Annotated in this window: 106 protein-coding genes, 1 tRNA gene and 1 pseudogene (2 of these 108 running past the window's edge); 65 read left to right on the forward strand and 43 right to left on the reverse strand. The window is 70.5% G+C overall.

The window, feature by feature from the left end:
• The 6 genes from ACWH4W_RS12045 to ACWH4W_RS12070 all read right to left on the reverse strand — a co-directional run.
• Positions 1–403, reverse strand: partial view of a TetR/AcrR family transcriptional regulator gene (locus ACWH4W_RS12045; RefSeq protein ID WP_473075743.1) — the 5' portion only. Its footprint begins 251 nt before the window's first position; 403 of the gene's 654 nt are visible here — the first part of the coding sequence; the start codon lies at positions 401–403; its stop codon lies beyond the left edge, outside the window.
• Between the two features lie 110 nt (positions 404–513).
• Positions 514–1452, reverse strand: a complete 939-nt coding sequence (locus tag ACWH4W_RS12050) for an AurF N-oxygenase family protein (RefSeq protein WP_473075744.1) — start codon at positions 1450–1452, stop codon at positions 514–516.
• Between the two features lie 176 nt (positions 1453–1628).
• Positions 1629–3089: a penicillin-binding transpeptidase domain-containing protein gene (locus tag ACWH4W_RS12055; RefSeq protein WP_473075745.1), complete on the reverse strand. Its 1461-nt coding sequence runs from the start codon at positions 3087–3089 to the stop codon at positions 1629–1631.
• Entirely contained in the window at positions 3086–4447 is a 1362-nt protein-coding gene (locus ACWH4W_RS12060; RefSeq protein ID WP_473075746.1) for an FtsW/RodA/SpoVE family cell cycle protein, read from the reverse strand. The genes ACWH4W_RS12055 and ACWH4W_RS12060 overlap by 4 nt, the downstream gene beginning before the upstream one ends.
• A gap of 43 nt (positions 4448–4490) precedes the next feature.
• Positions 4491–4997 (reverse strand): SH3 domain-containing protein, encoded by a 507-nt coding sequence (locus ACWH4W_RS12065; protein ID WP_473075747.1) that lies wholly within the window; start codon positions 4995–4997, stop codon positions 4491–4493.
• Between the two features lie 149 nt (positions 4998–5146).
• A complete protein-coding gene (locus ACWH4W_RS12070; protein WP_473075748.1) occupies positions 5147–5653 on the reverse strand; it encodes a protein-tyrosine phosphatase family protein in 507 nt (168 codons plus the stop codon).
• A gap of 118 nt (positions 5654–5771) precedes the next feature.
• Here ACWH4W_RS12070 and ACWH4W_RS12075 point away from each other — a divergent pair, with 118 nt between their 5' ends.
• The 4 genes from ACWH4W_RS12075 to ACWH4W_RS12090 all read left to right on the forward strand — a co-directional run bounded on the left by ACWH4W_RS12075 (position 5772) and on the right by ACWH4W_RS12090 (position 9330).
• Positions 5772–6575: an NERD domain-containing protein gene (locus ACWH4W_RS12075; protein WP_473075749.1), complete on the forward strand. Its 804-nt coding sequence runs from the start codon at positions 5772–5774 to the stop codon at positions 6573–6575.
• Positions 6576–6734: 159 nt separating this feature from the next.
• On the forward strand, positions 6735–7745 hold the full coding sequence (gene ku, locus ACWH4W_RS12080; protein WP_473075750.1) for a non-homologous end joining protein Ku: 1011 nt from the start codon (positions 6735–6737) through the stop codon (positions 7743–7745).
• Between the two features lie 414 nt (positions 7746–8159).
• Positions 8160–8675, forward strand: a complete 516-nt coding sequence (locus tag ACWH4W_RS12085; RefSeq protein WP_473075751.1) for a SigE family RNA polymerase sigma factor — start codon at positions 8160–8162, stop codon at positions 8673–8675.
• Entirely contained in the window at positions 8665–9330 is a 666-nt protein-coding gene (locus tag ACWH4W_RS12090) for a hypothetical protein (protein ID WP_473075752.1), read from the forward strand. The genes ACWH4W_RS12085 and ACWH4W_RS12090 overlap by 11 nt, the downstream gene beginning before the upstream one ends.
• Before the next feature lie 44 nt (positions 9331–9374).
• On the opposite strand, the gene ACWH4W_RS12095 is transcribed toward ACWH4W_RS12090, so the two are convergent.
• Genes ACWH4W_RS12095 through ACWH4W_RS12105 form a run of 3 tightly spaced genes read right to left on the reverse strand, consistent with a single transcriptional unit; the run spans position 9375 to position 12015 of the window.
• A complete protein-coding gene (locus tag ACWH4W_RS12095; RefSeq protein ID WP_473075753.1) occupies positions 9375–10037 on the reverse strand; it encodes a response regulator in 663 nt (220 codons plus the stop codon).
• Complete coding sequence (locus tag ACWH4W_RS12100; RefSeq protein ID WP_473075754.1) at positions 10034–11191, reverse strand: sensor histidine kinase; 1158 nt, start codon at positions 11189–11191, stop codon at positions 10034–10036. Before ACWH4W_RS12100 ends, ACWH4W_RS12095 begins: the two co-directional genes overlap by 4 nt.
• Complete coding sequence (locus ACWH4W_RS12105; RefSeq protein WP_473075755.1) at positions 11188–12015, reverse strand: CPBP family intramembrane glutamic endopeptidase; 828 nt, start codon at positions 12013–12015, stop codon at positions 11188–11190. Before ACWH4W_RS12105 ends, ACWH4W_RS12100 begins: the two co-directional genes overlap by 4 nt.
• 383 nt (positions 12016–12398) lie before the next feature.
• Between ACWH4W_RS12105 and ACWH4W_RS12110 the strand changes: the two genes are divergently transcribed.
• Positions 12399–13259, forward strand: a complete 861-nt coding sequence (locus ACWH4W_RS12110; protein ID WP_473075756.1) for a class I SAM-dependent methyltransferase — start codon at positions 12399–12401, stop codon at positions 13257–13259.
• Between the two features lie 53 nt (positions 13260–13312).
• Here ACWH4W_RS12110 and ACWH4W_RS12115 read toward each other — a convergent pair.
• The 4 genes and pseudogenes from ACWH4W_RS12115 to ACWH4W_RS12130 form a co-directional block, all read right to left on the reverse strand.
• Positions 13313–13423: pseudogene (locus ACWH4W_RS12115) on the reverse strand (DNA-binding protein); the annotation flags it as partial.
• 27 nt (positions 13424–13450) lie between these two features.
• Entirely contained in the window at positions 13451–13714 is a 264-nt protein-coding gene (locus tag ACWH4W_RS12120; protein WP_473075757.1) for a CopG family transcriptional regulator, read from the reverse strand.
• 275 nt (positions 13715–13989) lie between these two features.
• A complete protein-coding gene (locus ACWH4W_RS12125; protein WP_401627071.1) occupies positions 13990–14181 on the reverse strand; it encodes a hypothetical protein in 192 nt (63 codons plus the stop codon).
• Between the two features lie 9 nt (positions 14182–14190).
• A complete protein-coding gene (locus ACWH4W_RS12130) occupies positions 14191–15039 on the reverse strand; it encodes a helix-turn-helix domain-containing protein (RefSeq protein ID WP_473075758.1) in 849 nt (282 codons plus the stop codon).
• Between the two features lie 252 nt (positions 15040–15291).
• Between ACWH4W_RS12130 and ACWH4W_RS12135 the strand changes: the two genes are divergently transcribed.
• Positions 15292–15705, forward strand: a complete 414-nt coding sequence (locus ACWH4W_RS12135; RefSeq protein ID WP_473075759.1) for an ATP-binding protein — start codon at positions 15292–15294, stop codon at positions 15703–15705.
• 145 nt (positions 15706–15850) lie between these two features.
• Here ACWH4W_RS12135 and ACWH4W_RS12140 read toward each other — a convergent pair whose 3' ends face one another.
• Positions 15851–16516, reverse strand: a complete 666-nt coding sequence (locus ACWH4W_RS12140) for a hypothetical protein (RefSeq protein ID WP_473075760.1) — start codon at positions 16514–16516, stop codon at positions 15851–15853.
• Between the two features lie 774 nt (positions 16517–17290).
• Between ACWH4W_RS12140 and ACWH4W_RS12145 the strand changes: the two genes are divergently transcribed.
• On the forward strand, positions 17291–17803 hold the full coding sequence (locus tag ACWH4W_RS12145) for a hypothetical protein (RefSeq protein ID WP_473075761.1): 513 nt from the start codon (positions 17291–17293) through the stop codon (positions 17801–17803).
• Here the strand turns inward: ACWH4W_RS12145 and ACWH4W_RS12150 are convergent.
• From ACWH4W_RS12150 to queC, 6 genes are all read right to left on the reverse strand, one after another.
• Positions 17742–18551, reverse strand: a complete 810-nt coding sequence (locus ACWH4W_RS12150) for an IS5 family transposase (RefSeq protein ID WP_473075762.1) — start codon at positions 18549–18551, stop codon at positions 17742–17744. The two genes, ACWH4W_RS12145 and ACWH4W_RS12150, sit on opposite strands and share 62 nt — an antisense overlap.
• Positions 18552–18923: 372 nt before the next feature.
• On the reverse strand, positions 18924–19439 hold the full coding sequence (locus tag ACWH4W_RS12155; protein ID WP_473075763.1) for a VUT family protein: 516 nt from the start codon (positions 19437–19439) through the stop codon (positions 18924–18926).
• Positions 19440–19752: 313 nt separating this feature from the next.
• Positions 19753–20526, reverse strand: a complete 774-nt coding sequence (locus ACWH4W_RS12160) for a GTP cyclohydrolase I FolE2 (protein ID WP_473075764.1) — start codon at positions 20524–20526, stop codon at positions 19753–19755.
• 4 nt (positions 20527–20530) lie between these two features.
• On the reverse strand, positions 20531–20887 hold the full coding sequence (gene queD, locus ACWH4W_RS12165; RefSeq protein ID WP_010040266.1) for a 6-carboxytetrahydropterin synthase QueD: 357 nt from the start codon (positions 20885–20887) through the stop codon (positions 20531–20533).
• Positions 20887–21522 carry a 7-carboxy-7-deazaguanine synthase gene (gene queE, locus ACWH4W_RS12170; RefSeq protein WP_352379660.1) on the reverse strand — a complete coding sequence of 212 codons (636 nt, stop codon included), beginning with the start codon at positions 21520–21522 and terminating at the stop codon, positions 20887–20889. Before queE ends, queD begins: the two co-directional genes overlap by 1 nt.
• 2 nt (positions 21523–21524) lie before the next feature.
• On the reverse strand, positions 21525–22220 hold the full coding sequence (gene queC / locus ACWH4W_RS12175; protein WP_457700026.1) for a 7-cyano-7-deazaguanine synthase QueC: 696 nt from the start codon (positions 22218–22220) through the stop codon (positions 21525–21527).
• A gap of 123 nt (positions 22221–22343) precedes the next feature.
• On the opposite strand from queC, the gene ACWH4W_RS12180 reads away from it, so the two are divergent.
• From ACWH4W_RS12180 to ACWH4W_RS12260, 17 genes are all read left to right on the forward strand, one after another.
• A complete protein-coding gene (locus tag ACWH4W_RS12180) occupies positions 22344–23240 on the forward strand; it encodes a hypothetical protein (protein WP_473075765.1) in 897 nt (298 codons plus the stop codon).
• Entirely contained in the window at positions 23237–24370 is a 1134-nt protein-coding gene (gene dbpB, locus ACWH4W_RS12185) for a DGQHR domain-containing protein DpdB (protein WP_473075766.1), read from the forward strand. Before ACWH4W_RS12180 ends, dbpB (ACWH4W_RS12185) begins: the two co-directional genes overlap by 4 nt.
• Positions 24367–25587: a tRNA-guanine transglycosylase DpdA gene (gene dpdA, locus ACWH4W_RS12190; protein WP_457700032.1), complete on the forward strand. Its 1221-nt coding sequence runs from the start codon at positions 24367–24369 to the stop codon at positions 25585–25587. Before dbpB (ACWH4W_RS12185) ends, dpdA begins: the two co-directional genes overlap by 4 nt.
• Before the next feature lie 49 nt (positions 25588–25636).
• Positions 25637–26740, forward strand: a complete 1104-nt coding sequence (dbpB, locus tag ACWH4W_RS12195) for a DGQHR domain-containing protein DpdB (RefSeq protein WP_473075767.1) — start codon at positions 25637–25639, stop codon at positions 26738–26740.
• Between the two features lie 842 nt (positions 26741–27582).
• The gene (gene dpdE, locus ACWH4W_RS12200; protein ID WP_473075768.1) at positions 27583–30891 is read left to right on the forward strand and encodes a protein DpdE; all 3309 of its coding nucleotides are present in this window, start codon (positions 27583–27585) and stop codon (positions 30889–30891) included.
• On the forward strand, positions 30884–32662 hold the full coding sequence (gene dpdF / locus ACWH4W_RS12205; RefSeq protein ID WP_473075769.1) for a protein DpdF: 1779 nt from the start codon (positions 30884–30886) through the stop codon (positions 32660–32662). Before dpdE ends, dpdF begins: the two co-directional genes overlap by 8 nt.
• Positions 32610–33479, forward strand: a complete 870-nt coding sequence (locus tag ACWH4W_RS12210) for a hypothetical protein (RefSeq protein ID WP_473075770.1) — start codon at positions 32610–32612, stop codon at positions 33477–33479. The genes dpdF and ACWH4W_RS12210 overlap by 53 nt, the downstream gene beginning before the upstream one ends.
• On the forward strand, positions 33479–34369 hold the full coding sequence (gene dpdG, locus ACWH4W_RS12215; protein ID WP_473075771.1) for a protein DpdG: 891 nt from the start codon (positions 33479–33481) through the stop codon (positions 34367–34369). The genes ACWH4W_RS12210 and dpdG overlap by 1 nt, the downstream gene beginning before the upstream one ends.
• A complete protein-coding gene (dpdH, locus tag ACWH4W_RS12220; protein WP_473075772.1) occupies positions 34362–37400 on the forward strand; it encodes a protein DpdH in 3039 nt (1012 codons plus the stop codon). The genes dpdG and dpdH overlap by 8 nt, the downstream gene beginning before the upstream one ends.
• Complete coding sequence (locus ACWH4W_RS12225; protein ID WP_473075773.1) at positions 37397–38083, forward strand: hypothetical protein; 687 nt, start codon at positions 37397–37399, stop codon at positions 38081–38083. The genes dpdH and ACWH4W_RS12225 overlap by 4 nt, the downstream gene beginning before the upstream one ends.
• The gene (gene dpdJ, locus ACWH4W_RS12230; RefSeq protein WP_473075774.1) at positions 38080–42594 is read left to right on the forward strand and encodes a protein DpdJ; all 4515 of its coding nucleotides are present in this window, start codon (positions 38080–38082) and stop codon (positions 42592–42594) included. Before ACWH4W_RS12225 ends, dpdJ begins: the two co-directional genes overlap by 4 nt.
• Positions 42591–43112, forward strand: a complete 522-nt coding sequence (dpdK, locus tag ACWH4W_RS12235; protein WP_473075775.1) for a phospholipase D-like domain-containing protein DpdK — start codon at positions 42591–42593, stop codon at positions 43110–43112. Before dpdJ ends, dpdK begins: the two co-directional genes overlap by 4 nt.
• Before the next feature lie 264 nt (positions 43113–43376).
• Positions 43377–45194, forward strand: a complete 1818-nt coding sequence (dpdD, locus tag ACWH4W_RS12240) for a protein DpdD (protein WP_473077480.1) — start codon at positions 43377–43379, stop codon at positions 45192–45194.
• A 676-nt stretch (positions 45195–45870) separates the two neighbouring features.
• Entirely contained in the window at positions 45871–46332 is a 462-nt protein-coding gene (locus tag ACWH4W_RS12245) for a hypothetical protein (protein WP_473075776.1), read from the forward strand.
• On the forward strand, positions 46319–46960 hold the full coding sequence (locus ACWH4W_RS12250; RefSeq protein ID WP_473075777.1) for a helix-turn-helix domain-containing protein: 642 nt from the start codon (positions 46319–46321) through the stop codon (positions 46958–46960). Before ACWH4W_RS12245 ends, ACWH4W_RS12250 begins: the two co-directional genes overlap by 14 nt.
• Complete coding sequence (locus ACWH4W_RS12255; RefSeq protein WP_473075778.1) at positions 46960–47466, forward strand: hypothetical protein; 507 nt, start codon at positions 46960–46962, stop codon at positions 47464–47466. Before ACWH4W_RS12250 ends, ACWH4W_RS12255 begins: the two co-directional genes overlap by 1 nt.
• A gap of 597 nt (positions 47467–48063) precedes the next feature.
• Complete coding sequence (locus ACWH4W_RS12260) at positions 48064–48237, forward strand: hypothetical protein (protein ID WP_473075779.1); 174 nt, start codon at positions 48064–48066, stop codon at positions 48235–48237.
• 49 nt (positions 48238–48286) lie between these two features.
• Here the strand turns inward: ACWH4W_RS12260 and ACWH4W_RS12265 are convergent, their stop codons facing one another.
• The 3 genes from ACWH4W_RS12265 to ACWH4W_RS12275 all read right to left on the reverse strand — a co-directional run bounded on the left by ACWH4W_RS12265 (position 48287) and on the right by ACWH4W_RS12275 (position 50569).
• Positions 48287–49054, reverse strand: coding sequence for a transposase (locus ACWH4W_RS12265; RefSeq protein ID WP_290011702.1), 768 nt, complete (start codon positions 49052–49054; stop codon positions 48287–48289).
• 426 nt (positions 49055–49480) lie between these two features.
• Positions 49481–49861: a hypothetical protein gene (locus ACWH4W_RS12270; protein WP_473075780.1), complete on the reverse strand. Its 381-nt coding sequence runs from the start codon at positions 49859–49861 to the stop codon at positions 49481–49483.
• A gap of 636 nt (positions 49862–50497) precedes the next feature.
• Positions 50498–50569, reverse strand: a tRNA-Arg gene (locus tag ACWH4W_RS12275).
• 141 nt (positions 50570–50710) lie between these two features.
• Here ACWH4W_RS12275 and ACWH4W_RS12280 point away from each other — a divergent pair.
• The 25 genes from ACWH4W_RS12280 to ACWH4W_RS12400 all read left to right on the forward strand — a co-directional run bounded on the left by ACWH4W_RS12280 (position 50711) and on the right by ACWH4W_RS12400 (position 77597).
• Complete coding sequence (locus tag ACWH4W_RS12280; protein WP_391662883.1) at positions 50711–51208, forward strand: response regulator; 498 nt, start codon at positions 50711–50713, stop codon at positions 51206–51208.
• A gap of 96 nt (positions 51209–51304) precedes the next feature.
• Positions 51305–52462, forward strand: coding sequence for an ArgS-related anticodon-binding protein NrtL (gene nrtL / locus ACWH4W_RS12285; protein WP_473075781.1), 1158 nt, complete (start codon positions 51305–51307; stop codon positions 52460–52462).
• Between the two features lie 17 nt (positions 52463–52479).
• A complete protein-coding gene (gene lysA, locus ACWH4W_RS12290; RefSeq protein WP_473075782.1) occupies positions 52480–53871 on the forward strand; it encodes a diaminopimelate decarboxylase in 1392 nt (463 codons plus the stop codon).
• Between the two features lie 159 nt (positions 53872–54030).
• A complete protein-coding gene (locus tag ACWH4W_RS12295) occupies positions 54031–55320 on the forward strand; it encodes a homoserine dehydrogenase (RefSeq protein WP_473077481.1) in 1290 nt (429 codons plus the stop codon).
• A 6-nt stretch (positions 55321–55326) separates the two neighbouring features.
• On the forward strand, positions 55327–56385 hold the full coding sequence (thrC, locus tag ACWH4W_RS12300; protein WP_473075783.1) for a threonine synthase: 1059 nt from the start codon (positions 55327–55329) through the stop codon (positions 56383–56385).
• Positions 56386–56927: 542 nt separating this feature from the next.
• On the forward strand, positions 56928–57845 hold the full coding sequence (gene thrB, locus ACWH4W_RS12305) for a homoserine kinase (protein ID WP_473075784.1): 918 nt from the start codon (positions 56928–56930) through the stop codon (positions 57843–57845).
• Positions 57846–58263: 418 nt separating this feature from the next.
• The gene (rho, locus tag ACWH4W_RS12310; protein WP_473075785.1) at positions 58264–60306 is read left to right on the forward strand and encodes a transcription termination factor Rho; all 2043 of its coding nucleotides are present in this window, start codon (positions 58264–58266) and stop codon (positions 60304–60306) included.
• 179 nt (positions 60307–60485) lie between these two features.
• Positions 60486–62249 (forward strand): trypsin-like serine protease, encoded by a 1764-nt coding sequence (locus tag ACWH4W_RS12315; RefSeq protein ID WP_473075786.1) that lies wholly within the window; start codon positions 60486–60488, stop codon positions 62247–62249.
• A 167-nt stretch (positions 62250–62416) separates the two neighbouring features.
• Positions 62417–62638 carry a 50S ribosomal protein L31 gene (rpmE, locus tag ACWH4W_RS12320; protein WP_006130146.1) on the forward strand — a complete coding sequence of 74 codons (222 nt, stop codon included), beginning with the start codon at positions 62417–62419 and terminating at the stop codon, positions 62636–62638.
• A 107-nt stretch (positions 62639–62745) separates the two neighbouring features.
• Entirely contained in the window at positions 62746–63813 is a 1068-nt protein-coding gene (prfA, locus tag ACWH4W_RS12325; RefSeq protein ID WP_473075787.1) for a peptide chain release factor 1, read from the forward strand.
• A gap of 26 nt (positions 63814–63839) precedes the next feature.
• Complete coding sequence (gene prmC / locus ACWH4W_RS12330; protein ID WP_473075788.1) at positions 63840–64685, forward strand: peptide chain release factor N(5)-glutamine methyltransferase; 846 nt, start codon at positions 63840–63842, stop codon at positions 64683–64685.
• A gap of 56 nt (positions 64686–64741) precedes the next feature.
• A complete protein-coding gene (locus ACWH4W_RS12335) occupies positions 64742–65389 on the forward strand; it encodes an L-threonylcarbamoyladenylate synthase (RefSeq protein WP_473075789.1) in 648 nt (215 codons plus the stop codon).
• Positions 65386–66063, forward strand: coding sequence for an arsenate reductase/protein-tyrosine-phosphatase family protein (locus tag ACWH4W_RS12340; RefSeq protein ID WP_473075790.1), 678 nt, complete (start codon positions 65386–65388; stop codon positions 66061–66063). Before ACWH4W_RS12335 ends, ACWH4W_RS12340 begins: the two co-directional genes overlap by 4 nt.
• Positions 66064–66166: 103 nt before the next feature.
• Entirely contained in the window at positions 66167–67402 is a 1236-nt protein-coding gene (locus ACWH4W_RS12345; RefSeq protein WP_473075791.1) for a serine hydroxymethyltransferase, read from the forward strand.
• Between the two features lie 136 nt (positions 67403–67538).
• Positions 67539–68894: an MraY family glycosyltransferase gene (locus ACWH4W_RS12350; RefSeq protein WP_473075792.1), complete on the forward strand. Its 1356-nt coding sequence runs from the start codon at positions 67539–67541 to the stop codon at positions 68892–68894.
• A gap of 335 nt (positions 68895–69229) precedes the next feature.
• On the forward strand, positions 69230–69667 hold the full coding sequence (locus ACWH4W_RS12355; protein WP_106412422.1) for a Cg1360 family ATP-synthase-associated protein: 438 nt from the start codon (positions 69230–69232) through the stop codon (positions 69665–69667).
• Between the two features lie 225 nt (positions 69668–69892).
• A complete protein-coding gene (gene atpB, locus ACWH4W_RS12360) occupies positions 69893–70714 on the forward strand; it encodes a F0F1 ATP synthase subunit A (RefSeq protein ID WP_106412421.1) in 822 nt (273 codons plus the stop codon).
• 71 nt (positions 70715–70785) lie between these two features.
• Positions 70786–71016 (forward strand): ATP synthase F0 subunit C, encoded by a 231-nt coding sequence (gene atpE, locus ACWH4W_RS12365; RefSeq protein ID WP_106412420.1) that lies wholly within the window; start codon positions 70786–70788, stop codon positions 71014–71016.
• A gap of 44 nt (positions 71017–71060) precedes the next feature.
• Complete coding sequence (locus ACWH4W_RS12370) at positions 71061–71603, forward strand: F0F1 ATP synthase subunit B (RefSeq protein WP_106412419.1); 543 nt, start codon at positions 71061–71063, stop codon at positions 71601–71603.
• The gene (locus tag ACWH4W_RS12375) at positions 71600–72415 is read left to right on the forward strand and encodes a F0F1 ATP synthase subunit delta (RefSeq protein WP_473075793.1); all 816 of its coding nucleotides are present in this window, start codon (positions 71600–71602) and stop codon (positions 72413–72415) included. The genes ACWH4W_RS12370 and ACWH4W_RS12375 overlap by 4 nt, the downstream gene beginning before the upstream one ends.
• 133 nt (positions 72416–72548) lie before the next feature.
• Positions 72549–74138 carry a F0F1 ATP synthase subunit alpha gene (gene atpA / locus ACWH4W_RS12380; protein ID WP_473075794.1) on the forward strand — a complete coding sequence of 530 codons (1590 nt, stop codon included), beginning with the start codon at positions 72549–72551 and terminating at the stop codon, positions 74136–74138.
• A 21-nt stretch (positions 74139–74159) separates the two neighbouring features.
• Complete coding sequence (locus tag ACWH4W_RS12385; protein ID WP_473075795.1) at positions 74160–75077, forward strand: F0F1 ATP synthase subunit gamma; 918 nt, start codon at positions 74160–74162, stop codon at positions 75075–75077.
• Entirely contained in the window at positions 75077–76513 is a 1437-nt protein-coding gene (gene atpD / locus ACWH4W_RS12390; protein WP_473075796.1) for a F0F1 ATP synthase subunit beta, read from the forward strand. The genes ACWH4W_RS12385 and atpD overlap by 1 nt, the downstream gene beginning before the upstream one ends.
• 131 nt (positions 76514–76644) lie before the next feature.
• Positions 76645–77022: a F0F1 ATP synthase subunit epsilon gene (locus tag ACWH4W_RS12395; RefSeq protein WP_473075797.1), complete on the forward strand. Its 378-nt coding sequence runs from the start codon at positions 76645–76647 to the stop codon at positions 77020–77022.
• 128 nt (positions 77023–77150) lie between these two features.
• Positions 77151–77597, forward strand: coding sequence for a DUF2550 domain-containing protein (locus ACWH4W_RS12400; protein ID WP_106412413.1), 447 nt, complete (start codon positions 77151–77153; stop codon positions 77595–77597).
• 206 nt (positions 77598–77803) lie between these two features.
• On the opposite strand, the gene ACWH4W_RS12405 is transcribed toward ACWH4W_RS12400, so the two are convergent.
• The 3 genes from ACWH4W_RS12405 to ACWH4W_RS12415 form a co-directional block, all read right to left on the reverse strand.
• Positions 77804–79639 (reverse strand): glycoside hydrolase family 18 chitinase, encoded by a 1836-nt coding sequence (locus ACWH4W_RS12405; RefSeq protein ID WP_473075798.1) that lies wholly within the window; start codon positions 79637–79639, stop codon positions 77804–77806.
• A gap of 139 nt (positions 79640–79778) precedes the next feature.
• A complete protein-coding gene (locus ACWH4W_RS12410; protein WP_473075799.1) occupies positions 79779–80420 on the reverse strand; it encodes a response regulator in 642 nt (213 codons plus the stop codon).
• Positions 80420–81610: a sensor histidine kinase gene (locus ACWH4W_RS12415; protein ID WP_473075800.1), complete on the reverse strand. Its 1191-nt coding sequence runs from the start codon at positions 81608–81610 to the stop codon at positions 80420–80422. Before ACWH4W_RS12415 ends, ACWH4W_RS12410 begins: the two co-directional genes overlap by 1 nt.
• A gap of 153 nt (positions 81611–81763) precedes the next feature.
• Here ACWH4W_RS12415 and ACWH4W_RS12420 point away from each other — a divergent pair, with 153 nt between their 5' ends.
• Together ACWH4W_RS12420 and ACWH4W_RS12425 are read left to right on the forward strand one after the other, a co-directional pair.
• Complete coding sequence (locus ACWH4W_RS12420) at positions 81764–82357, forward strand: hypothetical protein (RefSeq protein ID WP_473075801.1); 594 nt, start codon at positions 81764–81766, stop codon at positions 82355–82357.
• Complete coding sequence (locus ACWH4W_RS12425; protein ID WP_473075802.1) at positions 82354–82608, forward strand: DUF5708 family protein; 255 nt, start codon at positions 82354–82356, stop codon at positions 82606–82608. Before ACWH4W_RS12420 ends, ACWH4W_RS12425 begins: the two co-directional genes overlap by 4 nt.
• Positions 82609–82713: 105 nt before the next feature.
• On the opposite strand, the gene ACWH4W_RS12430 is transcribed toward ACWH4W_RS12425, so the two are convergent.
• Positions 82714–83286 carry a cob(I)yrinic acid a,c-diamide adenosyltransferase gene (locus ACWH4W_RS12430; RefSeq protein WP_473075803.1) on the reverse strand — a complete coding sequence of 191 codons (573 nt, stop codon included), beginning with the start codon at positions 83284–83286 and terminating at the stop codon, positions 82714–82716.
• 52 nt (positions 83287–83338) lie between these two features.
• Positions 83339–84004 carry a maltokinase N-terminal cap-like domain-containing protein gene (locus ACWH4W_RS12435; protein ID WP_473075804.1) on the reverse strand — a complete coding sequence of 222 codons (666 nt, stop codon included), beginning with the start codon at positions 84002–84004 and terminating at the stop codon, positions 83339–83341.
• Positions 84005–84289: 285 nt separating this feature from the next.
• On the opposite strand from ACWH4W_RS12435, the gene ACWH4W_RS12440 reads away from it, so the two are divergent.
• The 3 genes from ACWH4W_RS12440 to ACWH4W_RS12450 all read left to right on the forward strand — a co-directional run bounded on the left by ACWH4W_RS12440 (position 84290) and on the right by ACWH4W_RS12450 (position 88426).
• The gene (locus ACWH4W_RS12440) at positions 84290–85138 is read left to right on the forward strand and encodes a 3-hydroxyacyl-CoA dehydrogenase family protein (RefSeq protein WP_473075805.1); all 849 of its coding nucleotides are present in this window, start codon (positions 84290–84292) and stop codon (positions 85136–85138) included.
• A 154-nt stretch (positions 85139–85292) separates the two neighbouring features.
• Complete coding sequence (locus ACWH4W_RS12445) at positions 85293–85616, forward strand: STAS domain-containing protein (protein WP_024884536.1); 324 nt, start codon at positions 85293–85295, stop codon at positions 85614–85616.
• 260 nt (positions 85617–85876) lie between these two features.
• Positions 85877–88426, forward strand: a complete 2550-nt coding sequence (locus ACWH4W_RS12450) for an ATP-binding protein (RefSeq protein ID WP_473075806.1) — start codon at positions 85877–85879, stop codon at positions 88424–88426.
• 72 nt (positions 88427–88498) lie between these two features.
• Here the strand turns inward: ACWH4W_RS12450 and nucS are convergent, their stop codons facing one another.
• Positions 88499–89170, reverse strand: coding sequence for an endonuclease NucS (nucS, locus tag ACWH4W_RS12455; protein ID WP_473075807.1), 672 nt, complete (start codon positions 89168–89170; stop codon positions 88499–88501).
• 287 nt (positions 89171–89457) lie between these two features.
• Between nucS and ACWH4W_RS12460 the strand changes: the two genes are divergently transcribed.
• The gene (locus ACWH4W_RS12460; protein ID WP_473075808.1) at positions 89458–89850 is read left to right on the forward strand and encodes an SCO5389 family protein; all 393 of its coding nucleotides are present in this window, start codon (positions 89458–89460) and stop codon (positions 89848–89850) included.
• 84 nt (positions 89851–89934) lie between these two features.
• Here ACWH4W_RS12460 and ACWH4W_RS12465 read toward each other — a convergent pair whose 3' ends face one another.
• Entirely contained in the window at positions 89935–90963 is a 1029-nt protein-coding gene (locus ACWH4W_RS12465) for an LLM class flavin-dependent oxidoreductase (RefSeq protein ID WP_473075809.1), read from the reverse strand.
• 241 nt (positions 90964–91204) lie between these two features.
• On the opposite strand from ACWH4W_RS12465, the gene ACWH4W_RS12470 reads away from it, so the two are divergent.
• Positions 91205–91537: an ATP/GTP-binding protein gene (locus ACWH4W_RS12470; protein ID WP_473075810.1), complete on the forward strand. Its 333-nt coding sequence runs from the start codon at positions 91205–91207 to the stop codon at positions 91535–91537.
• Between the two features lie 16 nt (positions 91538–91553).
• On the opposite strand, the gene ACWH4W_RS12475 is transcribed toward ACWH4W_RS12470, so the two are convergent.
• From ACWH4W_RS12475 to mce, 7 genes are all read right to left on the reverse strand, one after another.
• A complete protein-coding gene (locus ACWH4W_RS12475; protein ID WP_473075811.1) occupies positions 91554–92447 on the reverse strand; it encodes an ABC transporter permease in 894 nt (297 codons plus the stop codon).
• On the reverse strand, positions 92444–93769 hold the full coding sequence (locus ACWH4W_RS12480) for an ABC transporter ATP-binding protein (protein WP_473075812.1): 1326 nt from the start codon (positions 93767–93769) through the stop codon (positions 92444–92446). Before ACWH4W_RS12480 ends, ACWH4W_RS12475 begins: the two co-directional genes overlap by 4 nt.
• Positions 93770–93901: 132 nt before the next feature.
• Entirely contained in the window at positions 93902–94675 is a 774-nt protein-coding gene (locus ACWH4W_RS12485) for an ABC transporter permease (RefSeq protein WP_473075813.1), read from the reverse strand.
• On the reverse strand, positions 94672–95631 hold the full coding sequence (locus ACWH4W_RS12490; protein WP_473075814.1) for an ABC transporter ATP-binding protein: 960 nt from the start codon (positions 95629–95631) through the stop codon (positions 94672–94674). The genes ACWH4W_RS12485 and ACWH4W_RS12490 overlap by 4 nt, the downstream gene beginning before the upstream one ends.
• An 82-nt stretch (positions 95632–95713) precedes the next feature.
• Positions 95714–96652, reverse strand: a complete 939-nt coding sequence (locus ACWH4W_RS12495; RefSeq protein WP_473075815.1) for a coiled-coil domain-containing protein — start codon at positions 96650–96652, stop codon at positions 95714–95716.
• A gap of 183 nt (positions 96653–96835) precedes the next feature.
• The gene (gene scy, locus ACWH4W_RS12500; RefSeq protein ID WP_473075816.1) at positions 96836–100717 is read right to left on the reverse strand and encodes a polarized growth protein Scy; all 3882 of its coding nucleotides are present in this window, start codon (positions 100715–100717) and stop codon (positions 96836–96838) included.
• A gap of 227 nt (positions 100718–100944) precedes the next feature.
• Positions 100945–101385 carry a methylmalonyl-CoA epimerase gene (gene mce, locus ACWH4W_RS12505; protein ID WP_473075817.1) on the reverse strand — a complete coding sequence of 147 codons (441 nt, stop codon included), beginning with the start codon at positions 101383–101385 and terminating at the stop codon, positions 100945–100947.
• A 147-nt stretch (positions 101386–101532) separates the two neighbouring features.
• Here mce and ACWH4W_RS12510 point away from each other — a divergent pair, with 147 nt between their 5' ends.
• Both ACWH4W_RS12510 and meaB read left to right on the forward strand, forming a co-directional pair.
• Complete coding sequence (locus ACWH4W_RS12510) at positions 101533–102756, forward strand: acetyl-CoA C-acetyltransferase (protein ID WP_473075818.1); 1224 nt, start codon at positions 101533–101535, stop codon at positions 102754–102756.
• A gap of 50 nt (positions 102757–102806) precedes the next feature.
• Entirely contained in the window at positions 102807–103763 is a 957-nt protein-coding gene (gene meaB, locus ACWH4W_RS12515) for a methylmalonyl Co-A mutase-associated GTPase MeaB (protein ID WP_473077482.1), read from the forward strand.
• 148 nt (positions 103764–103911) lie between these two features.
• Here meaB and ACWH4W_RS12520 read toward each other — a convergent pair whose 3' ends face one another.
• Positions 103912–105252, reverse strand: coding sequence for a VanZ family protein (locus ACWH4W_RS12520; protein ID WP_473075819.1), 1341 nt, complete (start codon positions 105250–105252; stop codon positions 103912–103914).
• 202 nt (positions 105253–105454) lie between these two features.
• Positions 105455–106156, reverse strand: a complete 702-nt coding sequence (locus ACWH4W_RS12525) for a PepSY domain-containing protein (protein WP_473075820.1) — start codon at positions 106154–106156, stop codon at positions 105455–105457.
• Between the two features lie 121 nt (positions 106157–106277).
• Here ACWH4W_RS12525 and ACWH4W_RS12530 point away from each other — a divergent pair, with 121 nt between their 5' ends.
• Together ACWH4W_RS12530 and ACWH4W_RS12535 are read left to right on the forward strand one after the other, a co-directional pair.
• On the forward strand, positions 106278–106943 hold the full coding sequence (locus ACWH4W_RS12530) for a response regulator transcription factor (RefSeq protein ID WP_473075821.1): 666 nt from the start codon (positions 106278–106280) through the stop codon (positions 106941–106943).
• The gene (locus ACWH4W_RS12535) at positions 106940–108430 is read left to right on the forward strand and encodes a sensor histidine kinase (protein WP_473075822.1); all 1491 of its coding nucleotides are present in this window, start codon (positions 106940–106942) and stop codon (positions 108428–108430) included. The genes ACWH4W_RS12530 and ACWH4W_RS12535 overlap by 4 nt, the downstream gene beginning before the upstream one ends.
• 15 nt (positions 108431–108445) lie before the next feature.
• On the opposite strand, the gene ACWH4W_RS12540 is transcribed toward ACWH4W_RS12535, so the two are convergent.
• The 4 genes from ACWH4W_RS12540 to ACWH4W_RS12555 form a co-directional block, all read right to left on the reverse strand.
• On the reverse strand, positions 108446–108922 hold the full coding sequence (locus ACWH4W_RS12540; protein ID WP_473075823.1) for a MarR family winged helix-turn-helix transcriptional regulator: 477 nt from the start codon (positions 108920–108922) through the stop codon (positions 108446–108448).
• A 97-nt stretch (positions 108923–109019) separates the two neighbouring features.
• Complete coding sequence (locus tag ACWH4W_RS12545) at positions 109020–109820, reverse strand: AIM24 family protein (protein WP_473075824.1); 801 nt, start codon at positions 109818–109820, stop codon at positions 109020–109022.
• A complete protein-coding gene (locus ACWH4W_RS12550) occupies positions 109817–110467 on the reverse strand; it encodes an AIM24 family protein (RefSeq protein WP_473075825.1) in 651 nt (216 codons plus the stop codon). The genes ACWH4W_RS12545 and ACWH4W_RS12550 overlap by 4 nt, the downstream gene beginning before the upstream one ends.
• A gap of 1 nt (position 110468) precedes the next feature.
• Positions 110469–111101, reverse strand: coding sequence for an AIM24 family protein (locus ACWH4W_RS12555; RefSeq protein WP_473077483.1), 633 nt, complete (start codon positions 111099–111101; stop codon positions 110469–110471).
• Positions 111102–111336: 235 nt separating this feature from the next.
• Here ACWH4W_RS12555 and ACWH4W_RS12560 point away from each other — a divergent pair, with 235 nt between their 5' ends.
• From ACWH4W_RS12560 to ACWH4W_RS12580, 5 genes are all read left to right on the forward strand, one after another.
• Positions 111337–111681, forward strand: a complete 345-nt coding sequence (locus ACWH4W_RS12560; RefSeq protein ID WP_366252926.1) for a DUF3817 domain-containing protein — start codon at positions 111337–111339, stop codon at positions 111679–111681.
• Positions 111678–111971 carry an MTH1187 family thiamine-binding protein gene (locus tag ACWH4W_RS12565; protein ID WP_366252925.1) on the forward strand — a complete coding sequence of 98 codons (294 nt, stop codon included), beginning with the start codon at positions 111678–111680 and terminating at the stop codon, positions 111969–111971. The genes ACWH4W_RS12560 and ACWH4W_RS12565 overlap by 4 nt, the downstream gene beginning before the upstream one ends.
• 94 nt (positions 111972–112065) lie before the next feature.
• Positions 112066–112575, forward strand: a complete 510-nt coding sequence (locus tag ACWH4W_RS12570) for a MarR family winged helix-turn-helix transcriptional regulator (protein ID WP_391662895.1) — start codon at positions 112066–112068, stop codon at positions 112573–112575.
• 89 nt (positions 112576–112664) lie between these two features.
• Positions 112665–113003 (forward strand): DUF3817 domain-containing protein, encoded by a 339-nt coding sequence (locus ACWH4W_RS12575; RefSeq protein WP_473075826.1) that lies wholly within the window; start codon positions 112665–112667, stop codon positions 113001–113003.
• 84 nt (positions 113004–113087) lie between these two features.
• Positions 113088–114620: the 5' portion of a coenzyme B12-dependent isobutyryl-CoA mutase large subunit gene (locus ACWH4W_RS12580; RefSeq protein ID WP_473075827.1), read on the forward strand. Its footprint extends 168 nt past the window's final position; only the first 1533 of its 1701 coding nucleotides appear in the window; its start codon is at positions 113088–113090; its stop codon lies beyond the right edge, outside the window.

Raw genomic sequence — 114620 nt, forward strand, 5'->3', positions numbered from 1 at the left:
GCCGCACCCCGTCCACGATCGCGGTCGTCCGGGAGGTCTCCACCACGCTGCCGCCCTGGAGCAGGGCGCTGAAGCCGGCGTCGTGGCGGCCGACGAAGGCGAGGTAGCGGTCCACGGCCCGGGTCAGCCGGGTGAGCAGCGGGCCCGTCCGCGGCTCGTCGAAGCAGTCCCGCAGCTCGTCGGCGGCGGACTTCAGGGCCGCCTCGTAGAGCTGCTGCTTGCCGCCGGGGAAGTACCGGTAGACCAGGGGCCGCGACACGCCGGCCGCCTCCGCCACGTCGTCCAGCGACACCTCCTCCGGCGCCCGGTGGGCGAACAGGGACAGCGCGGCCTCCAGGAGCTGGCTGCGGCGCTCCTCGACACTGAGGCGCCGGTAGGCGGGGGTGGAGGCCTGCGAGGTCATGTCCGCAGCGTAACCGGCTGTGGTGGGCGTGCGCCGCGCCCGCCCGCCGGTCCCCGTACCGGATCCCGGCCCCCGGAGCCCGCGGGGCGCGGCTCCGGCCGGGCGCCCGGTCAGGCGAGCAGCCCCGAGGAGCGCCAGAGCCGGCGGCCCGGGCCGCGCAGCACGCCGATGTCGTCGAGGAAGTCCGTGAGCTTCTTCGCGCCCTGCTGCATCACCTCGCGCCGGTGCGCGCTCGCCCGCACCTGGGCGACGGCCTCGCGCCGGTCCAGGCCGACGTTCGTGTAGACCTCCGGGTTCACGAAGGCCACCGAGAACACCCGGGCGAACTCGCCCGAGGAGACCCGGGTGAACTCCTGGGACCAGCGCGGCGCGGTCATCATCTGGCGCCGCAGCTCCTCGCGGGCGTACCGGACGTGCCGCGCCTCCTCGATCACGTGGATCCGGGTGACGCCCCGGATCAGCGGCTGCACCCGCTCGTCGGGGAAGGTCAGCCGCTGCATCCAGTCGAGGACCTCCTCGCCGAGGAGGGTCGCGGTGAACGAGCCGGGTGTGGTGGAGACCGTCTTGAACACGCGGCCCAGGGCCTGGTGGACGCGGCCCACCGGGTACCAGGGGGTGCCGCTGCGCGCGATCACGCGGGCGAACATCTTCGAGTGGCGGCACTCGTCCTCGATCTCGGTGAGGGCGTACCGCACGTGCGCGCTGGTCGCGGACTTGTCGTAGATGTGGCGGACCAGCAGCTGCATCAGGATCAGCTCGAACCAGATGCCGAGGGAGGCGAGCGCGGCGGCCTCGTGGCGGGAGAGCAGCAGACGCTGCTCCTCGCTCATCCGCCGCCACAGCGGGGTGCCGTACAGCGACACCAGCTCCGGCGGCCAGAACCACTTGCCGTCCTCGAAGGGCGCCTCCCAGTCCAGCTCCTCGTCCGGGTCGAAGGAGTGCTTCGCGGAGGACTCCAGCAGCCGGCGGGCCACCGACTCGCGGTCCTTGAGCTGCCCGAGCGCGTCCCGCAGGCCGTCGAGCGCGTCGGTCTCCGACAGGGTCGTCATGACGGTTCCACCTCGGGGCGTCTCGGGTTACCGACAGGTCACCTTTATGAGACTGCCTGTCAGCAAGCCCGTCAATCCCCCGCGCACGACATGTCGCCGGCCGGACCGCCCGGTCCGTCCGGCGCATACGGGCCGGGCGGACCGGTGACGCACCGCAGGGAGCCGCACCGCAGGGATCACCCGGGCCTCAGCACCGCCTCCATCACCGCCCGCGCGACCGGAGCCGCCGTGCCGCCGCCACTGATCTCCCGCCGACTGCCCCCGGCGTCCTCCACCACCACGGCCACCGCCACCTTCGGCTCCATCTCGTCCTCCCGCTGCGCCCAGGAGATGAACCAGGCGTACGGCGTGCCCGAGTTGCCCAGCCCGTGCTGCGCGGTGCCGGTCTTCCCGCCGACCACCGCGCCGGGGACCGCCGCCTTCCCGCCGGTGCCGTCCTCCACCACCCCGCGCATCAGCTCCCGCATCCGCAGCGCCGTCGCCGGGTGCATCGCCCGCCGCACCGGGCGCGACCCCGCCGCGGACACCGTGCCGCCGCCCGCCCGCGTGGTCCGCTCCACCAGGTACGGCTCGCGCACCTGCCCGCCGCTCGCCACGGCCGCCGCGACCATCGCCATCTGCAGCGGCGTGGCCCGCGTGTTGTACTGCCCGATCGACGACAGCGCGAGCTGCGCCGCGTCCACCGTGGTGTCGAAGGTGCTGGGCGCCACCCGGAACGGCACGCGCCGGTCCGGGTCGTTGAAGCCGAAGAGCTCCGCCGTCTCCCGCATCCGCGCCACCCCCGTGGCGACCCCGAGCTGGGCGAACACCGTGTTGCAGGACCGCACGAACGCGTCCCGCAGCGTGGCGTCCGCGCAGTCCCCGGCCCCGTTGACCAGCCGGGTCGTCGTCCCCGGCAGCAGATACGGGTCGGGGGAGCGGGTCGGCTCGTCCAGGCCCTTCACCGTGCCCGCGTCCAGCGCCGCCGCCGCGGTGACCACCTTGAACGTCGAGCCCGGGGGATAGGTGCGCTGCACCGCCCGGTTCAGCATCGGCCGGTCCGGATCGGCGTTCAGCCGCGCCCACGCCTCCCTGGCCGTCCCGCCGTTCCCCGACAGCGGCTCCGGGTCGTACGACGGCATCGACACCAGCGCCAGGATCCGCCCGGTCGACGGCTCCACCGCCGCCACCGCGCCCTTCCGCCCGCGCAGGCCCTCGTACGCCGCCCGCTGCGCCCGCGGGTCGATCGTGGTCAGCACGTCGCCGCCCGCGCTGCGGGACCGGGTGAACTCGTTCCACAGCGGCAGCGGCGCCAGCACCGGGGCGGCCCCCGACAGCACCGCGTCCTCCGTGTTCTCGAGCAGCGTCGTGCCGTACTCCTGCGAGGCGAACCCGGTCACCGGGGCGTACAACGGCCCGTTCTCGTACGTCCGTTCGTAACGCAGGTGCTCCCCGGTGTCCCGGGACCCGGTGACCGGGTGACCGCCGACCAGGATGTCGCCGCGCGGCTGCTGGTACCGCACGATCGCGGCCCGGCGGTTGGCCGGGTTGGCCTCGTACTCCTCGGCGTGCAGCACCTGCACCCGGGCCGCGTTGACCAGCAGTGCGACCAGCAGCAGCGCGCAGAACAGCGCCGCGTGCCGGATGTGCCGGGTCACCGGAGGGCACCCGGGGCGGCCTGCCGCCGCGCGCTGTCGCCGAGCCGGACCAGCAGCGCCACGATCGCCCAGTTGGTCACCACCGAGGAGCCGCCCTGCGCCAGGAAGGGCATGGCCATCCCGGTCAGCGGGATCAGCCCGGTCACCCCGCCCGCGATCACGAACACCTGCAGCGCCACCAGCGAGGCGAGCCCCACGGCGAGCAGCCGCCCGAACGGGTCGCGCAGGGCGAGCCCGGCCCGGTAGCCGCGCTCCACCAGCAGCCCGTACAGCAGGAAGACCGCGGAGAGTCCGGCCAGCCCCAGCTCCTCGCCGGCCGTCGCCAGGATGAAGTCGGACTTCACGGCGAAGCCGATCAGCACCGAGTGCCCGAGCCCGAGCCCGGAGCCCAGGATCCCGCCCTCCGCGAAGGCGAACAGCGACTGGGCGATCTGGTTGGGGCCCTCGCCCGCCTCGATGGAGGCGAACGGGTGCAGCCAGGTCTCGATCCGGTGGTGCACGTGCGGCTCCAGCCGGCCCACCGCGACCGCGCCCAGCGAGGCCAGCAGCAGGCCCACCGCGATCCAGCCGGTGCGGCCGGTGGCGACGTACAGCAGCACCACGAACAGGCCGAAGAACAGCAGCGAGGTGCCGAGGTCCCGCTCCAGGACCAGCACGCCCACGCTGACCAGCCACACGGCGAGGATCGGGCCGAGCACCCGCCCGGTGGGGAGCTGCACGCCCCAGACACGGCGGCCCGCGTAGGTCAGGGCGCTCCGGTTCGCGGCGAGGTACGCGGCGAAGAACACCGCCAGCAGCACCTTCGCGAACTCGCCGGGCTGGATGGAGAACCCGGCCACCCGGATCCAGATGCGGGCGCCGTTCACCGCGGGGAAGAGGATCGGCACGGTCAGCAGGACCAGCGCGACGGTGACGCAGAGGTAGGCGTAGCGCTGGAGCGTCCGGTGGTCGCGCAGCACCAGGACCACCGCGATGAACAGCGCCACCCCGAGCGTCGACCAGACGAGCTGGGCGGGGGCGGCCCGGTCGCCGGGCGTCTCCAGGTCGAGCCGGTAGATCAGCACCAGGCCCAGCCCGTTGAGCAGCACCCCGATCGGCAGCGGCAGCGGGTCGGCGAGCGGCGCCCGCCAGCGCACCGCCAGATGGGCCAGCAGGGCGAGCACACCGAGCCCGGCGCCGTAACCGGCGGCGCCGGGCGGGACGGTGCCGTTCCTGGCGAGGCCGACGGCGCAGTAGCCGTACACCGACAGTCCGACGGCCAGGACGATGAGGGCGAGCTCCACGCCGCGGCGTCCGGTGGGGCGGGCGGCGGGCGCGGGCGGATCCGCCGTCGCCAGGGTCGTACCGGCCTTGCTCATGTCCGGAACTTACCCACATGTGGCGCTTCGCGTGGTGCGCTCATCAGCACCAGCGTGGCGCGGGACCGATGTTGTCGATGTACCGGGCCGGGGCCCAGGCCCAGGTGCCGTCCGTGAGGAGGTACCAGAGCGGGTTGCCGTCGACCTTGTCGCCCGGCACCTTGCAGTGGATCGAGACGACGTCGCCCTTGTGGGCGTACCGGATGACCTTGGAGCCGCGGTTCGGGGCGCTGCGCAGGGCCAGCTTCTGCGTGGTCACGACGCCGCGGTACTCGCCCTGGTCGCCGTGGTCGCCGCCGGCCTGGCCGCCCCCGCCCTGCTGGCCGTTGCCGCCCTGCTGGTGGGAGCCGCCGCTGTTGCCGGCGCCGCTGTTGTTCCCGGTGCCGTTGCCGCCCTGCTGGCTCCAGTCGCCCTGACTGCTCTGGCCGCTCTGGCCGGGGTCGTCGGCGGCGAGGGCGGGGGTGACGGCGGTCGCGACCGCGAGGGCCCCGGCGGCGAGCGCCATGGGCAGACGACGGGTGAGCGGGAGACGCGGGGGACGCAGGGGCATGGCGGTACCTCCAGGGGGGAGACGACGGGTCGAAGGTGACTCGTCGCCACATTAGGAGCGCCCCCCGGACGCCCGCCCGCCCTGCTGCGCCATCGGGGACGGCGCTCCGCCCTCCGGGTCACCCGCCGCGGCCCGGCGGCCGCCCCCGGTCACTCCGCCAGTTCCTCCAGCATCCGCGCGGTGGCGAGCCCCGTCCGCAGGTAGTCGACGAACAGGTCGTTGTGCAGCGCCCAGGAGGAGCGGCGGGACCGGATCAGCCGGATCGCCGCCTCGGCCGGACGGCCCCGGCGCATCAGCGCGTGCGCGACCACCAGACCGGAGCGGTTGTAGCCGTGGAAGCAGCGCACCAGCACCGTGCGGCCCGCGTCCAGGGCCTCGCACGCCGCCTCGGCCAGCCGGATCACCCCCGCGAGCTGGGTGCCGTCCAGCGGGCCGTCCGGGATGGGCCACACGTGGTGCTCGACCCCGGGGTCGGGGCCGTGCTCCGGCAGCCGCAGCAGGGTCTGCACCAGGTCGAACTGCCGGCGCACCACCACCTGCTCCACCCGGCCCGCGGGCCCGCGGACCTGGTGCCCGCCCATCCACAGGCCGGGCACGATCTCGTCCCACGGGCTGTCCGGAGCCGGTACGTCGGGTCGACTCTCGCGGGTACGCAACGGCGCCTCCCACCCTCACCGGCCAACTCCTGTCCACGGTAACCGGCTTCTTGCCCCGCAGCACCCCGCCTGTTCCCATGGAGACGTGTGAAGGCGGGGGGAGACGGGGTGAGGGCGCATGGACGGACCACGCGTCGTGCCGGCCCGCCGGCACGGCAGGGACTTCCTCCACGTCCGTCTCCCGGACGGCAGGACCCTCGCCTGGTACGACCACGAGGCGGCCCGTGTGCACCTCCTCGACGCCGAGCACGAGGAGGAGGCGCTCGCCGCCCTGGGCCCCTACCTCACCGGCCCGGTCTCCGTCGGACCGCCCCCGGTCCCCACCCCCGCCGACCTCACCCGGCTCTCCCTCCCTCCCGACGACGACCTCGCCCCGAACCGTCCCGGCGAGGCCCTGCTCGTCGACCTCGACCGGAACCCCGGCCCGGCCCGCCGGCTGCGCCCGGACCCGCGCCGCGGGGAACTGGCCGCCCAGCAGGCGGTGGGCGCGGCCCTCGACGCGATGGACGGCGCGGGCTGGCGCGCCCTGCACTCGCTGCCGCTCCCCGGCGGCCACGACGTCCACCACCTGCTGATCGGCCCGGGCGGCCTGTACGCCCTCCACGCCCGCTCCGCCCACCGGCAGCGGGTGACCGTCGCGGAGCCCCGGGTGCGCATCGGTCGGCGCCCGCCCGAGCCCGTGCTGCACCGGGTGCGCGCCGACGCCGACCGGGCCGCCCACGCCCTGACCGCCGAGGTGCGGCCGGTGCTGGTCCTGGCCGGCGCCCGCCGGGTGACGGTCACCGCCGCGCCGCGCGGGGTGCGGATCCTGACGGACGCGGACGTGCCGGGGCTGGCGCGCGGGGGAGGCGTGCTGAAGCCGGCGGACGTGGAGGCGCTGTACGCGACGGCACGGGACCGGAGGACGTGGGCGGGGCTGTGAGCGTCCGGGACGGAGACCGTTCTCGTTCCGTCCCGGACGGGGTGCCGACGGGCGCCGCCCCTCCGCCTCTCGGTGACGGGAGTCATACGATGAGAATCTAGTGCAAACTATGACAAACGCTCCGACGCTGATCGGCGGACGACCGGAGAGGTGCTGCACGTGAGGTCCATCTGGAACGGCGCGGTCTCGTTCGGGCTGGTCAGGATCCCGATCAAGCTGGTGAACGCCACCGAGAACCATTCGATCCCCTTCCGCCAGATCCACATCGAGGACGGCGGCAGGATCCAGTACCGGAAGTTCTGCGAGATCGAGGACCGCGAGGTCAGCGGCAAGGAGATCGGCAGGGGCTACGAGGACGCGGACGGCATGATCACCCCGATCACCGACGAGGACCTGGCCGGGCTGCCGATCCCCACCGCCAGGACGATCGAGATCGTCGCCTTCGTGCCGGAGGACCGCATCGACCCGCTCCAGATGGACGCCGCGTACTACCTCCAGGCGGGCGGGACGTCCGCGGCGAAACCGTACGCGCTGCTGCGGGAGGCGCTGAAGCGGAGCAGGAAGGTGGCCATCGCCAAGTACGCCCTGCGGGGCCGGGAGCGCCTCGGCATGCTGCGGGTGGTGGGCGACGCGATCGCCATGCACGGCCTGCTGTGGCCGGACGAGGTCCGGGCCCCCGAGGGGGCCGCGCCGACCGCCGCCGTCACCGTCCGGGACAAGGAGCTGGATCTCGCGGACGCGCTGATGGACGCGCTCGGCGAGGTGGACCTGGAGGACCTGGAGGACGAGTACCGCGCGGCGGTGGAGGAGGTCGTCGTCGCCAAGGCGGCCGGCGAGACCCCGCGGGAGGCGCCGGCCCCGGAGCCCGGCGGCGGCACGGTCCTGGACCTGATGACGGCCCTGGAGAACAGCGTCCGCGCGGTCCGCGAGTCCCGCGGCGAGGACACCGGCGCCGAGCACCTGCCGCAGCGTAAGACGCCCCGCTCGTCCCCGAAGGAGACGGGCGGCAAGAAGTCGACCTCGACGGCGGAGGGGACGACGTCCTCACCGCGCACGTCGGCGTCGAAGACGTCCGGGACGAGCCGGAGCGAGAAGAAGGCGACGGCGAAGAAGACCCCGGCGAAGAGGACGCCCGCCAAGAAGACGGCCTCCCGCAAACGCCCGGCCTGACCCCGCCCCTCTCCGTGATCCGCGGCCGTCCCTTGCTCTGTACGGCTCGCGGGCGGGCCGTGAGCCACCACCAGCGGTGCCCGTTTCCTCCCGGTCCATCAGTCAGGTGACGCGGAACACATTCACCAAGACGCCGATGCTGGGGAAGAGTTACCGAGACGTAGTGGCACTGTGGAAACGCCACGAAGCCCGAGCAAGCGGCCTTGCCCGCCCCGCGGAACGCACCCGCACCTCACGTCCCGCGCGGCCGCCCCACCGGGCTCCGCCCCCGACCGGCACGGCGGTCCGACTGATCCCGGCGGCCGGTTCCGGCGTCTTCCCCTGGGGGCGCGTTCCGGCATACGCGACCCGCCGGACCGGCCGGCACGACTGGCCGGACGGACCGGAGGGTGATCCGAGACTGCGGTGGAGGGCATGGACGAGAACGAGTTCGACGCTTTCTACGCGGCCGCCTTCCCCCGTCTGACCGGCCGGCTGTTCGCCTTCACCGGGGACCTCGGCGAAGCCCAGGACGTGGTGCAGGAGGCGTTCGTGCGCGCATGGGACCGGCGCCACCGGCTCGCGGCCGACGAGGCGCCGGAGGCATGGGTGCGCACCGTCGCCATGCGCCTCGCGGTGAGCCGCTGGCGTCGCGCGAAGCGCTGGCTGGAACTGGTACGGCACTCCCCGCCGCCCGAGGTGACGCCCGGACCGGACCCCGACCGCACCGCCCTGGTCGCCGCCCTGCGCCAACTCCCGGAGTCCCAGCGGATGGCGGTCGTGCTCCACCATCTGTGCGACCTCAGTGTCGAGCAGGTAGCCTCCGAGACCGGCGCACCGGTCGGCACGGTCAAGGCACGCCTGTCCCGCGGACGGGCGGCGCTGGCCAGACACCTGGCGGTGGACGAGGCCGAGGAGCCGGCCTGGGAGGGGGGCGGCCGTGTCGGATGACCTGTCCGCGGCCCTGCGTGAGCTGGCCGCCCGGCACGAGGCCGCGCCGCCCCTGGCCGCCGCGGAGGTCCGGGACCGCGCCCGGCGCCGCTCGCGCCGCCGCAGGACGGCCCTCGCGCTCGGCACCGCGGCCACGGCCGCCTGCGCGGTCACGGTCGCGACCCTCGCCCCGCACACCGGCCACCCCACCGGAGAGCGGCACCGCCCCGGCGCGCCCCCGGCCGCCTCGCCCACCCCCGCCCGGCCCTCCACCACCTTCACCCCGACCCGCGCACCCCGCCCGTCCGGCCGGCTCGACCCGAGCCTGCGCACCCTCACCCTCGGCGACCGCGTGCTGCGGGTCGACCTGCGCGCCGCCGGCCGCCTCCCGCCCGGCGCCCGGCTCACGGTCGTCGCCCGGAGCTCCGGCGCGGTGCTGCCGCTGCGGACCAGGACGGAGGTCCGCGAGGTGAGGGTGCCCCACCTGGTGGAGCTGCGCGCCCCCGGCGGCGCACACCTCTACGCGGGCGCCCTCTCCTTCGACGCCAGGGTGCTGCGCGCCCTCGCGGGCACCACGGGCTGGGTGGGCCTGAGCGCGCGGGACGCCGAGTGGCTGCACGACCGGCTGCGCGACGGCGACCAGATCGAACTCGCGACGACACCCGCCCCGCGCTGAACGCCTTTCCCGGGCAGGCCAGCTGAACGCCTTTCCCGAACAGGTCAGTCGACCAGTCCGCGCCGGTACGCGTAGACGACCGCCTGCACCCGGTCCCGCAGCTGGAGCTTGGACAGGATGCGGGACACGAACGTCTTGACCGTCTCCTGGCTGATCACCAGCGCCGCCGCGATCTCGCTGTTGGACAACCCGTCCGCGATCAGCCGCAGCACCTCCAGCTCGCGCGGGGTCAGCGGGACCCCCCGGTCGCCGCCCTCGACGGGCCGGATCCGGGAGGCGTACCGGCCCACGAGCTGCCGGGTCACGTCCGGGTCGAGCAGCGCCGCGCCCGAGGCCACCGTCCGGATGCCGAGCAGCAGCCGGTCCGGCGGCGCGTCCTTCAGCAGGAACCCGCTCGCCCCGGCGCGCAGCGCCTCGTAGACGTACTCGTCGAGGTTGAACGTCGTCACCACGAGCACCTTCACGGGATCACGGACCCCGGAGCCGGCCAGCAGCCGGGTGGCCTCGATGCCGTCCAGCACCGGCATCCGCACGTCCATCACCACGACGTCCGGCCGCACCCGCGCGGCCAGGTCGACGGCGGCGCGCCCGTCCGCGCACTCGCCCGCCACCTCCATGTCGGGCTGCGCGCCGATGATCGTCACCAGCCCGGTGCGCACCAGCGTCTGGTCGTCGCAGACCAGCACCCTGATCGGGGCGCCGCTCACGACGGGCTGCCGGTGGGTATCCGCGCCCGCACGGCGAACCCCCCGTCGGGACGCGGCCCCGCCTCGAACGCGCCGCCCAGGACGTCCACCCGCTCACGCAGACCGGCCAGCCCCCGCCCGCTGCCGCCCGGCGAGGCCACGGCCCCCGCTCCGGGACCGTCCGTGCCGACCTCCACCGTGATGTCCCTCCCGCTGTGCCGCACCAGAACCGAAGTAGGTCGCCCGTGAGCGTACTTGAGCGCGTTGGTGAGGGACTCCTGCACCACCCGGTACGCCACCAGGTCCGCGCTCCCGGTCGACGCCGCCGGGGTCCCCTCCTCGGTGAACTCCACCGGCTGCCCGGCCCGCCGCGTCTGCTCCACCAGCGTCAGCAGCCGGCCCACCGGCGGGGTCCGGGAGCCCTCGCCGTGGTCCGGGTTCAGCAGGTCGAGCAGGTGCCGCAGGTCGGCGACGGCCCGCCGCCCGGTGTCGCTGACCGCGGTCAGCGTCTCGTCGAGCCGCTCGGGCGCGGCGGTCAGATACCGCGCCGCCTCCGCCTGCACCACCATCGCGGTCACGTGGTGGGTCACCACGTCGTGCAGCTCCCGCGCGATCCGGGCCCGTTCGGCCGCCCGGGTCCGCTCCGCCACCTGGTGGCGCCGCTCCGCCTCGGCGATCCGGGTGGAGCGCAGCCACGCCCCGCCGCCCCACAGCAGGCACAGCGCCACGTAGAACGACACGAACTCGGCCGGCGGCTCGCCCGCCCCGCGCCGCAGCAGCTCGGCGACGAACAGCACGTACGCCAGGGAGAGCACGGCGACCGTGGTGCGCCGGTACCGCTCCAGATGGGCGCCGGCGCTCAGCAGCGCGAGGGGAAGCGCCGTCCCCGCGACCGAGTGGTACCCGCGCAACTGGTCGAGGACGAAACCGGCCGCCACCAGGGCCAGGCAGAGGACCGGCCACTGCCGCCGCAGGGCGAGCGCGAGGGACTGCGCCCCGATCGCCACGGCGGCCACCGCGTCGTACGGACGCTCCGCGACCGCGCCGATGTCGGTGCCGCTGCCGCGCAGGCTCGGCACGAACGCCAGGGCGCACAGCAGCACGGCGAACGGCAGGTCCCGGACCGTGACGTGCGTCCGGTCCCAGACCTGCCGCAGCCCGCGCGGACGGATCACCGGGAGAGCACGGCCGCGTCGGCCCGCTTCGAGCGGCGGGGCGTCAGGTGACCGCGCCGGCGGGCCAGCAACAGGAAGCCGACGGTCAGCAGCAGCCCGGCCGCCAGCGTGTACAGGCTGGCCTCGGGGCCGAACTCGCCCCCGCTGATCAGGGTCGGCCCGGACGTGGAGGCGTCCAGCAGACCCTGCTGGGTGTCGTTGCCGGAGACCTCGGTGCTGAAGAGACCGGACGCGGCGAAGTTCCACCCGAAGTGCACGCCGATCGGCATCCAGAGGTTACGGCTGGCGACGTACGCGGCCCCCAGCATCGGCCCCGCCGACAGCGCGATGACGGCGGCGCCCCACAGGCTCGCGTCGGGGTTCGCCAGATGCCACGCGCCGAACAGCACACTGGTCGGAACCAGCGCCCCCCACGTACCGAACCGCCCCTCCATGGTCCTGAACAATACCCCGCGGAACAGCAGCTCCTCCGTGACGGAGGCGCCCGCCATGAACCCGGCCAGCCCCACGGCGCCGGTGTACGACCCCCAGCCCTCCACCTCGTAGTGCCCCATGAACGCGATGTTCGCCACCACGGACACGAACATCAGCGTCCCGATCAGCACCCCCCGGCCGACCGCCCCGACCGCGCCCTTCCGGGCCACCTCCGTGACCGTCCGCCGCTCGGTGCGCCCCACCACCCAGGCGTAGACGTACACGGCCAGCACCGACGCCACCAGGCCTACGCCGAGGGTGGCCCACGGATTGTCCTGGACCGCGGCCACACTCTGTCCCGCGACCATGGACACCACCACCACGGCCAGCAACTGCCAGACGACACGCACGACTTGCTCCTCGGCGAAAGGGGGGAACGCGGCGGTGAGAGGACCGCCGCTCCGACACCCCTGACGCTACGGATCCGCGCCGCGGGAAGCGTCACCAGCGAGTGGACACCCTCGCGTAGCTCCTACGGGGGACACGGGGCGCGGTGTCCCCCGTGGCGGCGGGACGTCGCGCGCGGGGTCCCCTCATGGCGGCGGGGCGCCTCAGGACGACGCGTCCCCTCAACGCCACCCCGTCACGGCGCTCAGCGCCACCCCTTCACGACCCCGGAGGCGAGCCCGCGGACATGAACGCGGTGCTGATCGCCCCACGGCCCCACCGAACGCGGACACGGACGCGGCGACGCACCCTCCAAACGGGGCTCCTGACAGGGCAGGATGACCCCATGGCGGACACCCCCATCGCGAACACGCACCAATACGAGGCCTGGAACGGCTACGAGGGCCGGCACTGGGCCGACCACCAGGCCCGCTATGACGCCCTGAACGACCCCGTGAACGCCCCGCTGCTGGACGCGGCGGCCCTCCACGGCACGGACACCGTCCTGGACATCGGCTGCGGCAACGGCCGCCTCACGCGACTGGCCGCCCGCCGCGCCCGGCACGCCGTCGGCATCGACCTGGCCGCCCCCATGCTGGAACGCGCCCGAGCGACCGCCGAAGCCGAAGGCCTCCCCCACGTCACCCACGTCCAGGCCGACGCCCAGGTTCACCCTTTCGAACCGGCGTCCTTCGACGTGGCGTTGAGCCGCTTCGGTGTGATGTTCTTCGCGGACCCGGTGGCGGCGTTCACGAACATCGCCGGGGCTCTGCGGCCGGGCGGCCGCCTGGCCTTCGTCTGCCTCCAGTCCTTCGACCGCCAGGACCAGGCGAGGGTGTTCGAGGCGGTGGCGCACCACGCGCCGCTGCCGGACCTGACGGCGGCGTCGGAAGCGGGCCCGGCCTCCTTCGCGGACCCGACCCGCACGCGGGCGGTCCTGTCGGCGGCGGGCTTCGACGGGATCGAGGTGACCTCTCTGGACACCGAGCAGGTATGGGGCACGGACCCGTCCGACGCGTCGGCCTTCCTCTTCGCGTGGGGCCCGATGCGCCACTGGCTGCGTGACACCCCGGCTGAGGCGGTGGAGCGCGCCCGCGAGGCGGCGACGGAGGCGTTCGCGGCGTACGCGACGGAGGAGGGGGTGCGGCTAAGGTCGCGGTGCTGGCTGGTGACGGGCGGACGGCCGGGGGCCGCGCGGACGGTGTGACGGGACCCGACCGGGCCAGGCGCACGCTCGCTCCCGGATCTCCACATCCGAGGGGCGACCGATGTGATCACGCACAGGTGATCGGCGCGTGCTAGAGCGAGCCAGCCGGTCACCGCGCGGTCACGCGGAACGGCTTTGGCCGGCCTTTCACTGCCGAGGGTCAGGGCGCCGCCGAGGGTGGCGGGGGAGTGTCACGCCACGTCCACCCCGCCCTGGCTCTGCTGCTTGCGCGCCTGCTGGAACTGGTCCCGCAGGGCCTGCACCTCATCCTCGGTGATGGCGCCGTGGTCCGCCTCGGCGGCCTGGATGAGGTCGTCGAGGTTGTCCCGCTCGATCTGGCGGGCGACGGCCGCGGCGACGTAGGACGACAGTCCGGAGGTGCCGCTGCGCGCACGAGCGGCCTCGGCGATGTCCCGGGGCATCGTGATCGAGTACTTCTGGGCGGGCTCACTCATGCTCTTCATGTTCCTCCGTACGCCACCATGAGGGGTGCGCGAGTGTACGGGTGCGCGGAGCGGGCGCGACAAGGATTGATGGCGGTGAGGTAGAGAAGCAAGGCGTCGGGCGCCACCGGTGGGCGGAGGAACACCCCGCATGATCCCCGTCCACCGGGTGCATGATTCGTCATCGCGGCGACCGAAAAGTTCCGCCGCCTGGGCCGGGAAACCGGCCGAGGCGGCCGAACACGCGGACGCTCGCTTAACTCGGCCACGTAACGCGGCATGCGTCCCTACAGCAGGTGGTCGGCCTTCCCGGCCTTGATGTCGGTGATGAGGGTGCGCAGGGCTTCGAGGGAGTCGGTGAGAGGGTTCTCCTCCTGACCGGCGACAGCTATGTACCCGTTGCCGTCGGCATCGGTACCGAGGCGGAAGCAGGAGCTGCCCTCGGCGCAGAACGGGTCCTCCCAGGTGATGTCGGGCATGGGTCCTCCTCATAGTTGGCGTGCGATGTCACGGACGAAGTCCCTGGACCGCTCTGGCGGCAGAGCCAGACTTTCCAACAGATCGAGTTGCGCCCGGTATTTCGCCAACTGGCCCTCGGCGTGCAGGAAGGTGGGCCCGTGAGAGCTGTCCACCTGCACCGTATCGAGCTGCGGTACGGGCCCTTCGATGTGGACGACCGTCTGCCCAGCCCCAGGGAACGCACCGTGGGTGAAGGGGAGGACGAGCACGGTGACGTTGTCCCGTTCGGAGACCTCCAGCAAGTACTCCAACTGGGCACGGGCCACGGTGGGACCGCCGAACTGCATCCGAAGGGCGGCTTCGTGGATGACCGCGACGTAGGGAACTGCCTTGTCACCGGTGATCACCTGCTGGCGTTCGGCGCGCAGCGCGAGGCGCAGAGCAACCTCGTGTTCGGGCAGGGGAGGAACCGCGGCCCGGAAGATGGCCATCGCCTGCTCCGAGGTCTGGAGCACCCCAGGCACATGCACAGTGTTGGCGCCGCGCATGCGCACGGCGTGGCTCTCGATCTCCGCGATGTCCAGCAAGCCTTGGGGCAGGATGCCTCGGTAGCGCTCCCACCACCCCGTACTCGCCTGAGTCATCTCGACGAGCGCCTCGATGTACTTCTCATCGGTCACATCGCAGTTGCAGGCCAACGTGCGCAGACGGTCAGCGCTGATGCCCCGGACTCCGGACTCGATGTTGGAGATTTTGCCTCGGTCCACGCCCAGTAGGCCGGCCGCGAACTCCGCCGACATCCCTGACGCGGTACGAATGCGCCGCAGCTCACTCCCCAGTCGCTTCTGTCGCTCCGTGGGGGTCGTCCTCGGCGGCATCGGCGTTCCTTCCATCCCGTAGAGGTCGCTCGGCGGCTCCTGGAGCCCGCCGCACCCTCCGTGGTGAATTCTCCTGAGTGCGTGGAAAATTTACCACTGGCTGCTCTACTGTCAGTGCAGCGAACGCTACACACCGCAATGCCGGAAGTGCACCGCGCGAGCATGCCCACCTGCCCTGGGGCGGGTATGCCCGCGACCAGGGCGGTAGGCCACCGGCGGACTCAAACCCCTCACACAGCACTGGAGTTCGTCATGCCCGAAATCCCCCTGGTGCCCATCCACTGGCATCTCCCCGCCCACCCCGCCTCCGTACGGCGGGCTCGCCACGCGGTGACCGAATCCCTGCCGCGCGCCCTCCGCCCGCGCCTCGGTGACGACCTCGGACTGCTGACCTCCGAACTGGTCACCAACGCCATCCGCCACGGAGCGCGCGGGGAGGACGAGGAGCTGATCGAACTCGTCCTGTGGCCCGCCGAAGGACACTACTGGCTCGCCGTCTCCGACCCGGGCATCGGCAAGCCGGAACTGGCCCACCCGAGCGCGGACTCGGAGAACGGCCGGGGCCTCCTCCTGGTCGACCACCTCGCCACCGCCTGGACCGTCCGCCCCCGCCCCACACGGGGCACCTCCGTGGTCGCCGGCCTCGCTTACCGCCAAGACGGCTGACCTGGCGAACCGGTCGGCAGGGCCGGCCTGACAGCACATCCCTCACCCCACTGTCAGGCCGACCGCCCCAACTCAGCGGAACCGGAGTTGTCGAGCGTGTAGAGACCCCTGGCATCCCGTCCGCGGCGTCTTTGTGCTCTGCGTCTCAGCTCGTTGGATAGCCGATCTCCGCGATGTCCTCAGAGAGATCCGCCATGACGATTTCCGAGTTCAGCGCGCGGACCACCTCTTCGGTCAGCGGGCGGGAGGAGAAGACGTGACGGACGGCCTCCAGGTCGACCGGGACCTCGTAGTAGTCCTCGGCCCATCGCTGGAACGCCTCCGGGGTGCGATCCACCAGCAGTTGGAAGAGGTATCCGGCACCGTCCGGATCTTCTGTTGCCGTATCGGGGAAATCGATCGTTCCCGTCTTCCAGCGGTCGTCGACCGTCTCTCGCCACGTGCAGGCGGTGACAACAGGCATCCCGTCCTCGTCGGAGAACGCCGGCTCCTCGACATAGGGCCGGAAGACCTCAGGAACCTCGTCGAGCACGCCGGGCCATGGCCCGTCTTCTGCATAAGGGCTCATGGGCGACTCGTGGTCGAACCCTCGCACGTAGGCGCCGGCGGCCGAGAAAACGATCGAGTACTCGTCGCCCGACCCGCTCCGCATCGAGGCCATCGACTCCGTCTCGGACCAGTGGTCGTCGAAGGAGTGGCGACGGCTCTCCCACTCAGGGCTCAGGACTGCCTCCAGGACGGCCATGGAGCGGCAGTGCTCACGTAGGACGGCTATCTCGGGCAGGTGTCGAGCAACGTCATGAACGGTCACCCGCCCATCCAAGCGCACGCATCTGACACGCCAGGGTCCTGACCGGTGGACCACTCCGAGGACTGCGGCCTGTCCGTCCCACCTGGGCAGCTCCGACGTACGGCCGCTCCTAGCGGCATACGCCTGCACACACGCGAAGACCTCGTTCTCAGCGTTTTCGATGGTGACGGGGGCTTTGGGTGCCCCATGCTGGGTGCCCCCGGCAGGAGTTGACCTGTGCACACGGCTCCGGAGGGCGCTTCATGCTCCTACGTTTACGCAGGTCACGGGTTGATGATCGGCCGCTGGAGCGCGATCCGTCCACAGGTAGTCCACGGACGGTGAAAGACGCTGTGAGGTAGAGCCCACGTCCGTATCGGGTGCGTCCCGGACCCGCATGGCGCGAATGGTGACCGTAGCTGGACACCGTCCACCGCCCTCCGCATCCCGGCCGCCGCCTTACCGAAGGTGGTCGGCGGCCAAGGACCATGGCCGGGCTTCAAGGGGCCGTCTGGGCCTCCACCCAGTCTGCCGGGGTGGAGGCGTGCAAGCAGATTCCGTGTCGCTCCAGGGCATGAAGATGGCGCCATAAGGCACGCATGCGAGGCGGTGAGACCGGGGTCCAGCGCGAGGAGTTCACGGGCGGCCAGGTGACGTAGTCCGCTGCCGAATGGGGGCGCTGAGAGGTCGTTCTCTTTCCGAACTTCGTGTGCGGTTTCCGCTGGTCCGGCATGAGATAGCGGCTGGCACGGAAGTCTGGGTCCGTTGCTGACCGAGACGTCGTGGGGGTGACGGATGCCGTCGATGCGGGCGGTGTTGGAAGCGCGGCAGAAGGCCGCGGCGGTGCGGGTGGAGGATCTCGAAGCGGAGCTGGAGCGAGTGCGTGCGGCTCTGACCGAGGCGGAAGAGGTGCTCCGGCGCCGGGTGATCGGCCTGGAGCAGTATCTGGAGGCGCTGGCCGAGGAGAAGGCACCCGCCGTGGCCGTCGTGTCGCAGAGGAAGCCGGTGGGTCCGCGCCGGGCGGTGCCTCACCGCCAGGGCGCAGCCGGCCCCGAGGTGTTGTCGGTGGACTACCAGGCGTTGATGGCCGCCGCCGGGGAGGCGGGAGCCGATGGGCTCGGTGCCCGGCGGGCCGCGGTGGTGCTGGGCTGGGACAGCGCCTCCGCCTCCCGTGTCGAGGGAGCGCGGGCCCGGCTGAAACGGCTGGTGGAACGGGGCTGGCTGGTCGAGGAGAAACCGGGCAGGTTCATGCTGCCCGCACCGGAGCAGGACACTGCCGGCGCTGGGCGGCCAGGCGGCGGCTCATGAGCATGGTCATCGACCACAGGACGACGCTCTCGCTGGTGTCAGGGCGTCGCTCGTAGTCACGGACCAGGCGCCGGCTGCGCAAGAGCCAGGCGAAGGATCTCTCGACGACCCAGCGGCGGGGCAGGACCTGGAAACCTTGGACGTTGTCGCTGCGGCGGACGATGTCGAGGACAACTCCGAGATGCGCCGCGGTCCAGTCGGTGAGGTGGCCGGTGTAACCGCCGTCGGCCCAGACCCGCGCCAGCCGCCGGAAGTGCTTCTTTGCTGTCGGAAGCACGATGCGGGCCGCGTCCCGGTCGGTCGTGGAGGCCGGCGTGACCAGCACGGCCAGCAGCAGGCCGAGGGTGTCGGTGAGCCGGTGGCGCTTGCGCCCGTTGATCTTTTTCCCCGCGTCGTATCCCCGTGAAGTGAGAGCGACCGTGGCGTCCGCCTTCACCGACTGCGAGTCCACGACGGCCGCGCTCGGCTCCGGGCTGCGGCCCTCGGCCCGGCGGATGGCCTCGCGCAGCCGGTCGTGCAGTTCGGCCGTCAGGCCCGCATCGCGCCAGCGGGCGAAGAAGGCATACACCCGTGGCCAGGGCGGGAAGTCGGCGGGCATCGCTCGCCACTTGATGCCGTTGTCGACGAGGTAGCGCACCGCATCGATCATCTGCCGGTGGCAGTAGCCCTCCGGCCGTCCGCCCCGGCCGGCCAGCCAACCCGGAACCGGCAGCAGGTCCCGCACCAGGGCCCACTCGGCATCGCTCATGTCCGAGCCATACCGAGGCCGGCGCTCCGGCCGGTCGGCCGCGTTCCCGAACCGATGGGCGAGACAGTCACACTCAGGAGTGGACGGACTGGACCCGGCAACCACGACCACGCGACACTTCGACAACAGGGCCTCTTGTTTCTCGCTGGACTCGACAACCGCGAGCTACCAAGAGGCCCTTCTCTTCATGCCCTGACGTCAGCCAACTCACTCGATCCAGTATCCCGTTCGAACCAGACCGAGCACACGAACGGATAGAGAACGGCCAGTGAGGCGTACACCGGCGAGCGGCCGCTTGGGACCTGCTCAAGTCTTGAGCGAAGGCAATTGCGGTGAGGTTTCCTGCCACACGTGGATGGCAGGCGGGGACGTTCAGGCGATAACGCGGTAACGGCGGCGCAGTAGCGCCAGGACTATGACGGCCGCGACGGTCATCCACGTTTTGCCGAGGATTTGTCCAGGCAGGTAATTGAGGGAGCCGAAGGCGAGGTGGAGGAACAGGAGGCTGTCGACGAGAAGCCCGACGGCGTTCGAGGCGAGTATCGCAACCAGAAGTCCTCGGCGGCGCAGGGGTTCGTAGACGACGAAGTCCATGGTTTCGGCGATGGCGAAGGCAACCGCTGAGGCAGTGGCGAGGCTGGGGTCCGCGAGAAGGTAGGAGAGGACGGTGCCGATGGCTATGGCGGCGAGGATGGCGCCACGGCCGGTCGCTTCGCGTGCAAGGTCGCGCAGGACGAGTGCCAGGCCGACGAAGTAGACGCCGGCGGGCGCCACGTAACCGAGGCCGACGGGTACCGCGCCGAAGTGGGTGACGGCCAAGTTGGCGGCCGGGATGGTGGCGATGTACGCGATGACTGTGGCAATACCGGCAGGAGCGGGGGCCTTCACGATCTACTTTCTGTCTCGGTGGGGGGTTGCTGCGCTCGGCTCCAGCGGCGGACGGGCGGTGGGACGAACGTGCAGACAGTACAGCGCAGGACACTGACATCCTTAAGGCGTCGGTCCGCGCTGCAGTGCTGAGAGAAGTGCCTGCTGCCGGGAGGTGAGTAAGGTCCCAGTGGGGTCAGGCGATGCCGCCCTGAGGGACTCGGGTGGGCTCCTGAATGGCGAACGCGCTAGTCAGCGGCGCCAGCGCCCGCCGCAGGCACGGCGTAGGGAAGGGGTTGGCACCCCCTTTCTGCCCCAGGGCGTGTGAGGGGCTTCAACCGGTGTAGGTCAGGCTGGCGATGGCGTCGTGGCTGTGAATACTTTCCAGGTTCTTCGCCCGGATCGCGTGTTTCAGCCCCTTTTCACGGCATGCAAGGCTTATATCCCGGATGATGTCTTCGACGAAGACTGGGTGGTCGTAGGCCTGCATGGTGACGACGCGTTCGTCGGGCCGCTTGATGAGGGGGAGGACAGGGGCGGAGCCGACGCTGCGCAGCAGGTCGACGATTTCGTGGACCGCCAGGGGGTAGGGCGCGTCGGCGGTCCCGGTGACAGTGAGGGTGACCTCGCTGCGCTGGTTGTGGGCGCCGTAGTCGGAGATGGCCTTGGAGCACGGGCACAGACTGGTGACGTCGGTGGTCACCGTGGTGGCGACGGTGCAGGTGTCGGGGGTGATGTAACCGGTGATGGTGACGTCGTGGGTTTGCCACGACTTCTGCTTACTGGCGGGTGCGGTCACGGTCGTGGCGATGGGCAGGGACAACGTCACGGCCAGGCTGGGGGCTTCGAGCAGGGCGAGCCCTCGTTTGAGGGCGATGGGCAAGTCCTGCGGGGCGAGGGTGGCCACTTCCTGATGCACTAGGGCGATCATGCGGCTCATGTGGGTGCCGCGTCGGTCGGCCTGCAGGCCGACGGTGACACTGATGTCGGCGATGCCATGCTGGCACGTGTGACCGTCATCGAACGTGACGGGATAGCGCAAGCCGCTGATCCCTACTTCGTCGATGGCGATGCCGCGGGAGTCTGCCTCGTTTTGGATGTCGTGCATGCCGCTACTCACCTCGGTAGGTGCAACCGGAGGTGCAGGTCTCGCGCACGGTGATCGCCGACAGGCCGGGAAGCTCGGTGACCATCCGGTCCCAGATCCAGCGGGCCAGGTTCTCACTCGTGGGGTTGTCGAGGCCTTCGATATCGTTCAGGTAGTAATGGTCGAGTTGTGCATCAATGGGCTTAAAAGCCTGTTTGATGTCGCCGAAGTCCATCACCCAGCCCGCCTCCGGCTCAACAGGTGCCTCCACGTGCACGGTGACCTTGTAGGAGTGGCCGTGCAGGCGGGCGCACTTGTGACCCTCGGGCACGCGCGGCAGGCGGTGAGCCGCTTCGAAGGTGAACTCGCGAAAGATTTCCATTACTGAATTCCCAGATACTTATGCGTCTGGAGGGAGAGTGTCCAGCGCGGGTTCTTCATGCAGTACTCGACGGCGGCACGGGTGTGGGCCTCGCGGTCGGCGTCATCCAGCGGCTGCAGGCGGAAGTGGCGAAAGTCGAGGTGTTCGAACTGGGCGGGGTCGCCACCGGCCTGGGGGTAGACCAGTTTGAGTTCGTCGCCGCTGGTGAGGACCAGGGTGGAGCCGATCTTCGGGCTCACACACAGCCAGTCGATACCGCGGGGAGCGGGCCGGGTGCCGTTGGTTTCCACCGCGATTTCGAAGCCGCGGCCGTGCAGGGCCTTGATGGCGGCCTCGTCCAACTGCAGCAGGGGTTCTCCGCCGGTGCACACCACGAACCGGTGTGCTTGGTCGGTGGTGGGCCAGGCGGCCTCGACGGCGTCGGCCAGTTCCTGGGCGGTGCGAAAGCGGCCGCCGCCTTCGCCGTCGGTGCCCACGAAATCGGTGTCGCAGAACTGGCAGATCGCGCGGGCGCGATCCTGTTCGCGGCCGGTCCACAGGTTGCAGCGGGAAAACCGGCAAAACACCGCCGGGCGGCCGGCGTGGCCGCCTTCACCCTGCAGTGTGTAGAAGATTTCCTTGATCAGGTAGGTCATGCTCAGGCGCTCTGGTACCGGACGGGGTCGCTGACGCCGGCTTCGGCGAAGCCCTTCAGGCGCAGCAGGCAGGTGTCGCACTTGCCGCAGGCCCGGCCCTGCTCGTCGGGGTCGTAGCAGGAGGAGGTCAGGGAGTAGTCCACGCCCAGGCGCAGGCCCTCGCGGACGATGTCGGCCTTGGAGAGTGCGATCAGGGGGGAGTGCAGCGTGATCTTGGAGGTGCCCTCGACGCCGGCCTTGGTCGCCAGGTTGGCCATGGTGGCGAACGCCTCCATGTACTCGGGGCGGCAGTCGGGGTAGCCGCTGTAGTCCACGGCCGTGACCCCGGTGAAGATGTCGCTGGCGCCGACGGTCTCGGCAAACGCGAGCGCGAAGGACAAAAAGATCGTGTTGCGGGCCGGCACGTAGGTGATCGGTACCCCCGTCTCTTCCACGTCCGCGAGCGACTCGTGCTTGGGCACCTCGATGTCGGCCGTCAGAGCAGAGCCGCCGAAGACCCGCAGATCGATGTCGGCGATGACGTGTCGGGCCACGCCCTGGGCCTGGGCGACCCGCTGTGCCGCCTCCAACTCGATGGAGTGCCGCTGCCCGTAGCGGAAGCTGAGCGCGTAGGGAGTGAATCCCTGGTCCTTGGCGATGGCCAGCACCGTGGTCGAGTCCAGGCCGCCGCTCAGCAACACGATCGCGGGACGGTCCATGCTGTCACTCCCTTATCTGAAGTCCAGTTGCCTCCGTTGAGACAGTGGCAGCCTACCGTCTTAACTACCGGCTACAGTAATCACAACCAGAATCGAGTTACGGAAGTCAGAGGTCGAACCGCAGTGAACGAGTTGCCCATCGTGGTCACGTGCACGGACCGGAAGACCTCACCCCCCGAGGCCACCCTGCAGGCCCGTGCCCTGCCCAAGACGGGCCTGGCGGAGCGGGCCGCGGAATGGGCCCGCCGCCTGCACGCCGCGCCAGGGCCGCGCATCGCGCTGGAGGACCTCTATCAGGGCGACCAGTGGCGGCGCGCCCAAGCCATCACAAAAGCCGCATCTCAGGCCGGTTTTGTTCCCCGGCTCTACGTGGCCTCGGCCGGTCTGGGCCTGCGGCCAGTCTCCAGCCTTGCACCCTCCTACGCAGCGACTTTCCTGCCCCGACACGCAGATTCCGTGGCTTCCTCCAGCGCGCAGGCCACCGACTGGTGGGATCACCTGCAACGCATGGACGCCAGTTGTCAGCTGCCCCAGATCGCAGCCGCCGCCGGCCGGGCGCTGGTGGTGCTGTCCGAGACCTACGCAGGGGCCATGCACCGCGACCTTGCCGCGCTGGCGGCCACGGGAGCCGAGGTGGTGCTGGTCGGGGGAGCCTGCGAGCTGGACGGCATCGTGCGCGTGCCGGCCAACGCCGCCCTGCGCCACGCCCTGGGCGGCACCCGCACCAGCTTGAACGTCCGCATGGCGGCTGCCTGGCTCGAGCGCTGCACGCCCGGCCACCTCATCACCCCCAGCGCACGGCAACGTTGGAGAGACTGGGTCGCCCAAGTCGCCCGCCCCGAACGCTACGAGCGTCGGCCGATGACGGACGAAGCCGTGATCGACTTCATCGAACAGTCGAAGGACAGCCACCCCGGCTACTCCCGCACCCGCCTGCTGCGCCTGCTGCGAGACCAGGGGATGGCCTGCGAACAAAAGCGCTTCGCCGACCTGTACACAGCGACGATTGGCCCTCGATGACCTCCCTTGTGCTTAAGCGCCGGGCCCTGCGGATCGAGCAGCACCCCACAATCCCCCTGTACGTGTTCACCCTGGCGGCAGAAGAGGTGCGCCAAGTCGCCGACGTGGCACGCATTTCGAGGGACGAGGCTGGCAAACTGATCGGCTACCAACGCCCCGAGAAGAAGCAGCACGTGAAGCAGATCCTCGAGTACCTCGACGGCGAGGAGGTCCTGTTTCCCAACGGGCTGATCATGGCGCTGCCCTCCAGCGTGCGGTTCAAGTCCAGCCCGGGCCCGGGCAGCAGCGACGGCCTGTGCACCTCGGGCACGCTGGAGATCCCCCTGCCCGACGCCCCTGATGCCCCACGGCCGGCCTGGATCGTCGACGGCCAGCAGCGCAGCCTCGCCCTGGCCCGCACCCGCAACACCCGCCTGGCCGTGACCATCGCCGGGTTCGTCGCCGAAGACCTGGAAACCCAACGCGACCAGTTCCTGCGCGTGAACACGGTCTCCCCGCTGCCCACCAACCTGGTCACCGAACTCCTCCCGGAAGTCGGCACCCTCCTGCCGACCAAGCTCTCCGCCCGTAAGCTCCCCTCCGTCCTGGTCGAGGCCCTAAACCACGACAAGGACTCACCGTTTAGGGGCCTGGTGCGCCGCCCCTCCACCACGGCGGAGCAGAAAGCGGACGCCGTCGTCACGGACAACAGCCTCACCACCGCGATTCAGGAATCCCTCAACTCCCCTTCAGGCGCCTTCTTTCCTTACAAGAACCTGTCCAACGGCACGGTCGACACCGCCACCATCCGCCAGATCCTCGTTGTCTACTGGACCGCGGTGCGCGACACCTTCCCCGACGCATGGGGCCTGCCGGCGACCCGGTCCCGGCTGATGCACGGCGTGGGCATCCGCTCCATGGGGCGCCTGATGGACCGCGTCATGATGGCCATTGACCCCGCGTCACCCCATGCCGTGGAGTTGGCGCGGGCCGAACTCGCGCTGATCGCCCCGCATTGCCGCTGGACCCAGGGACGCTGGCCCGACCTGAACACCCCCTGGAACGAACTCCAGAACAATCCCCGCCACATCAGCACCCTATCGAACTACCTCCTCCGTATCTATGTGCAGGAAAAGGCAAAAGCCGCGTGAAATTCTATTTCCCTGACAGCCAGGACCTGGTGAGCCCCACCTACGACTTCATCAACGACGAGTACTCGCCCTACCGAGTCCGTCAGCGCGATGACGTCTACGCCCACCAGGCCGTGACGCCGATCCCGTATGACGGGATCCTCGTCAGCAAGGCGGTTGTCGACGGATCCATGAAGGGCGCAGGAAAATACTCCGCCCCGCAACGCGAGCGCCTCTACCGTCTGGGCGTGAGGAACTTCTTCCGCCTTCCCGACACTTGCTCCACCATCGGCGACTGCGGCGCCTTCAACTACATCGACGAAGAACGCCCCCCGTACGAAGTCGACGAAGTCATCGACTTCTACGGCCGCTGCGGATTCGACGCCGGCATCAGCATCGACCACATCATCTTCGGCTACATCCCCCAAGAATCCGATACGGAACCCGAAGCGGCTTGGGTGGAACGCCAGCAGATCTCCCTCGAACTTGCCGAAAACTTCCTCGCCGCCACAAAAAAACACGGCGCCCGCTTCCAACCCGTCGGCGCCGCCCAGGGATGGGGACCCGACAGCTACGCCCATTCCGTCGCCCAACTACAGAAAATGGGATACCGGCGCATCGCCCTCGGCGGCATGGTCCCCCTCAAGTCCCACGAGATCCTCGCCTGCCTGCGCGCCATCGACGCCGTACGCAACCACGACACCGAACTCCACCTGCTCGGCATCAACCGCGTCGATAGCATGGAACAGTTCGCCCGCCACGGCGTGGCCAGCTTCGACAGCACCAGTGCCTTCCGCCAGGCCTTCATGGACGACCGCAACAACTACCACACCGCTACCGACTCCTACACCGCCATCCGCGTCCCCCAAGTCGACGGCAACCCCGCCCTCAAACGCCTCATCCTCTCCGGCCACGTCTCCCAAGCCGAAGCCATCATCGCCGAACGAGACTGCCTGCGCGCCCTCCGCGCATTCGACCAAGAAGAAACAGCACTCGAAGAAGTCATGAGTGCCCTCGCCACCTACGAAAACCTCGTCCTCGGCCCGAAAAAGAAAAGCTACCTCGAGTACTACGAACGCACCCTGGCTGACGCGCCCTGGCGCACGTGCCCCTGCGCCCTGTGCAAGAAGCACGGAATCGAAATCGCCATATTCCGCGGCAGTGAACGCAACAAGCGCCGCGGATTCCACAATCTCACCGTGCTCGAGGCGAAGATGAGACAACTCACCTTCGAATAGACTCCAGCACTAACCTAGCTTTTCTTAAAAACCCTGTCAGGAGATATGAATGGCCGACCGATATGAGCTGAGGCTTCCCGCCCTCGAAGTGCGCCAAGGCGAGCGAAAAATCTACTGCTTTGCCATCGACGGGAAGAAACTCCACAGCTTTGCTGCCGTCTCCCGCGTCCGCCGCGATGATGCAAGCAACCTGAAGGGCTACCAGCGCCCCGAGGTCCTCAGCCATATCCGGGGCATCCGCCGCTACCTCGAATCCGAGGACGCCATGCTCCCCAACGCCCTCGTCCTAGCCTTCGACGACACCGTCCGCTTCGAAACCGGAGTCCGCCCCAACGCCGGCGTGGACTACTCCGTCCCCGGCGTCCTCGTCATCCCCGTCGACGAATCCCTCACCGACCAGAACAAGCCCGCCCTCATCGTGGACGGCCAGCAGCGAAGCGCCGCCATCCGCGACGCCGACCTCGTCGAATTCCCCGTCGCCGCCGTCGGATTCATCGCCGACAACCAAGAAGACCAGCGCTCCCAGTTCATCCTGGTCAACTCCACCAAGCCGCTACCCAAGGGCCTCATCCACGAACTGCTGCCCGAAACCAGCGGACACCTGCCCCCCGCATACGCCCGCAAGCGCCTGCCGGCCCAGTTGATGACCCGCCTCAACACCGACGGCCAAGGCCCCTTCTACGGCCGGGTAGCCAGCCCCACCTCACCCGACGGCAACATCAAGGACACCAGCCTGCTGCGCATGCTGGAACACAGCCTCTTCGAAGGCGCCCTCTACCAGTACCGCAACCCCGAAGACGGCTCAGGCGACGTCGAACGCATGCTGCTGCACCTGCGCTCCTTCTGGACCATCGTGAAGGAGACCTTCAGCGACGCCTGGAAACTCCCGCCCCGCCAATCCCGCCTCACCCACGGCGTCGGCATCCAGGCCATGGGCTTCGTCATGGACGCCCTCACCGACGGCATGCCCGCCGAAGACGTCGACTGCGATCAGGTCCGCAACGCCGTCCTCGGCCTGATGCCGGTGACCGCCTGGACCTCCGGCATGTGGCGCTTCGCCGACGGCGAGCAGCGCCGCTGGAACGGCCTGCAAAACACCCCCAACGACATCCGCCTGCTCACCGACCTCCTGGTCCGCACCGTACGGGGCTGACTACCTGATCGCGTTCGTCGTGCCCTCTCGGGCACGGCGAACCGACTACACCGCACCTCCCGCCCATCGCCCCCACCCAGCGGTGGGCTTTGCTGCATGCCCGCGAATGGCCGAACGGGGCGATGCGAGGAACTCGTCGAGGAGTTGGAGGTTGCGGCGCACGTCCATTCAGGGGCAGCGTTCCCGGCGGTAAGCTCCGGCACGAGGGCGCGCCAGCGTAGGTCGAAGAGAACGCGGGTGCTTTTGCACCGGTAGGACAGCGGCCCACTTCACAGGCCAGCCGCTCTGCGGTGCACCGCTGTCCGCCATCCCCTGGTATGGCTGCCCGATCGACTCTCGTGGCCTCATCCCAGGCATGCCCCGGCGGATGGGGACCCGGCGACGGGCAGGATCCCGCCCGAACGTGTGTTGGTCCTGGGCGCCGCCCGCACCCACTGCCCCTTGCCCACCTGAAACGCGGCGGCACCAGCAGGGGACTTCTCGCCCCGCTTGAGCGACACCCCAGCGTGCACCGCATCGACTCCTGCGCTAGTTGCCTCGAAGTTTGCGCACTCGCTCACGTGTACTGCATTGACCGGACCAACTGCATGCATTATGAAAGTTGAAGATCATTGTTATCGCGGGCTCGCCCTCTGCGCCCGGGAGGGGGTTCGGGGGGTAGTGGGCTGGTGCAAGTCGTCTGGGGAGGGCGACGGTGGGAGGGGAGGCGCGAGCTTCCAGCAGGCGATCGGGGACTTCGTTACCTGGTGATCGCCGTGGAGCGGGCACCTACCCGGCGATTGTCGGTGGTGCGGTTTACGCTTCAACCGGCTGGATGTGAACGCCTTGTGAAGGAAGTTGCAATGTCAAGGCTGAGGGTGGGGGATTTTGTCCGCTTTGCCGGTTCTCCGGGGGTGGGTCGAGTCGCAGCAGTTGAGGGGGAGAGTGTCCAGGTTGACTACTTCGAGTCGATAGCGGAGCCCGTTGCCCACACGCAACGCATCGCTGCGCGCTTGTGCACGCCGGTGTCTTTGCCGGAGGAGACCCGTGTCTACCGGCGTGATCCCAGCACCGGCGTGTGGATCGTGGGCCGGGTGCGGGGGAGTGACCCCGGTGTGTATTATGTGCAGTTCCCCAACCATCCGGACGTGCACCTGCCGGTTCGAGCGGCGGAGTTGCACGTGCGCTGGGACCGGCCCGTAAAGAATCCGGTCGCGACCCTGGGAGCCGGCGGGAACGAGTCCGGTTACTTCCACGATGCCCGCTTGCCCATGCTGCACAGCCTCATTGCTCAGCGTGGGGCCAGTGGAAGCATCCCCGCGTTGCTGTCTTCTGCGGCGGAGATCTACCCCCACCAGGTGCAGGCCGCTTTGACCGTCCTGTCCGACCCGGTGCAACGCTACTTGCTGGCCGACGAGGTCGGGCTCGGAAAGACCATCCAGGCCGGCTACGTCATTCGTCAGACTCTGATCGACAACCCTCACGCGCGTGTTGTCGTCATGGCACCAGCGTCCTTGGTGAGGCAGTGGCGTGGCGAAATGCTCGAGAGGTTCTTCATCGATGACTTTCCCGAGGCGCGCATCACCTTCACCGCGCACGACACGCCGCACAAGTGGGCGGGCTATCGCGACGCCGACCTGCTTGTTGTCGATGAGGCCCACCTCCTCGTCCACGACATCACGGAGCCGACGCAATCGCCCTACCGTGAGCTGTGCGGCATTGCGCACACGGCCACGCGCCTCCTGCTGCTGTCGGCCACCCCGGTGACCTCTCACTACGTCACTCACCTGGGTCTGCTGCATCTGCTGGACGAGAAGCTGTACCGCTGGGACGACCGCGCCTCCTTCGAGGAGCGCTACCAGCGGCGTAAGGACCTTGCCGACGGCGTGTTTCAGTTGGACGCCTATTTCCCCACGCTGCTGCCGATGACCATCGATAGCCTGCGGGAACTCCTGCCGTCCGACGAGCGCTTTGAGGCATTGGCCACCGATGTGCTGGCTCTCCTCAACGACGATGACGAGTTGGCAAACGAGGATCAGGCCCCAGAATTGGTCCTGCGGGTCGAGGCTTTGAGGGCTCATCTCAGCGAGACCTATCGCCTACACCGACGGGTCATCCGCCACCGCCGCGCCTCCGTGCTGCGCGACGACGAAGAGACGGAGCTTGTGCCTTATGAAGTGAGAGGACGCACCCGTCCGCGTCTGCTCGCGGTGGATTTTGGCGAGCACTACCTCGGTCAGGCGCTGCTGCTGGAGTGGCGCACGCTGATCGCCGACCACTTGGTAGACACCGCGGCCGACGACACTCAGCACTCGGCCTACGCCATGGCGCTGGCGGTGCTTGCCTCTCGGGCCGGCGGCCTGATGGAAGACCTGCTGTGCGCGCTGCGTTGGCGCACACACGGCGATCGACAAGCCGCCGACCGAGCCGGACTGACCGAGCAGGAGCGACTCCTGCTTGCGGCACCGGCAACCCTTTCCCGGGAAAGAAAACTGGGGGAGACCTACAGCAAGCAGCGCGCTGACTTGCCTCGCACCGCCGCACCCACGGCCCTGGCCAAAGCATTGCTGCCCGTCGTGCGTCCCGGAACCAGGACGGTGATCTTCTGCGGCCCGGGAACCTTGGCGGCCCAGGTCGCGGCGGCGCTCAGTGCCCAGGCCCCCGACGCCGTCGTGGGTCTGCACGCCACAGCCACCAGCGCGGACGCCTGCGAGCAGGTCGTGCAGACCTGGCGTACTTTGCAGAACGCCGCCCTGTGCCAGGTGCTCGTCGCTGACGCCTCGGCTGAGGACGGGTTGAACCTGCAGGTTGCAGACGTGGTGGTACACGTGCGGCTGCCGTGGTCCCCTAACCGCCTGGAACAGCGGATCGGACGGGTCGATCGGTACCGGGGAGTGGAATCGCTGCGGCAGAACCGACCGGCGCAGCAGTTCCGCATCGGCGATGGCGAAGGGAACGAGGCGTTCTGTGGGGCCTGGGCCAGCCTGCTCCACGAGGGATACGACCTGTTTACCGCGTCCGTCTCGACCCTGCAGGACACCATCGCCGAAGGGCTGACCCGCGTGTGGCGCCAGGCCCTCGACGAAGGCCCCGCGGGGCTGACGACCCTGGCGCCCAGCGTGCGCGAGGAACTGCGCCAGGCCAAGCGGGACATCGACACCATGGACATGCTGGAGTCCATACACGAGACGTCGGAACAGGCCCGTCAGACCACGAGCGCGCTCGATCGCCTGGAGCAGGACTGGCGCCGCCTGCGTGAGAGCCTGGTGCACTACGCCGATGACAGCAGTGGCGGCCTGCGCTTTCGGCATGACACACGCACCGTCGCCGGCCACCAGCGCGACCGGTTCGACGTTGCCTCCTCGCATCCGCTGATCGACCCACGACGCTATAAAGCAGTCGCCGAACGTATTCATCCCCACATGGCCCAGGGTGTCTTCAACCGCTCCACCGCTCTGCGCGCCCCGGGAACCCGACTCTTCCGCTCGGGCAACCCGTTCGTGGACATGCTCGCCGACATCGTCTTCGCCGACGAACGCGGTCAGGCGACGGCCTTCCGACGCTTTGACCCCACCTGTCGTACAGGAGATGAAGCCTACTTCGGGCTCGAGTACCTCGTGGAAGCCGACATCAGTGCCGCTCTGCGGCGTGTCGCCGACGTGCCCGAGGCCGGGCGAGCCCTGCGACGCCAGGCTGACCGCCTGCTTCCCCCGTTCACCCGCAAGGTGTGGGTGCCTGCCGGGCACCGTATCGCTCTGACTGACCCGAAGGCCTGCGCCTGGCTGGATGCTCCCTATGGCAGGCGAGGAGATCAGAACTACAACGTCAAGAACCACGGCGAACTGGTCGCCGTGTTCGGAGGCTGGCAGGAATACCGACAGGCAGCAGAAGCAGCCGAGCAGGTGGCCCGTGCCCACCTCGTCCAGGCAACCGACCTGATGAGCAAGTGCGCTAAGGCGCAGGAGCAGGCACGGCAGCAACTCGCGATCGCGACCGCGCAGGCGCAGGCACGCAGTGCGGCCGGCCACCTGCTGGGCGACACCGAAAGCTACCTGCTGGACGTGGCCGTGGGACGGGATCTGACGGAGGCACTGAGCCGCCCTTCGATACGCGTGGTCGCCGCCACCTGCATCGTGCGCGGGGGATACCGGACGGTGAAGCGCGATGGGTGATCTGTGGGCGCACGCCCAGGAACTGTTTACGGCCTGGCCCCAGGTGCCGACGACGACGGCCACCGGCACCCTGCGGCGACTGGAAGACGCCTTGGCCGACCGGGCCGCTCATCGCGCAGACGCGGTCGGCTGGCGCGACATCGCAGCCCTCACCCGGCAGGTACTGCTGGAGGTTGCCGTCCGGGGAAACAACGCTGGACTGGAGGTTCCCCTGGATCCCGCGTTGCCCAGCCGCGAACAGTGGGAACAGATGGCGTGCCGGACACTGCCGACCACACGGGGATTGCGGGTCTTCGCCTTGCCGTGGCACCCGCGGGAGTTGACGCCCGAAGCACAAGAAAGCGCCCGGGAGGACCTGAAGCAGATCTATCTCGGGGTGGACTCACCGCATCGGCGACACCTCGAACCCCGGCCGGCCGACCCCTATTGGGCAGAGGCCCTCGGCTACACCGAGTACGTCTCCGTCGGGCAGCAACAAGCCGCGCGAGCTGTTGCCCTGGCTCCTGCCGGCAGCACGACGATCGTGTGTCTGCCCACCGGACACGGCAAGACCGCGGTGGCCCAGGCCTCGGCCCTGTTGGCCGGTGCCCGCGGGGGAGTGTCCATCGTGGTCGTCCCCACGGTCGTTCTTGCCCTGGACATGGAGGCTAGAACGCAGGTCACCCTTGAACGGCAGGGCAGAGGGAGCCCGACCGGCCGTTATGCCTACACCGGCGGCATGCCGGAGGAGGTCAAGCGGCAGATATGCGACGACGTCCGCACCGGTCGCCAACGCCTGCTATTCGCCTCCCCCGAAGCGGTGGTGACGGCGCTGAAGAAGCCCCTGGAGGACGCCGCCGAAGCCGGACTGCTGCAGTACTTCGTCATCGACGAGGCACACCTGGTCGAGCAGTGGGGCACCGGCTTTCGGCCCGAATTTCAGACGATGGCCAGCCACCGGCGTACCTGGCTGCGCAAGGCCCCCCAGGACCAGGCGCCGGTGACGGTGGCGATGAGCGCCACCCTCACCCACCAGCAGGTCAGCCTTCTGGAGCAGTTGTTCGCCGAGGAAGGGCAGGCCCAGGTGGTGTGGGCCTCTCAACTGCGGCACGAGCCCAGCTACTACGTCGACACCTGCCCCGACGAGCAGAGCCGGAACGAAGCCGTCATCGACGCAGTCGCCATGCTGCCTCGGCCCTTGGCGCTCTACACCACTCGGGTCAAGGACGCTGCCGACTGGGCTGAACGGCTCCGCAAGGCCGGCTTCCGCCGCGTCACCCAGGTCACCGGAAAGTCCACTGACGACCAGCGGCGGCAGGCTCTCGAAGGCTGGGCGGGCTCGACCCCCGACGGGCCTGAGCCCACGCGCTTCGACGTGGTCGTGGGCACCTCGGCCTTCGGCCTGGGAGTTGACCTTGCCGACGTGCGTACCGTGGTCCACGCCTGCCTCCCGGAGACCGCGGACCGCTACTACCAGGAGGTCGGCCGCGCCGGGCGAGACGGACATCCCTGCATCGCCTACATGGCCACCGCTCCCGGGGACGAGGCGCTGGCCGAAAGCCTCAACCGCAGCCCGCAATTGACGGCCGAGCGTGCCTGGGCCCGGTGGCGGGCCATGTGGGTGGGGCGCACTCCCACCGACAGCGGCGCCCACCGGCTCAGCCTCGAGGCCCTGCCTGCCGACATGCCCGAAGGTTTCGGCCGGCACCGCAAGCTGGAACGAACGCATCCTCAACTTCATGGTCAGAGCCGGCCTCATCAAGGTGACCATCCCCGAACCGCCACAGCGTAGCGAGAAGGAAACCGACGCGGCCTGGCAAGGGCGCCTCGACGCGTTCTACACGTCCCTGGGGAAACAGTTCGACATCTTCCTTGCGGATGGGCAGACTAACGACCGCGCCTACTTCCTGCAGCGTTTCAACGACGTCCGCCGGCTCATCATCAACGACCAACGTGACGCCGCCGGCCGGCTGCGAAGGATTTTGCGCAGCGACCGCTGCTGGGGCGAGGCACTGGCTGACCACTACCGCGTGCCCTACCGCGGAGGTGTTCTGACCACGGGAGTCACCTGCCGCGGGTGCCCGCCCTGCCGTAAGCAGGGCCCGCCGCGGACCGCCCCGGAGGGCTACTACCGACTCGCGGTCGAGCCCTGGCCTGCCGTGCCGTCGTGGCCGAGCCGACGCGAGGACCCCCTGATGCGGTTCCGCGGTGACCTGCCGTGCCTTTCCATCTACTGGGAAACCGAGCAGGAGTTCACCGACCTGGTGCCCGAACTGCTCGAGCGGCTGGCCGTGCGGGGAATGTCGGTGGTCGGCGGTCCGGGACTTGCCCGCCTCGCCACTCGACGACTGCAACGCGACGTGCGCCCCCGCCCCCTCATCCTGGACAGGGACGAGGACCTCCTGGGCCGCTACACCAACCCGATGGTCTGGCTGCTCGACTCTTCCGCCTCCCACATGGGAGACGATCTGGCAATGCGGTTCGATTCCCAGGATGTAACGTACCTGCTGCATCCACGGTCTTTGGCGCACCCGGATCGCCCTGACACCCCACTTGTTGCAATCCACCGCGCCCATTTGTGGGTGCGTACTGCCTTGGAGTCGTTCTAGTGGCCCTGTTGCTTGCGGAATCTTCGATCCCACCTTTCATGTGGGCCGTCGTTCGTCTTCTTGCCGCAGAGCGAAAGCCGCTGCCGACGGATCGCGCGCGGGCTCTTCTGGCTCCCCCCTCCCTGACCGAGGGCAAGGAGAACAAGACCTTCGACCAAGCCCTGCGCAGCCTGCGCGAGTTGCAGATGGTCGCCGTTGACGAAGGCCGACTCTCGCTCGCCGGACACGCCAGCGACCTCGACGGCACGGACTTCCCCTCCTTCAGTTGTGCCCTGCGCCAGGCTGTCTTGGCCGGTGAACTCAATGCCGGTCTGGCCGACGACGCAGGACAGACCGGTTCGCGCGACCTCACCCGAATTCTCGTGTGGTTTCTTTCCCGGGATCCTCTCGACGAGCCGGCCACCTGGGAGATCGCCCAACGCGAGCAGTCCATCGACCTCAACCCTGAAGCGGGGACTGCGTCGCGAAACGACACGCGCTGGAACCGTTTCGTGCACTGGGCGCCGGCCCTGGGCCTGGCTGCTGCCCCGTTGCTGTCAAGCAGCGGAAAGGGCCCCCTGCTTCCGGACTGCACAGCAGCCGTCAAGCAGTCGGTGCAAAGGCTGTGGGCTGTCGGGGAACGAGTCAACGCCGTCGACGCTGCCCGAACCCTGCGCAGTGCCCTGCCGGTCCTGCCGGGTGGGGACTACGCCAACGCCCTGGGCATCCCCGACCCGGGCGCGCAGTCAGCAGGGCCGGCCTTGTCCTACGCCCTGCTGCGAGGCGAAGACGAGGGGTGGCTCGTCCTGCAGCAGGACGCCGACGCGCAGCGCGTCTTGACCCTTCATGACCCCGACCGTCCGTCGCACTACGTGTCCGACATCGTCATCTCGGAGGACCAGCATGGCTGACTTCCGCGGCTTCCTGTGCTGGACGCCCGAAACTGCGGCCGCGACGATCAATACCGAGGCGGTCAGTCCCTCTCGTGCGGTCTTCCTGGCCACGCATGCGCCGTTGCGCATTCGCCGGGCCGGCCTGGACGGGCGTGCCATCGTCTCCGACGGCCCCCTCATTGACGAGAAGACCGTGCTGAAGGACTTCCTGTCGCTGCAGTCCGACACCGGCGCGCTCCTCTTGCCGGTCGTCGGTGACTCCGGGACCGGAAAGTCGCACCTGGTGCGCTGGGTGCGCGAGAACCTGCCCGCCTCGGACAAGTACAAGATCATCTATCTGGAGAAGGCCAAGACCAGCCTGCGCGCTGTGATCGACGCCCTCCTCGTCGACGCAGACAGTGGTGCGCTGGCTCAGTTGCGCGCCGACATCCACCGGTTCACCGAAGGTGTGGACGCGGTCACTTTGAGTAGGCGCCTGGTGAATGCCCTCAGCGAGGCCCTGGCCGCCACGACGGCCCGTGACGTACCGCAGCACGCCCGTCCGCTTGCCGGTCCCCGCGGCTTGACGGTCGTCCTGCAAGACCCCCACGTGAGCGCCTTCATGCTCGGACAGGGGAAATTCATTCCCCGACTGGCGGAACAACTGCTGCGGGACCGCGCAGACGGTGAGCCCGACCGCCCGATGGCGTTCACCATGGAAGATCTCCCCACCGACCTGCTGGATCTCCACCGCGCCGCCCAGGTCACGATCAAGCTGATCAATGCGATCTCCGGCAACACACAACTGCAGCAGGCCGCTGTCGACCTGCTGAACCAGCACCTGGAAGCAGCTGTCAAACGGGTGGCGAGCCTGGGGGCCGGTCGCCTGCAGGACGCCATGCTGCAGGTGCGGCGCGAGTATGCCCGCAAGGGCAAAGAGATCATCCTGCTCGTCGAGGACTTCGCGCTGATCCAAGGCGTGCAGAGAGATCTCCTTGATGCGGTCATCGAGGCCGCCAACCGCTTCGGCAGCACCACCCTGGCCCCTATCCGCACCCTCATGGCGGTCACCACGGGCTACTTCAGCGACCTTCCGGAGACCGCACTCACCCGTGTGCGGGCGACCGCCGGCTACGTCTACAATCTCAACGTCCCCTTCACCAGGGACGACCGGGGCGAGTCCGAGATCACCTCTTTCGTCGGACGTTATCTCAACGCCGCCCGGGTCGGGCGGGAGGCCCTGGAGAACGCGGGCGAGCGGCAGGTGCCCAATCCCTGTGAGACCTGCGCACTGGTCTCCCGATGTCATGAGCAGTTCGGGGCCACCTCCGAGGGCTTCGGCCTGTATCCGTTCAATCCGTCCGCCCTGGTCCGCGCCATCCACGCGACGGCTCCGCGCAACGACCCCTATGCGTTCGTCCCGCGCACCGTGCTCGGCAGCGTGATCCGTCCTGTCCTGGTCGAGCATGCCAGCGCACTCAAAGAAGGCACCTTCCCCGACGCCCGTTTCCGCACGCAGTTCCCCACTGCGGACATCGACGAGCCGCTCTCTACCGGCGTGCAGGAAGTCGTAGAGGCAGAGGACCCTCTCGACGCCGACCGCCGGAAGATCGTCCTGGAGTTCTGGGGCGGAGCCCCCGACCACGCCGGCGCGCTGCCGTCGGCAGTCCTAGAGGCCTTTGCCCTGGAAGCCCATACCTTCTCCGGGGCCAGCGCAATTCCCCGGCAGCCGGTCAAGGTGCAGGCGACGGAGCCGGTCAAGCAGACGACCAAAACAAATCCCTTCACCACGGGCAAACTCCTTCCCTCTCTGCAGGCCAAGATCAATGCGGTGGAGGACTGGCTCAGGCGAGAACACGTACTGCAGCAGGCCGTGGCCAGCGAGTTGCGCACCGTCATCGCCACCGCCGTCGCGCAGCGCTATCGCTGGGTCAATCCTTTGATGCGGGAACAGTCACAGGCGACGATCCGCTCAGCCTGGCCTTCCAATGCCCGTGTGGTCTCGATCGAAGGCGCAACGGAGAACGTGCAGGGCGCCGACGCAGCGCCGATCCGGTTCAAGCGAACGGCGCGCAACAGCCGTTACCTGCAGAGCGTGCTGCTGCTGAAGAACGGCCAGCCCGCCGAGCGAGCCGAACATGTACGCAGGCTGAGCACAGAATCCGACCGCTACACAGCGTCGCTGACCACCGCGCTGCAGAAGAACCTGCAGATCACCGATGACGACTTGGTCCTCGGACTGCGCGCAGCCCTGATCGGCGCCGCTCTGGCCGGGCTGGCGTGGCCCGGCATGGACGAGGCCGAACTGCTTGCCGCCGCATTCGCCGACGGGCGCTCCTGGGCGCGTGAGGACGCCGCATCGCGCGATGAGGCGTGGAGTCGGACCCTGGAGAGCCACCTTCAGCACAGGCCCCCCCTCGTCGAGCGGCTCCGCGACGCCTTGGGCGTGGCCCAAGGTGACGGGAAGCCCCGACTGATCGACGCCGCGAGGGCGCTGCCGCTGCTGCGCCGAGCGACAGCACAGTGGGACTGGCAGGTGACAGGATCGGACGTACCGGAGTGGGTGAAGAAGGCCGTCAAGTCCTTCGCCAACTGGACGGACCTGGTGAAGGCGCAGAATGCGTCACTGCGCCGGCAGTTGGACGACATACGCCGACACCATCCGCGGGGCACAACCGGGCAGCAAGTTCTGGCCGCCGTGCGCGATGCACTCCTTGCGGCCGAGGACGCCAGCATCCCGGTGCCCCGGGCCACGCGGACGGGTATCACCGACCTTCTGTCGCGGGCGCAGGACGTCGACTGGAAGATCCTGAACCAACTCGAGGACGATCTCCTGCGGGCGGAGGAACCGGAGGCTTCCGACGCGGCGCGCATCACGGCGGCAGTGCGTGACCGAGGGGTCGCCCCCCAGGTGGTCCGTGCCCTGCTGCAGGCCAGCGATGCGTGGCTGACCACCGCTTTGGAGCACGCTGCATCCCGCACCAACTCCCATGGCGATGAGGCGGCCAGGGGTGTCCAGGAACTTTTGACCGAGTGGCGGTCGCTGAGCGCACCGGAGGAGGACCGATGAGCGCACCCCTGTCCGTCTTGCAAAAGGCCGAGCGCCTGCAGGCGGAGGCACGCCGACTCAACGAGGGAGAGAAGGGAGAGGAGGAGGCCCGGCGCATCAGCGAACGCATCAGCGTCCTGCACAACCAGTTGATGGCCCTGCAGCGACGCCTTCGCATCGCCCGCTCCTTGATGGCCCAGCCGGCAGCTGGCGACATCGACCTCTCCGGGCTCGACACGGGTCTAGCAGCGTTCACCCGCCAGTGTGAGGGCGGACTGCCTCCCAACGCGGCCTTCACCAGGGCCTCGACAGCTGTGCAAAAGGTCGCCGATCGCATAGCCCATGACAGCCAGGAAGCATGGCGGCAGTGGACGCAAGCCCAACTGGCGGCCTTGCAGATGGCGCGGCAGGCCATGCTCTCCCTGCAGGACCAGGCACGGGCCAAAGCACTGCACCAGGACCTCACCAAGACTGCTCGCGCCGACGTCGACGCAGCCGTGATCACTCTGTTCGCCAACGCACACGCCGAACTGGCTGAGTTGCTCGACAGCGCGCCACCGCCGCCGGAAGGACTGCAGATGCTCCTGGACCGCCTGGCCTCCGGCACCGCCCTGCTGCTCAGCGACATCACGGACGAGGAGATCGCGCTGCTGCGTCGTGTCGATCTCGACGCCGACCTGGAAGTCCGCAGGAGGCGCACGTGATCACACCGTCCCGTGCCCGTTTCTACAACCACGTCCTCAACGCGCTCGAGGACCGCGAGTTGCCCCTTGTCTCCTGGGGCATCACCGATGGCGCCCTGACCGAGAGTGAAGTCCTCGAGGTCATCGATCTCTGCCTGCCCGACGCCCCGCGGGAGGTGGCAGGCATATCGAGCGAAGAGCTGATGTATGAAATCCGCGATCGTGCCTGGCTGTTCAAGGTGCCGGACACCTCGCCCCCGCAATATCGCACGCGACTGGCCGAAACCGTCCGTCTGGCAACGCAGTTGCGGCAACTCTTCCCCTGGCAGGCCCGCGATGAGGCGGCGCAGTGGTGGCAGAGCGGTAAGCGACTCGTGGCCGACTACCGCCTGCACACCGCGCCGCGCCGTTATCCCCAGCGCAATATCCCCGCGGCGACCGCGTTGAAGGAACTCGCCACTCTGGCTGGCTGGGGCCGCCTTCAGCACCTCGTGGCCCAGGCCCACATCGGGCCCCGTAACCTAGCCCGCTTTCAGGTCGACGCCACCGCGGCGGTGACCAGTGCGCTGCAACGTCCGCACCCCAGCGGTGTGATCGTGGGGGCTGGCACCGGTAGCGGCAAGACGCTGTCTTTCTACCTGCCGGCTTTCGCTGCCATGGCCGAGCGTGCTCGATCGAATAGCTTCCGCCTGCACACGCTGGCGCTGTATCCGCGCAAGGAATTGCTGCGCGATCAGTTGCGGGAGGCGCTGAGCACTGCCCGCTCGCTGGAGCCCACCCTGCAGGGCTCCGGGCGCCGGCCATTTCGACTAGGGGCCCTTTACGGAGACACGCCCTACGACCATGAGGACGACCGGCTCAAGCCTGGCGCAAGCGGCCGCACTGCCTGGAAACGGACTCGAGAGGGTGCCGTCTGCCCTTACTTGGCCTGTCCTGCGTGTGAGCGGGGCGAACTCCTCTGGCGTGATCTTGACCGTCGCGGCAATAGGGAGCGACTGGTCTGCCTTGCCTGCCGGGCCAGCATTCCGGAGGGCAGCCTTGCTCTGACCCGTCAATCCCAGCAAGACGCGCCCCCTGACCTGCTTTTCACCACGACCGAAATGCTCAACCTGAACAGTGCCGGAGGCGGGCTTAGCCGACTGCTGGGCTGGCAGGGAGGCGCGGTCCCGTCCCTGGTCCTGCTTGATGAGGTGCACACCTACTCCGGGATTCACGGAGCCCAGACCGCTTTGTTGCTGCGCCGCTGGCAGCAGGCCGTCCGCAAGCCGGTCGCTTTCGTCGGTCTAAGCGCCACCCTGCGTGACGCCGGTACGTTCTTCGCTCGCCTGGTGGGACTGCGCGACAGCCACGTCGAGTACATCCAACCCGCCGACGACAGCATGGATGAGGAGGGGCGCGAGTACGCGCTTGCGTTGCGCGGCGATCCGATCGCCGGCAGCAGTCTGCTGTCGACCTCCATCCAAGCCGCCATGCTCTTTGGACGCATGCTTGACCCGGAAGAAGACGCCGCACTGTACGGGTCTACCGGGTTTTTGTTTACCGACGACCTGGATGTCACCAACCGCTTCTACGACGACCTGCGGGACGCTGAGGGAGGACAGAACCGCTACGGTCAACCGGGTCGGAAACCAGCCCTGGCCGCGTTGCGCGCTTCAGCACGCGCCCATCACCAAACCCGTTACCGCGACGGCCAATCGTGGGACCTGATGGAAAAGATCGGCCACGTCCTCGCGCCGGGGGCTGGTCACCATGCGCTGCGGATAGCGCGCACGTCCTCCCAGGACGTCGGAGTGGATCTGCAGGCAAATCTGACGGTGGCGACCGCCTCGCTCGAAGTCGGTTTCAACGACCCGCGCGTTGGGTTGGTACTGCAGCACAAGGCTCCCCACGACGCGGCGGCCTTCATCCAGCGACGCGGCCGGGCCGGGCGTCTGCGCGCCATGCGCCCCGTCACGGTGATCACTCTGTCCGACTACGGCCGGGACCGGCTGGCCTACCAGGCCTACGAGACGCTGTTCCAGCCGGAAGTGCCAGCACGTCACCTTCCGGTCAACAACCGCTTCGTCATCAAGATTCAAGGAACGCAGTCGCTGCTGGACTGGGCAGGACGCAAACTGCGCTTTCACCATCCGTGGGCTGACCCCAGGACGCTGTTGACCGCACCAAAGGCAGCAAAGGGCGACGATAAGAACAAAGCGGCCCGCCAGGACTTGGCGCAGGTGTTGGAGAGCCTCTTGACCACTCCTGCTCTCCAGGACGATCTGGCGCGCCATCTCAGAGCGGCGCTGCAGTTGACCGCTGACGAAGTGCAAGCCTTGCTCTGGGAGGAGCCGCGCTCTTTGTTGCTCAGCGTGGTTCCCACCGCTGTACGCCGGCTGAGGAACAACTGGCAGACCCTCCAGGAGAAGGATCCCGGCGCCGAGCCCCGTGCCATGCTTCCGGAGTTCGTGACACGGACGCTGTTCGATCCGCTCAACGTGCCTGAGGTCGGGCTGATCCTTCCCTTCGCTTCGCGCACTACCGCCAGCAGCGCCGAGCAGGACAGCAGCGACGAACTGCTGCCGATCGCCAGGGCTCTGAGGGAAGCCGTACCCGGCAGGGTTAGCCGCCGCTACGGCTACCAGCGTGACGACCACCGCACCTGGCTCCCCATCCCTCCAATCGGCCAGGACACCCTGGAACTGGACGACAGCCTTGTACCAGGCCCGACGCTCGAAGGCCGCTGGTTCCCCCCGGGGCAGGACCCGGCAGGTCTGGTCGTACTGCGCCCGCATCGTCTGCAGCTCAGCGAGCCTCCCAAGGAGGTCGCCGATCGGTCACAGGGATTTCCTCTGTGGGGCTCACAGATCGTTGTCGATGCAGGCACTCAGCCCCTGCCAGGTGACGTTCCCCGCCCCTCGTCGTGGGAACACCGCATCACCTCCGTCGGCTTCGCCCTGCACGCGGCAGGCAATCCGATTGAGGTGCGCCGCATGACTGCCGGCTCGCGCTTTGAGGTGAGCTACGACGCAGGCACCACGGATGCCCGCACCGTGCGCTACACCCGCAACGGAGAACCGGCCGCGCTCGGCTTCCGGCTGAACGTGGACGCAGCCTCCTTCACCGTCGCCCCACTGGACACCACGCATCCCGAGGTCGCGCGCTACCTCACGTCGCCCCAGTGGCGCACCATGGCCTACTTCCAGGCGGTGGCAGACGATCCAGCGCTGGGGAAGGTGACCAACCAGTTCCAGCGCGGCTGGCTAGCGCTGGTGTACCTGACGTCGTTCTCTCTGCGCGGCCTGAGCGACGACGCTCCCGACCCGTCGTCGATCCGCTCCAGTCTTGCTGACGGCAGTTGGCGCAACGACCTGGCGGAAATCCTCAGCGTGCTCTACCGCGACGAGCCCACAGGCAAACCCGCCCACAGCAACGAACGTCTCATCGCCACGCTCACCGAACTCAGCGACGTGCCCGCTGTCATCGACGCCCTGGACCGGGCCGGACAATTGCTGGTGGCTTCAGACGTTGCCATCCGCAGCGCCGACCTCGCACGGCGCGCCTACACAGATACCGTGGCCGCGGCCATTCTCGCCGCAGCGCTGCGCGCTTGCCCGGACGCCCAGGACGGCGACTTGATCGTGGACGTGGTCTCCGCAGCCACGGATGGGGATCCGTCCGTGGTGTGGCTGAGCGAAACCTCCATCGGCGGTCTAGGTGTGATCGAACAACTGTCCCGCTACTATGCCGAGGACCCGCGGCGTTTTTGGCGTCTGGTTGAGACGGCTCTGACCCCCAACGACTATGAGTACGTCGACACCACCGTGACCCGACTCCTGCGTCACGTGACGGCCGAACCGACCGGAGTCGCAGCACGGGCCATGGCAGTTCTGCGGGCCCACACTTCCGCTGCCGACTCCAGCCAAGCGCTCACCGATCTTCGCAACGCTTGGAGCAGACTCGACGGTCCGCCGCGGCACAGTGCCGTGGCAGCGTTGTCCACCCGACTGCTCCGTCCCGGCAGCAGCCCTACCACCGACGTCAGCGCGCTGGCTTTGATCGAGGGGTGGCAGGCCCTGGAGCGTCGCTTGGGCGTGGAAGTCGACGCCCGCGTTATTGCCTACGCCGTCGGTTCCGGGCGTCTGCCCACCGGCCCTGGCCCGCGCCTGTCGGCCGACCAGGCCTTCAGCCTGCTGTGGCCGCGTGGCCGCGATGCCCGCACCCACCACCTTCAGCACTACCAGCCCTACCTCGACCGTCCTCCCGTCCTGGACCGCCTCCTGGCCGCCGCCGCGCACGATGAGCAACTGCCGCGCATCGACGTCACCGAAGAGGGCTGGGAGCAGCGCTATCAAACCGCGATAGCCCAGCATGCCGCAGTGGAGTTGACAGCCGACACGAACGCTGCGACGGCCCTGTCTGACGCCATCGCCCGGGTGCCGGCTTTGACGGTGGACCGGGACGTCCTGCGCCTGTACGGAGAGATGCAAGGAATGAGCCGTGACGGCCAGCACTGGCGCGTGCGGGTGGACATCCGGGAGGCGACACAGTGAGTCGACTCGAGCGCCCCATACGCACCGGGGGACACACCGGCGTGCGCGCCGACGCAATCCTGGCGACGGCACTGATTGGGGAACTTGTATGCCCTGGGCCCGTGATGTGGCTGGTCTCGCCGTGGATCAGTGACGTGAAGGTCTTGGACAACAGCCAGGGAACGTACGACGACCTGTTCGACGACAATCCCCCCAGCTCCTGCTCTCTGTCCGACCTGCTCGCCCGGATCGTGGCGGCCGGCGCCTCCCTAACGGTGGTCACCCGCCCGGACCCGCACAATGCACAATTCCTCGGGCGTCTGCGCCGCTTGACCTCGCAGCACGCCGTGCGCGTGGTGCAGAACCCCGCCGTGCACGAAAAGACCATTTGCGGGCGGGACTGGCTGCTCACCGGGTCCATGAACTTCACGGTGCGCGGCCTGATGGAGAACGACGAGGCGGTGAGCTACAAGGTGGGAGGCAGCGACGCGGCCCAGGCACGCCTGGAACTCGCCCAGCGATGGAAGGAGTACCAGTGATCGCCGCGCGCCAGGCTTCCTCCGTTTGGACCACTCAGGATCTGGAAGCCTTTTTGCAGCGCTTCTTCGGCCCGGGCAACGACGCGTGGCCAGATATGGATCCCGACCCTCAGAAAGGCGAACGGGTCAGGCCCTTCGTCGACCTGCTCCGCAGCGGCAGCGACCTCCCTGTCGTACTGCCGCGCTACCAGCAGGCCCAGGACCGCTTCGCGATCTACGTCATCACCCGCGACGAGGCACACGCAGACTCTCATCGGCAACGTCATCACCGCCTTCGCCGGGCCGACCTATCTCATCGGCGCCGGCGTACACCCCAGCACACTGGACCCCAACGACCCAGTCGAAGCAGCGGTGCAAGACTTCGCTGGAGCATGGACGACCTTCCGACTGGAAACACACCCGCACCGCCGCTACCGCCAGAGACTGACCGACGTGGCCCTGCTCATGCAGCACACCTTGGCTCGTCGTCCCCCGCGACTGTGGCGGGCAGCAAAACCCACCGGGCGATTGCTGGCCGAGTTCGACGCAGCCCTCGCAGCCGGTGGCCAAGCCGCCTCCCAAGCCGCCCTGGACCAGTTGGCCGGACAAGGAGGCATCACCGCTGCCAACCTCGCCCACCTTCACATCAAGCGACTCTCCCGACTCGGCCTCGATCAAGAACTACTCGATTACCCAGGCCTCAGCGATGTCTTGCGCCAGGATCCCCCCACGCCAGTGAAAGCAGCGGTGCTCAATGCTGCCTTCACCTGGGACCTGCAGGAACCGCTAGACCGCGGCGACCTGCCGGCTGCGCAACACGCACTACGCGACCGCGGTCTTCTCGCCCTCGCTCCCTTCGAAGACAGCGCGGAGTCCTACTCCATCGAGGCACTCATGGTCCTCCTGCTGGCCGCCGTGACCCGGGAAGATCCTCAGAGCACCCAGAACATACTCACCACCATCGAGCACACCGCATCCCACGACGTCCTACCACCCGTTCTTAGAAAAGCCGCGGCGCTCCTCGCCGATCCGCAAAGCACTCCGCAGCAGGAGGCACCCACCCACCAGACTGACACTGCAGCCAAAAACGCGGAATCACCAACGTCTTCGCCTTCCTCGCAAGCCGTCGAGTCGGACACGCCGGAGCACGTCCCCGCCTCTTGGACGGAGCTGATTCACGCGATAGCCGACAGCTACACCGGCCTAACCGACATCCTGGAACAGGAAGTCTGGACAGCCTGGCCCTCACCAGCCCTGGACGACCGAAACATCGCCGCCCTGCTGGAAGAACTGCACGATGAGGGCCAGGCAAAAGTCTGGCGCTGCGTGGGTGCCTTCATCGAAAGCGTCGGCTACGACCAGCCCGCACCACTCAGCGCCCGCGCTCTGATCACCTGCGCGCTCGCCTACGACTGGCTCGGACCGGGCGACCTGCTGGCCGTGCAGGCACTGACCGAGATCGTGCTGCGATCCGGGCCATCCATCGCCGTCTACGGCCAACTGCTGGGGGAACTCGCCGACACGTGCGAACGCTGGGTCGCCCCCGAGCGGGCCGCAATCGCGCTGGACTTCGCCGACCGACTGGTCATGGAGGCACACCCCGATCCCGATGCACGTGAATCCTTCGCCTTGGCGTTGCTCCTGCCGCTCAGCGTGCACCAGGGGCGCCTGGATCCCGCCGATCTCGCCATGGCGCGGCGCCTATCCGCGGAACTCGGCATCGAACTGGACTGGCAGGACCAGCCTGGCGAGGGACAGGCGCAGGAGACCGCAACCGGTCTGCGGGACGCGACTGGTCGCAACCTGCTGCTGTACTCCCTTGACCAGCGGGTCCTGGACCGGGTTGGCGATGCGCTGCACCAAATCGCCCCAGGAGTCAAGATTGCCCTCGCCCATGACAGCGTGGGCAGTCCGCAACTACGCCAAAAAGCCCGCCAAGCGGATGTAGTCGTATTGGCCACCCGCTGCGCCAAGCACGCCGCGACGGGTTTCATCACCCAGCACGCCAAAACAGCCGTCATCGACTACGCCGACGGCAGCGGCTCGGCCTCACTACTACGCGCCGCAGTACACGGCTTGCTCCGAAGTGTGCACGGCAACTGAGAGGCCCTTGGCGTCGTGTGGCTCTTTCAACAAAGCTGAGCCAGCCGCCCCGGACGGTCCTTCATGGGTGGCGTCGACGGGGGAAGGGCTCGACTCCGGAGGCCGATGCCGTCGCACGCGTTTGGCCTGGTCACCGGACCTGTGACTGAGCAGCTGCGGCCGACTCGTCCACGAATGGTCCACGTCTGATGCGGCAGTGGACTTGGACGGGCACGCCGGGGGGCCGGCTGCCAGGACGGAGCTGTCTGTTGCGGAACGCCGATCGCTCGGCGGCCTAGCTGGCCTCTAACAGCCGCGTCAAGCAAGAGCCACAAGGTTGTCACGAACACCTGTCGAGCAGTCCTGCTGACCGCTACGATCGAGCTTCGTTTTGCGGGGTGGTTGCCGCCGACTGGGGGGGGGGCGGTGTGCTGGCGAGGGATGACGCTGCTCAGCAAGAGTGTGTCATCGGACGCACCTCAGAGGCCCTTGACGCGGAGGGTCACGCTGTGCATCCAGCCGATCGAGTGATTGTTGGCCCGTCTGCACGCCTCTCACCTGGGGAAAGCCCTAACTCATATTGAGGATCTTTCTGGGTGGCTTCACGGGGAAGGGGGCTTTAGTGTTTACTAAAGGAGGCAGGCGGGTAGTTTGGCAAGGTAACGCAGAGTCATTCCATGATCGCATTGAGTGCGCCTTGAGGGAGGATGGGTCCTCACCTGCGGCAACGTTCTGGGCGGACCTGTGTGCCGGTGAGTGGGTTGATGATCCGTACTTCCAGAACCCGCCCGACGAAGAGCAAATTCATAATGCTGCCAAGTTTTTGGCGCATCTGAGGCATATAGGGGAGTTTGGCTACCCGCCTTACCAAAGGTCCGTAAACTTCCTTGAGGACGGAATATGGGAGGTAAAGCACGGTCACCACAGAGTCGCGTATTTTGACACTTTGGGAGAAGGTACCTACGAACCCAAGGATCGAGTGGAAGACCGTAGAGTCGTCGACCCTGAACTGAATGACGACTATTGGTGGTATCCAGAGATGGACCCCATCTTGCGGCTTACTAATGGCTGGGCAAAAGAAGGTCAGAAGGCCCCGCCGGAGGAGATCGATCTAGCTTTGCGGGTGCGAGAGGAGGACGTAGAGCATGACAAGCCGTAGCGAAAAGAGCTTGATCGACAGCTACGCCAGTTTCCCCCGTGGGGCTCAGGAGCTCTCGGCGGCAACTCTGGCGCAGAATGTAGCTGCGTGCCTGGAGCAAGCCAAGGCCGTTTCAGGAAAATCAAGCAAAGAACTTGCCGCACTGTTGGGTGTCTCGGAAGGTGCGGTATCTCAGGTTTTGAACAGCGACGGGAACGTTCGTATTTCTACGCTGGCGCGGTACCTCCGTGCGATGGGCTTCGAACCCCGCTTGACTGCCGAGCCTGTGGACGGCGGTGAGTCCTTGCCCGCCACGCGGCGGCGTGTTCGCACAAGGCGAGCGAATCACTCTGAGGCGACTAGCGCTCCCCGGGTGGAGCGTATGTCGGTCTCCGTGTCCCGTTGCAGCGTCACCGACGGTGATGTCGTCGCACCGGCGCTTTCGGTCCTTCTAGTGATGCCAGATGAGGCGTCGTCCGTGACCAGGGCTGCGCCTAAGGGGCACCAGGAAAGCCCGAAGGACTGGCATGTGCTGGAACCTCCGTCCTGGCTTGCCTCCTTGGCTGCAAGGAAGTCTAGGGAAGTAGCAAGCGACGCAGCCGAAGCTTCCGCGGAGTCACCTGAGGGCCGAGGTGTGGGGGCCAACTGATGGCAGCGAACGACACGCAAACTGGTGATGCTCGCGAGCTAATCGCTGATGCCTCCTCATTGGTTGAAGTTGTCCTAGGGGAGGCATCCATAAAACGAGGGCCGGCCAACCACTACAATCCAGGCACAGCACGGGTTTCAGTCGAGTCAGAGGGAACCTTTACGCGCAACAAGGAATCCGGATCCGAAGGATTGATCGCCTGCCGGGATCAATATTCTGCGGAGCTGCTTAATACGGATGGCGACCGGATTGCGCTCATCGATGCGTCCTTCTTGGCGGCCTTCTCCGTGAACCGTGATGCGGATCCCGATGAGAAGGAACTTGAAGACTTCGCAAATTCTACCGGCCGCCTCGTCATCCGGCCGTATGCGCGCGAATTTATTCAACAGATGTCAACGCGTATGGGAATCCCGGCCTTCATGCTTGAAGTCCTGCGATTTCGCGGGACTGTGCTCGATGAAGAAACGACTGGGTCTGATGACGCGCAAAGTGGTGTTGTTACGTAGAGTGGGCGGCTCGGTTTGGGGCGAAGGGAATTACCACCCTAGGAATTGCCGCTGCCCGATGTAAGGTCACGGGGCTGGGTCTAGGCTTCTTGACAACTGCCTCGAGGCTCACGCGATCGAAGAAGAAACGCGGAGCGTCGCAGCCCCTGTTGTGGAACTGAGCAAGAAGCACCGGTCGAGTCTCATTGGGTGAGCCAAGGCTGGGCACTAGCTGGCAGCGCCCATTATGGGCCAAGGCTTTGACAGCTGTTCTCAACCTTATGAGGTCGATCATCCAGCGTCTGTGGCGGCGGCCTGCCCCCTGTGCTCCACAACCCACTTTCAGCTGCCATGCTTGGCCGACTGCGCCGTGCGTCCCTATTGGTGTCAGCCAAATCGGCGACCTTGGCAATGCATGATCTCCCGGCTTGGGCATGGTGCTTCTAGTGTCGCAGATCATCTCCGAGGCCCCAGGCCAGAGCGAGGTGGGGGTGGTCACCCGTGGGTGCCGACTGTCAACGTTGGCCGGCCTCGCACGGCCCAGGGACGGCCCAGGGCCCGCGCCCTGGCGATGGGATGATCCCTCCGGGAGGGGTGCGAGTGGACATACTTGACCTGATGGAGTGGCTGGCCGAGCGCGGCGTCACGACCGTCTTCAAGGTTGACGGGGACCGCATGGCTGCGCGACGGGCGGCATGGATGGTCATCGTCAGCGGTGGGCCGCTCGGCGAGGACTCGTTCTTCCGCGCCGACCTGGCCACGCCAGACGCTTGCCTAAGGGCTGTCCCGTAAATGATCTTCCGGCTGTTCGGGATGTGCCCCCTCGGGCGGGTGGTCTCGCCTATCCGGCGAGGGTGAGGTTGTGCAGGCGGGCGATGCCGAGCATGGCGTGGTGAACGCCGTCGCCGCGCAGGCGGCAGTCGCGCAGGATCTTGTAGGTCTTCATGCGGGCGAAGCAGTGCTCGACGCGGGCCCGAACTTGCTTGTGGGATTTGTTGTGGGCCTGTTTCCATGCGGGTAGCTCTTCGCCCTTGCGGCGGCGGTGCGGCATCACCAGTCCGGTGCCGGGGTAGCCGCCGTCTGCGATGGTCGTGGTGTTGCCGACGGCGGCCTGCGCGCCGGATTCGGCCCAAGCGCGGCAGTCGTTGCGGTTGCCGGGCAGCGGCTGGCCGACCACCACGACCAGGCGGGTGTCGGCGTCGATGACTACCTGATGGTTGGTGGAGTAGCGATAGTTCTTCGACTGCTCGGCCACCTTGTGATCGCGGGTGGGGACCAGAGTGCCGTCCACGATCAGCACGGCATCCTTGGCGAACCGCTGGCGGGGCCGCAGGGCGAGCTTCGGCCCGAGGTCACGGATCACCCGGTCGGCAGCCGACTTCGACACCCCAAATAGCGGTGCCAGTTGTCGCATCGTCAGGTTGGTCCGCCAGTAAGCCGCGACCAGCAGCACCCGGTCCTCCAGCGACAGTTTCCACGGCCGGCCACGGACCTGGGCATCGGCACCCTCGCGGCGCAGCTGGACCACCAACTTGACGAATGTCCGTGGGCTCAGCCCCGTGAACGGGGCTATCCAGGATGATTCCGACGCCGTAATCACACCAGTCACGGCCTGATCTTTCCAGGTCGTGACTGCTGTGATCGGGCGCTGCTTCGTGCAGATCTACTCTTCATTCATCGATCTGGCCGTTGGAGGGGCCAGAGCGGTGGCGACTCGGGCCAGACGTGCGGCGGGCCAGGCGAAGCGGTTGGCGGGGTTGCGGAAGGAGTATTCGCCGTCGTTGATCGGGTAGCCACCCTCGGCCTTGGTCCAGTGCACGGGACCGCATGGCCCCTGATCTTCCAGGAGTGCCGCGGCGAGTCGCTCGGGCGACCCGAGCCGGGTGTAGGCGCGCAATGCTGCCGTCAGGCGCTCAACGGCGCCATCCGGCACTGCGTCATCGCTGAACGCGGGTAGCAGGAGCAACAGTCGGGCGTGAGCATCGGTGGTGCTGCCGCCGGGCAGACGATTGTCCGCCGCGGCGGTCAGCTCGGCTCAGGACAGGCCGGGTCCCATGAAGTGCCCATCGTCTTGTGCGAGCTGCTCGGTCTCGTCCCAGTCCGGGTGGTGCAGCAGGTAGTCGATGCCCTCGTTCTCCTCGAAGGCGCGATACACCACGTACAGGCGATGGTCACCGGCGAGCGGCACCGTGAAGACGGGCCAGGTGTCGCCTCCCAGCAGCCGGGACTGCAAGGCTCCGGCCTCCTCCTCGTCCGTACCGCCTACGAGCTCCTCGGCCTCTTCGCTCTCGGAGTAGTAGTTGTGCAGGTGGCCCAGCCAAAATAGGTGCTCGTCCAGGAGTTCGGGCTGGTACTGAAAAGGGCCGCCGTCATAACCCGGGATCCGGGCCGGAGCTGCCTGCGGGCTGTTCGTCACGAGGCCATCATGTCCCCGGCCGCCTCACGAGCGACAGCCGGGCCCGATGCTTTGCGGGACAGCCCTTAGGGTTATCGGCTCGACGTTTTCACCGCGCTCAGCTGCTCGAACTGCGTCTCGGGCCGCGACCCGGTAAGCACGAGCCGTGGTGTTCAGACGCGCGTAGAGATCACGTCTTGCCTGCTGTGCTTGGTCATGGCGCTCCTCAGCCCGCTGACGATCAGTACGCTCGTTTTGCTCCCTGCTGGCGCGCTGGCTGAGTACTGCCCCACCCAGAGTTCCGCCCAGGGTTCCTCCGACGCTGATGAGCGCGACGGCAAGCGTGGTCATATCCACGAGATCCCCCACCTCGTCTACTCGTCTGCCGGGCCGGCGACTGATCGCGACGGCTGCTTGCCTTCGCCAGTACCTCCCACCCGCGGTGTGGTCGTAGGTCCAGGATGACGATAGCGAGGGGCAGGCCTACTCGACTCCAATAAAGGTCACTACCTGCAGGGATGCTCCAAGATCCCGTCCACGCCTCGTCCACAGCCCCCGACATACGCCCGCTCCGGGCCGCACATGCCTGCACATACGCGAAAACCCCGCCCTCAGCGTTTCCGCTGCTGACGGGGTCTTTAGGCACCTCATACAGGGTGCCCCCGGCAGGATTCGAACCTGCGCACACGGCTCCGGAGGCCGTTGCTCTATCCCCTGAGCTACGGGGGCGTGTCGGGCGCGGTGATCGCGGCGACGGGTAGAACACTACCAGTTCTCCGGGGGTGGTCATGAACCACTTTCCGCGTCGAGCGGGGTCGGCCCCGCCCGGTTCCCCGCCCGACGCTCCATGCGGCCCGTCGCCCGGTCGGGGTGGAAGTGGTCAAACGCCGGACGCGGTGGCCGGTCCCGACCTACTCTCGAGTGGTGCCGAGCACTTCGGGCCGGGTTCTTGTGGTGGACGACAACAAGGTCATCCGGCAGTTGATCAGGGTCAACCTCGAGCTGGAGGGCGTCGAGGTGGTGACCGCGGCCGATGGTGCCGAGTGTCTGGAAGTCGTGCATCAGGTGCGGCCCGATCTCATTACCCTGGACGTCGTCATGCCCCGGCTGGACGGGCTCGGCGCCGCCCGGCGGCTGCGGTCCGACCCCCGGACCGCCGGCATCCCCCTCGTCGTCGTCAGCGCCTGCACGCAGCACGAGGTCGAGAGCGGGCTCGATGTCGGGGTCGACGCCTTCCTCGCCAAGCCGTTCGATCCGCAGGAGCTGGTGCGGGTCGTGCGGTCGCTGATCGACGCACCGGTCGGACATGTGCGGGGGATGCGGGGGAGCGGGGACGCCGAGGCGGCCGCCGGGCACGCCGGGGGATGACACCAAGCCCTTGACGCTGTCCACGCCCGTCCACATCCCGGGACAGCCCCCAAACGTGTTCGCCTACCCACCCCCCTCCTCGCCTACGCTTGTCCCGTGACCCCCGCCGAGCTCTCCCGCACCGTGCTGCACGCGGTGCGCCGTGCCGTGGACGAGGGGGAACTCTCCGTGGCCGTGCCCGAGCGGGTCGTCGTCGCGCCCCCGGGGCCCGGAGGCTGCGGCGACTACGCCACCAGCGTCGCCCTCCAGCTCGCCCGTCCGGCCGGGCGGCCCGCGCCCGCCGTCGCCGAGCTGCTGCGCGCGCGCCTCCTGCGCGCCGACGGGATCAGCGACGTCGTCGTCACCGGGCCAGGGTTCCTCAACATCTCCCTCGCCGGGGCCGCCCCCGTCCAGCTCGTGCGCGCCATCCTGCGCGCCGGTCTCCGGTACGGGCACACCGACGACCTCGCCGGTCAGGTCGTACGGCTGCACGCCGCGCACGAGGTGCGGGCCGTCGTCCTCATGGACTCCGTCGCGCGGGTGCTGCGGTCGCAGGGCGCTCGCCCGGAGATGTCCAGCTCACGTCCGCCCGAGGCCGCCTGGGTGCGTGTCCTCGACGTGCCCAGCGGCATCCGCACGGATACCGGTGCCAGCACTGGCGCCACCCCCCTCCACCCCGTCCCCGCCCCCGCCGACCCCCTGCCCCTCGGCCGCGACGCCGCCCGCTGGGCCCTGCTCCACCCCGCCCCGCACGACCGCCCTCATCTCGGCTCCGGTCACGACGCCGCGCACCTCGCCCAGCGCGAGAGCAACCCCCTCTTCCGCGTCCGGTACGCCCACGCCCGCACCCGCGCCCTCCTGCGCAACGCCGCCGACCTCGGCTTCACCCCCGAGCCCGGCCCTCTCACCCCCGGCGCGCAGGAGCCCGCGGGCGGCAATACCCGCGCCCTCCTGCGCAACGCCGCCGACCTCGGCTTCACCCCCGAGCCCGGCCCTCTCACCTCCGAGGGGGAGGTCCAAGCTCTCCTCCTCACCCTCGCCGACCACCCCCGCGTCCTCGCCGCCACCGCCGCGCACCGCGCCCCCGACCGGCTGGCCCGGCACCTGGTCGCCGTCGCCGACGCGCTGGCGCCCCTGCTGCCCGCCGTGCTGCCGCTCGGCGAGGAGAAACCCTCGGCCGCCCACCGTGCCCGGCTCGCCCTCGCCGAAGCCGCCGGGACGGTGCTGGCCGGCGGCCTGACCCTGCTCGGCATCGACGCACCCGAACATCTCTAGGAAGCCCAAGACCTGCCATGAGCCGTTCCGCACACCCCGCCGGGCCCCGTCACGCCGACGTCCTCCCCGAGGGGCACTACCTCGCGCCGCCCGCCGACCCGAACGCCCTCGACCCCAAGGTGTGGGCGCAGACCGTCACTCGTGACGCCGACGGCGTGCTCACCGTCGGCGGGATCGACGTCAAGCGGCTCGCCGAGGAGTACGGCACCCCCGCCTACGTCCTCGACGAGGACGACTTCCGCGCCCGCGCCCGCGCCTGGCGGACCGCCTTCGGTGAGGACGCCGACGTGTTCTACGCGGGCAAGGCGTTCCTGTCCCGGGCCGTCGTGCGGTGGCTGCACGAGGAGGGGCTGAACCTCGACGTCTGCTCCGGCGGCGAGCTGGCCACCGCGCTGTCCGCCGGGATGCCCGCCGAGCGCATCGCCTTCCACGGCAACAACAAGTCCGTCGCCGAGATCCGCCGGGCGGTCGAGGCCGGCGTCGGGCGGATCGTGCTCGACTCCTTCCAGGAGATCGTCCGCGTCGCCCACATCGCCCGCGAGCTCGGCACCCGGCAGCGGGTGCAGATCCGCGTCACCGTCGGCGTCGAGGCGCACACCCACGAGTTCATCGCCACCGCCCACGAGGACCAGAAGTTCGGCATCCCGCTGGCCGGCGGGCAGGCCGCCGAGGCCGTGCGGCGCGCGCTGCGGCTCGACGGCCTCGAAGTGATCGGCATCCACTCGCACATCGGGTCGCAGATCTTCGACATGTCCGGCTTCGAGGTCGCCGCGCACCGCGTGGTCGGGCTGCTCAAGGACATCCGCGACGAGCACGGCGTCGAACTGCCCGAGATCGACCTCGGCGGCGGCCTCGGCATCGCGTACACCAGCGACGACGACCCACGTGAGCCGCACGAGATCGCCAAGGCGCTCACCGAGATCGTCACCCGCGAGTGCGAGGCCGCGAAGCTGCGCACCCCGCGGATCTCCGTGGAGCCGGGGCGCGCCATCGTCGGGCCGACCGCCTTCACGCTGTACGAGGTCGGCACCGTCAAGCCGCTCGACGGGCTGCGGACGTACGTCTCCGTCGACGGCGGCATGTCCGACAACATCCGTACCGCCCTGTACGACGCCGAGTACAGCGTCTCCCTCGTCTCCCGCTCCTCCGACGCCGAGCCGATGCTCGCCCGTGTCGTCGGCAAGCACTGCGAGAGCGGTGACATCGTGGTGAAGGACGCGTTCCTGCCGGGCGACCTGGCGCCGGGCGACCTGATCGCGGTGCCGGCGACCGGGGCGTACTGCCGGTCCATGGCCAGCAACTACAACCACGTGCTGCGGCCGCCGGTGGTCGCGGTCAAGGACGGTCAGGCGCGGGTCATCGTCCGGCGAGAGACGGAGGAGGACCTGCTCCGGCTCGACGTCGGATGAGGAAGCCCGGGGGGAGACGACGGGCCGGCGGAAGATCTTTCGCCGGCCCGGTCATGGAAATGAAATAGATGTCTCACGATCCGGACTTGGTACAGAAAGTCCCGTTCGGTGGGTGAGACTGGTGCAACCGAGACGGTATTCAGGAAACGAGGTCGGATGATGCGTACGCGTCCGCTGAAGGTGGCGCTGCTGGGCTGTGGAGTGGTCGGCTCAGAGGTGGCGCGCATCATGACGACGCACGCCGACGACCTCGCCGCCCGCATCGGCGCCCCGGTCGAGCTCGCCGGCGTGGCCGTGCGGCGGCCGGACAAGGTGCGCGAGGGCATCGACCCCGCGCTGATCACCACCGACGCGACCGCCCTGGTCAAACGCGGCGACCTCGACATCGTCGTGGAGGTCATCGGCGGCATCGAGCCCGCCCGGACCCTGATCACCACCGCCTTCGAGCACGGCGCCTCCGTCGTCTCCGCCAACAAGGCCCTCCTCGCCCAGGACGGCGCCGCCCTGCACGCCGCCGCCGAGGAGCACGGCAGGGACCTCTACTACGAGGCCGCCGTGGCCGGCGCCATCCCGCTGATCCGCCCGCTGCGCGAGTCCCTCGCCGGCGACAAGGTCAACCGGGTGCTCGGCATCGTCAACGGCACCACCAACTTCATCCTCGACAAGATGGACACCACCGGCGCCGGCTACCAGGAGGCCCTCGACGAGGCCACCGCGCTGGGCTACGCCGAGGCCGACCCGACCGCCGACGTGGAGGGCTTCGACGCCGCCGCCAAGGCCGCCATCCTCGCCGGGATCGCCTTCCACACCCGGGTGCGCCTCGACGACGTCCACCGCGAGGGCATGACCGAGGTGACGGCGGCGGACTTCGCCTCCGCCAAGGAGATGGGCTGCACCATCAAGCTGCTCGCCATCTGCGAGCGGGCCGGGGACGGCGCGTCGGTCACCGCGCGCGTGCACCCGGCGATGATCCCGCTGACCCACCCGCTGGCCTCCGTGCGGGGCGCCTACAACGCCGTGTTCGTCGAGTCCGACGCCTCCGGGCAGTTGATGTTCTACGGCCCCGGCGCGGGCGGCTCCCCGACCGCCTCCGCGGTCCTCGGCGACCTGGTCGCTGTCGGCCGCAACCGGCTCGGCGGCACCACCGGCCCCGGCGAGTCCGCGTACGCCGCGCTGCCCGTCTCGCCAATGGGCGAGGTCGTCACGCGCTACCACATCAGCCTGGACGTGGCCGACAAACCGGGCGTGCTCGCCCAGGTCGCCACCGTGTTCGCGGAGCACGGTGTCTCGATCGACACGGTGCGCCAGCAAGGCAAGGACGGGGAGGCGTCGCTCGTCGTCGTCACCCACCGCGCGTCCGACGCGGCCCTCGGCGGGACCGTGGAGGCGTTGCGCAAGCTCGACACCGTGCGCGGTGTCGCCAGCATCATGCGGGTTGAAGGAGAGTAACCAGCAATGACCCACCAGTGGCGCGGAATCATCGAGGAGTACCGGGACCGGCTGCCGGTATCCGACACCACGCCGGTCGTGACGCTCCGTGAGGGCGGTACGCCGCTCGTCCCCGCGCAGGTGCTCTCCGAGCGCACCGGCTGCGAGGTCCACCTCAAGGTCGAGGGCGCGAACCCGACCGGGTCCTTCAAGGACCGCGGCATGACCATGGCCATCTCGCGGGCCAAGGAGGAGGGCGCCAAGGCGGTCATCTGCGCCTCCACCGGCAACACGTCCGCCTCCGCCGCCGCGTACGGCGTGCGGGCCGGCATGGTCTGCGCCGTGCTGGTGCCGCAGGGCAAGATCGCGCTGGGCAAGATGGGCCAGGCCCTGGTGCACGGCGCGCAGATCCTCCAGGTCGACGGCAACTTCGACGACTGCCTCACGCTGGCCCGCTCGCTGAGCGACAACTACCCGGTGGCGCTGGTCAATTCGGTCAATCCGGTGCGCATCGAGGGGCAGAAGACCGCCGCCTTCGAGATCGTGGACATGCTGGGCGACGCCCCCGACATCCACGTCCTGCCGGTGGGCAACGCGGGCAACATCACCGCGTACTGGAAGGGCTACACGGAGTACGCCGCTGACGGCGTCAGCACCCGGACCCCGCGCATGTGGGGTTACCAGGCCTCCGGCAGCGCCCCGATCGTGCGCGGCGAGGTCGTCAAGGACCCCTCGACCATCGCCACCGCCATCCGGATCGGCAACCCCGCCTCGTGGCAGCGCGCGCTCGCCGCGCGGGACGAGTCGGGCGGCCGCATCGACGAGGTGACGGACCGTGAGATCCTGCGCGCCTACCGGCTGTTGGCCTCCCAGGAGGGCGTCTTCGTCGAGCCCGCGTCCGCCGCGTCGGTCGCCGGTCTGCTGAAGGCCGCCGAGCAGGGGAAGGTCGATCCCGGCCAGAAGATCGTCTGCACGGTCACCGGCAACGGCCTGAAGGACCCCGACTGGGCCGTCGCCGGCGCCCCGCAGCCGGTCACCGTCCCGGTCGACGCCGACGCCGCGGCCCAGCGGCTCGGTCTCGTCTGAGCTACGGCGACGGGTTCCGTCCGGTCGGCGGCGACGGGTTCCGTCCGGTCGGCGGCGGCAGGCTTCGTCCGACCCGCCCGGCCCGCGGCGACAGGCTTCGCCCGACCCGCCCGACCCACGGCGACAGGCTCCGTCCGGCCGACGGCGGCAGGCTTCGCCCGACCCGCCACGACAGGCTCCGCCCGACCCGCCCGGCCGCGCGCTTCCGCCACCGCGGAACCGCGTAACCGGCGTAAGGACGCGCCTGTCCGGGGACACTCCCCTCAGGGGGTGCACAGGGGGCTTGCGACACGCATCGTGCGCCTCCTGTGCGCCCTATGTCGCAGGTGAACCTTCCTTCGATAGGCTGTAGGGAACCCGCCCGCCGCATATGCCGCGGCAGTGCGTCGTCCCCAGGGTCCCGCCAGTGACCCGGGGCGGCCCGGAAGCGGCCGGCCAGCCCGGCCGGCGGCGGTCCCAGGGTTCTCGTCCGCCGTCGAATGTCCCTCGGTCCCTCGAACGTCATTCGACAGTCCACGCAGCTCAAGGAGAGTCTTCGAGCGATGGCCGGTCCCGCGTTCCGCGCCGCCGCCGTCCGGGTGCGCGTCCCCGCCACCAGCGCCAACCTCGGCCCGGGCTTCGACGCCCTCGGCCTCGCGCTGGGCCTCTACGACGACATCGTCGTCCGGGTGGCCGACTCCGGGCTGCACATCGACATCGCCGGCGAGGGCAGCGAGACCCTCCCGCGGGACGAGAGCCACCTTCTCGTACGCTCCCTGCGCACCGCCTTCGACCTGCTCGGCGGACAGCCGCGCGGTCTGGAGATCGTCTGCGCCAACCGCATCCCGCACGGCCGGGGCCTCGGCTCCTCCTCGGCCGCGATCTGCGCCGGGATCGTCGCCGCCCGCGCCGTGACCATAGGCGCCGAGGCCAAGCTCGACGACACCGCGCTGCTCGAGCTGGCCACCGAGATCGAGGGCCACCCCGACAACGTCGCGGCCTGTCTGCTCGGCGGTTTCACCCTGTCCTGGCTGGAGGGCGGCGCCGCCCGGGCGATCAGGATGGAGCCCGCCGATTCCATCGTTCCGGTGGTTTTCGTGCCCGCGAAGCCGGTCCTCACCGAGACCGCGCGCGGACTGCTCCCGCGCACCGTGCCGCACGTCGACGCCGCCGCCAACGCGGGCCGTGCCGCCCTGCTCGTCGAGGCCCTGACCAGGCGCCCCGAGCTGCTGCTGCCCGCCACCGAGGACCGACTGCACCAGGAGTACCGCGCCCCGGCCATGCCGGAGAGCGCCGCCCTGGTGGAGCGGCTGCGCGGGGACGGCATCCCCGCGGTCATCTCCGGCGCCGGACCCACGGTCATGGCGCTGGCCGACGCGGGCACGGCCGACAAGGTCGAAGCGCTCGCCGGCGCCGACTGGGCCGCCAACCGGCTGGGCCTGGACGTCCGGGGAGCGAGCGTCCTTCCGCTCGCCACCTGACACGGTCGCCGGATTTGGAGAGGGGGAATGTTTGTTGGATCCGGTAGTGTTAACCTCAAGTCTGCACCCGACCCCACCATGGCGAGGTGCCTCGTGTCCCCGTCCGGGACAGACATTCTTCCGGGAGCTCCCCAAGCCGCACTGTGTTCACTGCTACGTATGCGGGCAGTACGTCGTACGCGAACACTGAACGGCCCGCAGGTGGGGGCACCCCCTCTGGGGGAGCTTCGGAACCGGTGCGACCACGCCACGTGACACTGGGTGCCACGGCTCGGGGGAGCGCCATCACCAGATATCTCTTCCGCCGCGCAGGCGGACAACCGCCCCGGCACGGTCCACACCTCACGGAACGATGCCGGACAGCACAACCGGTCGCCGAGCCAGACAGGCCGACGTCCGCTCCAGGGAAGGACCCTTCGTGAGCGACACCACCGATCTGATGGGCGCACGTGTCGAGGAGACCGCTGCCGCGCCCGCCACGGACGCTTCCGCGCCTGCCTCCGGTGCCGGCTCCCGGCGGCGCCGCGGTACCGGCCTCGAGGGCATGGTGCTGGCCGAGCTGCAGCAGGTCGCCTCCGGCCTCGGCATCAGGGGCACCGCGCGCATGCGCAAGAGCCAGCTGATCGAGGTCATCAAGGAGGCGCAGGCCGCCGGTGGAGGCTCCGCCTCCGGGGCCGCCCCGGCCAAGGCCGAGTCCGCCGAGACCAAGCCCAAGCGCCGCGCCACCTCCCGCGCCCGTACGGGCGACACGGCCGAGAAGGCGGAGAAGGCCGAGAAGAAGACCGGGGCCAAGGACGAGCAGGCGCCCGCCGACAAGGCCGCGGCCCAGCAGCAGATCGAGATCCCGGGCCAGCCCTCGCCGAAGGCCTCCGCCGCCGAGCAGGCCGTGGAGAGCGCTCCCGCCGAGCGCCGCCGCCGTCGCGCCACCGCCGACGCGGGCGCCCCGGCCGCCGCGACGGAGACGGTCACGGCCGAGGCGAAGACCGAGACCAAGGCCGAGGCCCCGGCGCAGCAGCAGACGCAGCAGCAGTCGCAGCAGGGCGAGGGCAAGTCCGACCACGACGGCGGCGAGGGCCGCCGGCGTGACCGGGACCGGGACCGCGGCCGCGGCCGGGACCGCGACCGCCGCACCAAGGGCGACGACCAGCAGCAGAGCCAGGGCGGCGGCCGTCAGCAGAGCCAGCAGGGCGGCGGCGGAGGCCGGCAGGACGACGGGTACGACGACGACGGCAGCGGCCGCCGCGGCCGTCGCGGCCGCTACCGCGACCGCCGTGGCCGCCGCGGCCGTGACGACGTGGCCGAGCCGCAGGTCGCCGAGGACGACGTCCTGATCCCCGTCGCGGGCATCCTGGACATCCTCGACAACTACGCGTTCATCCGGACCTCCGGCTACCTGCCCGGTCCGAACGACGTGTACGTCTCCCTCGCCCAGGTCCGCAAGAACGGCCTGCGCAAGGGCGACCACGTCACCGGCGCGGTCCGCCAGCCCAAGGAAGGCGAGCGGCGCGAGAAGTTCAACGCGCTGGTCCGCCTGGACTCCGTCAACGGCATGGCGCCCGAACACGGCCGCGGCCGCCCGGAGTTCAACAAGCTGACCCCGCTGTACCCGCAGGACCGGCTCCGTCTGGAGACCGACCCGGGCGTGCTGACCACGCGGATCATCGACCTCGTGTCGCCGATCGGCAAGGGCCAGCGCGGTCTGATCGTGGCCCCGCCGAAGACCGGCAAGACCATGATCATGCAGGCGGTCGCCAACGCGATCACCCACAACAACCCCGAGTGCCACCTGATGGTCGTCCTCGTCGACGAGCGTCCGGAAGAGGTCACCGACATGCAGCGGTCGGTGAAGGGCGAGGTCATCTCCTCGACCTTCGACCGCCCGGCCGAGGACCACACCACGGTCGCCGAGCTCGCCATCGAGCGCGCCAAGCGCCTGGTGGAGCTGGGGCACGACGTGGTCGTGCTGCTCGACTCGATCACCCGCCTGGGCCGTGCGTACAACCTCGCCGCCCCGGCCTCCGGCCGCATCCTGTCCGGTGGTGTCGACTCGACCGCCCTGTACCCGCCGAAGCGCTTCTTCGGTGCGGCCCGCAACATCGAGGACGGCGGCTCGCTGACCATCCTCGCCACCGCCCTGGTGGACACCGGGTCCCGCATGGACGAGGTGATCTTCGAGGAGTTCAAGGGCACCGGCAACATGGAGCTCAAGCTCGACCGGAAGCTCGCCGACAAGCGCATCTTCCCCGCGGTGGACGTCGACGCGTCCGGCACCCGCAAGGAGGAGATCCTGCTCGGCAACGAGGAGCTCGCCGTGGTCTGGAAGCTGCGCCGGGTGCTGCACGCGCTCGACCAGCAGCAGGCGATCGAGCTGCTCCTCGACAAGATGAAGCAGACGAAGTCGAACGTCGAGTTCCTCATGCAGATCCAGAAGACGACGCCGACGCCGGGCAACGGCGACTGACGTCATCCCCTTCTCGGGCCCCGCGCGGGCACGACGAACGGCCGTCCCTCAACGGGGCGGCCGTTTTTCGTGCACGGATGTCGTCGGACAGGTGTACGATCACGCTGCCTCGGGCTGTCCCTGAAGGGATCTCAAGCCCGAACTCATCATCCCGAGGGGGGAATTGCATGGATGCACCCATGTCCGGATCCGGCCGCCACAGACGCCGGATCGCCGTCGTCGCGGCCGGTGCCGCCGCGGCAGTCGGCGCGGCGCTGCTGACGGCGCCGGCCGCCCAGGCCGCGCCCGTGCTGCCGCAGCCGGCGGTCACTCCGGCGATGGAGTCGCCGTCCCAGGCCGAGCTGATCCGCCGCGCGGTCCGGGCCATGGCGGCGGACGAAGCCGCGCGGGCGAAGGACAAGGCGCCGCTCAGCTCCGCCACGAAGAGCGACTCCGGTATCGACGCGAAGATCATCGGTGGCACCACCACCACGATCGCCTCCGCGCCCTGGATGGCGCAGCTGCACTACTACGACGAGGTCAACGACTTCGGCTTCTTCTGCGGCGGCGTCGTCGTCGCGCCGACGAAGATCCTCACCGCCGCGCACTGCGTCAAGGGCTACAACTGGCACGCCAACGGCGTCGTCATCACGGGCACCGCCCAGATGCTCTCCGAGGACGGCGACCTGAACGGCGGCACCGCCACCGGTGTCTGGCGGCAGTGGCACAACCCGGCGTACCGGGACGCCACCATCGACAACGACATCGCGGTGCTCACGCTGCCGGTGCCGGTGAAGGCCACCCCGATCCGCATGACGACGGCGGGCGACACCGCCTCGTACGCGGCCGGGACCAAGGCCCGGGTCTACGGCTGGGGGCGCACCACCTCCACCAACGACGAGGTCTCCGACGTCCTGAAGACGGCCACGCTGCCCATCCAGTCCGACGCCACCTGCGCCGGCGCCTGGGGCAGCGACTACGTCCGCGGGCACATGGTCTGCGCGGGCACGCCCGCCACCGGCAGCGACGCCGGCACCACCACCGCCTGCAACGGCGACTCCGGCGGCCCGCTCGTGGTCAACAACCGGATCGTGGGCGTCGTCTCCTGGGGCGTCGAGGACTGCGTGGCGAAGGGCGCCTACGGCGTCTTCACCAAGGTGACCAACTACGTGGGCGTCACCTACCCGCGCATCGACGACACCGACATCAACGGCGACCACCGCGCCGACCTGTGGGCCCGCAAGAAGTCCACGGGCGTCGGCTACTCCCGGAACTCGCTGAGCTCCCGGTTCGCCGCCCAGGAGGAGTGGGGGGACTGGCGGGGCGTCAACACCGTCCTGCAGGCCGACCTGGACCGCGACGGCTACCAGGACCTGGTCTACCGGGCCACCGACGGCACCCTGTACTGGGCGCACTACGTGATCTCCAGCGGCACCTGGGCCACCAAGCGGCTCAGCACCGGCTGGAAGTCCGTCCGGCAGATCGTCACCCCCGGTGACGTGACCGGTGACTACGTGCCCGACCTGCTGATGGTGGACTCCGCGGGCGTGCTGTGGACCTACCCGGGCAAGGGCAACGGCACCTTCTCGGCGCGGCTGAAGACCGGCACGGGCTGGGCCGGGTTCGACGTCCTGCGCGGCCATGGCGACTTCACCGGTGACGGCCGGGCCGACCTGGTGGCCCGCGTCCGCAGCACCGGCGACCTGTACCTGTACAAGGGCACGGGCAAGGCCGGCGCCGGCTCCTTCACGGGCCGGACCAAGCTGGCCACGTGGAAGAGCACCACGTACAACGCCGTCGTCACGGTCGGCGACGTCAGCGGCGACGGCAAGGCGGACCTGCTGGCCCGCACCCCGGGCGGCACGATGTACCTGTACCGGGGCACCGGCCGCAACGCCGCGCCGTTCTTCTCCGCGCGGCTCTCCATGGGCACCGGCTACCAGCAGTACGACGTGCTGGGCTGAGCCCACAGCGCGTCCGCGGGACCGCGGGGTGGCCCCGGGAATGATCCCGGGGCCACCCCCGTTTTGGGAGACGGCCCCAGTCCTGGCAGACTGGTACGTCGGCTCCGGTTCACGCTCCCGCATCCCGCGGCGGCGACCCGGCGCCCTCCCGGAACCTAGGAGACACCTTGAAGCGCGACATCCACCCCGAGTACGTCGAGACGCAGGTCAGCTGCACCTGCGGCGCGTCGTTCACCACCCGCAGCACGATCTCCAGCGGCAACATCCGCGCCGAGGTCTGCTCCGAGTGCCACCCGTTCTACACGGGCAAGCAGAAGATCCTCGACACCGGTGGCCGTGTGGCCCGCTTCGAGGCCCGCTTCGGCAAGGCCGCCGGCTCCAAGAAGTAGCGAGCCCCGAATCGCCGGTCCACGGCCGCGCCCCCGCCCGGGGGGCAGGCCGGGACCGGCGTTTTTGGTCGCCCGCCCCTTCACCCACGTACCAGCAGGAGCCCAAGATGTTCGAGGCCGTCGAGGAACTCGTCGCCGAGCACGCCGACCTGGAGAAGAAGCTCGCCGACCCGTCGGTCCACGCCGATCAGGCGAACGCGCGCAAGCTGAACAAGCGCTACGCCGAGCTCACCCCGATCGTCGCCACGTACCGCTCCTGGAAGCAGCACGGCGACGACATCGAGACCGCGCGTGAACTGGCCGCCGACGACGCGGACTTCGCCGCCGAGGTCAAGGAGCTCGAGCAGCGGCGCGAGGAGCTCACCGAGAAGCTGCGGCTGCTGCTCGTCCCGCGCGACCCCAGCGACGACAAGGACGTCATCCTCGAGATCAAGGCGGGCGCGGGCGGCGACGAGTCCGCCCTGTTCGCCGGCGACCTGCTGCGCATGTACCTGCGCTACGCCGAGCGCGTCGGCTGGAAGACCGAGATCATCGACGCCACCGAGTCCGAGCTGGGCGGCTACAAGGACGTCCAGGTCGCGGTGAAGTCCCGCGGGCAGACCGAACCCGGCCAGGGCGTGTGGGCCCGGCTGAAGTACGAGGGCGGGGTGCACCGCGTGCAGCGGGTGCCCGCCACCGAGTCGCAGGGCCGCATCCACACCTCGGCCGCGGGCGTCCTGGTGACCCCCGAGGCGGAGGAGGTCGACGTGGAGATCAACCCGAACGACCTGCGCATCGACGTCTACCGCTCGTCCGGCCCCGGCGGACAGTCGGTGAACACCACGGACTCCGCCGTGCGCATCACGCACCTCCCGACCGGCGTCGTCGCCTCCTGCCAGAACGAGAAGAGCCAGCTGCAGAACAAGGAGCAGGCCCTGCGTATCCTGCGCTCCAGGCTCCTCGCCATGGCGCAGGAGGAGGCGGAGCGCGAGGCCGCCGACGCCCGCCGCAGCCAGGTCCGCACCGTCGACCGCTCCGAGAAGATCCGCACGTACAACTTCCCGGAGAACCGCATCTCGGACCACCGCGTCGGCTTCAAGGCGTACAACCTGGACCAGGTCCTGGACGGCGACCTCGACGCGGTGATCCAGGCCTGCGTCGACGCGGACTCGGCCGCCAAGCTCGCCGCCGCGTAAGCCCCCGTAGACAGCCCGGAGGACCAGTGAACCTGCTGCTCGCCGAGGTGGCCCAGGCCACCCAGCGGCTCGCCGACGCGGGCGTGCCCTCGCCGCGCACCGACGCGGAGGAGCTCGCCGCGTTCGTGCACGGCGTCAAGCGCGGCGAGCTGCACACGGTCAAGGACGCCGACTTCGACGCCCGGTACTGGGAGGTCATCGCCCGCCGCGAGGCCCGCGAGCCGCTCCAGCACATCACCGGCCGGGCGTACTTCCGCTACCTGGAGCTCCAGGTGGGTCCCGGGGTGTTCGTCCCGCGCCCCGAGACCGAGTCGGTCGTCGGCTGGGCGATAGACGCCGTCCGCGCGATGGACGTCGTCGAGCCCTGCATCGTCGACCTGTGCACCGGCTCCGGCGCCATCGCGCTGGCCCTCGCGCAGGAGGTGCCCCGTTCGCGCGTGTACGCCGTGGAGCTGTCCGAGGACGCCCTGCGGTGGACCCGCAGGAACGTGGAGGGGTCCCGGGTCGAACTGCGCCAGGGGGACGCCCTGACGGCCTTCCCCGACCTCGACGGCCAGGTCGACCTGGTGGTCTCCAACCCGCCGTACATCCCGCTCACCGAGTGGGAGTACGTCGCCCCGGAGGCCCGCGACTACGACCCCGAACTGGCCCTGTTCTCCGGCGAGGACGGCCTCGACCTGATCCGCGGCCTGGAGCGCACCGCGCACCGGCTGCTGCGTCCCGGCGGGGTGGTCGTCGTCGAGCACGCCGACACCCAGGGCGGCCAGGTGCCGTGGATCTTCGCCGAGGACCGCGGCTGGACCGACGCGGCCGACCACCCCGACCTGAACAACCGACCCCGGTTCGCCACCGCACGCAAGGCGCTGCCGTGACCGGCCGGGCGCACCCTTCATCCCCCCAGCAGCACCTGTACGAGGAGGCCCGCTAGATGGCTCGGCGATACGACACCAACGACGCGACCGACCGCGCGACCGGTCTGCGCGAGGCCGCGTCCGCCGTGCGCCGGGGCGAGCTCGTGGTGCTGCCGACGGACACCGTGTACGGCATCGGCGCCGACGCCTTCACCTCGGAGGCCGTCGCCGACCTGCTCCAGGCCAAGGGCCGCGGCCGCAACATGCCCACGCCCGTCCTCATCGGCTCCCCGAACACCCTGCACGGCCTGGTCACCGACTTCTCCGAGATGGCCTGGGAGCTGGTCGACGCCTTCTGGCCGGGCGCGCTGACGCTGGTCGCCCGCCACCAGCCGTCCCTCCAGTGGGACCTCGGCGACACCCGCGGCACGGTCGCGGTGCGCATGCCGCTGCACCCGGTCGCCATCGAGCTGCTCACCGAGGTCGGCCCGATGGCCGTCTCCTCCGCCAACCTCACCGGACACCCGGCGCCGGAGAACTGCGACGCCGCCCAGGAGATGCTCGGCGACTCCGTCTCCGTCTACCTGGACGGCGGCCCCACCCCGGGCAACGTGCCGTCCTCCATCGTCGACGTCACCCGCCCGGTGCCCGTGCTGCTGCGCGAAGGCGCGCTCTCGCCCGACGAACTGCGCAAGGTGGTACCCGATCTCGAGGTGGCGAATTGACGGCCCCTGAGGCGGGGCGTGGCATAGGCAACGAGGAATCCGACGCGGAGGTGACGACCACCTTCGGCTTTCCGCGCGACACCTTCCGCATCCTCCACGTCAGCACCGGCAACGTGTGCCGCTCGCCCATCACCGAGCGGCTGACCCGGCATTTCGTGCACCAGCGCCTGGGCGTCCTGGGCGGCGGGCTGATCGTCGAGAGCGCCGGCACCTGGGGTCACGAGGGCGCCCCGATGGAGGCCCACGCGGAGACCGTGCTGGCGGAGTACGGGGCGGACGCCTCCGGCTTCACCGGCCGGGAGCTGCTCGACGAGCACGTGATCCGCGCCGACCTCGTGCTGACCGCCACCCGGGACCACCGCGCCCAGGTCATCTCCATGGGCCACTCGGCGGGGCTGCGCACCTTCACCCTGAAGGAGTTCACCCGCCTGGTGGACGCGATCGACCCGGCGACCCTGCCGCCCCTGGAGGACGGGCTGGTCATGCGCGCCCGCGCCCTGGTCCGCGCGGCCGCCGCGCTGCGCGGCTGGCTGCTGGCGCCCACGGCCGAGGCGGACGAGGTGCACGACCCGTACGGCGCCCCGCTGACCTTCTTCCGGTCCATCGGCGACGAGATACACCAGGCGCTGGACCCGGTGGTGACGGCGCTGACCGGAGTGCCGGCGCGGACCTGAGCGGCCGGCGGCGTCCCACCGGGACGGGTGCGGGAACGCGGGCGCACCGGGACGGGCGGGCCTACATTGGTCGTACGTCAGTGCCGACGTCCGGGAGTCCACGATGACGGTCACCCATGCGCGCGAGGCCGATGTCCTGCGCCGGCAGGACCCCGAGCTCGCCGAGGTGCTGCTCGGGGAGCGCGAGCGGCAGGCGACCACGCTCCAGCTGATCGCCGCGGAGAACTTCATGTCGCCCGCCGTGCTGGCCGCCCTGGGCTCGCCGCTGGCCAACAAGTACGCCGAGGGCTACCCGGGCAGCCGGCACCACGGCGGCTGCGAGATCGCCGACGTGGCCGAACGGCTCGCCGTGGACCGCGCCAAGGCGCTGTTCGGCGCCGAGCACGCCAACGTCCAGGCGCACTCCGGCTCCTCCGCGGTGCTCGCCGCCTACGCGGCCCTGCTGCGCCCCGGCGACACCGTCCTCGCCCTCGGCCTGCCCCACGGCGGCCACCTCACCCACGGCTCGCCGGCGAACTTCTCCGGCCGCTGGTTCGACTTCGTCGGCTACGGGGTGGACCCGGAGAGCGGGCTGATCGACCACGAGCAGGTCCGCGCCCTGGCCCGCGCCCACCGCCCCAAGGCGATCGTGTGCGGCTCCACCGCCTACCCCCGCCACATCGACCACGCCTTCTTCCGGGAGGTCGCCGACGAGGTGGGCGCGTACCTGATCGCGGACGCGGCGCACCCCATGGGCCTGATCGCCGGGGGAGCGGCGCCCAGCCCGGTGCCGTACGCGGACATCGTGTGCGCGACCACGCACAAGGTGCTGCGGGGGCCGCGCGGCGGGATGCTGCTGTGCGGCGAGGAGCTGGCCGAGCGGGTGGACCGGGCGGTGTTCCCCTTCACGCAGGGCGGCGCGCAGATGCACACCGTCGCCGCCAAGGCGGTCGCCTTCGGCGAGGCGGCGACCCCGGCCTTCGCCGCCTACGCCCACCAGGTGGTGACCAACGCGCGGGCGCTGGCCGCCGCGCTCGCCGCCGAGGGGCTCGTGGTCACCACCGGCGGCACCGACACCCACCTGATCACCGCCGACCCGGCCCCGCTCGGCGTCGACGGCCGCACCGCGCGCGGCCGGCTGGCGGCGGCGGGCCTGGTCCTGGACTGCTGCGCGCTGCCGCACGACGCCCGCGGGCTGAGGCTGGGCACGGCGGCGGTCACCACGCAGGGAATGGGAACCCGGGAGATGACGCTGGTCGCCGGTCTGCTGGCGAGCGTGGCGCGCGGCGGCACGGACCCGGCCCGGGCCCGGAAGGACGTGCGGGACCTGGTCGCGGCCTTCCCGCCGTACCCGAGCTGAGCCCGGTGCCCGGGGGCGGGACGCCGTCGGCGGGGCCGTCCGTGCAACCATCGTCGCCATCCGGAAGTCCCCACTCGTATGCGCCCCTCGCTAGGGTGTGGGGCTGTGAAGGCCAGCGAGATCTGTGGGGAAGCCCGTGCGTGAATACCTGCTGACGCTCTGCATCACGGCCGCGGTGACGTACCTCCTGACCGGACCGGTGCGGAAGTTCGCGATCGTGGCGGGGGCGATGCCGGAGATCCGGGCACGCGACGTGCACCGGGAGCCCACTCCGCGGCTCGGCGGGATCGCGATGTTCTTCGGCCTGTGCGCGGGCCTGCTGGTCGCCGACCACCTGACCAACCTCGGCACGCTGTTCGAGAGGTCCAACGAGCCCCGGGCGCTGCTCTCGGGGGCCGCGCTGATCTGGCTGATCGGCGTGCTGGACGACAAGTTCGAGATCGACGCGCTGATCAAGCTGGGCGGGCAGATGATCGCCGCCGGCGTGATGGTCATGCAGGGTCTGACGATCCTGTGGCTGCCGATCCCCGGCGTCGGCTCGGTCGCGCTCACCCAGTGGCAGGGCACGCTCCTCACCGTCGCCCTGGTCGTCATCACCATCAACGCGGTCAACTTCGTGGACGGCCTGGACGGTCTCGCGGCCGGCATGGTGTGCATCGCGGCGACCGCGTTCTTCCTGTACGCCTACCGCATCTGGTACTCGTACGGCATCGAGGCGGCCGCCCCGGCGACGCTGTTCGCGGCGATCCTGATGGGCATGTGCCTGGGCTTCCTGCCGCACAACATGCACCCGGCGCGGATCTTCATGGGCGACTCCGGCTCGATGCTCATCGGGCTGGTGCTGGCGGCCGGCGCGATCTCCGTCACGGGCCAGGTGGACCCGGACGCGCTGAAGCTGTTCGCCGGTTCGGAGAAGGAGGCCGTGCACCAGACGGTGCCGGTGTACATCCCGCTGCTGCTGCCGCTGACCATCATCGCGGTGCCGGCCGCCGACCTGATCCTGGCGATCGTGCGGCGCACCTGGCGCGGCCAGTCGCCGTTCGCGGCGGACCGGGGGCACCTGCACCACCGGCTCCTCGAGATCGGCCACTCGCACAGCCGGGCGGTGCTGATCATGTACTTCTGGTCGGCGCTGATCGCCTTCGGCGCGCTGGCGTACTCGGTGAACTCGGCGTCGATGTGGATCGTGCTGAGCGTGGTGATCCTCTCCACCCTCGGTCTGGTGCTGCTCCTGCTGCCGCGCTTCACCCCGCGTGCGCCGCGCTGGGCGGAGGCCTTCGTGCCGCCGCGTTACCGCCGTCGTCGCGCCTCCGTGACGGTCCTGGGGGCCACGGCCCCGGAGACGGCCCCGGAGGCGGTCCAGGAGGCCGCCGGAGGCCCGCAGACGGCTCCCTCGGGCGGCGACCGCGACCCGGTGGCCGCCGGGGTCTCGGGGGTCAACGGCGCCACGGCTGTCGGCGCTCGCGCGGAATGGGCCGACCCGTCGCGGTGAAGGTAAGAATCCGGCTAGAGATTGCCAAGTCCTGGGGCTTCGATGGGCTTCCGTTGGGGCGGCAAAGCGCCCTATACCAGGCATCGCGCCCTTGTTCACGCTCATCCGTGCGCTTTCACCCTCGTGCGTGATGCGCTCCACACCTCGCAGGTAAAGTCTCGCTCAAATAGTTTGTGATACCGTTCACGAGTCTCGCCGGGCGGAGCCGGCGGACCGTGGTACGACGGTTCGCAGGCGACTGGTGCTGTGCACCCTGCCCGGGGTTTACGCTCGTCCACGACGACACTCCTCGTACCCCTTCTCGCTTTGCCCCCTGCACCAGCGGAGCTGCCGCCATGCCGTCCAACGACGCCCGGATCCTGATCCAGGCCGCCGTGCCCACCGCTGTCGTCGGTGCGGTCGCCGTCGCGATCGGCGCCGCCGTCGAAGGCGGCAAGGGAGCGATCGGGGCGCTGATCGGTGCCGTGCTCGTGATCGTCCTCATGGGCACCGGGCTCTACGTGCTTCAGCGGGTCGCCCGGCAACTGCCCCATCTGTTCCAGGCGATGGGGCTGATGATGTACATGACGCAGCTCCTGCTGATCTTCGTCTTCATCGCCCTCTTCAAGGACACCACGCTGTTCCACCCGAAGGTGTTCGCGCTCGGACTGCTCGCCTGCACCCTGACCTGGGTCGCGGCGCAGGCGCGCGCCACCATGACGGCCAAGACTCCCTATGTGGAGCCCGAGGCTCCGGCGGACGCGGGCAAGAAGAACCAGGGGCACGAGCAGTGAGCTGTAGGGCCGGGATAAAGGCGCGCGGGCGGCCCTGCTATCGTCCGGTGCCAACCGCGGCATCGCGGGCGCGGGCATCCGAGATGACGCCTGCCGTATCGCGAGGCGAGACGCCTCACAGCCGCCCCCACATCCGTTCCACCAGTCCCGTGACGATCCGCGGCCTCGTGCCGCGCCGACTCCACGAGGTTGCCCCATCCATGCGCCACGCCGAAGGAGCCCGCGGTGAGTGCTGACCCGACGCAGGTGCTCGCCTTCGAGACCGACTGCCACATCTTCGACGGCTGTGGCTTTCCGTCTCCCGGGCTGCACTCGTTCCTGTTCAAGCCCCTCTGGGGCGACGGCGACAGCAACCTGTACTTCAACAAGCCGATGTTGCTGGCGCTGCTCGGCTCGCTCGTCGTGATCGCCTTCTTCTGGGCGGCCTTCCGTCGGCCCAAGGTGGTCCCCGGCAAGCTCCAGATGGTCGCCGAGGCCGGCTACGACTTCGTCCGCCGGGGCGTCGTCTACGAGACGATGGGCAAGCGCGAGGGGGAGAAGTTCGTTCCCTTCATCGTCGCGCTGTTCTTCTTCGTGTGGATCATGAACCTCTGGTCCATCGTTCCGCTCGCCCAGTTCCCGGTGACGTCGATCATCGCCTACCCGGCGGTGCTCGCCCTGCTCGTCTACGTGGTGTGGGTGTCGCTGACCTTCAAGCGGCACGGCTTCGTGGGCGCCTTCAAGAACTTCACCGGCTACGACAAGTCGCTCGGTGCCGCCCTGCCGGTCGTCATGCTGATCGAGGCCTTCTCGAACCTGCTCGTGCGGCCCTTCACCCACGCCGTGCGACTCTTCGCGAACATGTTCGCGGGCCACATCCTGCTGGTGCTGTTCACCATCGCGAGCTGGTACCTGCTGAACGGCATCGGGATCGCCTACGCCGGCGTCTCGTTCGTCATGGTCCTCGTGATGACGGCCTTCGAGCTCTTCATCCAGGCTCTGCAGGCGTACGTCTTCGTCCTGCTGGCCGTCACCTACATCCAGGGCGCGCTCGCCGAGCACCACTGAGCGTCCCGCCCCGCCCCAGTCGTCCGATGGCCCACCCCCATCGGAAACCGTGAAGAAAAGGAAGAACTGGCATGTCCCAGACCCTCGCCGCCGTGACCGGCTCGATCGCTTCCATCGGCTACGGCATCGCCGCCTTCGGCCCCGGCATCGGCGTCGGCATCATCTTCGGTAAGGGCACCGAAGCCATCGCCCGCCAGCCCGAGGCCGCCGGCCTGATCCGCGCCAACCAGATCCTCGGCTTCGCCTTCTGTGAGGCGCTCGCCCTCATCGGCCTGGTCATGCCGTTCGTCTACGGCCTGTAATCACCTGATCCACGACCGGGTCACTAGACGAAAGGCACTCTGATATGAGCCCACTGCTTCATATCGCGGCTGAGGAGCAGAACCCGCTCGTCCCGCCGATTCCCGAGCTCGTCATCGGCCTGCTCGCCTTCGTCATCGTCTTCGGCTTCCTCGCCAAGAAGCTCCTCCCGAACATCAACAAGGTTCTGGAAGAGCGTCGTGAGGCGATCGAGGGCGGGATCGAGAAGGCCGAGGCGGCTCAGACCGAGGCCCAGAGCGTGCTGGAGCAGTACAAGGCTCAGCTCGCCGAAGCCCGGCACGAGGCCGCGCGCCTGCGCCAGGAGGCGCAGGAGCAGGGCGCCGCGCTCATCGCCGAGATGCGCGCGGAAGGCCAGCGCCAGCGTGAGGAGATCATCGCGGCCGGTCACGCCCAGATCGAGGCCGACCGCAAGGCCGCGGCGTCCGCGCTGCGCCAGGACGTCGGCAAGCTCGCCACCGACCTGGCCGGCAAGCTCGTCGGCGAGTCCCTCGAGGACCACGCCCGGCAGAGCCGTGTGATCGACCGCTTCCTCGACGAGCTCGACCAGAAGGCAGAGGCCGCACGATGAACGGAGCGAGCCGCGAGGCCCTGGCAGCCGCACGTGAGCGTCTCGACGCGCTGACGGACTCCACGTCCGTGGACGCGGCGGTGCTCGCCGACGAGCTGGCCGCCGTCACCGCGCTGCTCGACCGCGAGGTGTCGCTGCGTCGGGTCCTCACCGACCCGGCGCAGCCCGGAGAGGCCAAGGCCGATCTGGCCCGGCGCCTGCTCGGCACGCAGGTCAGCGGCACCGCCGTGGACCTGGTGGCGGGCATGGTGCGCTCCCGCTGGTCGCAGTCGCGCGACCTGGTGGACGCGCTGGAGGAGCTGGCGGACGCCAGCGACCTCACGGCCGCCCAGAAGGCGGGCGCGCTCGACGGCGTCGAGGACGAGCTGTTCCGGTTCGGCCGGATCGTCTCCTCCGACACCCAGCTGCGCGCGGCCCTCACCAACCGGTCCGCCACCGCCTCCGCCAAGGGCGAGCTGCTGCGCAGCCTGCTCGGCGGCCGGGCGCACGCGGCCACGGTGCGTCTGGTGACGCGCCTCGTGACCGCGCCGCGGGGACGTAGCCTGGAGTCGGGACTGGAGTCCCTGTCCAAGCTCGCCGCCGAGCGCCGGGACCGCACGGTGGCCGTCGTCACCTCCGCGGTGCCGCTGAGCGACCGGCAGAAGCAGCGCCTGGGCGACGCCCTGGCGAAGCTCTACGGGCGCCGCATGCACCTCAACCTCGACGTCGACCCCACGGTCATCGGCGGGATGCGGGTGCAGGTCGGTGACGAGGTCATCAACGGCTCCCTGGCCGACCGGCTCGAGGACGCGGGCCGCCGGCTGGCGGGCTGAGCACCACATTCTTCATAGCAGTACGTACTTACGGCCCTGGTTGGGCCGTGCAGAGGATTCACCTCCTGTAGGGGGGAGTCCCCATCCCCCCCAAGTGAAACTTCGGGCCCAACAAGGAGAGCAGGGAACTCAGATGGCGGAGCTCACGATCCGGCCGGAGGAGATCCGGGACGCGCTGGAGAACTTCGTCCAGTCGTACAAGCCGGACGCGGCCTCGCGCGAGGAGGTCGGTACGGTCACCCTGGCCGGTGACGGCATCGCGAAGGTCGAGGGCCTGCCCTCGGCCATGGCCAACGAGCTGCTGAAGTTCGAGGACGGCACCCTCGGCCTCGCCCTCAACCTCGAGGAGCGCGAGATCGGTGCCATCGTCCTCGGTGAGTTCAGCGGCATCGAGGAGGGCCAGCCGGTCACCCGCACCGGCGAGGTGCTGTCCGTCGCCGTCGGCGAGGGCTACCTCGGCCGTGTGGTCGACCCGCTCGGCAACCCGATCGACGGCCTCGGCGAGATCGAGACCGAGGGCCGCCGCGCCCTCGAGCTGCAGGCCCCCACGGTCATGCAGCGCAAGTCGGTGCACGAGCCGATGGAGACGGGCTACAAGGCCGTCGACGCGATGACCCCGATCGGCCGTGGTCAGCGTCAGCTGATCATCGGCGACCGCCAGACCGGCAAGACCGCGCTGGCCGTCGACACGATCATCAACCAGCGCGACAACTGGCGCACCGGCGACCCGAAGAAGCAGGTCCGCTGCATCTACGTCGCCATCGGCCAGAAGGGCTCCACCATCGCGTCGGTCCGCCGCGCGCTGGAGGAGAACGGCGCGCTGGAGTACACGACCATCGTCGCCGCCCCGGCGTCCGACCCGGCCGGCTTCAAGTACCTGGCGCCGTACACCGGCTCGGCCATCGGCCAGCACTGGATGTACGAGGGCAAGCACGTCCTGATCATCTTCGACGACCTGTCGAAGCAGGCCGACGCCTACCGCGCCGTGTCGCTGCTGCTGCGCCGCCCGCCGGGCCGTGAGGCCTACCCGGGTGACGTCTTCTACCTGCACTCCCGTCTGCTGGAGCGCTGCGCGAAGCTCTCCGACGACATGGGCGCCGGTTCGATGACCGGTCTGCCGATCGTCGAGACCAAGGCCAACGACGTCTCGGCGTTCATCCCGACCAACGTCATCTCCATCACCGACGGCCAGTGCTTCCTGGAGTCGGACCTGTTCAACGCCGGTCAGCGCCCCGCGCTGAACGTCGGCATCTCCGTCTCCCGAGTCGGTGGTTCCGCGCAGCACAAGGCGATGAAGCAGGTCTCCGGCCGTCTGCGCGTGGATCTCGCCCAGTTCCGTGAGCTGGAGGCGTTCGCCGCCTTCGGTTCCGACCTGGACGCCGCGTCCAAGGCGCAGCTGGAGCGCGGTCAGCGCATGGTCGAGCTGCTGAAGCAGGACCAGTACCAGCCGATGTCGACCGAGGACCAGGTCGTCTCCGTCTGGGCCGGCACCACCGGCAAGATGGACGACGTGCCGGTCGCCGACATCCGCCGCTTCGAGAAGGAGCTCCTGGAGTACCTGCACCGCAAGGAGCAGGGCCTCATGACCTCCATCCGCGAGGGCGGCAAGATGTCGGACGACACCCTGCAGGCCGTGGCCGACGCGATCGCCGAGTTCAAGAAGCAGTTCGAGACGAGCGACGGCAAGCTGCTCGGCGAGGACGCCCCGTCCGCCGCCAAGTGACGTAAGGAAGGGACCTGACTCATGGGAGCTCAGCTCCGGGTCTACAAGCGTCGCATCCGATCCGTCACCGCGACCAAGAAGATCACCAAGGCGATGGAGATGATCGCCGCCTCGCGCGTCGTCAAGGCGCAGCGCAAGGTGGCGGCCTCCACGCCGTACGCGCAGGAACTCACCCGCGCGGTCAGGGCGGTCGGAACCGGGTCGGACACCAAGCACCCGCTCACCACGGAGGCGGAGAACCCGACCCGTGCCGCGGTCCTGCTCCTCACGAGCGACCGCGGCCTGGCCGGCGCCTTCAACGCCAACGCCATCAAGGCGGCGGAGCAGCTGACCGAGCGCCTGGAGCGCGAGGGCAGGCAGGTCGACACGTACATCGTCGGCCGCCGCGGTGTGGCCCACTACAACTTCCGCGAGCGCACCATCGCGGAGACGTTCACCGGCTTCACCGACGAGCCCTCCTACGCGGACGCCAAGAAGGTCGCGGCGCCGCTGATCGAGGCGCTGCAGACGGAGACGGCGGACGGCGGCGTGGACGAGCTCCACATCGTCTACACCGAGTTCGTCTCGATGATGACGCAGACGGCGGTCGGCTCCCGGCTGCTGCCGCTGCGGCTCGAGGAGGTGGCCGAGGAGACCGCCGACAAGGGCGAGATCCTCCCGCTGTACGACTTCGAGCCCTCGGCGGAGGACGTCCTCGACGCGCTGCTGCCGCGGTACGTGGAGAGCCGGATCTACAACGCGCTGCTCCAGTCGGCCGCTTCGAAGCACGCCGCCACGCGGCGCGCGATGAAGTCGGCCACCGACAACGCGGGCGAGCTGATCAACACGCTCTCCCGTCTTGCCAACGCGGCCCGCCAGGCCGAAATCACCCAGGAAATCAGCGAGATCGTCGGTGGCGCCAGTGCCCTGGCCGACGCGAACGCGGGGAGTGACAACTAATGACCACCACTGTTGAGACCGCGACGGCTACGGGCCGCGTCGCCCGGGTCATCGGCCCGGTCGTCGACGTGGAGTTCCCCGTCGACGCCATGCCGGAGATCTACAACGCCCTGCACGTCCAGGTCGCCGACCCGGCCAAGGAGGGCGAGCTCAAGACGCTGACCCTCGAGGTCGCGCAGCACCTCGGTGACGGCCTGGTCCGCACCATCTCCATGCAGCCCACCGACGGTCTGGTCCGTCAGGCCCCGGTGACCGACACGGGCTCCTCCATCTCCGTGCCGGTCGGCGACTTCACCACCGGCAAGGTGTTCAACACCCTCGGTGAGGTGCTGAACGTCGACGCGGAGTACACGGGCGAGCGCTGGCCGATCCACCGCAAGGCGCCGAACTTCGACGAGCTCGAGTCGAAGACCGAGATGTTCGAGACCGGCGTCAAGGTCATCGACCTGCTCACCCCGTACGTCAAGGGCGGCAAGATCGGCCTGTTCGGCGGCGCCGGCGTGGGCAAGACGGTGCTCATCCAGGAGATGATCTACCGCGTCGCCAACAACCACGACGGTGTGTCGGTGTTCGCCGGCGTCGGTGAGCGCACCCGTGAGGGCAACGACCTCATCGACGAGATGAGCGAGTCGGGCGTCATCGACAAGACCGCGCTGGTCTTCGGCCAGATGGACGAGCCCCCGGGCACCCGTCTGCGCGTGGCCCTGGCCGGTCTGACCATGGCGGAGTACTTCCGCGATGTGCAGAAGCAGGACGTGCTGTTCTTCATCGACAACATCTTCCGCTTCACCCAGGCCGGCTCCGAGGTGTCGACCCTGCTCGGCCGCATGCCCTCCGCGGTGGGCTACCAGCCGAACCTGGCCGACGAGATGGGTCTCCTCCAGGAGCGCATCACCTCGACCCGTGGTCACTCGATCACCTCGATGCAGGCGATCTACGTCCCCGCGGACGACCTGACCGACCCGGCCCCGGCCACCACCTTCGCCCACCTCGACGCGACGACGGTGCTCTCCCGTCCGATCTCGGAGAAGGGCATCTACCCGGCCGTGGACCCGCTGGACTCGACGTCCCGGATCCTGGACCCGCGCTACATCGCGCAGGACCACTACGACGCGGCCATGCGCGTGAAGAACATCCTGCAGAAGTACAAGGACCTGCAGGACATCATCGCGATCCTCGGTATCGACGAGCTCGGCGAGGAGGACAAGCTCGTCGTCCACCGTGCCCGTCGCGTGGAGCGCTTCCTGTCCCAGAACACCCACGTCGCCAAGCAGTTCACCGGCGTGGACGGTTCGGACGTGCCGCTGGACGAGTCGATCGCCGCGTTCAACGCGATCTGCGACGGCGAGTACGACCACTTCCCGGAGCAGGCGTTCTTCATGTGCGGTGGCATCGAGGACCTGAAGAAGAACGCGAAGGAGCTGGGCGTCTCCTGACCCCCGCGCTCTGACGTGAGCCGAACGGCTCACCCTTGAGGGGGCGGGCGCGTCCCGCCCCCTCTGCCACGCCCACTAGACTTGTAACCAACACCCGGCACTACCGCCGGGTGGTGACCCGAGGAGCCACCTTGGCTGCTGAGCTGCACGTCGCGCTGGTCGCGGCCGACCGAGAGGTCTGGTCCGGCGAGGCCACCCTGGTCGTCGCGCGCACCACGTCCGGCGACATCGGCGTCATGCCCGGTCACCAGCCGCTGCTCGGTGTGCTGGAGTCGGGCCCGGTGATCATCCGTACGCCCGAGGACGGAACGGTCGTCGCCGCGGTGCACGGCGGATTCATCTCGTTCGCGGACGACAAGCTGTCGCTGCTCGCGGAGACCGCCGAGCTGGCGGAGGAGATCGACGTCAAGACGGTGGAGCAGGAGCTCTCCCGCGCCAAGGCGGAGAACGACGCCGAGGCCCAGCGCCGTGCGGATGTCCGCCTCCGGGCGGCGACGGCGGGGCGCTGACCCCGACGAGGTGCGATGACGTCACTCAGCCGCGGCCGGCACCGGAGCGATCCGGAGCCGGTCGCGGCTGAGGCAGATCTGGATGATTTTTCCGTTCCGTTACCTAGGAGACGAGGAGGTCGGTGTCGATGGTCCTCGCTCTGACTGTGTGCGGAATCGTCGTGGCCCTCGTGGTGGTGGGGCTCTTCGTCTTCGGCCTGCGCCGCCGCCTCATCCAGCGGTCCGGCGGCACCTTCGACTGCAGCCTGCGCTGGGACGCGCCCGAGAAGGGCGACGCCGGCGGCAAGGGCTGGGCGTACGGGGTGGCACGCTACAACGGTGACCGGGTCGAGTGGTTCCGGGTCTTCTCCTACGCCCCGCGTCCCCGCCGCGTCCTGGAGCGTTCCGCGATCGAGGTGGCCGGCCGCCGCGTCCCGGAGGGCGAGGAGGAGCTGGCGCTGCTGTCCGACGCGGTGATCCTCGCCTGTCTGCACCAGGGCACGCGTCTGGAGCTCGCGATGAGCGAGGACGCGCTGACCGGCTTCCTCGCCTGGCTGGAGGCGGCGCCTCCGGGACAGCGGGTGAACGTCGCGTAGCGGCGTTCAGGGCCCCGCTGGTGGGGGTCCCCCCGGCAGCGGAGCTGTTGGGGGAGGGTGAACGTCGCGTAGCGGCGTTCAGGGCCCCTCCCCCTGGCAGCGGAGCTGTTGGGGGAGGGTGAACGTCGCCTGATCCTCCGTTCCAGCACATCGCCCCTCCTCCCGGCCGGGAGGAGGGGCGATCGCTTTCTCAGGGGCGGGAGGGGTTACCTCAGGCCGGCGTCCACGGCGGCCGCCAGCTCACCGTTGCTGGTGTCGCCGCTGAACTCCCAGTAGAAGGCGCCGCCCAGGCCCTGGGCCTTGGCCCACGCCATCTTGGAGCTGATGGTGGCGGGGGTGTCGTAGGACCACCAGTTGGTGCCGCAGTGGGCGTAGGCGGTGCCGGCGAAGGTGCCGGTCACGGGGCAGGCGGTCTTGAGGACCTTGTAGTCCTCGATGCCCGCTTCGTACGTGCCGGGCGCCGGGCCGGTGGCGGTGCCGCCGGGGGCGGACTGGGTGACGCCGGTCCAGCCGCGGCCGTAGAAGCCGATGCCGAGCAGCAGCTTGCTCGCCGGAACGCCCTTCGCCTTCAGCTTGGCGATCGCGGCGGCCGAGTTGAAGCCCTCCTTCGGGATGCCGTTGAACGAGGTCAGCGGCGAGTGGGGGTTGGTGGGTCCGGCCTTGTCCCAGGCGCCGAAGTAGTCGTAGGTCATCACGTTGTACCAGTCGAGGTACTGGGCGGCGCCGCCGTAGTCGGCCGCGTCGATCTTGCCGCCGTCGGAACCGTCGGCGGTGATGGCCGCGGTGACCAGGTAGTCGGGGCCGAACTCGGCGCGGAGCGCCTGGGACAGCGTGCGGAAGGCCGCCGGGCCGCTGGTGTCACAGGTCAGACCGCAGGCGTTCGGGTACTCCCAGTCGATGTCGATGCCGTCGAAGACGTCGGCCCAGCGCGGGTCCTCCACGACCTGCTTGCAGGAGCGGGCGAACGCGGCGGCGTTCTGCGCGGCCTGGCCGAAGCCGCCGGAGTAGGTCCAGCCGCCGAAGGAGTACAGCACCTTGATGTGCGGGTACTTGGCCTTGAGCTGACGGAGCTGGTTGAAGTTGCCGCGCAGCGGCTGGTCCCAGGTGTCGGCCTGCCCGCTGACGGACTGGTCGGCGGTGTAGGCCTTCTCGTACGCGGCGAAGGTGTCGTCGACGGTGCACTGACCGTTCTTGACGTTGCCGAAGGCGTAGTTGATGTGGGTGATCTTCGAGGCGGTGCCCGAGGTCACCAGGTTCTTGACGTGGTAGTTGCGGCCGTAGACGCCCCACTCGGTGAAGTAGCCGAGCTTGATCTTGTCACCGGGGGGCGGGGGCTCCTCGGTGTTGCCGGTGGTGCGCACCCGGACCGAGCCGCTGACCGGGCCGGTCTGGTCGGCGGTGTCCCGGGCCTGCACGCTGTAGGAGTAGTCGGTGCCCTTGGACAGGCCGGTGTCGGTGTAGGAGGTGCCGGTGACGGTGGCGACGCGGGAGCCGTCGCGCAGCACGTCGTAGTTCTTGACGCCCTTGTCGTCGGTGGCCGCCGTCCAGTTCAGCTTCACCGAGGTGTCGGTGATGTTGGACGCGGTCGGGGTGCCGGGCGCGGACGGGGCCTCGTCACCGGGGATCTCCGAGCCGCCGTCACAGCTGCCACCGTTGATCTTGCAGCCGGACGGGGCGCCGGAGCCGCTGCCGTTGAAGCCGAAGCTGACCGACGCCCCGGGGGCGAGGGTGCCGTTCCAGCCGAGGTTCTTGGCGGTCCAGTGGTCACCCGAGTTGGTGACGGTGGCGTCCCAGGCGGACGTGACCTTCGTGCCGGAGGGGAAGTCCCACTCGAGGGTCCAGGAGTTGATGGTCGTGGTGCCGGTGTTCTTCAGCGTCCACTTGCCCTCGAAGCCGGAGCCCCAGTCCTGGGTCTTGACGTACGTGGCGGTCGCCGCCGTCGCCGCCGTCGCCGCCTGGGTGGGATTCGCGAGGCCGACGAGGCCGGCGAAGGGGAGCACGAGGGTCGCGATCCCGGCCGCGACTCTGTGTCTGAAGCGCATGCCGCGCCTCCTTCTGGGGAGAGGGGCACGACTGAGCCTTCGTGCCCACGGTGCGGCGAGAATAGAAAGGTCTGGACCACGGGTCAATAGGTCTGGACCAGTGGGAGTGGTGTTCGCGTTCTAAACCTTCGAAAGGTCTTCAGATGCCCAACTCCTGCGCCAGCACCGCCGCCTGCACCCGGCTGCGCAGCTCCAGCTTCCCCAGCAGGCGGCTGACGTGAGTCTTCACCGTGGCCTCGGCCATGTCCAGCCGCTCCGCGATGGCGGCGTTCGACAGCCCCTCCCCGAGACACGACAGCACCTCGCGCTCCCGCCGGGTGAGCGCGTCCAGCACCGACGGGTCGGCCCTCACCGGCCGGGCGGGCCGCGCGGCGAACTCCGCGATCAGCCGCCGGGTCACCGCCGGGGCGACGATCCCCTCGCCGCCCGCCACCGTGCGCACCGCGGTGATGAGGTCCTTCGCCTCCGTGTTCTTCAGCAGGAACCCGGCCGCACCGGCCCGCAGCGCCCCGAACACGTACTCGTCCAGGTCGAACGTGGTCAGCACCAGCACGTCCGCCAGGTTCTCCCCGACCACCCTCCGGGTCGCCGACACCCCGTCCAGGCGCGGCATCTGCACGTCCATCAGCACCACGTCCGGGCGCAGTTCACGGGCGAGTGCCACCGCCTGCTCGCCGTCCGCCGCCTCACCCACCACCGCGATGTCCGGCGCGCTGCGCAGGATCAGCACCAGTCCCGCGCGGACGGCGGACTGGTCCTCGGCGACCAGGACCCGGATCATCAGGCTTCTCCTTGTTCGACGTCGGTGACCGGAAGGGCGGCCCGCACCACCCACAGCGTGCCCTCGGGGCCGTCCTCCGGGCCCGCCGCGAAGGAACCGTCCAGCAGGGCCGCCCGCTCCCGCATCCCCACCAGACCGGCCCCCGAACCCGGTGCGCGCGGGCCGTCGCGGTCGCCGTAAGGGCTGCTCACCAGGATCTCCAGGGTGTCGGAGGAACGGCACAGGGACACGGTCACCCGGCCCGGAGCGGCGTGCTTCAGCGCGTTGGTCAGCGACTCCTGCACGATCCTGTACGCGGCCAGCTCGACGGGCGCGGACACGGGGCCGGGCTCGGCGTCCAGGGCTACGTCGAGGCCGTTGGCGCGGGCGTTGTCGACCAGGTCGGCGAGGCCGTCGAGCGTCGGGGTGGCGGCCGGCTCCCGGTCGTCGGCGCCGTCGCGCAGGATGCCGATGAGCCGTCGCATCTCGGACAGGCCCTGGACGCTGTTCTCCCGGATCACCGTGAGCGCCTCCTTGGAGGTGGCCGGGTCGTCCAGGGAGAGGGCGGCGGTGGAGTGGATGGCGATCGCGGAGAGGTGGTTGGCCACCAGGTCGTGCAACTCCCGCGCCATGCGCGAACGTTCCGAGGTGACCGCCTGGACCCGGTCCATCTCCGCGAGCAGCGCGGTCTGTTCCGCCTGGAGCCGGGCGGCGTCGGCGGCGTCCCGGTGGTTGCGCACGATCAGACCGGTCGACGCGGGCGCGAAGGCGATCGCGGCGACCACCAGACCGATCAGCAGCGCCTCGGGCACCCGCCACGCGGCGTACGGCACCAGCATCGCCGCCAGCGTGAGGACCCCGGTGATCCACGGCAGGCGGCGGGCGAGCGCGGGGGAGCCGTAGACGACGGCGGCGTACATCAGGTCGGTGTACATCACGATCGTGGCGATGCTGCCCTGCGTCAGGGTGTCCGCGGCCAGCGCCAGCGTGCCGGCCGCCAGCGCGGTGCGCGGGGCGGTGCGGCGCAGCAGCTCGCAGCAGGCCGTCACGCCGAGCGGCACCAGCAGCGCCCAGCGGCCCCCGAACAGCACGATCGGGTCGTGGTCCGGCCGCACGCCCAGCCCGAACCCCCACAGCAGCAGCCCGCCCAGGAGCCCGGCGAGCGCGACCGAGACGTCGAAGCGGGGCGGGCGGAGGGGTGGTGCGGCCATGGACCCCATCCAACACGGTGCGCGCGGCGTGCGCCTGATCCCCGGGGCCGGTCCTGGACTGCATCTTTCGATGTACCGCGGACTCGTCGGCCGCGACGACGCGCGGAGCCGGTGCGCACGGAAGCCTGGAGGGGTGACCGAGAGGAGCGAACCGTGATCGTCGCCTTGATCATCGCCTGCGAGATCGGGTTCTGGGTGCTGCTGGCGGCCGGCCTGGCCTTCCGCTACCTGCTGCGGATGCCCCGCACCGGCCTGGCACTGCTGCTGTGCGAGCCGGTGCTGGAGGTCGTGCTGCTCGTCGCCACCGCGTGGGACCTGAGGAACGGCGCCGAGCCGAACTGGACCCACGGGCTCGCCGCGCTCTACATCGGCTACACGGCGGGCCACGGCCACCGCACCGTGAAGTGGCTCGACGGGCACGCGGCGCACCGCCTCGACGGCCGCCCGCTGGTGCGGCCACCGCGCTACGGCCCGGCCCGCGCCCGGCACGAGACCAAGGTGTGGCTGGGCACGCTGACCGCCGCCGTCGTGGCGACCGTGCTGCTCCAGCTCGCCATCTGGTACGTCGGCGACCCGGGCCGCGTCACCTCCCTGGAGTCCTGGCGCGCCACCGCCTGGCGGGCGGCCGGCATCCACGGCGTGATCGCCCTCAGCTACTGGCTCCGGCCGAAGAAGACGCCCCCCGGACAGGGGGAGTCCGCCCCGGACGCGGACGGCCGCGCGGACCGGGAGAAGGCGGTCCGATGAGCAGGGCGTCGCGGAACATGCTCGCGGGCGCCCTCACCGCGGGCGCCGGGCTGCTGCTGTGGCGGTACGCCGGGGAGGTGGACGTGCCGGTGGTGACGCCCGCCAAGGCGGGGGTGGTGCTGATGTGCGCCGGGGCCGCCGAGACGCTGCTCGGCGTCTTCCGCGCGCTGACCGGAGCGGCCGGGCGGCCCCGTCAGGCCCGTCGGGCGGATGACGCCGGGGAGACCGGCGGCGCTGCGCGGCCCGGGTGAGCGGGGTCCGGTGGGGCGGCCGCGCAGCCGATCGCCCCGCGCGGCGGCCGGCGCACCCTGCGCACCGCCGGGCCCCGCGTCCCGGCATGGTCCGCCGGACCGGCCCTACCGCTCGCCGCCCGGCACCCACAGCACGTCGCCCGTCTCCTTGTTGGCGATCCGCGCCAGGATGAACAGCAGGTCCGACAGGCGGTTGAGGTAGGTCGCGGTGAGCGGGTTCATCGTCTCGCCGTGCGCCTCCAGGGCCGCCCACGTGGAGCGCTCGGCCCGGCGCACCACCGTGCACGCCTGGTGCAGCAGGGCCGCGCCCGGCGTGCCGCCCGGCAGGATGAAGGACCGGAGCTTCTCCAACTGCTCGTTGAAGCGGTCGCAGTCCTCCTCCAGCCGGTCGATGTAGAACTGCTCGACCCGCAGCGGCGGGTACTGCGGGTTCTCCACCACCGGCGTCGACAGGTCGGCGCCCACGTCGAACAGGTCGTTCTGCACGCGGGTGAGGACCGCGGCCACCTCGTCCGGGAGCCCGCCCAGGGCGAGCGCCGTGCCGATCACCGCGTTCGCCTCGTTGGCGTCCGCGTAGGCGGAGATCCGCAGATCGGTCTTGGCGACCCGGCTCATGTCCCCGAGGTGGGTGGTGCCCTTGTCGCCGGTCCGCGTGTAGATGCGTGTCAGGTTGACCATGAGGCCAGCCTAGTGAGGCGCCGGCGGCTTCAGGACACCCGTGTGCGCACTGTCACGGCGCGGGCGACGGGGTGAGCAGCAGCACCAGCAGGCCCTGGACGCGGGTGCCGTCCGCCGCGTCCCACGCCCCGGCGACGTGGCCCGCCGCCCCCGGCTCCGCCCGCGGGACGCCGTCCGGGGCGGGGTGCGGGGTGCGCAGCACGCGCAGCACCGTGCCGTCCGGCGCGGTGAGCTCGGTGTGCTCCTCGGTGTCCACGACCGTGGGGAACTCCGCCGGCACCGGTCCCTCGCCCGCCAGGGCGCGGGTCACCTCATGGTCCGGGGCGTCGCTCACGCTCTGCGCCTGCGGCTGGGCGCGGCCCTCCACCAGCGCCGCCAACTCGGCGACGGCCACCGGGTCGTGGCAGGCGTCGTAGATCCAGCGGCGGCCCAGCACACCGTGCTCGGCGGTGCCGAGCAGGGCCGCGTCCGCCCCGTCGAGCGGCGCGCCGCGGTAGGCGAGCGGCACCAGGTAGACGGCCGGGGCGTCGCCGGAGTCGTCCCGGACCACCATGAGCTCGATGCCGACCTCGCCCTCGGGGTCGTCGAGCCGGAAGCCGCCCGCCTTGCTCAGCCGCGGTCCGCCCGGACCGCCGTGGTACCAGGGCCGGGTGGGCAGCCAGCCGGCCAGCAGCTCCAGCTTGGCCGGCCGGAGGGTGGTGCGGTGGATCACGGACATCCCGGGCTCTCCTCTTCGACGGGCGGACACCGGGCCCCACCCTCGCACCGGCGGCGCCCCGGCGCGACGGCTTTCCGCCAGGTCCCGGCCCCCTCCGGCGTGCGGGGCCCGGGAGACGGCGGGCGTGCGCGACCTGACGGTCCGTCGGGTCCGCCGCGCCTGCCGCCGGTGTGATGTCCGTCATGTGAGACGTGACGCGCGTTACTTACCGGTCACAGGGCCCCTCACGCCCGCTAATGTCCGCTCCTGGAGAACATGGACAGCGCGTATCAGGGGAGTCGCACAGTGGCACGCAAGCTCGCCGTCATCGGGGCCGGACTCATGGGGTCCGGCATCGCCCAGGTCTCCGCACAGGCGGGCTGGGACGTCGTCCTGCGCGACGTCACCGACGAGGCGCTGACGCGGGGCACGGACGGGATCAAGGCGTCGTACGACAAGTTCGTCGCCAAGGGGAAGCTCGAGGAGAAGGACGCCGAGGCCGCCCTCGCCCGGATCACCACGACCACCGACCTCGACGCCTGCGCGGACGCGGACGTCGTGGTCGAGGCCGTGTTCGAGAAGCTCGAGGTCAAGCACGAGATCTTCCGCACGCTCGACAAGCTGGTGCGCGAGGACGCCGTCCTCGCCTCCAACACCTCCGCCATCCCGATCACCAAGATCGCGGCCGTGACGGAGCGCCCCGAGCGGGTCGTCGGCACGCACTTCTTCTCGCCGGTGCCGATGATGCAGCTCTGCGAGCTGGTGCGCGGCCACAAGACCAGCGACGAAACCCTCGCCAAGGCGCGGGAGTTCGCCGAGTCGGTCGGCAAGACCTGCATCGTGGTCAACCGCGACGTGGCCGGCTTCGTCACCACCCGCCTCATCTGCGCCCTCGTCGTCGAGGCCGCCAAGCTCTACGAGTCGGGCGTGGCGAGCGCCGAGGACATCGACCTCGCCTGCAAGCTGGGCTTCGGCCACGCCATGGGCCCGCTGGCCACCGCCGACCTCACCGGCGTGGACATCCTGCTGCACGCCACCGACAACATCTACACCGAGTCCCAGGACGAGAAGTTCGCGGCTCCCGAGCTGATGCGCCGGATGGTTGACGCCGGTGACATCGGGCGCAAGAGCGGGCAGGGCTTCTACGGGCACTGAGACCGCGCACACCCCGGCGTGCATCACACGCCGGGGTGAATTCGGTATCGGTTCGCTCACAGCCGGCAACCTCCGCGGTCGTCACACCGTCAGAAGTGTGCGACACCGGCCGACAGGACACCGCGGAGCACACCACGCATCACGGGGAGCGCATATGCACATCAGGGGCGACCACGCCGAGCTGGTCGTCGGGGGCCGCCTCGACGTCCGCAGCGCGGCGGACGCCCGTACGGTCCTTCACTCGGCCGTCGACGACGGAGCCGGCGACCTGGTGCTGGACCTGTCCGAACTGGACTCCTGGGACGCCACCGGACTCGGGGTGATCATGGGGGCCCACCGGCGGGCCGGCCGCTGCGGCCGGCGCCTGGTGCTGCGCGACGTACCGCCGCAGATGCAGCGCCTCCTGGTGGCCACCCGGCTGCACCGCATCCTGGCGATCGAGGGGGGCATCGGGGTGGACACGCTGCCCCGCGTGTAAGGGCGTACGGGTGCACGACGGACGAGCGGGAGAAGCCGGGCCCACGCCCGCGAACCCCGCGCCGCACGCACAATCCTCACGAGACCGTGACCACTCGGACGCCCCGGCACCCCGGGCTGTCGTGGATACTGACCGAAGGTTTAGGGTTCGGCTGCCCGCTGCCTTGTAACCCTCGAGCGGGCCCGGACCAGAAGCGACAGCGCGGTGTGCAGCGAGGCCGGCGAGGGCTTCAGCCACGACGCTTTTGGGGGCTAGGACCTATGGACCCGAACCGCACGGGACCCGAGGAGTACGGCCGCGGCGGCGACGCGCCGCGCCCGCGCCCTCCCAGGGAGTCCCTCACCTCCGACTTCGGACAGCACACGCCCGCGCCCGCCCGCACGGTGCGACTCGTCTCCGGCGACTTCCTGCTGACCGTCAACCCCGTCGACGGCAGCGAGATCGAGCCCTGCCCGCCCGCCGAGCTGCCCGGCCGGCCCGCGAAGCGCACCGAGGCCGAGCGCGCCGAGGCGGGGCGCGCCGCCGTCCCGCCCGCCCCTCCGGGTCCGGAGCGGCCCGCACTGCCGCTGGTGGCCCGCCAGGAGGAGCGGGAGCGCCTGGTGCGGCTGCTCGCCCGCGGCCGCTCCGTGCGTCTGGTCGGGCCCGGAGGCTCCGGCCGCACCCGGCTGCTCGACGTCGTCGCCGAGGACTGCGCCGACCTCGCCCCCGACGGCGTCCTCCGCCTCAGCGGCCACCGCCGCTCCGCCGACGACCTCCTGCACGACCTCTTCCACGCCGCTCACGACGCGCCCCTGCACCGCCCCGACCGGGACGAACTGCTCGACCGCGTCCGCGAGATCGGCGCCGTCGTCGTCCTGGACGACCTGGAGTTCGGCGGGGCCGCCCTCGACGAGCTGCTGGACGCCACCCCCGAGTGCGCCTTCCTGTTCGCCGTCACCCCGGACGTGGCCGCCCCCTCCGCCGACGCCGGCGTCGAGGACGTCGAGCTGTCCGGCCTCGACCGCGCGGCCGGCCTCGACCTGCTCGGGCACGCCGTCGGCCGGAGCCTCACCGACGAGGAGACCACCTGGGCGGGCGACCTGTGGTTCGAGTCCGAGGGCCTGCCGCTGCGCTTCGTCCAGGCCGGCGCCCTGCTCCGGCAGCGCGACCGGCTCCGGGCCGGCGCCGTCGCCGTCGACGAGTTCGGCGTCTTCGAGGACGTACGGCCCGACGAGGCGCCCTACGACCCCGCCGCCGACGGCGACGAGGTGCCGCTGCCCTCCCTCGGCGAGGCCGCCGCGCCCGCCCCGCTGCTCGCCTCCCGGCTCAGCGCCTCCGCCCGCGCCACCCTGGAGTTCGCCGTCGCGCTCGGCGGCGAGGTGCCCCACCAGGCGCACCTGCCCGCCCTGGTGGGTGACACCCATGCCGACGCCGCCCTCGGCGAACTGGTCGCCTGCGGCCTCGTCTCCCCGGTCGGCGCCCGCTACCGGCTCGCCGCCGGCGTCCCCGCCCAGCTGGAGGCCGCCGGTTACGCCGACGACGCCGGCATCCGGATCCGCGAGGCCGCGCGGCACTACGCCTGGTGGACCGGGCACCCCTCGGTGACCCCGGAACGCGTCTGCGCCGAGTCCGACGCGGTCCTCGCCGCGCTCACCGCCCTGACGCCCCTCGGCCCCGGCACCGCCGACGAGCCCAGCACCGCCGTGCAGCTCGCCCGCACCGCCGCGCCCGCCTTCGCCTCGGGACTCCACTGGAGCGCCTGGGAGCGGGCGCTGCGGGCCGGCGCGGAGGCCGCCCGCATCGCCGGGGACGTGGGCGAACAGGCCTACTTCCACCACGAGCTGGGCATCCACGCGCTGTGCGCCGGACAGCTCGACCGGGCGCGCGCCGAACTGGAGGCGTCCATCGGCCTGCGCGGCGTCCTCGCCGACAAGCGCGGCACGGTCGCGGGCCGCAGGGCGCTGGCCCTCGTCGCCGACCGCTCCGGCGTGCCGCTCGCGCTCGCGCCGACCGTGGCCGAGGAGGTGCCCGCGGCGCACGTCGAGGAGCCGGCGTCCCCGCCCCGCGGGGCGCCGATGGCCTTCCCCGACCTCCAGCCCCCGGCCGACACCGGTCTGGTCGTCTCCCCTCCGGTGCCGGCCGCGGCGGCCCCGCGGCCGGCCAAGGGGCGCGTCGCCGGCGGCCTCAAGGGCCTGGCCCGGCGCAACCTGGTCGCGGCGGGCGCGGGCGCCCTGCTCGTCGCCGTCCTGGGCACCGTGGTCACCCTCGGCGCGACGTCGGGCAACGACGCCGAGACGCCCTCGGAGAACGTCGGGGTGAACCCCTCCGCGAGCCAGGGCGTCGACGACGGGAGCCTCGACGCGGACCCGGCGTCGGGCGATCAGGACGACACCGGGAAAGCCCCCGCCCGCCCCTCCGACCCCGGCCCGGACGGCACGCCCGGCACCGCGGACGACCCGACGCCGACGGCCACCGGGTCCGACGAGCCGTCGGACGAGGACACCGGCGGCACGGAGTCGGGCGAACCGACGAAGTCGGTGTCGCCGAGCACCGAGCCGTCCACCTCGCCGGACCCCGAGGAGCCGCCCACGGATCCCGAGGAGCCCCCGACGGATCCCGAGGAGCCGCCCACGGATCCCGAGGAGCCGCCGACGGACCCCGAGGAGCCCCCCACGGACACCCCCACCACGACGCCCGGGGAGCCGTCCACCAGCGTCTCCGCCAGCGACACGGCCTCCTCCGCCCCCGTCGAGGCCTCCACGAGCGCCGCCCAGAGCACCGACCCGGGCACCGACCCGGGCGTCCCCGGCGACGCCGAGCCGCTCATCTGACCCGCCGCGCACGCCGGGGGGCCGGGTTCCCCGCGGAACCCGGCCCCCCGGCGTGCCGTCGCGGCCCGTCGCTCAGAACAGGCGCAGCTTGTCGTCCTCGATGCCCCGCAGCGCGTCGTAGTCGAGGACCTGGCAGCCGATGCCCCGGTCGGTGGCGAGCACCCGGGCCTGCGGCTTGATCTCCTGGGCGGCGAAGATGCCGCGCACCGGCGCGAGGTGCGGGTCGCGGTTGAGCAGTTCCAGGTAGCGGGTGAGCTGCTCCACGCCGTCGATCTCGCCGCGCCGCTTGATCTCCACCGCGACGGTCCGCCCCTCGGCGTCCCGGCACAGGATGTCGACCGGTCCGATCGCGGTCATGTACTCCCGGCGGATCAGGGTGTAGCCCTCGCCGAGGGTCTCGATGCGGTCGGCGAGCAGCTCCTGGAGGTGTGCTTCCACGCCGTCCTTGATCAGGCCGGGATCGACGCCCAGTTCGTGCGACGAGTCGTGGAGGATCTCCTCCATCGTGATGATGAGCTTCTCGCCCGCCTTGTTGACGACGGTCCAGACGCCCTCCTGTTCGCCGGTGCCCTCCTTCAGGGTGCACGGCGGCGACATCCAGTTGAGGGGCTTGTAGGCCCGGTCGTCGGCATGGATCGAGACGCTGCCGTCCGCCTTGACCAGGATCAGACGAGGTGCGGACGGCAGGTGCGCGGTGAGCCGCCCGGCGTAGTCCACGGAGCAGCGGGCAATGACGAGACGCATGGTCGGCAACGCTACTCGACCGGCCGGGGTGGACGCGATCCGCCCTCACAGGGGCCACGCGTGACCCGTGGGGCGCGTCCTGTATCTCCTGGAAAACGCGTGTTCCGCGATGGCCGATTACCGGCCCACAGGAAGTTCCGCATCCGCCCGTTCTCCTGGTGCGGTCACCGTCCGTTGCTTACGGTATTCAACGGGAGGTCGCGATCTGTGTACGCAGCGTGCCGTTCTCGCGCACTCCCTTATCTGTCAGGCAACCCCCGAGTGTTGGGGGTGCGAGAGGAGAACCCATGTCGCTCGACGTCTCACCGGCCCTACTCGAACAGGCCGAGCGAGGCGAGGTCGACGAAGCTGCCTTCGTCGACTGCGTCCGGACCTCCCTGCCCTTCGCGTGGGAGATGATCAGCTCCCTGGTGGCCCAGCTGAAGGTGGACGGCGGAGCCTTCGCCGACAACCAGACGCCCCCGCCGGACGAGCAGGCACGCGGTCAGCTGCTGCGTGCGCTCGCGAGTGACGCGATACGCGGTGCGCTGCAACGGCACTTCGGTGTGCGGCTGGCCTTCCAGAACTGCCACCGGGTGGCCGTGTTCCCGCTTGACTCCTCGGTCGACGAGACGCTCGCCCGCTTCACCTCGGTGCGCGGCCAACTGCTCAACCAGTCGCCGGAACTGCGCGACTGCTGACGCTCCATCGATGGCTTGCCGCTCCGTACGCGGGAGGTGCGGTCTGTACCGGGGCGGCAAGCGTCCTTGGAACATCCTTACCGGTCAGGTGAGTCGGGGGAGCACCTCGGTCCCGAGCCGCCGTACGTTCTCCTCCGTCGCGGCCAGGTCGCCGGAGCCCTCGACGAGCAGCGCGAAGCGGGAGATGCCGGTCCGCTCGCTGGTCGCGGCGAGCCGGTCGGCGCACAGCCGCGGGGTGCCCACCGGGTGCAGCCCGCACAGCAGCTCGGTGTAGGCCAGCGGGTCGCGCATCCGGCGCTCGCGGCCGTCCACCGTCACATGCGCCTCCAGCCCCTGTTTCAGCCAGCCGGGCATCGCCTTCAGCAGGGTCTCCGCCGCGTCCGAGCGCCGGTCCGCGATCTGGCAGACCCCGGCCGACACATGGGCCGCGCCGTCGATCTCCGCGGACGGCCGGCCGCCGGCGCGCGCGTGGCGCCGCCACAGGGCGACCATCTCGGCCTTCTCCTCGTCGCCGACGTGCATGCCGAGCAGCATCGGCAGCCCGCGCTCGGCGGCCAGCCGTACGCTCGCGGGGGAGGTGCAGGCGACCACGACCTCCGGGCCCCCGGTCTCGGTGAGCGCCTCCGAGGGCCGGGGGACGACGGGCACCTCGCGGAACCGGTACCGCTCGCCGTCGGCGCCCACGGACGGCTCGCGCAGCCAGCGCAGCAGCAGGTCGAGCGCCTCCGGGAACCCCTTCTCGTACGCCTCCAGGCCGGAGCCGAAGACCTCCAGGTCCACCCACGGGCCGCCGCGGCCGAGGCCCAGCGAGAACCGTCCGCCGCTGGCGACGTGCAGCAGCGCGGCCTGCTCGCCGAGCGCGACCGGGTGGGCGGTGGGCAGCACGCTGACCGCCGTGCCGACGCGCAGCCGCCGGGTGCGGCCGAGCAGCAGCGCCGCCAGGGTGACGGCGGACGGGCAGGTGCCGTAGGGCACGAAGTGGTGCTCGGCCAGCCAGGCCGTGTCGAGCCCCGCCTCCTCGGCCACTTCGGCCGAGCGGACCGCGCGGTGCAACGCCTCCCCTTCGCCCTGCCCGGGGAACCGGGCGGCCAACACGAAACTTCCAACGCGCATTGCTCTTCCTGCTTCCTTGGCTCCGACGCGGAGCTCCCCCGCAGGGCATAACCCCCCGACACGTGCCGAGGACACGGGCGGGTGAGCGACTTTGCGGATTGTCTGCAGAATGGGCCGCCCACGAGGGGCCGCCCCGTGCCACGGAGCGACTTGTGGCGATTGGCGCCGTACGCGCACCCCGGCCCGTGCCGCGTAGGCTGGACGCGGTCCGTGCATCCTGTATAGCCCCGTGAGGTGTCCTGTGTCCCCGCGTCGCAACCGACCCAAGGGAGCCGGTTCTTCCGGCCGGAGCGCCGAGGACGACCGCTCCGGGCGCTACGGCGGCTGGCAGTCCACGGAGCCCTGGCGGGGCGAGGAGTGGAGCGTGCGGCACGTGGCGGGCAGCAGCGCCCGCGGCAAGTCCTACCGGTGCCCGGGCTGCGACCAGTTGATCCCGGACGGGGTGCCGCACGTGGTGGCCTGGCCCGAGCACGCGGGCGTCGACGACCGCCGGCACTGGCACACCTCCTGCTGGAACGCGAAGGACCGCCGCACCACGCGGGTGCAGCGGTCCCGTAACGCGCCGAGGTTCTGAGCGGCCTTCCGCGTCGCTAGACGTCCCGCTTCCGCAACAGGGCGAACGCCCCGGCGAGCGCGGCCGCCGTGACGGCCAGCATGATCCACAGCGGGTCCCAGCCGGACGGGCCGGACTGCGACAGGGAGTTGGCGTAGAAGATGCTCATCTGGTTCGGGATGGAGTACTCGAACAGCGCCTGCTGCACGTCCCTCAGCGATTCGGAGAACATGAACAGCGCGATCACCAGCGGGGCCAGCACCGCGGCGATCATGAGGGTGATGGCGCCCGCCGAGTGCCGCACGACCGACCCGACCGCCAGCGACAGGGTGCCGAGCAGCGCCAGGTAGAGCGAGACGCCGACCGTGCCCTTCAGCCACTCCTCGCCGGTGGGCTCCGCGGCGTTGTACTCCTCCAGCAGCGACACGTGCAGCAGGCCGACGAGCGTGGCGCACACCAGGGTCGCCACGAAGGCGACCAGGAAGAACACCACGGCCTTCGCCGCGAGCACCCGGCCGCGGTTGGGGCAGGCGACCATCGTCGTGCGGATCATGCCGGTGCCGTACTCGGAGGCGGTGGTCAGCACGCCGAGCGTGATGAGGCACATGGAGCCCAGCAGCAGCCCGAAGAAGCCCAGCGACAGCGGGCTCTCGCCGCTCAGGTTCGGGTCGGCGTTCACGATCAGCGCGCCGGTGAGCAGACCGATGCCGATCACGAGCGCGACGAACACGCCCAGCGTCCACAGGGTGGAGCGCACCGACTTGAGCTTCGTCCACTCGGAGGCGAGCGCGTGCCCGAGGTGGGTGCGCACCACCGGGATGGGCGAGGTGTAGGTGGGATACGCCGGGCCGGGGGCGGAGGGTGCGGCACCGGGTGCTGCCTGCCACTCGGGTGCGGCGCTCTGCGGCATCGGGGGCTGGGGCGTGCTCATCGGACGTCCTCGGACTTCGTCGGCTCGGCGGTGGGGGCGGACGGGGGCGCGGCGGGCGGGGGAGCGGCAGCCGCGGCGGGCGGGGGAGCGGCAGCCGCGGCGGGCGGGGGAGCGGCGGCCGCGGCGGGCGGGGGAGCGGCGGCCGCGGCCGCCGGGGGAGTGGCCGGCGGGGCGCTCCGCGGCGCCTGCGGAGGCTGCGCGTACGGGTTCGGGGCGCCCGGAGCGGCCCCGGGGGCCGCGGGAGCGCCGTAGGGGCCCGCGGGGGCGGCCTGCGGCGGGGCGAAGGGCTGCCCGCCCTGCTGGGGCGGCGGCGGGGCGTACCAGCCGGGCTGGCCCTGTCCCGGCACCGGAACCGGAGGCTGCGCGCCCGGCGGCAGCGGCTGCTGCAGCCCTTCCTTCTGGTCGGTGGTCGAGCGGTAGTCGACGGCGCCCTGCGTCATCCGCATGTACGCCTCCTCCAGGGAGGCCTGGTGCGGCGACAGCTCCCACAGCCGTACGTCGTGCTCGTGGGCGATGTCGCTGATCCGGGGCAGCGGCAGTCCCGTCACCCGCAGCGCGCCGTCCTGCTCGGGCAGCACGTGACCGCCGGCCTCGGTGACCGCCGCGGACAGCTTCTCGCGCTGCTGCGGCTCCGTGTCCGGCGTGCGCACCCGGGCGAAGTCGGCGGAGTTGGCGGAGATGAAGTCCTTCACGCTCATGTCCGCCATGAGCCGGCCGCGGCCGATCACGATGAGGTGGTCGGCGGTCAGGGCCATCTCGCTCATCAGGTGGGAGGAGACGAACACCGTGCGGCCCTCGGCGGCCAGCGACTTCATCAGGTTGCGCACCCAGAGGATGCCCTCGGGGTCGAGTCCGTTGACCGGCTCGTCGAACAGCAGCACCTGCGGGTCGCCCAGCAGCGCGGCGGCGATGCCCAGGCGCTGGCCCATGCCGAGGGAGAAGCCCTTGGAGCGCCGGTGGGCCACCTCGTGCAGGCCCACCACGCCCAGCACCTCGTCCACCCGGCGGGCCGGGATGCCCGACAGCTGGGCCAGGCTGAGCAGGTGGCTGCGGGCGGACCGGCCGCCGTGCACCGCCTTGGCGTCCAGCAGCGCGCCGACCTGACGGGGGGCGTTGGGCAGCTTGCCGTAGGGGTGGCCGCAGATCGTGACCCGGCCCGCCGTGGGGTTGTCCAGACCGAGGATCATCCGCATCGTCGTCGACTTGCCCGAGCCGTTGGGGCCCAGGAAGCCCGTGACGGCGCCGGGACGCACCTGGAAGGAAAGGTCGTACACAGCGGTCTTGTCGCCGTACCGCTTGGTCAGGCCGACTGCCTCGATCATGCTCCGCACCCATCGAAAGGTTCAGGACAGCGGGGCACACGCCCCCCGTAAGGGTTAGGAGCTTATCGGGACGCTGACGGTTCCGCCCAAGGGCGCGTCAGGGGCCGACCGGAACGGATCCGGCCCGGTCGCTCACTGCGCGTCACGCCGCTTCAGCAGCACGTAGCCGCCGACGACCGCCGCGATCACCCACAGCGCCATGATGCCCAGGCCGCCCCAGGGGCCGTACGGGGTGTCGTCGTCCACCGGGGTGACCACCTGCATGATCCTGCTGCCCGCCTGGTCGGGCAGGAACCGGCCGACCTTCTCGGTGGCGCTGACGTTGCCGAGGATGTTGGAGATCAGGAAGAAGAACGGCATCAGGATGCCCAGCGACAGCATGGGGGAGCGCAGCATCGCGGCGACCCCCATGGAGAACAGCGCGATCAGCGTCATGTACAGCCCGCCGCCGATCACCGCGCGCAGCACCCCCGCGTCGCCGATGGACGCCTTCAGGTCGCCGAGCATCAGCTGGCCCAGGAAGAAGGCGGCGAAGCTGGTGGCCATGCCGACCACGAGCGCCAGCGCGGTGGCCACGGCGAGCTTGCTGAACAGGAAGACGCCGCGCCTGGGCACGGCGGCCAGCGAGGCGTGGATCATCCCGGTGCTGTACTCGTTCGACACCACCAGCACACCGAACACGATCATCGCGAGCTGGCCCAGGCTGGTCCCGGCGAAGCTGATGAACGTCGGGTCGAAGGCGAGTCTCTCCCGCTCGCCGAGGTCGTCGAACTCGTTCCTCGCCAGCGCCGAGATCAGCATGCCGAGGGCGACGGTGACGATCACCGCGGTCGACAGCGTCCACACGGTGGACGCCACCGACCGGATCTTGGTCCACTCCGACCGTACGACCTGTGCCGTCGTCATGCCCGGCCCTTCCTCCAGTTCTCGCCCCACTGCTGCGGGGGCAGCGGTGCGCCGGTGTGCGCGTGGTACTCCACCGACTCCGCCGTCAACTGCATGAAGGCGTCCTCCAGGGAGGCCTGCTGCGGGCTCAGTTCGTGCAGCACCACCCCGTTGCGGGCGGCCAGCTCGCCGATCCGCCCGGCGGGCGTCCCGTCCACCTCCAGCGTCCCGTCCGCGCCGTCCACCGCGGTGATGCCGCCTTGGTGCAGCGCGTCCAGCAGCGCCTCCCGCTGCGGGGTGCGCACCCGGACGTAGGAGCGGGAGTTGCGCTCGATGAACTGGGCCATCGAGGTGTCGGCGAGCAGCCGGCCCTGCCCGATGACGACGAGGTGATCGGCGGTCAGGGCCATCTCGCTCATCAGGTGGGAGGAGACGAACACCGTGCGGCCCTGCTCGGCCAGCGACTTCATGAGCGTGCGGATCCAGTGGATGCCCTCGGGGTCGAGGCCGTTGACCGGCTCGTCGAACATCAGGATCCGCGGGTCGCCGAGCAGCGCGGCGGCGATGCCGAGCCGCTGCCCCATGCCGAGCGAGAACCCCTTGGCCTTCTTCCGCGCCACCGCCGTCAGGCCGACCGCCTCCAGCACCTCGCCCACCCGCCGTTCGGGGATGCCGTTGCTCTGCGCGAGCCACAGCAGGTGGTGGTAGGCGCTGCGCCCCGGGTGCACCCCCTTGGCCTCCAGCAGGGCCCCGATGTCCGTGAGCGGGTCCTGGAGCCGGTCGTAGGAGGTGCCGTCGATGCGCACGTCACCGGCCGTCGGGTGGTCGAGCCCCAGGATCATCCGCATGGTGGTCGACTTGCCGGCGCCGTTCGGGCCGAGGAAGCCCGTGACGATGCCCGGCCGGACGGTGAAGGTCAGGTTGTCCACCGCCACCTTCTCGCCGTACCGCTTGGTCAGCCCCTCCAGCTCGATCATGCGGCCACGCTAGAACGGGACAAAGCCCTCTGCCACCGCAGTGGCAGAGGGCTTCGCCGTGGTCCGGTCGCCCGTCCGGGTGTTACCGGGACTGCTGGGCCGGGACGCCCCGGGAGACCGGCTCGTCCTCGGTGGAGGGTGTGCCGGTGGCGGCGACCGCGGCGCCCGTGAGGGTCGCCAGCATCTCGCGGACGTTGGTCAGCTGGGCGTTGATGGAGTCGCGGCGGTTGGTCAGCGCGGCGAGCTCACGCTCGGACTCCGAACGGATCCGGTCGGCCTTGGCGTTGGCGTCGGCCACGATGTCCTCGGCCTGGCGCTGGGCGGTCTCCACCGTCTGGCGGGCCCGGCGCTCGGCGTCGGTGCGCAGCTTCTCGGCCTCCAGGCGGAGCTGCTCCGCGCGGTGCTCGATCTCCGCGAGGCGCTTCTCGGCCTTGGCCTGGCGCGAGGCCAGGTCGCGCTCGGACTGCTCGCGGCGCTTCGCCAGGTTCGTCTCGAAGTCCGCGGCGGCCTGCGCGGCCTTGGCACGGGTCTCCTCGAAGAGGGCGTCCGCCTCCTCGCGCTTGGACTGGGCGTCCCGCTGCGCCTCGGAGCGCAGCTGGGCGGCCTCGCCCTGGGCCTTCTCGACGATCCGGACGCCCTCGTCCTCCGCCTTCGCCTTGCGTTCGGCGGCGTACGCCTCGGCGTCGTTGCGCACCTGCTGGGCGGCGGACTCGGCGAGCTCGCGGTGCTGCTCCGCGGCGCGCCGGGCCTCCTCGCGCAGGTCCTTGGCCTCCTCCTCGGCGAGACGGAGGATCTTCTCCACGCGCGCGCCGAGACCCGCGTACGACGGCTCGGCGTCGTTGATCTGGGCCTGGGCGTTCTGCGTCTCGAGGTGGAGCTCTTCGATGCGCTTTTCCAGAGCGGTGATGCGGGCGAGAGCGCTGTCACGGTCGGAGACGAGCTTGGAGATACGTTCGTCCACCTGAGCGCGGTCGTATCCACGCCGCACAAGCTCGAAGCCGTAGGGGGAAGTGTCGCTCATGGGGTTCCTGTCGAATGAGACCGGTGAGGTGATAGGGGAATCCTAGGGGCCGAAGCGCTGAGTCATCGAGCGGATGCACGTTTGATACGTAAGATGACACCCCTTTTGAGTGGCTCGCCGCCGGAAGCCTTGCCAAGCCCATGGTCAAAGCCCCCACCCTACACGGGATTTCGTCCGGTTTCGCTAGTTGTCGGCTGACTTGCCACCCGTACGGGCAGCGCCCGCCGCGGCCCCCGCCTTGACGCCGTTGTCCTTGCCGCCCGCCGGGGCCTCGAAGGACTCCAGGGCCTCCAGGACGTCCTGGACGCGCGAGATCTCCGCGTTGATGTCCTCGCGGCGCCGGACGAGGACCTCCAGCTCGCGCTTGCCCTCCTCGACGGTGCGCCGTGCCTCGCGCACCGCCTCGGCCTTCAGCTCCTCGGCCTCCTTCACGAGCGTGGCCTTCTTCTGCTCCGCCTCCTTCAGAAGGCCCTCGGCCTTCTTCACGGCGGCGATCCGCACCTTGCCCGCCTCGGAGTTGGCCTCGGAGACGATCTCCTTCGCCTTGGCCTCCGCCTTCGCCAGCTGCTCCTCCGCGGCCTTGACCAGCGCGTCGCAGCGGTCACCGGCGGACTTCATGGTGTCCGCAGCCTCGCGCCGGGCCCGCTCGTGCAGCTCCTCGATCTCGCTGGTGAGGCGCTCGCGCAGCTCCTCGGCGCGCTCCCGGACCTGCGTCGCGTCCCGGCGTGCGCCGACCAGCAGCTCGTCGGCGTCCGTACGGGCCTTCTCCACCAGCGAGTTGCCCTCGACCCGCGCCTCGGCCACCAGCCGCTCGGCCTCGCTGCGCGCCGCGCCCACCATGGTGTCCGCCTGCGACTCTGCGTCGGCCTTCGTCTTCAGCGCCTGCTGCTGCGCCTCGGTGAGCAGCTTGTCCGCCTCGGCGGCGGTCTCCGTGATGAGCGTGTCGACCTGCTCGGCCGCCTCCGAACGCCGCTTGTTGGCCTCCTGGCGGGCCTCGTCCAGCGTCCGCTCGGCCTCCTCGCGCGCACCGGACACCAGCCGCTCCGCCTCCGACTCCGCGTCGGACTTGAGCCGCTCGGCCTCCCGCCGGATCCGCTCCGCGTGCTGCTGCGCCGACCCCACCGTCTCCGCGGCCTCGGCGCGCAGCCGCTCCGCGTCGCCGGTGGCGTCCGCGACCAGCTTCTCCGCCTTGGCGACCGACTCCGACCGCACCCGCTCGGCCTCGGCGACCGTCTCGGTGCGCAGCCGGTCGGTCTCCGCGACGGTCTCCTCGGTGAGCCGCTCCGCCTCGCCGCGCGCCTCGGTGATGAGCGTGTCCGCCTGCCGCGCCGCGTCCGAACGGATCCGGTTGGCGTCCTCACGGGCCTCCGCCCGGGTGCGCGCCGCGACCTGCTCCGCCTCGGCGACCGCGTCGGACGCCTCGGTGCGCAGCCGCTGCGCGTGCTCGGAGACCTCGGAACGGATCCGCTCCGCCTCCGTGATCGCCTCCGACACCGTGCGCTCCGCGAGGGACTTGGCCTCCTCGGCCTCCTCCTGCGCCTCGCGCCGCAGCCGGCCCGCGTCCTCGCCGGCCCGCTCCCGCTCCGCGTAGGCGTCGGCGCGGACCCGGTCCGCCTCCTCCTCGGCCTCCGCACGGGTGCGCTCCGCCGCGTGCTCGGCGGCGCTGCGCAGCCCGGCGATCTCCTCCTGCGCCTGCTCGTGCAGCCCCGCGACGGAGTCCCGCACCTGCTGGGCGTGGAGTTCGGCCGCCGACACCATCTCCGTGGCGCGCCGGTCCGCCTCCTCGACCAGCCGTACGGCCTCGGCCTGCGCCTCCTCCACGCGGGTGCGCGCCGCCGACAGCAGCTCCTCGCTCTGCTCGCGGGCCCGCTCGCGCTCCTGGTCGGCCTCCTCACGGGCCGCGCCGAGCAGTTCCTCCGCCTCCCGGCGCCGCCGGGCCGCCTCCTCCTGCGCGGCGGCCAGCGTCTCGGAGGCCTCCGTGCCGATCCGCTCGGCGGCCGCCTGGGCCTCCGCGCGCATCCGGTCCGCGCTGTCCTGCGCCTCGGACTTGAGCCGCTCCGCCTCGGCCGCGGCCTCCGACCGCAGCCGCACGGCGACGGCCTCGCCCTCCGCCCGGGACGCCGAGGCGTCCGCGGCGGCCTCGTCGCGCAGCCGCTCGGCCTCCTGCTCGGCCTGCTGCCGGAGCGTACGGATCCGCTCGGCGGCCTCGGTGCGCAGCCGTTCGGCCTCCTCGGTCGCCTCGCGGCGGATCCGGTCGGCCTCCTCACGCGCGTCGCTCAGCGCCTGCTCGGCCGTGGCGAGCCGCTCCTCGGCCTCGGTGTGCAGCCGGGTCAGCTCCTCGGCGGCCTCCGCGCGACGCGTCTCGACGGCCCGCTCGGTCTCCTCGCGCAGCTCGCGCGCGGTCCGCTCGGCGTCCTCCTTGAGCGCGTCGGCCTGCTCCACGGCCTCCGCACGGTGCCGCTCGGCCTCCTTGCGGGTGCGCTCCAGGGTCTCCTCGGCCTGCCGGCGCAGCGTCGTGGCGCGCTCGATGGCCTCCGTGCGGACCTTCTCGCTGTCCGCCTGCGCGGTGGAGCGCAGCTCGTCGGCGTCCGCCTTGGCCTTGGCGAGCAGCTCCTCGGCGGACTTGGCCGCCTCCTCGATCTGCGCCACGGCCTCCTTGCGGGCCTCCGCGCGGATCTTCTCGCCCTCGGCGACCGCGTCGGCACGCAGCTGCTCGGCCTCGCCGCGCAGCCGGCGCGCCTCCTCCTGCAGCTCGACCGTCTTGGCGCGGTACTCCTTGGTGTCGTCCTTCGCCGCGCCCTTGAGCTGCTCGGCGATGTCGTGCGCCTCCGCGCGCAGCCGGTCCGCCTCGGCCTCGGCCTCCCGGCGGATCCGCTCCGCCTCCTCGGCCGCGGCGCGCGTGGTCCGCTTGGCCTCCTCGGAGGCCTTGTTGAGCACGTCCTCGGCGGTCTTGGCCGCCTTGGACAGCTGGGTGGCGGACTCCTCCGCGGTGAGCGTGCGGGCCTTCTCCGCGGCCTCCGCGACGATCTTCTCGGCCTCCGCGCGGGCGTCGGCGACCAGCTGCTCGGCGTCCGCCTTGGTGGCCTCCGCCTCCTTGGTCGCCTCGCTGACCAGCCGCGCCACCTGCTCCTTGGCGGTGCGCGTGCGCGTCTCGTTGGCGGCCTCGGCGGACGCCAGCGCCTTGGCGGCGGTCTCCTTCGCCTCGGCGAGGACCTTCTCGGCCTCGGAGCGCGCCTCGCGCAGCGCGGTCTCCGCCTCGGCGATCCGCTCCTCGGCGGCCCGGCTCAGCTCCTGCGCCCGGCGGCGCGCCGACTCCGACTCGGTGGCCGTGGAGGTGCGCAGTTGCTCGGCGTGCTCGGTGGCCTCCTGCGCCTGCGTGGAGGCGGCGTTCAGCAGCCGCTCGGCGTCCGCGCGGGCGCGGCGCAGCAACTGCTCGGCCTCGCTGCGGGCCGCCTCCGCCTCGCTCTGCAGCCGGCGGCGGGCCTCGGAGGTCAGCCGCTCGGCCTCCTCGCGCGCGGCGGCCAGGGCCTGTTCCCGCTCGGCGCGGGTCTCCTCCATCAGGCGGCGGGCCTGCTCCTCGGTGCGGGCCCGCAACTGCTCCGCCCACGCCACGTTCTCGTTGACGTGCGACTCGACGGTCCGGCGGCGCTCCGCCAGCTCCTGGTCGAGCTGCTGGCGCCGGGTCACCGCCTCCTGGTGCAGCTCCGCCTGGAGACGGGCGGCCTGCTCGGCGTGCTCCTGGAGGATGCGCTGGGTCTGGGCGCGGGCCTGGCTCAGCTCCCGCTCGGCGTCCGCGCGGAGCTGGTCGGCCTGCAGCTGCGCGTTGCGGAGCAACTGCTCGGCCTGGTAGCCGATGTCGCCGCCGTCGTAGGCGGGCCGGGACATGATGGTGCGCCGCGCCTCGTGCAGCTTGGCGCGCAGCACCTCGACCTGGTAGCCGAGGTCCTCGGCGTGCTGGATCGCCTTTTCCCGCTCGGTCCTCAGCCGCTTCATCTCGGCTTCGAACCGAGAGAGGTGGTCGACGTCAGCCGCCGGCTCTCGCTCCTGGCTCTCGTAGCCCCGCACTGCGCGGTCCCATCCGTCCCCTGGTCGCAAGTCTGGCCGAGCCCCGTCCATCCCGAACGGAGCCCCCGGGGAATGGTGTCAGATCAACGGCGGAGCATGGGCTGCCGCCCCGCGCTCGCCCCCCGCCACCCGGACCCCGGCGATCCCGTCGCCGAACACGACGGGACTCGGTCACCACGCTTTCAGCGGCGACCAGACCCAACCCTACCGGCCCCTATGTACGTGGGTCAGTGCTCGGACGGCTCAACGGGCGCGGAAGTGACCAGTTCCGTCAGTACGCCGTGGCAGTCCTTCGGGTGCAGGAAGGTGATCCGTGACCCCATGGAACCGCGCCGGGGCTCTTCGTACAGAACGCGTACGCCCTTCTCCTTGATCCCGGCCGCCTCCGCGTCGACGTCCGCCGTGCCGAAAGCGATGTGGTGGACGCCCTCGCCGTTCTTCGCGAGCCACTTGGCGACGGTGGAGTCCTCGCGGGTCGGCTCGAGGAGCTGCAGGTAGGAGGCCCCGCCGTCGGAGGTCTCGTTGATCTTGAGCATGGCCTCGCGGACGCCCTGCTCCTCGTTGACCTCCGAGTGGAACACCTCGAAGCCGTAGGTGGAGCGGTAGAACTCCACCGTCTTGTCGAGGTCGAAGCAGGCGATCCCGATGTGGTCGATTCGCGTCAGCATGGATCCAGTGCAGCGCCCGTGCGACGGTTACGCAACGTGCGCGCGATCACACCGAAAGGCCGATGACGGGGTCCACCGCGCGTCAGTACATTCGAAGTAAACCCTCGTTCACTCCTCGGCTGTGCAGCCGGAAGGGGACCGCAGCTCATGACTTCCGCATCATCTGCAACATCCGCAACGAACGGCACGACATCCGTCATCGTCGCGGGCGCCCGCACCCCGATGGGTCGGCTGCTCGGTTCGCTGAAGTCGTTCTCCGGAGCCGACCTCGGCGGCTTCGCGATCAAGGCCGCCCTCGACCGTGCGGGGATCGGCGGCGACCAGGTCCAGTACGTGATCATGGGACAGGTGCTCCAGGCCGGGGCGGGGCAGATCCCGGCCCGCCAGGCCGCCGTGAAGGCCGGCATCCCGATGAACGTCCCGGCGCTCACCGTCAACAAGGTGTGCCTCTCCGGCCTCGACGCCATCGCGCTGGCCGACCAGCTCATCCGCGCGGGCGAGTTCGACGTGGTCGTGGCCGGCGGCCAGGAGTCCATGACCAACGCGCCGCACCTGCTGCCGAAGTCCCGCGAGGGCTACAAGTACGGCGCGGTGCAGATGCTCGACGCCATGGCGCACGACGGCCTGACCGACTCCTTCGAGAACATCGCCATGGGCGAGTCCACGGAGAAGCACAACACCCGCCTCGGCATCGGCCGCGCCGAGCAGGACGAGATCGCCGCCCTGTCCCACCAGCGGGCCGCCGCCGCGCAGAAGAACGGCGTCTTCGAGGCCGAGATCACCCCGGTCGAGATCCCGCAGCGCAAGGGCGACCCGGTGCTCTTCAGCAAGGACGAGGGCATCCGCGGGGACACCACCGCCGAGTCCCTCGGCAAGCTGCGCCCGGCGTTCGCCAAGGACGGCACCATCACCGCCGGTTCGTCCTCGCAGATCTCCGACGGCGCCGCGGCCGTGGTCGTGATGAGCAAGGCCAAGGCGCAGGAGCTGGGCCTGGAGTGGATCGCCGAGATCGGCGCCCACGGCAACGTGGCCGGCCCCGACAACTCGCTCCAGTCGCAGCCGTCGAACGCCATCCTGCACGCCCTCAAGAAGGAGGGCCTGGAGGTCTCCGACCTCGACCTGATCGAGATCAACGAGGCCTTCGCGGCGGTCGCCGTGCAGTCGATGAAGGACCTGGGCGTTTCCGCCGAAAAGGTGAATGTCAACGGTGGCGCCATCGCGCTCGGTCACCCGATCGGGATGTCCGGCGCCCGGCTGGTGCTGCACCTGGCGCTGGAGCTGAAGCGGCGCGGCGGCGGTGTCGGCGCCGCTGCGCTGTGCGGGGGCGGCGGCCAGGGGGACGCGCTCATCGTGCGGGTGCCCAAGGCCTGACAAGGCCTGACCCGGTTGTTGCCGACTTTCCTCACGTGAACGGAGCTGTGATGCAGGACGTCTCCACTCTGGTGGCCCAGGCCAGAGAGGGCAGGCCGCGGGCCGTGGCCCGCTTGATCTCCCTCGTGGAGGGGGCGTCACCGCAGCTCAGGGAGGTCATGGCGGCCCTCGCGCCGCTCACCGGCAACGCCTACGTGGTCGGCCTCACCGGGTCCCCGGGCGTCGGCAAGTCGACGTCCACCTCGGCGCTGGTCACCGCGTACCGCAAACAGGGCAAGCGGGTCGGCGTCCTGGCCGTCGACCCGTCCTCCCCCTTCTCCGGGGGCGCCCTGCTGGGCGACCGCGTCCGGATGTCGGAGCACGCCTCCGACCCGGGCGTCTACATCCGTTCCATGGCCACCCGCGGCCACCTGGGCGGCCTCGCCTGGGCCGCGCCGCAGGCCATCCGCGTCCTGGACGCGGCCGGCTGCGACGTGATCCTGGTCGAGACGGTGGGCGTCGGCCAGTCGGAGGTGGAGATCGCCTCCCAGGCCGACACCTCCGTGGTCCTGCTGGCCCCCGGCATGGGCGACGGCATCCAGGCCGCCAAGGCCGGAATCCTGGAGATCGGCGACGTCTACGTCGTCAACAAGGCCGACCGCGACGGCGCCGACGCCACCGCCCGCGAGCTGAACCACATGCTGGGCCTCGGCGAGTCCCGCGGCCCCGGCGACTGGCGCCCCCCGATCGTCAAGACGGTCGCCTCCCGCCAGGAGGGCGTCGACGAGGTCGTCGAGGCGCTGGAGAAGCACCGCGCCTGGATGGAGGAGCGCGGCGTCCTCGCGGAACGCCGCCTGGCCCGCGCCGCCCGCGAGGTCGAGACCATCGCCGTCACCGCCCTGCGCGAACGCATCGGCGACCTCCACGGCGACCGCCGCCTCGGCGCGCTCGCCGAGCGCATCATCGCGGGGGATCTTGATCCGTACCGGGCGGCGGACGAACTGGTCGAGGGGCTGACGGGCAACTGACCGCCCCTCCCTCCCCGGCCCGGGGCTCCGTCCCGGACCCCGCTCCTCGATCGCCGGAGGGGCTGACGCTCAGCCCGTCCGGCGATCGAGGACGAGGCAGGCCAGGGCCGAAAGGGGCTCCGGGGGCGCAGCTCCCGGGGGCGGTCGGTCAGCGCAGCGGTACGTCGTTCTGATCGGCTGCCGGGACCTCGTGCACGGTGGCGTCGGCCGCGTCGACGACCCCCGTGCGCGGGAAGCCGCCCAGGCGGACCGTCAGCAGCCAGTGGACACGCCACCGGCCGTCACGCCGCTGCGCGAGGAGGACGGGCCGCTCACGTTCGCCCTCCCCGGGGCGCAGCCCTTCGGCGCGCTCGAAGACCCGCCACGCCCCGGTCGCGTCGACACGCGCCTCGGGCAGTTCCGGGTCGGCGGCACCGCGCGCGGTGAGGCCGGTGACGCGCCCTGACGGGGCGACGGTGACGTCGAGGCGCATCGGCATGAGGACGCCGTCCCGCAGGCGACGCCAGGAGACCGTCCAGCCGTCGTCCGGTGCGCCGTCCCGGTGCACGGTGATCCGGGCGCCGGCGGCCCAGGGCGCGTGACCCTCCGCGTAGGCGACGGCCGCCTTCCTCGCGTCCTCGGCGTCGGCCACGGGCCCTTCGGCGCCGGGAACCCGGTGTCCGTACGCCCCCTCCCGCGCGTCCTCGGAGAAGAAAAGGACCGTGAACCGCTCACGGTCCGGCCAGGACAGCTCCGCAACGCCGCCGGGGAAGTGCGAGCTCACGGAGCCGGTGCCGTCGCCGTGGTCGAGGAAGACGCTGTCGCCGGGACCGTACGCGGGCCCGAAGGCCCCGGTGAGCGCCGTCTCCAGGGCCGCCGCTTGGGCGGGCGTCGCCGCCGGGGCGTGGGTGGGGGGCCGGTGGCGGACCAGCTCGACGGCGGACAGCCAGGCGACGGCCGTCAGGGCGAGGACGGGCGCGCACACGACCACGGTACGGCGGACCGCCCGCCGTCCCGTCGGGGCGCCCGCGGGCAGGAAACGCAGCAGTACGGCCCCGAGGAGAGCCCCGGCGCAGGCCCCGAGGGTGTTGGTCACCAGGTCGTCGGTGTCGCACAGGCGGCTCACGAACGGGACGGTGGTCTGCGCGGTCTCCACGACCAGGGCGAACAGGGCGCCCGTGGTGGCGGCGAGGAGCGGCCGGCGGGTGGCCAGCGCGGCGAACAGGCCGTAGGGCGCGAACAGGACGAGGTTGAGCTGTCCTTGTGTGCCGGTCAGCGCCGTCATGACATCGGGGTTGACGGCGCATTCGAAGGTCGCGCCCCCGCCGCCGGGCCAACTCGTCAGCGTGGCCGGGCCGGTGGCGGAGGCCGCCCACAGGCCGTACAGCGCCGCTCTTCGGGGGGTGGCGCGGCGGCGGGTCGCGAGAAAGACGACGAGGCCCGCCGTCAGCGTGATCGTGAGAGCGGCGACGAGGAACGGCACCTCGTCCTGGAAGACGGCTTCGATCAACGGGGGTCCTGGGGCGAGGGGCCGGGGGAGGACGCTTACGCCCGGCTCGGACGCGCGTCGGGCCTCCGGCTCCGTGCACGCTGACATGCCCGTGCGGCCGCGTCGTGATCATGAGATCACGGAGCGAGCAGCCGATCAAAGCCGCCGCGGAAGGCTTCGGCCCCCCGTGCCGGGGGAGGCCCGGCCTTCACGTTCCGCCCGCTCAGTCGTCGTCGGAGTCGTCGTCCCGGTCCGCCGTGACCGAAGCGGTCCTCAGGTCGACCTTCCAGTCCCGCTCGTCCCCGCCGAAGGCGCGCGTCTGCGTCTCCCAGCCCCGGTCGTCGCCGTCGTCGTCCAGGTCGACGGAGACGACCGTGCCCTTGGACGCGGCGGCCTTCGCGGCCTGTTCGGCCGTCACCGAGGCGTTCTTCAGCGCGGCGCGCGCCTCCGCCGCGTCGTCCTCGTCGTCCTTCTGGGCGCCCAGGACCTTGCCGCTGTCCGGGTCGATCCGGACGCTGTGCCAGGCGTCGCCCTTGCCGAGGACGTCGATCTCCCAGGAGCCGTCGTCCAGTTCGGCGGAGACGGCCGTGCCCTTGGTGTGCTTCAGCGCGGCGGCGATGGCCTCGGCGGCGGTCACGCCACCGGGAGCGGCGGCACGGGCAGCGTCGTCATCGCCGTCGTCATCGCGGTCGTCATCGCCGTCGTCATCGCGGTCGTCGTCCCGGTCGTCGGAGCCGCCCTCACCGCGGTCGTCCCGGTCGTCGGAGCGGTCCTCACCGCGGTCGTCGCGCTCGTCCCTGTCGTCGTCCGTCCGCGTCACCGACGCCGTGTCGTCGTCGTCCCCCGCGACCGCGAGGGCCGTCGCCGTGCCTCCGCCCACCAGAGCCGCGGCCGTGACGACGGCGATCACGATGTTGCGCTTCATGTGCGTTCCTCCCGAGTCGGTGTGCTTCGCGCTGTACGACATCAATGTCACCGACCGACGCTGAGCGGAAGCTGAAGCAGCCTGAAGTGATCTTCAGCTTCCCTTTGCGACCCTGGACCGCATGCGACTCCTGATAGTCGAGGACGAAAAGCGCCTCGCCCTCTCCCTCGCCAAGGGCCTCACCGCCGAGGGGTACGCGGTCGACGTCGTGCACGACGGCCGGGAGGGGCTGGACCGGGCCACGACGGAACCGTACGACCTGGTGATCCTCGACATCATGCTGCCCGGCCTCAACGGCTACCGGGTGTGCGCCGCCCTGCGCGCCGCCGGGCACGAGGTGCCGATCCTGATGCTCACCGCCAAGGACGGCGAGTACGACGAGGCGGAGGGCCTGGACACCGGCGCCGACGACTACCTCACCAAGCCGTTCTCCTACGTGGTGCTCGTCGCCCGGGTGAAGGCGCTGCTGCGCCGCCGGAGGGCCGCGGGCGCGTCCCCGGTCCACGTGCACGGCGACCTGAAGGTGGACACCGCCGCCCGCCGGGTCTGGCTCGACGGCGAGGAGACCGAGCTGACGGCCAAGGAGTTCTCGGTCCTGGAGCACCTGGTGCTGCGGGCCGGCGAGGTGGTGTCCAAGGCCGACATCCTCGAGCACGTCTGGGACTTCGCCTACGAGGGCGACCCCAACATCGTCGAGGTCTACGTCAGCGCCCTGCGCCGCAAACTGCGCGCGGACCTCATCCGCACGGTGCGCGGCGCCGGTTACCGGCTGGAGACGGCGCCGTGAGCCGGCTGTTCGGCTCGGTCCGCTCCCGGGCGACGCTCGGCGCCACGCTCGTCGTCGCCGTGGCCCTCGTCGCCGCCGGCACCGCCCTCCTGCTGTCCCTGCGCGCCAACCTGACCGGCGAGGCGGGCACCCGGGCGGAGCGCTCCGCGCAGGCCGTCGCCTCCGAACTGGCCGCCCGTACGCCCCTCGACAAGCTCTCCGGCCTCGACGCCGAGGACACCCCCGTGCAGATCACCGACGAGGACGGCGTCCTGCTCGCCGTCTCCGAGGACCTGGAGCGGATCACCGGGACGGGCACCGCCGAGGTGACACCCGCGCCGGCCCGGCCCGGCGCGGACGACGACCTCGACGACGACCGTGACGACGACGGCGACGACGGCGACGACGGTCGGGACGACGACTCCGGCCGCTCGGACGACGAGTCCCTCGCCCCCGGCGAGATCGCGCAGGGGGCGAGCTTCACCAACGGCACCGCCACCATCGACGGCGACACCGAGGACTACCGCTTCGCCGCCGTGGAGGTGGAGACGCCCGACCGGGGCCGCCTCACCGTCCACGCGGGCTCCCCGCTGGCCGCCGAGCACAGCGCCGTGGGCACCGCGCTGACCTCCATGCTCATCGGCTTCCCGCTGCTGCTCGGCGTCGTCGCCTCGGTGACCTGGCTGGTCACCGGGCGGGCCCTGCGCCCGGTCGAGGGCATCCGCCGGGAGATGGCCGCGATCACCGCCTCCGAGGACCTGGGCCGCCGGGTCCCCGAACCGGCGACGCACGACGAGGTCGCCCGGCTCGCCCGGACCACCAACGCCACGCTCGCCGCCCTGGAGACCTCCGTGGAGCGGCAGCGCAGGTTCGTCGCCGACGCCTCGCACGAGCTGCGCAGCCCCATCGCCTCCCTGCGCACCCAGCTGGAGGTCGCGGCCGCCCACCCCGAACTGCTCGACCTGGACGGCGCCGTCGAGGACACCGTGCGGCTGCAGAACCTCGCCGCCGATCTGCTGCTGCTCGCCCGGCTGGACGCGGGGGAGCGGCCCGCCGGCACCCGGGTGGACCTGGCCGAGCTGGCCCGCGAGGAGGCCGCGGGGCGCGCGGGCGTCACGGTGGAGGCGGAGCCCGTCGAGGTCTCCGGGTCGCGCGGTCAGCTCGGGCGGGTGCTCGCCAACCTGCTGGACAACGCGGAGCGGCACGCCCGCGAGCGGATCACGGTGACGGTGCGCCGGGAGGGCGACCGGGCCGTGGTGGGTGTCGCCGACGACGGCGAGGGTGTGGCCGAGGCGGACCGCGAGCGGATCTTCGAGCGGTTCGTACGGCTGGACGCGGCGCGCAGCCGGGACGACGGCGGGGCCGGGCTGGGGCTGGCCATCGCGCGGGACGTGGCCGTACGGCACGGCGGCACGCTCACCGCGGGCGCGGCGCCGACGGGCGGAGCCCTCTTCGCGCTCCGCCTGCCGCTCGCCGGCGCGGACCGGGGGACGGCGCCCCCGCACTAGGGGCGTCAGGGGATGTCAGAGGCGTCCCCGCTGCTCCCGCAGGTGCTCCGCGATGGGCTTGAGGGCCTTGTCGAGCTCGATCAGCGCCTCGGGGGGGAGCAGGTCGATGAAGTGCCGGCGCACCGACGCCACGTGGTGCGGGGCGACCTTCTGCATCGTCTCCATGCCGTGGTCGGTGAGGACGGCGTAGAGTCCGCGGCGGTCGGACTCGCAGTTCTCCCGGCGGACCAGGTGGGCGTTCTCCATCCGGGTGATCTGGTGGGAGAGGCGGCTCTTGGACTGCATCGTGGCGGCGGCGAGGTCGCTCATCCGCATCCGCCGGTCCTCCGACTCGGACAGGTTCACCAGGATCTCGTAGTCGTTCATCGTCAGGCCGAACGGCTGCAGATCCTTCTCGAGCTGGTAGGTCAGCAGCTTGTTGACCTCCAGGTGGGTGCGCCAGGCGCACTGCTCCGTATGGGTCAGCCAGCGGGTGGCCGTCTCGGTCTCCATGAATGAAGTCTACCTAAGGAAGTTGAAAGGCGAACTAATAGGGCTTCCGTGTGACGTCACGTGCAGGCGTTCGATGTCACACCCCGCACACTACCGCTCACAGCCCGAAGCGACGCTGGAGGTCTCCCAGCTGTCCGGGAAGGCGCGGTCCGCTTCCGGCCGGTCCGGATCCGCCCGGTCCGCCCCCTCCGGGCACTCCGGGCTCCTGCGGGGGCGTCCCCGTGGCCCGCTCCGTCATCAGCGCCTCGGACGACTGCAGCAGCACCGTGCCCGCCCCGACGAACTCGAACTGGTGCTCCTCGCCGGAGGCCCCGCCCAGGCCCGTCATCGCACGTAGACCGCCCAGCAGGCCGGTCAGGTAGCCGTGGTCGTAGTGGTGGCACGGGGACGGGCAGTCCGCCCATCCGACCAGCGCCTGCGGGTCCACCCTGATCGGGGGTTCCATGAACACCACCGGACCGTTGGATGCCGCCACGAACTTTCCGGTTCCGATCAGTGTCAGAAAACCTGGCACGATCGACTGCTTCAGTGACAAGCTTGGCTGAAAAGCGAGCAAGTTGCCCGAGCGAATGGTCAGATTGCCGTCGTCCAAGTCGTAGGAATTGACGTCGAAGGCCCGGTCGGCGAGGAGCATCCTGCCCGAGCCCTCCGCCACGACCCAGTCGGATGCGTGCAGTGGCGAATGGAACGACGTGCGGACAAGTCGGTCGAGTCGCCCGTGCCCGATGCCGTTGAACTCGACGGCGCCGTAGTAGGCGATCATCTTCCCCTTCTGCAGGAACCACTGGGTCCCCTTGAGCTCCACGCAGAAGGTGTAGTCGTTGACGTTGTCGTCGCAGGGCAGCGTCGTCGGGTCGAAGGCCGCCGGCCCGGCGCCCGGCGTTCCGTACGTGCTCACAGCTTCTCCTCCGAGGCCTGGACGTAGACCGCGCCGCTGCCGCTCAGCTCCAGTTGGAAGGCCTCGCCGGAGCCGCGTCCCACCATGTCCCGCCAGCCGAGCGCCGTCGACAGCTTGTTGCGCACGTCGCCGTGGTGGGCGACGTACGCCTGCGGGTCGACGCGCACCGGGTTCTGCGGGGTGATCGGCACCTCGATCACCCCGCCGTGGGCCATCACGGCGACCGCGCCGTGCCCCTTGAGGGTGGTGGTGAACAGGCCCTGACCGGAGACCTGGCCCCGGACCATGCCCCTCACCCCGCCCTGCGAGCCCAGGAACACCGTGCCCTGCTCCAGCGTCCCCTCGAAGGCCAGCAGCCGGTCCGCCTCGACGTACAGGGTGTCCCCGGAGAGGTGGATCACCTGGATGTGGTGGCCGCCGTGCCCGAACAGCACCGTGCCGTCGCCCTCGACGGTCATCAGGGGCGTGTCCTCGTTCGCCACGCGCCGGCCGATCATCGACATCACCCCGCCCCGGCCGCCGCGCAGGTTCGGGGTGAAGCTGACCTCGCCCCGGTAGGCGAGCATCGCGCCGCGCTGGCTGAACAGCCGCCGGCCGGGGGCGACGGTCGCCTCGATCATCTTGGAGTTGATCTCCCGGAAGCTCATCTCAGACGTCCCCCGCGATCGTGTTGCGCTCACTGGGCTGGACGTAGACCACCCCGTCGCCCTCGAAGCGGATCTGGAAGGCCTCGCCGCCGCCCTCGCCCATCAGCGTGCGGAAGGTCACGCCCGACTGGAACGACTGCCGCAGGCTGCCCCGGTGCGCGACGTACGCGCCCGGATCGACCGTCAGCGGGTACTGCGGGCTGACCCGCAGCAGCACGGCGGGGCCGTCCGACATGATCGCGGCCTGGCCGTGCCCCTCGACGGTGGTCGTGAACAGTCCGTTGCCCTGGGAGGCGCCGCGCAGGCCGGTGAAGGCGGTGCCCGTGCGCAGGCCGCCGTCGGTCGCCAGCAGGTTGCTGGACTCGACGTACAGCTTCTCCCCGGTCAGGGCCACCAGGTTGATCTCGGAGGCGCGGTCGGCGAAGAAGCAGGTGCCGTGGCCCTTCACCTCCATGAGCGTCATCTGCTCGCCCGTGAGCCGCCGGGTCACCATCCCCCGGATGCCCTCGCCGCCACCCGTGAGCTTCTTGAAGGCCATCTGCCCGTCGTACGCGACCATGGAGCCGTTCTTCGCCTTCACGGCGTCCCCGGTCATGTCGACGGCGAGCACCTTGCTGCTCTGAAGTCGGAACATCGCCACGCTGCGACGGTAACCGCCGCCGGACCCCGCCGACAGGCCCCGAAGGGGGGACCGCACCCTGATCCGGCCCTCATCCGACCCGCACGGACGCACCCCGGCCCCCACGGGCCCGTCCCCGACCCCCTGCGGTGATCACTCACCGGGTTTGTCACAATGGACGCGCTTGTGCGCGCGTTCACAAGCCAACCGCACCATCGACACCGACGTCTCTCCCACCCGAAGGTGACCCGTGGACATCAAGACCGCCTCCGCACTCCGACGCCTCCGCCTGGTCTCGGGCCCCGAAGCGATCTCGTTCCTGCTGCTGCTCGTCTGCTCGGTCCTGAAGCGGACCACCGAGTTCAACGCCGTGCCGGTCATGGGCGCGGTCCACGGCTTCCTCTTCGTCCTCTACGCGATCTTCTGGGCCGACGCCTGGAACCGGGCGAAGTGGCCGCTGGGCACCGCGGCGTACTACTTCGTCATGTCGGTCCTGCCGCTCGGCGGCTTCTTCGCCGAGCGGCGGCTCAAGCGCGAGACCGAGGACGCGGTGATCGCCGGCCGCGCCCGCAAGGAAGGGGTCGTGAACGCGTGATCGTCGCCTTCTCCGTGACGCCGCTGGGCGTCGGCGAGGACGTGGGGGAGTACGTCGCCGACGCCGTCCGGGTGGTCCGCGAGTCCGGGCTGCCGAACCGCACCGACGCGATGTTCACCTCGGTCGAGGGGGAGTGGGACGAGGTCATGGACGTGGTGAAGCGCGCCGTGGCCGCCGTGGAGGCGCGTGCGCCGCGCGTCTCGCTGGTCCTCAAGGCGGACATCCGCCCGGGCGTGGCGGACGGGCTGACGTCCAAGGTGGAGACCGTCGAACGGCATCTGGCCGGCTGACGCGTGCCGGTCGCCCTGTCCCGCCGTCCGCCTCGCCGGACCGAAGGGCGAGACAGGGCTGACCGGCACCTGACCCGCCGGTAGGGTCTGGTCCGTGCCGAAGCCGCTCAGTCTCTCGTTCGATCCCATCGCCCGCGCCGACGAGCTCTGGAAGCAGCGCTGGGGAAACGTGCCGTCGATGGCCGCGATCACCTCGATCATGCGGGCCCACCAGATCCTGCTGTCCGAGGTCGACGCGGTGGTCAAGCCCTACGGGCTCACGTTCGCGCGGTACGAGGCGCTGGTCCTGCTGACCTTCTCCCAGTCCGGCGAACTGCCGATGTCGAAGATCGGCGAGCGGCTGATGGTGCATCCGACGTCGGTGACGAACACCGTGGACCGGCTGGTGAGGTCGGGGCTGGTGGCCAAGCGCCCCAACCCCAACGACGGCCGCGGCACGCTCGCGTCCATCACCGACAAGGGCCGTGAGGTGGTCGAGTCGGCGACCCGCGACCTGATGGCGATGGACTTCGGCCTGAGCGCCTACGACGCGGAGGAGTGCGCCGAGCTCTTCGCCATCCTCCGCCCCCTCCGCCTGGCGGCGGGCGACTTCCAGGAGGGGTGACCCCGGGGCCCGTGCACCGCCGTGCGGGGTGACGAGGGGCACGCGACCCGGCCCCGGAGCCCGGGGAGCGGCCCGTTAGGCTCGACGGCATGAAGAAGAGCGTGCTGACCCGCTACCGGGTCATGGCCTACGTCACCGGTGTCCTCCTCGTCGCGCTGACGCTGGGCATGATCGGCAAGTACGTGCTCGACATGGGCGGCGCGGCCGACTTCACCCAGGTGGTCAGCATCGCGCACGGCTGGCTCTACGTCGTCTACCTGATCTTCGCCTTCGACCTCGGTTCCAAGGCGAAGTGGCCGGTCAAGAAGCAGCTCTGGGTGCTGCTCGCCGGCACCGTCCCCACCGCCGCGTTCTTCGTCGAGCGCGGGATCAGCCGCGAGCTGGCGGGCTCCGTCGAGGACGGGACCCCCGAGGCCGCCCAGGCCTGACGCCCCGCGTCGCACCGCCGTACGGACGAGCGTACGGCGGTCTGCCATCGACATTTACTTGGACGTCCTAGTAAATTCGAGGGTATGGACGCTGACGCCATCGAGGAGGGCCGCCGTCGCTGGCAGGCCCGGTACGACGCCGCGCGCAAGCGCGACGCGGATTTCACCACGCTCTCCGGCGACCCCGTGGAGCCGGTGTACGGACCGCGGCCCGGGGACCGCTACGACGGGTTCGAGCGGATCGGCTGGCCGGGGGAGTACCCGTTCACCCGCGGGCTGTACCCGACCGGCTACCGGGGGCGGACGTGGACCATCCGGCAGTTCGCCGGGTTCGGGAACGCCGAGCAGACCAACGAGCGCTACAAGATGATCCTCGGCAACGGCGGAGGCGGCCTGTCCGTCGCCTTCGACATGCCGACGCTCATGGGCCGCGACTCCGACGACCCCCGCTCGCTGGGCGAGGTCGGCCACTGCGGGGTGGCCATCGACTCGGCGGCCGACATGGAGGTCCTGTTCAAGGACATCCCCCTCGGCGACGTCACCACGTCGATGACCATCAGCGGGCCCGCCGTGCCCGTCTTCTGCATGTACCTCGTCGCCGCCGAGCGCCAGGGCGTCGACCCGGGCGTGCTCAACGGCACGCTGCAGACGGACATCTTCAAGGAGTACATCGCGCAGAAGGAGTGGCTCTTCCAGCCGGAGCCCCATCTGCGCCTCATCGGCGACCTGATGGAGTACACCAGCGCGCGCATCCCCGCGTACAAGCCGCTGTCGGTCTCCGGCTACCACATCCGCGAGGCCGGGGCCACGGCCGCGCAGGAGCTGGCGTACACGCTCGCCGACGGCTTCGGGTACGTCGAGCTGGGGCTCAGCCGCGGGCTGGACGTCGACGTCTTCGCGCCGGGCCTGTCCTTCTTCTTCGACGCGCACGTCGACTTCTTCGAGGAGATCGCCAAGTTCCGCGCCGCGCGCCGCATCTGGGCGCGCTGGATGCGGGACGTCTACGGCGCGAAGAGCGAGAAGGCGCAGTGGCTGCGGTTCCACACCCAGACCGCCGGCGTCTCGCTCACCGCGCAGCAGCCGTACAACAACGTCGTCCGCACCGCCGTCGAGGCGCTGGCGGCGGTGCTCGGCGGGACGAACTCCCTGCACACCAACGCCCTCGACGAGACCCTCGCGCTGCCCAGCGAGCAGGCCGCCGAGATCGCCCTGCGCACCCAGCAGGTGCTGATGGAGGAGACCGGCGTCGCCAACGTCGCCGACCCGCTGGGCGGTTCCTGGTACGTCGAGCAGCTCACCGACCGCATCGAGGCGGACGCGGAGAAGATCTTCGAGCAGATCAAGGAGCGGGGCCTGCGGGCCCACCCGGACGGCAGGCACCCCATCGGGCCGATCACCTCCGGCATCCTGCGCGGCATCGAGGACGGCTGGTTCACCGGCGAGATCGCCGAGTCGGCCTTCCGCTACCAGCAGTCGCTGGAGAAGGGCGACAAGAAGGTCGTCGGCGTCAACGTCCACACCGGCTCCGTCACCGGCGACCTGGAGATCCTGCGGGTCAGCCACGAGGTGGAGCGCGAGCAGGTCCGGCTGCTGGGCGAGCGCAAGGCCGGACGCGAC

The organism is Streptomyces sp. DSM 120436, assembly GCF_055778765.1.

What these genes read in the sequence shown, in the direction of transcription:
- ACWH4W_RS12315 (WP_473075786.1), top strand. Translation starts at nt 60,486, where the DNA reads ATGTCCGGATCCGGCCGCCACAGACGCCGGATCGCCGTCGTCGCGGCC.
- ACWH4W_RS12250 (WP_473075777.1), top strand. Translation starts at nt 46,319, where the DNA reads ATGACAAGCCGTAGCGAAAAGAGCTTGATCGACAGCTACGCCAGTTTC.
- ACWH4W_RS12375 (WP_473075793.1), top strand. Translation starts at nt 71,600, where the DNA reads ATGAACGGAGCGAGCCGCGAGGCCCTGGCAGCCGCACGTGAGCGTCTC.
- ACWH4W_RS12130 (WP_473075758.1), bottom strand. Translation starts at nt 15,039, where the DNA reads ATGCCGCCGAGGACGACCCCCACGGAGCGACAGAAGCGACTGGGGAGT.
- thrC (WP_473075783.1), top strand. Translation starts at nt 55,327, where the DNA reads ATGACCCACCAGTGGCGCGGAATCATCGAGGAGTACCGGGACCGGCTG.
- atpD (WP_473075796.1), top strand. Translation starts at nt 75,077, where the DNA reads ATGACCACCACTGTTGAGACCGCGACGGCTACGGGCCGCGTCGCCCGG.
- ACWH4W_RS12490 (WP_473075814.1), bottom strand. Translation starts at nt 95,631, where the DNA reads ATGATCGAGCTGGAGGGGCTGACCAAGCGGTACGGCGAGAAGGTGGCG.
- ACWH4W_RS12355 (WP_106412422.1), top strand. Translation starts at nt 69,230, where the DNA reads ATGCCGTCCAACGACGCCCGGATCCTGATCCAGGCCGCCGTGCCCACC.
- ACWH4W_RS12370 (WP_106412419.1), top strand. Translation starts at nt 71,061, where the DNA reads ATGAGCCCACTGCTTCATATCGCGGCTGAGGAGCAGAACCCGCTCGTC.
- ACWH4W_RS12485 (WP_473075813.1), bottom strand. Translation starts at nt 94,675, where the DNA reads ATGACGACGGCACAGGTCGTACGGTCGGAGTGGACCAAGATCCGGTCG.
- queD (WP_010040266.1), bottom strand. Translation starts at nt 20,887, where the DNA reads ATGGAAATCTTTCGCGAGTTCACCTTCGAAGCGGCTCACCGCCTGCCG.
- ACWH4W_RS12135 (WP_473075759.1), top strand. Translation starts at nt 15,292, where the DNA reads ATGCCCGAAATCCCCCTGGTGCCCATCCACTGGCATCTCCCCGCCCAC.
- ACWH4W_RS12335 (WP_473075789.1), top strand. Translation starts at nt 64,742, where the DNA reads ATGGCTCGGCGATACGACACCAACGACGCGACCGACCGCGCGACCGGT.
- ACWH4W_RS12400 (WP_106412413.1), top strand. Translation starts at nt 77,151, where the DNA reads ATGGTCCTCGCTCTGACTGTGTGCGGAATCGTCGTGGCCCTCGTGGTG.
- nucS (WP_473075807.1), bottom strand. Translation starts at nt 89,170, where the DNA reads ATGCGTCTCGTCATTGCCCGCTGCTCCGTGGACTACGCCGGGCGGCTC.
- prfA (WP_473075787.1), top strand. Translation starts at nt 62,746, where the DNA reads ATGTTCGAGGCCGTCGAGGAACTCGTCGCCGAGCACGCCGACCTGGAG.
- dbpB (WP_473075766.1), top strand. Translation starts at nt 23,237, where the DNA reads ATGACCTCCCTTGTGCTTAAGCGCCGGGCCCTGCGGATCGAGCAGCAC.
- ACWH4W_RS12125 (WP_401627071.1), bottom strand. Translation starts at nt 14,181, where the DNA reads ATGCCCGACATCACCTGGGAGGACCCGTTCTGCGCCGAGGGCAGCTCC.
- ACWH4W_RS12385 (WP_473075795.1), top strand. Translation starts at nt 74,160, where the DNA reads ATGGGAGCTCAGCTCCGGGTCTACAAGCGTCGCATCCGATCCGTCACC.
- ACWH4W_RS12460 (WP_473075808.1), top strand. Translation starts at nt 89,458, where the DNA reads ATGTCGCTCGACGTCTCACCGGCCCTACTCGAACAGGCCGAGCGAGGC.
- ACWH4W_RS12530 (WP_473075821.1), top strand. Translation starts at nt 106,278, where the DNA reads ATGCGACTCCTGATAGTCGAGGACGAAAAGCGCCTCGCCCTCTCCCTC.
- ACWH4W_RS12255 (WP_473075778.1), top strand. Translation starts at nt 46,960, where the DNA reads ATGGCAGCGAACGACACGCAAACTGGTGATGCTCGCGAGCTAATCGCT.
- ACWH4W_RS12555 (WP_473077483.1), bottom strand. Translation starts at nt 111,101, where the DNA reads ATGTTCCGACTTCAGAGCAGCAAGGTGCTCGCCGTCGACATGACCGGG.
- ACWH4W_RS12435 (WP_473075804.1), bottom strand. Translation starts at nt 84,004, where the DNA reads ATGTCCGTGATCCACCGCACCACCCTCCGGCCGGCCAAGCTGGAGCTG.
- dbpB (WP_473075767.1), top strand. Translation starts at nt 25,637, where the DNA reads ATGGCCGACCGATATGAGCTGAGGCTTCCCGCCCTCGAAGTGCGCCAA.
- ACWH4W_RS12495 (WP_473075815.1), bottom strand. Translation starts at nt 96,652, where the DNA reads ATGAGCGACACTTCCCCCTACGGCTTCGAGCTTGTGCGGCGTGGATAC.
- ACWH4W_RS12480 (WP_473075812.1), bottom strand. Translation starts at nt 93,769, where the DNA reads ATGATCGAGGCAGTCGGCCTGACCAAGCGGTACGGCGACAAGACCGCT.
- ACWH4W_RS12525 (WP_473075820.1), bottom strand. Translation starts at nt 106,156, where the DNA reads ATGAAGCGCAACATCGTGATCGCCGTCGTCACGGCCGCGGCTCTGGTG.
- queE (WP_352379660.1), bottom strand. Translation starts at nt 21,522, where the DNA reads ATGACCTACCTGATCAAGGAAATCTTCTACACACTGCAGGGTGAAGGC.
- ACWH4W_RS12050 (WP_473075744.1), bottom strand. Translation starts at nt 1,452, where the DNA reads ATGACGACCCTGTCGGAGACCGACGCGCTCGACGGCCTGCGGGACGCG.
- ACWH4W_RS12210 (WP_473075770.1), top strand. Translation starts at nt 32,610, where the DNA reads ATGGTCAGAGCCGGCCTCATCAAGGTGACCATCCCCGAACCGCCACAG.
- mce (WP_473075817.1), bottom strand. Translation starts at nt 101,385, where the DNA reads ATGCTGACGCGAATCGACCACATCGGGATCGCCTGCTTCGACCTCGAC.
- dpdH (WP_473075772.1), top strand. Translation starts at nt 34,362, where the DNA reads ATGGCTGACTTCCGCGGCTTCCTGTGCTGGACGCCCGAAACTGCGGCC.
- lysA (WP_473075782.1), top strand. Translation starts at nt 52,480, where the DNA reads ATGAGCCGTTCCGCACACCCCGCCGGGCCCCGTCACGCCGACGTCCTC.
- ACWH4W_RS12085 (WP_473075751.1), top strand. Translation starts at nt 8,160, where the DNA reads ATGGACGAGAACGAGTTCGACGCTTTCTACGCGGCCGCCTTCCCCCGT.
- ACWH4W_RS12415 (WP_473075800.1), bottom strand. Translation starts at nt 81,610, where the DNA reads ATGGCCGCACCACCCCTCCGCCCGCCCCGCTTCGACGTCTCGGTCGCG.
- ACWH4W_RS12430 (WP_473075803.1), bottom strand. Translation starts at nt 83,286, where the DNA reads ATGGTCAACCTGACACGCATCTACACGCGGACCGGCGACAAGGGCACC.
- ACWH4W_RS12075 (WP_473075749.1), top strand. Translation starts at nt 5,772, where the DNA reads ATGGACGGACCACGCGTCGTGCCGGCCCGCCGGCACGGCAGGGACTTC.
- meaB (WP_473077482.1), top strand. Translation starts at nt 102,807, where the DNA reads ATGCAGGACGTCTCCACTCTGGTGGCCCAGGCCAGAGAGGGCAGGCCG.
- queC (WP_457700026.1), bottom strand. Translation starts at nt 22,220, where the DNA reads ATGGACCGTCCCGCGATCGTGTTGCTGAGCGGCGGCCTGGACTCGACC.
- dpdE (WP_473075768.1), top strand. Translation starts at nt 27,583, where the DNA reads ATGTCAAGGCTGAGGGTGGGGGATTTTGTCCGCTTTGCCGGTTCTCCG.
- atpA (WP_473075794.1), top strand. Translation starts at nt 72,549, where the DNA reads ATGGCGGAGCTCACGATCCGGCCGGAGGAGATCCGGGACGCGCTGGAG.
- ACWH4W_RS12475 (WP_473075811.1), bottom strand. Translation starts at nt 92,447, where the DNA reads ATGAGCACGCCCCAGCCCCCGATGCCGCAGAGCGCCGCACCCGAGTGG.
- ACWH4W_RS12450 (WP_473075806.1), top strand. Translation starts at nt 85,877, where the DNA reads ATGGACCCGAACCGCACGGGACCCGAGGAGTACGGCCGCGGCGGCGAC.
- ACWH4W_RS12110 (WP_473075756.1), top strand. Translation starts at nt 12,399, where the DNA reads ATGGCGGACACCCCCATCGCGAACACGCACCAATACGAGGCCTGGAAC.
- ACWH4W_RS12060 (WP_473075746.1), bottom strand. Translation starts at nt 4,447, where the DNA reads ATGAGCAAGGCCGGTACGACCCTGGCGACGGCGGATCCGCCCGCGCCC.
- ACWH4W_RS12425 (WP_473075802.1), top strand. Translation starts at nt 82,354, where the DNA reads ATGAGCAGGGCGTCGCGGAACATGCTCGCGGGCGCCCTCACCGCGGGC.
- ACWH4W_RS12225 (WP_473075773.1), top strand. Translation starts at nt 37,397, where the DNA reads ATGAGCGCACCCCTGTCCGTCTTGCAAAAGGCCGAGCGCCTGCAGGCG.
- ACWH4W_RS12260 (WP_473075779.1), top strand. Translation starts at nt 48,064, where the DNA reads ATGGAGTGGCTGGCCGAGCGCGGCGTCACGACCGTCTTCAAGGTTGAC.
- ACWH4W_RS12345 (WP_473075791.1), top strand. Translation starts at nt 66,167, where the DNA reads ATGACGGTCACCCATGCGCGCGAGGCCGATGTCCTGCGCCGGCAGGAC.
- ACWH4W_RS12540 (WP_473075823.1), bottom strand. Translation starts at nt 108,922, where the DNA reads ATGGAGACCGAGACGGCCACCCGCTGGCTGACCCATACGGAGCAGTGC.
- ACWH4W_RS12465 (WP_473075809.1), bottom strand. Translation starts at nt 90,963, where the DNA reads ATGCGCGTTGGAAGTTTCGTGTTGGCCGCCCGGTTCCCCGGGCAGGGC.
- atpE (WP_106412420.1), top strand. Translation starts at nt 70,786, where the DNA reads ATGTCCCAGACCCTCGCCGCCGTGACCGGCTCGATCGCTTCCATCGGC.
- ACWH4W_RS12510 (WP_473075818.1), top strand. Translation starts at nt 101,533, where the DNA reads ATGACTTCCGCATCATCTGCAACATCCGCAACGAACGGCACGACATCC.
- ACWH4W_RS12120 (WP_473075757.1), bottom strand. Translation starts at nt 13,714, where the DNA reads ATGAGTGAGCCCGCCCAGAAGTACTCGATCACGATGCCCCGGGACATC.
- ACWH4W_RS12150 (WP_473075762.1), bottom strand. Translation starts at nt 18,551, where the DNA reads ATGAGCGATGCCGAGTGGGCCCTGGTGCGGGACCTGCTGCCGGTTCCG.
- ACWH4W_RS12145 (WP_473075761.1), top strand. Translation starts at nt 17,291, where the DNA reads ATGCCGTCGATGCGGGCGGTGTTGGAAGCGCGGCAGAAGGCCGCGGCG.
- ACWH4W_RS12160 (WP_473075764.1), bottom strand. Translation starts at nt 20,526, where the DNA reads ATGCACGACATCCAAAACGAGGCAGACTCCCGCGGCATCGCCATCGAC.
- ACWH4W_RS12410 (WP_473075799.1), bottom strand. Translation starts at nt 80,420, where the DNA reads ATGATCCGGGTCCTGGTCGCCGAGGACCAGTCCGCCGTCCGCGCGGGA.
- ACWH4W_RS12405 (WP_473075798.1), bottom strand. Translation starts at nt 79,639, where the DNA reads ATGCGCTTCAGACACAGAGTCGCGGCCGGGATCGCGACCCTCGTGCTC.
- ACWH4W_RS12295 (WP_473077481.1), top strand. Translation starts at nt 54,031, where the DNA reads ATGCGTACGCGTCCGCTGAAGGTGGCGCTGCTGGGCTGTGGAGTGGTC.
- ACWH4W_RS12065 (WP_473075747.1), bottom strand. Translation starts at nt 4,997, where the DNA reads ATGCCCCTGCGTCCCCCGCGTCTCCCGCTCACCCGTCGTCTGCCCATG.
- ACWH4W_RS12575 (WP_473075826.1), top strand. Translation starts at nt 112,665, where the DNA reads ATGAAGAAGAGCGTGCTGACCCGCTACCGGGTCATGGCCTACGTCACC.
- ACWH4W_RS12445 (WP_024884536.1), top strand. Translation starts at nt 85,293, where the DNA reads ATGCACATCAGGGGCGACCACGCCGAGCTGGTCGTCGGGGGCCGCCTC.
- ACWH4W_RS12550 (WP_473075825.1), bottom strand. Translation starts at nt 110,467, where the DNA reads ATGAGCTTCCGGGAGATCAACTCCAAGATGATCGAGGCGACCGTCGCC.
- dpdF (WP_473075769.1), top strand. Translation starts at nt 30,884, where the DNA reads ATGGGTGATCTGTGGGCGCACGCCCAGGAACTGTTTACGGCCTGGCCC.
- thrB (WP_473075784.1), top strand. Translation starts at nt 56,928, where the DNA reads ATGGCCGGTCCCGCGTTCCGCGCCGCCGCCGTCCGGGTGCGCGTCCCC.